Source organism: Streptomyces mauvecolor (genome assembly GCF_039532965.1).
Lineage (GTDB): Bacteria > Actinomycetota > Actinomycetes > Streptomycetales > Streptomycetaceae > Streptomyces > Streptomyces violascens.
Window position 1 is genome coordinate 1 of record NZ_BAAASQ010000032.1, and the last position, 80877, is coordinate 80877.

The 80877-nt window shown below is 69.8% G+C and carries 61 protein-coding genes and 4 pseudogenes; 35 read left to right on the forward strand and 30 right to left on the reverse strand.

The window, feature by feature from the left end; all coding sequences use genetic code 11:
* Positions 1-139: 139 nt before the first annotated feature.
* Entirely contained in the window at positions 140-679 is a 540-nt protein-coding gene (locus ABD346_RS32690) for a GNAT family N-acetyltransferase (protein ID WP_344379878.1), read from the reverse strand.
* A 614-nt stretch (positions 680-1293) separates the two neighbouring features.
* Positions 1294-1731, reverse strand: a complete 438-nt coding sequence (locus ABD346_RS32695) for a glutaredoxin domain-containing protein (protein WP_344379881.1) — start codon at positions 1729-1731, stop codon at positions 1294-1296.
* A 236-nt stretch (positions 1732-1967) separates the two neighbouring features.
* Here ABD346_RS32695 and ABD346_RS32700 point away from each other — a divergent pair, with 236 nt between their 5' ends.
* On the forward strand, positions 1968-2453 hold the full coding sequence (locus ABD346_RS32700) for a flavodoxin family protein (protein WP_344379883.1): 486 nt from the start codon (positions 1968-1970) through the stop codon (positions 2451-2453).
* A gap of 359 nt (positions 2454-2812) precedes the next feature.
* On the opposite strand, the gene ABD346_RS32705 is transcribed toward ABD346_RS32700, so the two are convergent.
* Together ABD346_RS32705 and ABD346_RS32710 are read right to left on the reverse strand one after the other, a co-directional pair.
* Positions 2813-4189 carry an erythromycin esterase family protein gene (locus tag ABD346_RS32705; protein WP_344379885.1) on the reverse strand — a complete coding sequence of 459 codons (1377 nt, stop codon included), beginning with the start codon at positions 4187-4189 and terminating at the stop codon, positions 2813-2815.
* Between the two features lie 407 nt (positions 4190-4596).
* On the reverse strand, positions 4597-5241 hold the full coding sequence (locus ABD346_RS32710; protein ID WP_344379887.1) for a LysE family translocator: 645 nt from the start codon (positions 5239-5241) through the stop codon (positions 4597-4599).
* A 203-nt stretch (positions 5242-5444) separates the two neighbouring features.
* Here ABD346_RS32710 and ABD346_RS32715 point away from each other — a divergent pair.
* A pseudogene (locus tag ABD346_RS32715) lies at positions 5445-5552 on the forward strand (IS5/IS1182 family transposase); the annotation flags it as partial.
* 153 nt (positions 5553-5705) lie between these two features.
* On the opposite strand, the pseudogene ABD346_RS32720 reads toward ABD346_RS32715, so the two are convergent.
* A pseudogene (locus ABD346_RS32720) lies at positions 5706-6281 on the reverse strand (MBL fold metallo-hydrolase); the annotation flags it as partial.
* Positions 6282-6823: 542 nt separating this feature from the next.
* Between ABD346_RS32720 and ABD346_RS32725 the strand changes: the two are divergent.
* A complete protein-coding gene (locus ABD346_RS32725) occupies positions 6824-7036 on the forward strand; it encodes a hypothetical protein (RefSeq protein WP_344379889.1) in 213 nt (70 codons plus the stop codon).
* A gap of 129 nt (positions 7037-7165) precedes the next feature.
* Here ABD346_RS32725 and ABD346_RS32730 read toward each other — a convergent pair whose 3' ends face one another.
* Positions 7166-7537 (reverse strand): VOC family protein, encoded by a 372-nt coding sequence (locus ABD346_RS32730; RefSeq protein ID WP_344379891.1) that lies wholly within the window; start codon positions 7535-7537, stop codon positions 7166-7168.
* A gap of 77 nt (positions 7538-7614) precedes the next feature.
* Between ABD346_RS32730 and ABD346_RS32735 the strand changes: the two genes are divergently transcribed.
* Together ABD346_RS32735 and ABD346_RS32740 are read left to right on the forward strand one after the other, a co-directional pair.
* Positions 7615-8076, forward strand: a complete 462-nt coding sequence (locus ABD346_RS32735; RefSeq protein ID WP_344379893.1) for a MarR family winged helix-turn-helix transcriptional regulator — start codon at positions 7615-7617, stop codon at positions 8074-8076.
* A gap of 482 nt (positions 8077-8558) precedes the next feature.
* Positions 8559-8771, forward strand: a complete 213-nt coding sequence (locus tag ABD346_RS32740) for a DUF4287 domain-containing protein (RefSeq protein WP_344379895.1) — start codon at positions 8559-8561, stop codon at positions 8769-8771.
* 184 nt (positions 8772-8955) lie between these two features.
* Here ABD346_RS32740 and ABD346_RS32745 read toward each other — a convergent pair whose 3' ends face one another.
* Both ABD346_RS32745 and ABD346_RS32750 read right to left on the reverse strand, forming a co-directional pair.
* Positions 8956-9768 carry a class I SAM-dependent methyltransferase gene (locus ABD346_RS32745; protein WP_344379987.1) on the reverse strand — a complete coding sequence of 271 codons (813 nt, stop codon included), beginning with the start codon at positions 9766-9768 and terminating at the stop codon, positions 8956-8958.
* A gap of 209 nt (positions 9769-9977) precedes the next feature.
* The gene (locus tag ABD346_RS32750) at positions 9978-11567 is read right to left on the reverse strand and encodes a putative glycoside hydrolase (RefSeq protein WP_344379897.1); all 1590 of its coding nucleotides are present in this window, start codon (positions 11565-11567) and stop codon (positions 9978-9980) included.
* A gap of 179 nt (positions 11568-11746) precedes the next feature.
* On the opposite strand from ABD346_RS32750, the gene ABD346_RS32755 reads away from it, so the two are divergent.
* On the forward strand, positions 11747-12784 hold the full coding sequence (locus ABD346_RS32755) for a polysaccharide deacetylase family protein (protein ID WP_344379899.1): 1038 nt from the start codon (positions 11747-11749) through the stop codon (positions 12782-12784).
* A 139-nt stretch (positions 12785-12923) separates the two neighbouring features.
* On the opposite strand, the gene ABD346_RS32760 is transcribed toward ABD346_RS32755, so the two are convergent.
* Entirely contained in the window at positions 12924-13505 is a 582-nt protein-coding gene (locus ABD346_RS32760) for a CGNR zinc finger domain-containing protein (RefSeq protein ID WP_344379901.1), read from the reverse strand.
* A gap of 103 nt (positions 13506-13608) precedes the next feature.
* Here ABD346_RS32760 and ABD346_RS32765 point away from each other — a divergent pair, with 103 nt between their 5' ends.
* Positions 13609-14781, forward strand: coding sequence for an epoxide hydrolase family protein (locus ABD346_RS32765; protein ID WP_344379903.1), 1173 nt, complete (start codon positions 13609-13611; stop codon positions 14779-14781).
* Positions 14782-15104: 323 nt separating this feature from the next.
* Here ABD346_RS32765 and ABD346_RS32770 read toward each other — a convergent pair whose 3' ends face one another.
* The 4 genes from ABD346_RS32770 to ABD346_RS32785 form a co-directional block, all read right to left on the reverse strand.
* A complete protein-coding gene (locus tag ABD346_RS32770) occupies positions 15105-15482 on the reverse strand; it encodes a PIN domain-containing protein (protein WP_344379905.1) in 378 nt (125 codons plus the stop codon).
* Between the two features lie 939 nt (positions 15483-16421).
* Positions 16422-16805, reverse strand: a complete 384-nt coding sequence (locus ABD346_RS32775; RefSeq protein ID WP_344379907.1) for a beta/gamma crystallin domain-containing protein — start codon at positions 16803-16805, stop codon at positions 16422-16424.
* Positions 16806-18207: 1402 nt separating this feature from the next.
* Positions 18208-18474 (reverse strand): hypothetical protein, encoded by a 267-nt coding sequence (locus ABD346_RS32780; protein WP_344379909.1) that lies wholly within the window; start codon positions 18472-18474, stop codon positions 18208-18210.
* 268 nt (positions 18475-18742) lie between these two features.
* The gene (locus ABD346_RS32785) at positions 18743-19417 is read right to left on the reverse strand and encodes an ArsR/SmtB family transcription factor (RefSeq protein ID WP_344379911.1); all 675 of its coding nucleotides are present in this window, start codon (positions 19415-19417) and stop codon (positions 18743-18745) included.
* A gap of 65 nt (positions 19418-19482) precedes the next feature.
* On the opposite strand from ABD346_RS32785, the gene ABD346_RS32790 reads away from it, so the two are divergent.
* The 4 genes from ABD346_RS32790 (at position 19483) to ABD346_RS32805 (ending at position 23906) form a co-directional block, all read left to right on the forward strand.
* The gene (locus ABD346_RS32790; protein WP_344379913.1) at positions 19483-21033 is read left to right on the forward strand and encodes an isocitrate lyase/phosphoenolpyruvate mutase family protein; all 1551 of its coding nucleotides are present in this window, start codon (positions 19483-19485) and stop codon (positions 21031-21033) included.
* 254 nt (positions 21034-21287) lie between these two features.
* Positions 21288-21860: a GNAT family N-acetyltransferase gene (locus tag ABD346_RS32795; RefSeq protein ID WP_344379915.1), complete on the forward strand. Its 573-nt coding sequence runs from the start codon at positions 21288-21290 to the stop codon at positions 21858-21860.
* A 233-nt stretch (positions 21861-22093) separates the two neighbouring features.
* Entirely contained in the window at positions 22094-22564 is a 471-nt protein-coding gene (locus tag ABD346_RS32800; protein WP_344379917.1) for a DIP1984 family protein, read from the forward strand.
* Positions 22565-23189: 625 nt separating this feature from the next.
* Positions 23190-23906 (forward strand): hypothetical protein, encoded by a 717-nt coding sequence (locus ABD346_RS32805; RefSeq protein ID WP_344379919.1) that lies wholly within the window; start codon positions 23190-23192, stop codon positions 23904-23906.
* Positions 23907-24124: 218 nt separating this feature from the next.
* On the opposite strand, the gene ABD346_RS32810 is transcribed toward ABD346_RS32805, so the two are convergent.
* From ABD346_RS32810 to ABD346_RS32820, 3 genes are all read right to left on the reverse strand, one after another.
* Positions 24125-25204, reverse strand: coding sequence for an amidohydrolase family protein (locus ABD346_RS32810; RefSeq protein WP_344379921.1), 1080 nt, complete (start codon positions 25202-25204; stop codon positions 24125-24127).
* A 282-nt stretch (positions 25205-25486) separates the two neighbouring features.
* A complete protein-coding gene (locus tag ABD346_RS32815; RefSeq protein ID WP_344379923.1) occupies positions 25487-26026 on the reverse strand; it encodes an RICIN domain-containing protein in 540 nt (179 codons plus the stop codon).
* Between the two features lie 259 nt (positions 26027-26285).
* Complete coding sequence (locus tag ABD346_RS32820; RefSeq protein ID WP_344379925.1) at positions 26286-27959, reverse strand: M4 family metallopeptidase; 1674 nt, start codon at positions 27957-27959, stop codon at positions 26286-26288.
* A gap of 818 nt (positions 27960-28777) precedes the next feature.
* Between ABD346_RS32820 and ABD346_RS32825 the strand changes: the two genes are divergently transcribed.
* Both ABD346_RS32825 and ABD346_RS32830 read left to right on the forward strand, forming a co-directional pair.
* Entirely contained in the window at positions 28778-29032 is a 255-nt protein-coding gene (locus tag ABD346_RS32825) for a hypothetical protein (RefSeq protein WP_344379927.1), read from the forward strand.
* 701 nt (positions 29033-29733) lie between these two features.
* Complete coding sequence (locus ABD346_RS32830; RefSeq protein ID WP_344379929.1) at positions 29734-29979, forward strand: hypothetical protein; 246 nt, start codon at positions 29734-29736, stop codon at positions 29977-29979.
* A gap of 142 nt (positions 29980-30121) precedes the next feature.
* Here the strand turns inward: ABD346_RS32830 and ABD346_RS32835 are convergent, their stop codons facing one another.
* The 3 genes from ABD346_RS32835 to ABD346_RS32845 form a co-directional block, all read right to left on the reverse strand.
* Complete coding sequence (locus tag ABD346_RS32835) at positions 30122-30685, reverse strand: hypothetical protein (protein ID WP_344379931.1); 564 nt, start codon at positions 30683-30685, stop codon at positions 30122-30124.
* 485 nt (positions 30686-31170) lie between these two features.
* Complete coding sequence (locus ABD346_RS32840) at positions 31171-31809, reverse strand: DUF998 domain-containing protein (protein WP_344379933.1); 639 nt, start codon at positions 31807-31809, stop codon at positions 31171-31173.
* A gap of 148 nt (positions 31810-31957) precedes the next feature.
* Positions 31958-33352: a S41 family peptidase gene (locus tag ABD346_RS32845; protein WP_344379935.1), complete on the reverse strand. Its 1395-nt coding sequence runs from the start codon at positions 33350-33352 to the stop codon at positions 31958-31960.
* A 730-nt stretch (positions 33353-34082) separates the two neighbouring features.
* Here ABD346_RS32845 and ABD346_RS32850 point away from each other — a divergent pair.
* The 3 genes from ABD346_RS32850 to ABD346_RS32860 all read left to right on the forward strand — a co-directional run bounded on the left by ABD346_RS32850 (position 34083) and on the right by ABD346_RS32860 (position 36946).
* Entirely contained in the window at positions 34083-35546 is a 1464-nt protein-coding gene (locus tag ABD346_RS32850) for an NF041680 family putative transposase (RefSeq protein ID WP_344379937.1), read from the forward strand.
* 112 nt (positions 35547-35658) lie between these two features.
* The gene (locus tag ABD346_RS32855; RefSeq protein ID WP_344379989.1) at positions 35659-36576 is read left to right on the forward strand and encodes an IS5 family transposase; all 918 of its coding nucleotides are present in this window, start codon (positions 35659-35661) and stop codon (positions 36574-36576) included.
* Positions 36527-36946 (forward strand): hypothetical protein, encoded by a 420-nt coding sequence (locus ABD346_RS32860; RefSeq protein WP_344379939.1) that lies wholly within the window; start codon positions 36527-36529, stop codon positions 36944-36946. The genes ABD346_RS32855 and ABD346_RS32860 overlap by 50 nt, the downstream gene beginning before the upstream one ends.
* Positions 36947-37092: 146 nt before the next feature.
* Here ABD346_RS32860 and ABD346_RS32865 read toward each other — a convergent pair whose 3' ends face one another.
* Both ABD346_RS32865 and ABD346_RS32870 read right to left on the reverse strand, forming a co-directional pair.
* Positions 37093-38355: a flagellin N-terminal helical domain-containing protein gene (locus ABD346_RS32865; RefSeq protein WP_344379941.1), complete on the reverse strand. Its 1263-nt coding sequence runs from the start codon at positions 38353-38355 to the stop codon at positions 37093-37095.
* Between the two features lie 731 nt (positions 38356-39086).
* On the reverse strand, positions 39087-39947 hold the full coding sequence (locus ABD346_RS32870) for an SDR family oxidoreductase (protein WP_344379943.1): 861 nt from the start codon (positions 39945-39947) through the stop codon (positions 39087-39089).
* 121 nt (positions 39948-40068) lie between these two features.
* Between ABD346_RS32870 and ABD346_RS32875 the strand changes: the two genes are divergently transcribed.
* A complete protein-coding gene (locus ABD346_RS32875; RefSeq protein WP_344379945.1) occupies positions 40069-40680 on the forward strand; it encodes a TetR/AcrR family transcriptional regulator in 612 nt (203 codons plus the stop codon).
* A gap of 503 nt (positions 40681-41183) precedes the next feature.
* On the opposite strand, the gene ABD346_RS32885 is transcribed toward ABD346_RS32875, so the two are convergent.
* The gene (locus ABD346_RS32885) at positions 41184-43520 is read right to left on the reverse strand and encodes an FdhF/YdeP family oxidoreductase (protein WP_344379947.1); all 2337 of its coding nucleotides are present in this window, start codon (positions 43518-43520) and stop codon (positions 41184-41186) included.
* A 593-nt stretch (positions 43521-44113) separates the two neighbouring features.
* Between ABD346_RS32885 and ABD346_RS32890 the strand changes: the two genes are divergently transcribed.
* The 3 genes from ABD346_RS32890 to ABD346_RS32900 all read left to right on the forward strand — a co-directional run bounded on the left by ABD346_RS32890 (position 44114) and on the right by ABD346_RS32900 (position 47043).
* On the forward strand, positions 44114-44758 hold the full coding sequence (locus ABD346_RS32890; RefSeq protein WP_344379991.1) for a dihydrofolate reductase family protein: 645 nt from the start codon (positions 44114-44116) through the stop codon (positions 44756-44758).
* Positions 44759-44988: 230 nt separating this feature from the next.
* Complete coding sequence (locus tag ABD346_RS32895; protein ID WP_344379993.1) at positions 44989-46362, forward strand: MFS transporter; 1374 nt, start codon at positions 44989-44991, stop codon at positions 46360-46362.
* Between the two features lie 21 nt (positions 46363-46383).
* Entirely contained in the window at positions 46384-47043 is a 660-nt protein-coding gene (locus ABD346_RS32900; RefSeq protein ID WP_381227466.1) for an isochorismatase family protein, read from the forward strand.
* Between the two features lie 108 nt (positions 47044-47151).
* Here the strand turns inward: ABD346_RS32900 and ABD346_RS32905 are convergent, their stop codons facing one another.
* Positions 47152-47664, reverse strand: coding sequence for a DinB family protein (locus tag ABD346_RS32905; protein WP_344379949.1), 513 nt, complete (start codon positions 47662-47664; stop codon positions 47152-47154).
* Between the two features lie 305 nt (positions 47665-47969).
* On the reverse strand, positions 47970-48203 hold the full coding sequence (locus ABD346_RS32910) for a type 2 periplasmic-binding domain-containing protein (RefSeq protein ID WP_344379951.1): 234 nt from the start codon (positions 48201-48203) through the stop codon (positions 47970-47972).
* Between the two features lie 642 nt (positions 48204-48845).
* Here ABD346_RS32910 and ABD346_RS32915 point away from each other — a divergent pair.
* The 8 genes from ABD346_RS32915 to ABD346_RS32950 all read left to right on the forward strand — a co-directional run bounded on the left by ABD346_RS32915 (position 48846) and on the right by ABD346_RS32950 (position 67681).
* On the forward strand, positions 48846-51026 hold the full coding sequence (locus tag ABD346_RS32915) for a hypothetical protein (RefSeq protein ID WP_344379953.1): 2181 nt from the start codon (positions 48846-48848) through the stop codon (positions 51024-51026).
* Complete coding sequence (locus ABD346_RS32920; RefSeq protein WP_344379955.1) at positions 51023-51940, forward strand: hypothetical protein; 918 nt, start codon at positions 51023-51025, stop codon at positions 51938-51940. Before ABD346_RS32915 ends, ABD346_RS32920 begins: the two co-directional genes overlap by 4 nt.
* 865 nt (positions 51941-52805) lie before the next feature.
* On the forward strand, positions 52806-59681 hold the full coding sequence (locus ABD346_RS32925) for an SDR family NAD(P)-dependent oxidoreductase (RefSeq protein WP_344379957.1): 6876 nt from the start codon (positions 52806-52808) through the stop codon (positions 59679-59681).
* A gap of 1 nt (position 59682) precedes the next feature.
* On the forward strand, positions 59683-64185 hold the full coding sequence (locus ABD346_RS32930) for a beta-ketoacyl synthase N-terminal-like domain-containing protein (RefSeq protein ID WP_344379959.1): 4503 nt from the start codon (positions 59683-59685) through the stop codon (positions 64183-64185).
* Positions 64182-64535, forward strand: coding sequence for a phosphopantetheine-binding protein (locus ABD346_RS32935; RefSeq protein WP_344379961.1), 354 nt, complete (start codon positions 64182-64184; stop codon positions 64533-64535). The genes ABD346_RS32930 and ABD346_RS32935 overlap by 4 nt, the downstream gene beginning before the upstream one ends.
* Entirely contained in the window at positions 64532-65383 is an 852-nt protein-coding gene (locus ABD346_RS32940) for an alpha/beta fold hydrolase (RefSeq protein WP_344379963.1), read from the forward strand. The genes ABD346_RS32935 and ABD346_RS32940 overlap by 4 nt, the downstream gene beginning before the upstream one ends.
* A complete protein-coding gene (locus tag ABD346_RS32945) occupies positions 65380-66636 on the forward strand; it encodes a glycosyltransferase (RefSeq protein WP_344379965.1) in 1257 nt (418 codons plus the stop codon). The genes ABD346_RS32940 and ABD346_RS32945 overlap by 4 nt, the downstream gene beginning before the upstream one ends.
* Positions 66623-67681 carry a class I SAM-dependent methyltransferase gene (locus ABD346_RS32950; RefSeq protein ID WP_344379967.1) on the forward strand — a complete coding sequence of 353 codons (1059 nt, stop codon included), beginning with the start codon at positions 66623-66625 and terminating at the stop codon, positions 67679-67681. The genes ABD346_RS32945 and ABD346_RS32950 overlap by 14 nt, the downstream gene beginning before the upstream one ends.
* Positions 67682-68329: 648 nt before the next feature.
* On the opposite strand, the gene ABD346_RS32955 is transcribed toward ABD346_RS32950, so the two are convergent.
* A complete protein-coding gene (locus ABD346_RS32955) occupies positions 68330-69574 on the reverse strand; it encodes a sensor histidine kinase (RefSeq protein WP_344379969.1) in 1245 nt (414 codons plus the stop codon).
* A 263-nt stretch (positions 69575-69837) separates the two neighbouring features.
* Positions 69838-70214 (reverse strand): annotated as a pseudogene (locus tag ABD346_RS32960) (type 2 periplasmic-binding domain-containing protein); the annotation flags it as partial.
* A gap of 159 nt (positions 70215-70373) precedes the next feature.
* Between ABD346_RS32960 and ABD346_RS32965 the strand changes: the two are divergent.
* Together ABD346_RS32965 and ABD346_RS32970 are read left to right on the forward strand one after the other, a co-directional pair.
* Entirely contained in the window at positions 70374-70640 is a 267-nt protein-coding gene (locus ABD346_RS32965; RefSeq protein ID WP_344379971.1) for a hypothetical protein, read from the forward strand.
* A gap of 158 nt (positions 70641-70798) precedes the next feature.
* Positions 70799-71158 carry a DoxX family protein gene (locus ABD346_RS32970; protein ID WP_344379973.1) on the forward strand — a complete coding sequence of 120 codons (360 nt, stop codon included), beginning with the start codon at positions 70799-70801 and terminating at the stop codon, positions 71156-71158.
* Between the two features lie 341 nt (positions 71159-71499).
* On the opposite strand, the gene ABD346_RS32975 is transcribed toward ABD346_RS32970, so the two are convergent.
* Complete coding sequence (locus tag ABD346_RS32975; protein ID WP_344379975.1) at positions 71500-72402, reverse strand: transposase family protein; 903 nt, start codon at positions 72400-72402, stop codon at positions 71500-71502.
* A gap of 167 nt (positions 72403-72569) precedes the next feature.
* Between ABD346_RS32975 and ABD346_RS32980 the strand changes: the two genes are divergently transcribed.
* A complete protein-coding gene (locus tag ABD346_RS32980; RefSeq protein ID WP_344379977.1) occupies positions 72570-73733 on the forward strand; it encodes a pentapeptide repeat-containing protein in 1164 nt (387 codons plus the stop codon).
* A gap of 746 nt (positions 73734-74479) precedes the next feature.
* On the opposite strand, the gene ABD346_RS32985 is transcribed toward ABD346_RS32980, so the two are convergent.
* Entirely contained in the window at positions 74480-74755 is a 276-nt protein-coding gene (locus ABD346_RS32985; RefSeq protein ID WP_344379979.1) for a hypothetical protein, read from the reverse strand.
* Positions 74756-75603: 848 nt separating this feature from the next.
* Here ABD346_RS32985 and ABD346_RS32990 point away from each other — a divergent pair.
* Together ABD346_RS32990 and ABD346_RS32995 are read left to right on the forward strand one after the other, a co-directional pair.
* Positions 75604-76116: a hypothetical protein gene (locus ABD346_RS32990; RefSeq protein ID WP_344379981.1), complete on the forward strand. Its 513-nt coding sequence runs from the start codon at positions 75604-75606 to the stop codon at positions 76114-76116.
* A gap of 129 nt (positions 76117-76245) precedes the next feature.
* Positions 76246-76460 (forward strand): annotated as a pseudogene (locus tag ABD346_RS32995) (pentapeptide repeat-containing protein); the annotation flags it as partial.
* 6 nt (positions 76461-76466) lie between these two features.
* On the opposite strand, the gene def reads toward ABD346_RS32995, so the two are convergent.
* The gene (gene def / locus ABD346_RS33000) at positions 76467-77138 is read right to left on the reverse strand and encodes a peptide deformylase (RefSeq protein ID WP_344379983.1); all 672 of its coding nucleotides are present in this window, start codon (positions 77136-77138) and stop codon (positions 76467-76469) included.
* 107 nt (positions 77139-77245) lie between these two features.
* Here def and ABD346_RS33005 point away from each other — a divergent pair, with 107 nt between their 5' ends.
* Positions 77246-77821 (forward strand): helix-turn-helix domain-containing protein, encoded by a 576-nt coding sequence (locus tag ABD346_RS33005; protein ID WP_381227476.1) that lies wholly within the window; start codon positions 77246-77248, stop codon positions 77819-77821.
* A 1040-nt stretch (positions 77822-78861) separates the two neighbouring features.
* On the opposite strand, the gene ABD346_RS33020 is transcribed toward ABD346_RS33005, so the two are convergent.
* Positions 78862-79662 (reverse strand): maleylpyruvate isomerase family mycothiol-dependent enzyme, encoded by an 801-nt coding sequence (locus ABD346_RS33020; RefSeq protein WP_344379985.1) that lies wholly within the window; start codon positions 79660-79662, stop codon positions 78862-78864.
* Positions 79663-80128: 466 nt separating this feature from the next.
* Here ABD346_RS33020 and ABD346_RS38690 point away from each other — a divergent pair, with 466 nt between their 5' ends.
* Entirely contained in the window at positions 80129-80569 is a 441-nt protein-coding gene (locus tag ABD346_RS38690) for a transposase (RefSeq protein ID WP_381227479.1), read from the forward strand.
* Positions 80570-80877 lie beyond the last annotated feature (308 nt).

Sequence of the window (80877 nt, forward strand, 5' to 3'; positions counted from 1 at the left end):
CACCGGAGGTCTTCGCCATGATCAAGACCAACCAGCGTTAACAACGCTCGTGATCAATACATCTAGCACGGCAGCCCGCGGTCGTCGTCGAGGAAGACGACGGCCGGCGGTCGGCACGCCACCTCTTTCGAGCCCGGGCTCAAGTGTACGGCGTGGCCGGGGGCCGCAGGCCGAGCCACTGCTCGGCGTCCCAGGCCTGGAACCGCTCCACCTCAGTGAATCCCAGCTTCGCCGCGAGGCGCATGGAGCCGACGTTGGCGGTCTGGGTGGTGAGCACCATTGGCTCGCCGGGAAACATCCCGTCGAACCAGTCGAGTGCCGCCGCGCACGCCTCGGCGGCGTATCCGAATCCCCACGCCCGCGGCAGGAACAGGTAGCCGAGATCGGCCTTCCCCGTGGCAGCCGGGCGACTGTGCCCTGTCGCCCTCCTGAGCAGGATCTGACCGATCATCGACCCGCCGCGATCAACGACGAAACTTCCGGGCCACCGCTGGGGCGTCTCGGGCAACTCGCGCTCAAGCTCGTCATGTGGGCGGGGGCCGCCGAGGTAGGTGTGCACCTCCGGCGAGGCGAGCAGCTCGACGAACGCCGCACGGTCCCGGGGCTCGGGCTCGCGGAGCACGAGCCGCTCAGTCCTGATCGGGGCAGGCGGCCAGGTGGCGAACCCTAATTCAGTCATGGCAGGCAACCTATCGCGCGCTCGTAATCGCTTTCACAACTCCCGGAGAGGTCATGGCTTCGGCCGGACCTCATCGACCCCGGCTCGTCCGATCACGTGAGTGTTGTGCACCGGGGAGCGTGCCGCGCCGACGGCCTCGGCGGCGCAACCGCGGCCATGCGCGCTGGAACAGCTCGTACGCGATTTCACGCTGCTCCAAGGCGGAGCGGCCGATGATCGGGCTCGGGGAAATCTGGGATGGGCCGTGCGCCCGGTGAGCCCGGTGGCACACAGCCAGAATCCCTCCGCCAGCCAGCGCGGCAAGCCCTGTTGACCAGACTCTTGGAATGCAGCGCAGACACGACGCATGCCGGTGCCTCCGTCGACGTGGGCAGGGGTGGTACCGCCGGCCAGGGCGAGGGCGGCGGCTGTCATGGCGATGGTGCTTCGGAGCTCCCCATGGAAGGCCCTCTCACATGCTGTCCGTGGCCGGCCCCCGCGCGACGCCGACGCACCACGAACCGCACTCACCTTGCGGTTGCGTCGGGCGGCGCGATGGGCAGTTCCGGAAGGCAGCGGTCCGGTGGCCGTCTTTCGGCCTGTGGGCCGCCTCGCCGACAGGGCATCGCTCCCGATCACGTGGGAGAGGGGAGCTGTCCGCGTACCCATGCAGGATCGGGGTTGGTGTGCGGCCGGCCTGACACGACGACGGTCGGCACGGTCTCATTGCCGCCGTTGGCTTCCCTCACCGTTGCTGCTCCAGCCGGGTCACGCCAGATGTCGACCCAGTGCAACTGGCGTGCGTCACGGCCCAACCGGATGCGCAGCCGCAGGCAGTACTTGCAGCCCGGCCGCCAGTAGACGACCGGCCCTCCGTCGACCGCGCTGCGGCGTTGTGCCTCCAGCTCACCGACCGACCTGGGGAAAACCAGCGCGGAGTGCACGACTGCAAGCAGCACAAACATCAGCAGGAATACCGCGGCTGTGCCGGGGCGCCCCACGACGATCATTTCGGTCGCAACGACTGAGCCGCAGAGCACCAGCAGCATCGGCAGGATCCAAGCGCGCATCATGACGACGCAGGCTACCGATGCATCGAAGGATTCCCCGAACCAGGTTGCCGGTCTGGGTATTCAGCCGGACGCCGGAGGATCCTCCGCGATGGCGGTTGCACGGAAGCAGCGCTGCGTCTCACCCGTGTGAGGGCGCGGCTGTCCTCGTACGGTGTGCCTCTCGGTACGTCGCGCGGTGTCACATCTGGCGCTGCTGCGCCGTCCTTACCGCAGAAGCGGGAGAAGGGATCGTCAGGATGAAAACCGTCATAGTGTGCGTCTCCGTGTCACACGGCAATACGCGCCGTGTCGCCGACGCCATGGCCCAGGTACTGGGCGCGAAGGTCGTCTCGCCCGAAGAGGCCGACCTGGCCGAACTGGCCGACGCCGACCTCGTCGGATTCGGGTCGGGAGTGTTCTACAGCAGGCTCCACCCCCGTCTGACCGACTTCGCGAAGGCGCTTCCCGCCAGAGGGGGCCGGGCGTTCGTGTTCGCCACCAGCGGGCTCCCCGAGATTCCGCTTGCTCCCTTCACCCGCCCCCTGGTTCAGCTCCTCGAAGGCAAGGGCTTCGAGGAGGAGGAGAGCTTTACCTGCCGGGCGTTCGACACCTGGGCGCCTTTCAAGCTCGTCGGCGGGATCAACAAGCAGCGGCCGAACGCCGAGGACCTGGCCGCCGTGCGGGCGTTCGCTGCACGACTGCGGGACAGGGCAGGGCGCGAGGTGCTTGGGCCAGATCATTGAGGTGCGAATTCAGCGTGTTCTGGAGCAGATCTGGGCTGGCTTCTGGTGGGGTTGAGAGCCTTGTCCGGATGTTCTTGCAGTTTGTTGGTGCGGCACCATGCGGTCATGGCGAGCAGGCAAGGGCCGCCGGGTTTGCTCCGTAGGGTGAGGGCGGTGAGTCCGCCTCGACGGCCATGGCCTGCCGGGTACCTGATCCGGGGGAGCCATGGCTGTCATGGATGGTCCGGCTGCGAGCGCATTTCACACGCGTACAGTCCATGGATTCTCGTTGCGGCCCGGTCGCGGTCCGCGCCTGTACCCGTCCTTGGTCCGCACGACGGCATCACGCGTACTGGCCGAGGCGGCCCAGCCCGTGGCGGTCAGGCGCTCGGTTCGCGCTGGGGGCCCAGCGCGCTCGCTGCCTGAACGGTGTGGAGGTGGATGAGGACGTCGTAGGTCCGGCCGATGGCGATCTCAGGTGTCTTGTCGTTCGGGTACCGCGTTCCGATGCTGTGGGTCGGGCGCGGGACGGCCAGCCAACTGCGGGCAGCGGCAGGTGACTTGCGCAGGTCGGCGTAGTAGTCGCGGTACCGGACCTGGTCGAGCGTGTACTCGTTCGTGCCCGGACCGGCGGCGTCGACGGTGAACTTCTTCCACGCGCCGCCGAGCGCCTCGTCCTTGGAGAGGAAGGAGCCCTGGTCGAAGGTGGTGCCGACGGCGAGGTAGTCCGCGCCCAGGGTGTCGCGGAGGAACGCGCCCTGGGTCTTCGGATACGTCGTGGGGTCGGAAGCCGCGTAACCCGCGTGGTCGTTGTGGGCCGACAGCAGGATTCTGCTGCCCGTGTGCCGCTGCCACCATGCCGTGGTCTCGGCCATCACCTGGTCACGGTAGCGCTCCATGGCCGTCAGCGATTTCTGGTCGCCGGGGTCGAGGGTCAAGAAGGTGTAGGTCTGGGCGATGTTACGGGCGTTCTGGAGAGCGAACTCGGCGCCCTTGCCGCCCCCGGAGCTCTCACGTTGTACCCATTCCAGTACCTGTTGCGCCCTGGCTGCATTTTGCTGCCGCTCGGCGAGCGGCCGGCCCAGATAGGCGATGGCGTCGTCGAGCGGGCGCAGGCCGGTGAGGAGCTCGTTCAGGCGTGGCAGGGATTCCGGATGGGTCCGTGACACGTAGTCGGTGACGTTGTCGAAGACCCGCTCGTCGAGACTGGGCGCGCCGATGTCGTCGCCCAGGAAGTGGACGGGCCGTTCGGGGTGTTGGCGATTGCGGTCGCGCATCCACTGGACCAGGGTCACGAACTCCTCACGGTCCCAGGGGGATCCGGCCATCACTTCGTGGACGACCCGTCGTGCGTCGCTGTCGCCGTGCTGGATGTAGTCGTCGATCCGCAGACCCGCCGACCAGCTGATCTCCAGAGCGAAGGTGGTGAATCCCCTCTGCTCGACGAGGTAGCGGAAGAGACGGTCCTTGAGGGCGAAGAACTCGTGCGAGCCGTGCGTGGCCTCGCCCACGCCTACCACCTTGGCGTCGCCGACCATCACCCCCAGAGCCTGCAGATCCGCGGTGCCGGTGCCCGGCTCCGTAGACCGCAGGGGATGGGCGATCCGGTCCAGGGCGCGGACCGGGGCCGACGCGACGGCCGGTGCGGACGACACCGGTGCGGACGCCACTGGCGCTGCGTACGCGGCCGCCGCGGAGGTCAGCGTCGCGGCCAGGGCGAGAGCTGCCGCCACGAGATGTTTCCTGTCGCCGGTCATGTGTTGCCGACCATGTGTGATCACTCCCCAACGTGCTTGGTGTCACGTGCTGTGCTGCTGAGAAGATCGTCACCTGTGCGGCGGCCCTGGCGCGCTGGGGCCGGCCCGACACCTTCCCGGGGGATAACCCCAAGACCCGGGCTTCGGGGTCAGTCGCTCTGGGGCCCTGCCGGAGAGGGTGGGGCATGTCCTGTCCGGGGCACCCTCATGCGTCATTCCAGAGGTGTCTGCCGCTTGCGCCGGGCTACATCATCTGGCGCGGCCCGTCCCGCCCGGATCGTTCGTACCGTGGTCCCTGCCTCATCTGGACGCTACCGACCACGCCCGCTTCACGGGTGCCGTCGACGCCCCCTTGTCGGAGCTCATGGCAGGACGGCGGCTGCCACGGGCGCGCAGGCAGACCGGGTTCAGGTGGACACAGGCGTACGGGACAGCGCCGTGCGCAGTGCGAAGGCGCCGAGCAAGCCGCCTGCCGTGAACCGCTGAGCGGCCATGGCGCGGGGACGGGCGGCCAGAAACCCCGACACCCTTGCTGCGCCGAGCATGATCAGAGCGTTCACGGAGATCCCCACGATGATCTGCACGCTGCCGAGTTGGAGCAGCTGTCCCCAGGCCGGGCCTGCCTGCGGGTCCAGGAACTGGGGCAGCAGAGCGGCGTACATGAGAGCGATCTTGGGGTTGAGGAGGTTGGTCAGCAGCCCCATCGAGAACAGGCGGGCGTCGGAGGCCGGAGGCAGGTCCTGGGCGGGGTCGAAGGGGGAGCGGCCCCCGGGCTTGAGCATGCCCCAGGCGAGATAGCCCAGGTAGGCGGCCCCGGCGAGCTTGACCACCGTGAAGGCCACCGGCACGGCGGCGAACAACGCGGACAGGCCCGCAGCCGCGGCCAGCAGATAGCAGACGAATCCCACAGCGGTCCCACTGAGGCTGACCAGGCCGGCCCTGCGGCCTTGGGTGATCGCGCGGGAGGCGAGATGGATCATGTTCGGCCCGGGAGTCAGAGCCATGCCCAGTTCGACCAGGGCCACTCCTCCGACTGCGGTCAGAGTGATCACCGGTCAACCTCCAGGCAGTTCGTCGGGTGCCGCGTACTTGGCACCCCGTGCGTGGAATCGCCCGGCTGCAACGGCGGCTGCAACGCATCAGCAGCGTCTGCGTCGCTTCTGCTCTGCAGGATATGTCCTTGCCGCTCGGTATCTGCAGGCGCCCCTGACCTCGTGCTTACGATGGCTGACACGGTGAGGTGGATGGTCCCTGGTTGCAGTGTCCGGCATGGGAGTTGAGCACCCGATCCGGTGTGGGGGCGTCGGGGTGGACCGTGCGGGATGAGCTGTGGGATCGCCTGGAGCCGTTGCTGCCGCCACGGTGAACACCGGTTACGGTCTCCGGTTGCAAGCCGCCTCGTCACCCACCGGCAACTCGGCTTGCTGTGTTGGCCGTTGTCGGAAACCGAATGCCCCGGCGGACGGCCAGTGTCCTCGCGGGTGACCAGGGCGTCGCCGGTGAACAGCACCCCGAGTGCGGGGAAGCGGTAGGCGACGGTTCCCTGGGTATGTTCCGCCATCTCGATGGCCCGGGGCCGGCCGGGGACCCCGTCGAGGCGTTGGTCGCCGCGGAAGGTGCGCGCGCCGGGCACCGGTTTGCCGGTGACGCCGCCCATGCGGGCGAGATGCAGTGGGCCGCTGATTGCCGCGGGGCGGCGCAGCAGGTACGGAAGCATGGAGCGTTCCGGCTTCGCGTGGCCCATGGAACTCCGCGGCCCGTCGGTGAGGATCGCCGCGTCGGCCTCATGGATCCAGATGTCGGCGCCAGCTGCCTGGACGGTGCCGACGAGTCCGATGTGATCGAGGTGGCCATGTGTGAGCAGGGCCGCTCGGATGTCCCGCAGCGACCTCCCGGAGCGTGCCAGGTGCTCCTGCAACTGCCCCAGGTGGCCGGGGAGTCCGGGGCGACGAGCACCAGGCCGCCGGGGTGCTCGACCAGGTAGAAGTTCACTTTCTCGCGGCCGAGGCGCCCGACCGACGGTGCGATGTCTGCGATGTCCTGGACTCGATCGGGATGCGTGCGACGAGCCATGACGGGGGTGACGCTTCATGCCGTCGGCACGGGGCCGCAAGCCGTACGACTCGACCCTGCGTGCCGCACGAATGCGTCCGGACCATCCACGAACAGGTCACGCCGCCGGCCACACTGCTCGGCCAGTCCGGCCCGGACGGCGCCGCCGTACTGGCGACAGGCGAGCAGGAACGACGCCTATCGGTCCCCGCCTTCGTCGGCCACCTCGCCGACTGCGGCGTACGGCCGCTCGTCCCGACCGGGCCACACGCAGGACGCGTTCGGTGAGGGGCTGCAGCGCGAGCCGGGGAGACTCGGCATCCGGCTGCCGGAAGGGCGGAGCCGAAGGGGGGGGCATGGTCAGGTCGAGACTGCGGGCGCATACGGCGCGCACCAGCGCCGGCGTGCCGCCCTCCCGGGCGACGAGCGATCGACGAAGTCGCGATGTGCCAGTTCAGCCGGTCGACTCAGCAGCTGTGGGGCCGCAGTTCCAATCGAGTGATGTTGTGCCCCACCCGTGTCTCCATGGCTGGACAGCGGTAGTCAACCCCGGACACCTCGGAAAGTAAGGAAGGTAGGCTCATGCGACGCATTGCTACGGTCGTCGTCAGCGTGGCTGTACTCCTCGCCCTCGGCGCCCCCGCCGTCAACGCCGCGAGCGCCCCGGCCATGGACAACCAGGACAACAATCTGCTCGACAGCCTATTGGGCTCGTCCGATCCCGGTGAGGGCCCCGTTGCCCAGACGCAGGAGACCCTGGACGGGGTGGCAACACTCCACGGTCTGCTCGGCTGACGCCCGGGACAGAGTGATTCGATCAAGCGAAATGCCTGCGGGGCGGTGCGCACGCCGTACGGGGTGCGCGCTGGACGGCTCGCGGGGCCGGCGTCGTCCAGCGCGAAGAGCCACCCCCGGAGGGAGCGATCAGCCTCCGTGCGCGGTGAGTATGTAGCCCTCAGGGCCCTCGAAGGAGAACTTCGGCCCGAAGGGACTGTCCGTCATCGGTTCGACGATCTTGATGCCGGCGGCAGTGAGGTGGTTGTGGAGCTGATGAGCGTCCGGGGTTCGGAACCAGATCACCACGCCGAGGCCCGGACGTTCGGCGTTGGCGAGGTCGACGCCGGGGAGGAGCGCGCGGACGGCGAACGGGGTCGGCTGGGTGTCGAACACGACCGCGTGCGGGGGTGAGACCGCAGCTCGACGCAGGCCCAGGTGCTGCTCGCAGAAGGCCGCCGCAGCTTCCACGTCGTGGACCTGCAGGGCGACGAAGTCGGGACCGTCGATGGCAACAGGCATGAACTTCCCTCACTCTTCAATGTCAGAACTTTGACATTGAGGTTAGGGTGCCGAGCGATCCATGTCAAAATGCTGACATGAAGGAAAGTGTGCCGACGGAGCCGCTCCGCCCGGCGGATGACGTCACCCGCCACGTGGGGTACCTGCTCAAGCGCGCCCAGGCTGCCCTGCGCGGTGCGATGGACAAGGTTTTGCGCGAGTACGGGCTGACGGTGCCTCAGTACGCCACGCTTGAGCTCCTCGCTCAGCATCCCGGCATGTCGAACGCCGACCTTGCCCGCGCGACATTCGTCACCCGACAGTCGGGGAACGTCGTTCTGCGGGGCCTCCAGGAGGCCGGATTGATCACCCGGCCCGCCACCGCTGATCATGGCCGCGCCCTGCCTGCCCGCCTCACCGAAGAGGGCCGGACGCGTCTCGCCGAGGTGCAGGCCGCCGTGTACGCCGTCGAACAGCGCATGATCGAGGCGATCCCGCCCCAGCGCGTCGCGGCGCTTCTCACCGATCTCGACCGCATCGCGGCAGCCCTGGAGGGCTGATCCGCCCAGTCGGAGCGCCGAGTGCCGCGGTATGGCCGCCGAGCGACTGGCCGGTCAGAACAGGCCGGAGGCCGGGTTGGCCGAGGACCGCGACGATGGCGGAGACGTACGCCGCGGCACGCCGGCGGTCTTGAGGGGGGCCGCTCACTGGCGCCGCGGCCGCGCCGATCGATTGCGCCGACGCGGTGCCGGGGCCTCAGATGTCGGCAATCGCGTCCCCTCGCCTGCGTGGCCGGTTAGTGCGTGCAGCAGGACGACGGGCGGCTCCTCTCTGCCCCAGTCGTGACACCAGATGCGTACGCCGTCGCGCACAACGGTGCGCCCGGCCAGGCCATGGACTCGGCCTCCTCTGGCTCACCGTGGTCACCACCCGGCTGATGCCGACGGCGTCCCGGCGCAGCGGTAACCCCCTCACCCGCGCTCCGCTCCCGGCAAGCTGGGCAACCAAGATCACCAACCACGAACGGACAGGAATCAGCAGCATGACTGGACCAGTGAAGGGCCCCGCCAGCTACTTCCCCTCGATCGAGAAGAAGTACGGTCGCCCGATCGTCGAGTGGAAGGAACTCATCCGCTCCTCCACCCTGACCAAGCACATGGAGCTCGTCTCCTGGCTCAAGACCGAGCACGGCCTGGGTCACGGCCAGGCCAACGCGCTCGTCGCGCACACCCTCGCCGAGGACAGCGGAAAGTGAACGGTGCCTGACCCCGGACAGGGGGGACCGTGGCCCTCTCGCGTGGTCAACCGCGGGAGGGCCACGATGCTTGTCCGGTCCCCGGCCGGGCGGGAACCGAGCACGCCCGAGGGTGCGTTCCCGACGGTCGGCGGCTCCGACCGCCCGGGCGGGGGAACGATCTCCTGGGGACCCGGAAGGCGTTCTACCGGCGGATCGCCGAGATGAGTCCGCCGGGCCCTTCCTCGCCCTGCGGCGGCGTGCTGATCGGGCGGCCGTAGGCGGCAGCGCGCTCGCGCAGGGTGTGGCTGTCGGCGTCCCAGCCGTGTCCGGCCAGCCAGGCCACCGGGTCGTCGGGCATCTCCGAAACCCACATGGACGCCGGCGATCCCGGCACGGCGTCCGCGCCGAAGCGCTCGATCACACCGCGCGAGCCCAGCGTCAGCCCCATCCGGCTGCCCGCCGCCGACTGCGCGCTGATCCGGGCCAGCAGCAACTCCACCGCGTCCTCGGGCAGATAGATCAGCAGTCCTTCGGCGATCCACACGGTCGGAAGGGCCGGGTCGTGCCCCGCGGCGGCCAGTGCGCCCGGCCAGTCCTCACGCAGATCCACTGCGACGGTGATCCGCTCGCAGCGTGCGACGGCCTGCTCCTGATGCAGCACCGAAGCCTTGAAGTCCAGTGGAGCGGCGGTGTCGACCTCGAACAGCCGGGTGCCCTCGGGCCAGTCCATCCGGAAGGCCCGGCTGTCCATCCCTGCGCCGAGCAGCACGACCTGCCGGACCCCGCACGCGGAGGCTTGCAGCAACAGATCGTCGAGGAACTTCGTCCTGATGACGATGGAGAGTGCCACGCCCATCCGGCGGCGCCGCGCGGCCTCGTCACCGGGGGGCGGAGAGCCGGGCCACCGACCGCCGGCGGAGGCGAAGGCCTGTGCCAGTGGGTCGCGGAACAGCGCGTTCTCCCGCTGCGTCTCCAGCGCCCGCACCCTGGCCACCCCGACAGCTGTGGCCCACACTCCCGACGGCTGCACCTGCTCCTGCTCATCAGTCACCGCGCCAGCCTAGATGATGGGTTCCAGGGGGCCCGAGGAGGGGAGCCGGGTGCGTGGTCGGCGCGGGCGTGGCGTTCGACTGCGTTCAGGGCGAGTTGCAGTCAACGGACGCATGCGAACAGGCCCACACCCTGGTCGAGCAGGGTGTGGGCCTGGTGCCGGCGTTTCGGGTGTCAGTGCAGGGTGGCCAGCGCCGCCCCTTGATACGAGGCTCCGGCGTTCCAGAGCAGGAAGGAGTTCATGCCGTCTCCCGCTGCCGCTCTGATCTGGTCGGCGACTTCGGTGGGGCCGTAGTGGACGCCCAGGGAGAAGTCCTGGAGCCAGGGGACGACCGTGGCGCCGGTGCCCTTGACCTGCTTGGTGAAATCGGCCAGCGACCGGTTGACGATCTCGTACGGGCTGGAGTTCGGACTCGCGACCCCGTACTCACCGGCGGCCCAGTGCGAGGGGTACACCATGGGAGCGATGTAGTCGGCGTGCTGGGCGATGGCGGGGATGTCCTGGGCGATTTCGGTGGGCCGGGTGGCGGCGATGCCGAAGACCGAGACTCCGAGGTACTTGCCTTCGGGCTGGATGCGGTTCCGGGTCTCGGCGACGAACTCGGCGATGGACTTCTCGGGGGTCTTGTCGCCCAGGCCGGGGAAGCGCAGCGTGGAGAGCTTTCCGTCGGGGCGGCGAACGTAGTCGTACAGGATGTCATCGAAGCCCAGCTTGGCCGCTTCGGAGGCCAGGGCGATGTTGTACTGGCGGACCTCGGGATCGGCGAAGTTCGTGAACGAGAGCGTGCCGTAGTGGCCGCCGTCGTACGGGCTGCCGTCGGGAGCCAGGACCAGGCGGTTGTCCTTGCCCTGGTGGTGGGATGCCTGAGCCAGGATGGGGTCGCGGAAGGCGACGATGCGGCCGATGACGCGGGCTCCCATGCCGTGCAGGGTGTCGATCACCTTGCGTGCGTCGTAGCGGTTCTTCACGGCGCCGATCTCGCGGGCCAGCGGCACGGAGGAGTCGTAGCCGACCTCGCCGTTCTCGTCCTTGATGTCGAGCTCGACGGCGTTGAGCTTCTTGTCCTTGACGAGCTGGAGAACCGGATCGCGGACCTCGGACGAGGACCAGCCGATGGCGGTCAGGTGCGCGGCCCGGGTCAGGGGGTAGGGCGCGACCGCGTTGGCGTGCTCACGGGTGACGTTGCCGGCCGCGTCCGTGGCCGTCACCTCGATACGGGCGGGGGGCTTTTCGAGCCGGCGGGAGAAGGTGCCGTCGTTGCCGACGGCCACGGGCGTACCGGCTATGGAGACCTTCACCTGCCCCGCGTCCTCGACCCGGCCGCTTACCGTCATCGGTGCGCCGGGCTTGGTGGCCTTGGCGGGGGACAGCCGCAGTTTGGGGGCGATGGTGTCCACGGTGAACGTCCGGGACATGTCGTGCAGGAAGGGCAGGCCGCTGTGGGGTGTGGCCGTCAGTTCGTGCTTGCCCTCGGAGAGCGAGGGAGTGTCGAGTATGAGACGGCCGCCGGACTGGTGGGTGTGTACCGGCTTACCGTCGAGCAGCACCTCCAGCTCCGCCAGGTCGGCCCCGTCCTTGGCTGTGATGGCGAGGTGCGTTTTGCTGACGTCGGCCCGGCCCAACACGCTCTTGCTGCTGAGTCCTTCGACCTGGAGCTGGTGGGAGGAGGACTGTATCGCGAAGGCCCCGAGCGCCGCGCAGACCGGCACCAGCAGGGATATGGCTATGACGGCGTATCGCGTTCGGGGTCGTTTTCCGCGCATGTTCACTCTGCCGTTCTCGAAAGAGGGTTCCTTGCGATATGACATAGCCGCCACGCCGTCCGCCCAAGAGGGTTTGAGCGGGTAATCATGCATTCGGCCTATGAAGCCGGGGCGTGGGTCACGCTGTTGACCGAGGGTTGGAGGCAACGGGAAGCATCTCGTTCACCTCCGGAGGCATCATGCGTCAATCCCACCGAAGCGGCGGCGCGGTCGTCGCCGCATCGGCCATCCTGCTGCTCACCGCCTGCTCGGCAGCCCAATCCCCGCCGGAAGGGCGCCAGGACGGGCCGTCGGGACGGGCGCCCAAGGCCGCCGCGCAGGCAGCGGTTGCCGACCCCGCGACCGTGCATGCCAACGAGCTCGGGGCCGTTCCGGTGCTGATGTACCACCAAGTGGTGGCCGAGCCCAAGAGTGTGTACGACCGCACGCCGCAGGACTTCCGCGCCGAGCTGGAACGGCTGGCAGGGGAGAAGTACGTACCGGTCACCGCGCGAGAATTCAGCAGCGGGAGGATGGATATTCCCGCCGGTACTCACCCTGTGGTGCTGACCCTCGACGACTCGACCGTCTCCCAGTTCCGGCTGGGACCGGATGGCCGGCCCGCGTCCGACACCGCGGTGGGCATCCTGCTCGACGTCGCCGGGAAGCACCCCGGATTCCGCCCCGTGGCCACCTTCTTCGTCAATGCCGACCCCTTCAGCGAGCCGGGCGGCCGGAAGTCGTTGGACTGGCTCGTCAAGCACGGATTCGAGATCGGCAACCACACCCTGCGGCACACCACGCTGGGGACGGTGGACGACGACACCGCCCAGAAGGCCATCGCCGACAACCAAAAGGCGATCACCCAGGCCGTACCTGGCTTGTCGGTGGTGTCGATGGCACTCCCCAACGGCTCGATGGCCCACTCCCGGCAACTGGCGATGAAGGGAGCCGCCGACGGTGTGAGTTACCAGCATCAAGGCGTCTACCTGGTGGGGGCCGACCCCGCCCCATCCCCCTTCTCGACCACCTTCGACCCGGGTGCCATCCCGCGCATTCGCTCCCAGGCGGCGACCGGCCCCGAGGCCCAGTTCACTTCGACGGCCTGGCTGGACAAGCTCCGCGACGGAACGGTCAAGCGTTACACCTCGGACGGAGACCCGAAGAAGATCAGCTTCCCCAAGTCCGAGGCGGCCCGCCTGGCCCCGGCCCACCGTCAGGCCGCCCGTCCGTACTGACCGGGAACGGCCTACAGGCCCCGTACCTCAATGATCGAGGAGGGCGGCAGGACGAAGACGATGCCACTACGGCATCTGCAGGACGCCTGCTGCCCAGGCCCGCCGCACCTGCGCGCCTCTTGATGTACCCGGGTGACGATCACTCCGCCGATCCGGGGTTCTTGCGCCGGCCGGCACTTGCATGGAAGCGCGCCTTCTTCTGACGATTCCCGCACGTGTTCATGTCGCACCACTTGCGGGTGCGGCTTTGGCTGGTGTCGAAGAAGGCGGCCTGGCAGGTGGGTGATCCGCACAAGGCCAGTTTTCCGTCTCGTTCGCCCGCGATGATGCTGATCGCGTCGGCGGCGATCACGCCGAGGGCGTCTTCCACACGGGAAGCCGAGCTGAGCCGCCATTGCCGCCGGCCCTCGGGCGTCAGGACCGCTGCGGCCCGGCCCTGAGCGCTGCAGTCATTGATGACGTGGACGGCAGACGCAGGGAGAGCGACCTGGATCGCGGCCGCTGTCGCGACGGCGTGAATCGACTCCCGCAGTTCCCGGGCGAGTTCGAGCTGGGCAGGGGTGCACGAGTCCACGGCGAGGCCGTTCAGCGTCAGCCAGTCGACGAGTCGGTGCGGCGTGGGAATGCGCTCCACGGCGTCGCCGTGACGCTCCGAGAGGGTCCCCGTGAAGCTGGTCGCCAGCACCTTGCCGAGGCGGAAGTCAGGGTACGCGGCGCTCATGGAACCACCTTAGCCGGTTGCGGCACGGCTCGGAGAGCTGCTAGAACCGTCTTAGCTGGTTCTCGGCAGACCGGAGCCGGTTCCGCGACGGCCAGGAGGTCTCATGCCCCGTCCAACCAGCGAGGTGCAAGCCTGTGAAGCCCACGCCACTGACGCCGACCTCGACGATCTGCGCGCGCGACTGGCCGCGGCGCGACTGCCGGAGGCCGAGACGGTCCATCGCGCCACGCCCGACCCGCGCCGATGGGAGCAGGGCGTTCCTCTCGCCGACCTCATCGATGTCGTGAACTACTGGCGCACCGGCTACGACTGGCGGTTGTTCGAAGCGCGCCTCAACCGGATCGGCCAGTTCCGTACGACCATCGACGGTCTGGGAATCCACTTCCTGCACCGCCGATCGGCGCGCGCGGATGCCACTCCTCTGATCCTGACGCATGGCTGGCCAGGCAGCATTGCCGAGTTCATCGATGCAGCGGAGGAGCTGGCGGATCCGAAAGATGCGGACGCGCCGGCGTTCCATGTCGTGGTCCCGTCGCTGCCGGGCTTTGGTTACAGCGACAAGCCGGCCGCCACCGGGTGGGGAATCGAAAAGATCGCGGCCGCCTGGGTGGAACTGATGGGAAGGCTCGGCTACAGCAGGTTCGCAGCCCACGGCGGCGACTGGGGAGGCGTGATCACCGCGGTCCTCGGCGGCAGGTTCCCGGAGCACGTTCTCGGCATCCACACCACGCTCGCGCAGGCGCCGCCCGGGTTGACAACGGACGGGCTGACGGCGGACGAGCGCAAGTGGACCGAGGAGACCCGCGATTTCTGGCGCCACCGCGCGGCGTACGCGAAACAGCAGGCGACCCGACCGCAGACCATCGGCTACTCGCTCGTCGACTCACCGGTCGGGCTTCTCGCCTGGATTCTCGACAAGTTCGCCGAGTGGTCGGACACCGAGGACAGCCCGTTCGAGACGATTTCCCGAGACCGCATTCTTGACGACGTCACCCTGTATTGGCTGACGTCGACCGGCGCATCATCGGCCCGCAATTACTACGAAAGCCACAACTCGCTCGATCCCGAACTCCGGGTCGACGTTCCGTCAGCAATCACTATGTACCCCCGTGACATCGAGAAGTGTCCACGCCCCTGGGCACAGGAGCGGTACCGGCAGATCGTCCGATGGAGGTCGCCCGAAACCGGCGGGCACTTCCCGTCGCTGGAGGTTCCCGAGTATTTCGTGAAAGATCTACAGGAAGGCCTCGCGGCAGCGCTGGCCGCCCATCGGTGAAGCGGCTGGGTGCCGACACTCGATGACTTCCACGGCGACAACAGCAGCGTGCAAAGGGCGCCCCCGCGTCCCTCTGGCAGATCCCCGGAGCCCGCCGCCGGGCACGCCGGCCCAGCGGCGGGCCATGTGGCTGCCGGGTCGGCCTGGCAGGCGTCGACCCACCAGACCGGGAGGCCAGTTGCCATGCGCGTTTCCGTACGGAGCGCCGGGGCCGTGTCGATGAGCTTCTTGTGCCTGTCGAACATGCGGGCCTCCCGCGGGGGACGTGTACCGGAGGGGGAGGAATGCGCGGTCCCTCCCTCACCGCTGCCCGTCCTGGCCGGTTACGCCGCTCCGCCGCCCCCGTACACGGCCCGGGGCCCCACGCACTCGGCGCCCGACTCACCCACCCTGCGCCTCAGTTCACGATCCGACGTGACGACGACGCAGGGCCGCCCGGAGTGCGCGGCCCGGGCGGCCAGCTCGACGATGTGGTCGTCACCGCTGCCAGGGGCCGATTCGACTCGCACCCCCGGCACGGACTCCACGCCGCGCGCGGCGCCCTCGACGACGAGTACGACGTCCACGCCTTGCCGCTCGCCGTACCCCACGAGGTGGTCCCGCAGCCGCTCGGCCGCGCCTCGGCGGTCGCGCCACCATCCGTCGGGTACGGAGCCGACGACGTTCGCGGCATCGACGACGAGAAGGCTCGATGCGTTCATGTGGTCAGGGTCGCACGGATCACCCCGGCAGATGGCATGCACAAGGCGGCGAGGCCCTCCTGCTCAGCCCCCTCAACCGCCCTGCTCAGCAAAGACATCGCAGGTCGGGCCTGATGCGTGAGCGGGGTGCGGGGCAGGGGAGCCCTCGCACCCGACAGCACTTGTCGTAGGCAGGGATGAGGACACCGTTGGCGGTGAGGCTACGGCGCAGCTGCCCTGTCCCAGGACCGTCCGGCCCGCGACTGCCAGTTCTGCGGGCTTGTTGTCGGTGCCGTCGGGCCGGTGCAGCGGACATGGCCGTGTCCAGACCGCACTTGCGGACCATGCGGGCATGTCAGCTGAGAGTCTTTCCGATGAGCAGGTGGCTCGCTACGGCAGGTTCGCCGACGACCCGGCGCCCCCCCCAGGAGCTGGAGAAGTCCTTCTTCCTGGACGAAGCCGCGCTCAGTTCGCTCAAGCGAAGCGGCGCGGCTTCACCGCCTTGGATGGGCGGTGCAGTGGGGCACCGGGCGGACGCTCGGGATGTTCCTGATCCATCAGTGGCAGTCCCGGATGTGGTCGCCGAGTTCGTGGCCGAGCAGCTTGGCGGCGTGGAGGCGTTGGTCCTGAAGCAGTACGGATCGGGACCAGACGCAGTGGGACCACCCCCGTGAGTCCCATGACCTGCTTGGGCTGCGTGAGTTCGAATCGGCGGAGTTGGAGTTGCGGGCGGTTGTCGCTGGCTGGGTGTGGGTCTCGAACCCGCGGCCCATACTCAACCGTGCGTACCCATACCGACGGGCAGGTGTGGGTGCTGAGACCGCTCGACGGCGAGAATGCCGGGTAGCTCGGGGCAGGGGCCCCGAGCTGTGCGCCGGGCACGACCGGATCACTCGACGACGCGATCAGCCACACAATCTGATTGCCGATGGGACGCGCACCCGGGCTGTGCGGACATCGTCACGTGTTGACGTCGATCCGGCTAATGGAGCTGCCCTTGGACCAAGTGCTCCCGGGCGGCATCCCCGGCTGGTAACTGTCGCCGTTGTAGACCAGCGCCACCCACTGGTTGCCGGTCTGTACCCAGTCCACGGAATTGTAAGAGACGTAGTGCATCCCATTGGTGGTGACACATGTGTGATTACCGTTGGAGAAATGCACTTCCACGGCGAGGCCGCAGTGGGGGGTGGTGGCGTTGGGCCTGATGACCTGGGAAGCGGGCCCGGAGTTGGCGTGCGCCGCGGTCGGCGCGGCCAGCATCAGACCGCAGCTGGCTACGACTCCCGCCGTCAGCTGCGCAGCCTTCTTCATCATCGCGCGCTTGGGCTTTCCGAGTATGGGCATTGGGCGTCCTTTCCCTTCCGATACGGCATGGCGGAACGGTTGTCCGCGCGGACCTCGACTTGACCAAATCGTCGCGGCCGCTTGGCGAAGGCTTCATTGAGCGGTGTCGAGAGTTCCTGCTGCGTCATCGACTCACCGCGCCCCCGTCGCTGGTGCCCCTTACCGGGGCAGTTGGCCGTTCTCTTGTGCTGGTGGGACCTCCGGACTCGCGGCGAATGTCGTCGGCCTCGGCTTCGAGCCGTTGCCCCGACTGCCGGACCATGACGCTACGGGCGGGCATCCTTGGTCCGTCCTGGATTCGTCCTAGCCTGGTGCTGGCCTCGATCTTTAGCGCGGGGTCGTCGGCTTGCTGACGGCTCCTCTTCGGGTCTGCGGCGTCGTGGTTCCGTTGTTCGGACAAGTTGGTGGCTCGGCCGTCGCGTCGGGTGGGCGCCGGGTTCCACGGCTCCGGTGGGGTGAGGCTGCTCGTGGTGGCCGGGAAGTTCCTGGTCAGCAGGGGTTGGGGAGGGCTTCGAGTCGTGTCAGGGCGTCTGTGACCAGATAGGTCCATGGCCAGTGTCTAGTGAGGCCAGTGCGGTGGTGATGCGAGCGGCGAAACCTTGGACCAGGTCGGGTGTGCTGTCGCGGGGCCCTGACCGGTCTTGGCACTCGGGACCCGGGTGCACTATCACGTCTTCCTTGACCGTTCCGTTCAGCGACCTGTGGGGGTGCGGTCACCGTCACTGTTTCCGTTCACAGAGCCCCCCCCGCATTACAGGCGTCGCTGTCCGGAACCGGCGCGGTCGGCCAGCCCGGACAGGGGGACCAACACATGGAGGGCCGTGTCAGCGGTGATCCCTCGATGCTCGTCCGTCTCGGACCACGCCCGGGCGGCTTCGGTCAAACCGCCGCGGCAGGCAGTGGCCAGGGCTGCCTGCAGGGTGTCGGACAGGCTGATGATGAACGCGCTCTCGTGATCGGGTGCCGTGGCATGCAACGGCCCGTCCTGGCTCAGCAGTTCCCTGGGACCGACTCTCGGGTAGCGGGAGCCTCCCACCCCACCCGGGACCACATCGGTCAGAGGATCCCGGCCATTGACGATCGGGCGGACCTCACGCCGCCTTCGTCGGGTGGAGGGCACGTGATGCTCATGCTGAGAAGGTCCGGTCTTCTGGCCATCAACCAATGATCGCGGAGCTGGCGGGCAACTGTCGTGTGAATTCGCCTGGTCTCCGCTCAGGGCGGTAGTGCAGGCCCCTCAAGGCACGCTCGCCCCGGACACCCCTGCGGAACGGCGGGACTGCAGCCCGGGGATTCACGGAATCGCGGCCTGCACCGAATTACCTGAACGTCCGCACCGGCCGCGCAGGACTCGCGCCCACGACGAAGGCCCCACCGGCAGTCGGGGCACTCTCGTCGCGGACTACACCTCGTTGAAGCCACGCGACGCGTCGTAGATGCCAGCCTCGATGACGACCACGAAGAACGACGTCACGACGTAGTGGACCATTACGCGGTCTTCCCAGTCCGCGCGCGTCACCGTGTCGCTCCTATAGGCAAGGTGGTGACGGGGCCCTTCAGGCTCAGCCGCGATCCTGTCGACGAGACGCAGGAACTTCTCCCGGTCCGCGGCCGGCATGCAGTCACGGAACCGCACAACCTGGTCGGTGAAATGCACGCGTTTCTTCATCGAGTCAGGATTTACGGACGCGGAGAACTCCCTTGCCAAGGAAATTAGTTGGGGCTAATCGCCTGTGCCTGGCACGGGCGGCGGCCTTCCCCCGAATGTCGCAGGCGAGGCCGGATTGGCGAGTTCCCTGCAGCGTCCGGCACGGCCCGGCGGCTGCCATCGAGCTCGGGGACGTATGGGTGGATTGTGGTTGCGGGAGATACCGAAAGCCTGGCCATTGGGGCGATGGTGTTCTCCGGGCGGGTGAGCAGATCGCGCGAGGCGCGCCCTAGACCTTCACTCCCAGCAGCTCCCGCAACATCTGGCTCCCCAGCGGGGTTACCTTGACCGCGCGCCCGGAACCGACCCGCCGCACCCACTGTCTCTCCAGCGCCGTCGCGCACAGGGCTGCGCCCAGCGCTCCGGCCAGATGAGGCCGACGCTCCGTCCAGTCCAGGCAACTGCGTACCAAGGGCCGTCGAGAGCTCGCGGGATGTTCGTACCCCAGAGCATTGGCCAGCCAGGTGCGGCCCGTCGGCGTGACGGCGAGCCCTGAGTCGTCGGCGACCAGGCTCCGGCTGATCATTGCGTCGGCCAGAGCCACGCCGAGTTGCCCCGCGAGGTGGTCGTAGCAAGTACGGGCCCTTGCCTCGGCGCTGAGCTGCACCGACTGGCGCAGGTTCCGCGGGCTGGCGGCGTCCGGGGCGAACGCGGCGAGGGTTTCGATCAGGACGGCCGCCTCCGGGCCGGCCAGCCGGACATAGCGATGTCGACCCTGGCGCTCCTCACTCAACAGCCCGCCTTCGATGAGGCGGGAGAGCTGCTCGCTGGCGGTGGAGGGCCGGACCCCGGCGTGCCGGGCGAGCTCGCCGGCGGTCCAGGCCCGACCGTCGAGCAGGGCCTGGCAGAAGGCGGCGCGGGTGCGGTCGGCGAGCAGGCCGGCGGTCTCTGCGAGCGGTGACATGGGTCCATGATGCCGCCGGAACGGTTCGGGCGACGCCGAACTGTTCCGGCCCTAGGGTCAGGGCCATGACGCACACGCTGCATGAGTTCGACCGCTGGGCGGAGGTGCGGGCGGCACTCGCCGACCCGGCGCTGGCCCCCGAGCTGCCAGCCGGCGACGAAGGTCCGGCTGGGGCGAGTGTCACCTGGCTGCGCGCCACTGTGGCCCGGTTCTGCTCCGGGGAACCGCATCGGCGGCGGAGGGCCCTGGTCGAAGCCGAACTTGCTCGGCTGGAGCCCGCCTCGCTGCGGCAGGCAGTGGCCGCGGCTCCGGCAGGAGACATCCGGACACGGGTCGTACGTGCCCTCGCCGAAGCACTGGGGATGCCTGAGCCCGGGGTGGTAACGGAGGCGGTGATCGTGGTGGCCGGAGCCTATTTCGGCGGTGGCGACACGGCGGCGGACGAGGCGGTGGCCCGATTGGTGGCGCGACTGGCGCCGGACCCGGCTGATGAAGCCGCCCTGGAGGCCGCCGCCAACCACATCGGGGTGCTCGTCCAGGCATGCGACGCGACAACCGCACTGGTCGAGGCCGCGGCCGACCGCGGTGATGCCCCACTGGCCCGGGTACTCCGGGAGGACCCCCCGGTACGGTCCATGCGCCGGGTCGCCGTACGTGCCACCCGGATCGCAGGCCGACACATCGCCGAGGGCGATACGGTGCTCCTCGACCTTGCGACGGCCAATCGCTCGCACGCCGTGCCCCTCACCTTCGGCGCACCGCCGCGCGTCTGTCCCGGCCGGGCTCACGCACTCTCGCTGGCCGACGGGCTGCTCCAGCGTCCGCTCACCGCCTTCGCCCGCCTGCACCATCAGGCCGCCCCGCTGCTGCTGCCCAATGCCTGGGACTACGCCTCCGCGGCCGCCCTGGCGGCGCAGGGCTTTCCGGCGATCGGCACCACAAGCCTGGGCGTGGCCGCGGCCGCCGGACTGCCGGACGGTGCGGGTGCGACCGCCGAGGCTACGGTGGCTCTGGCCCGCCGGCTCGGACAGGGCTCCTTCCTGTTCACCGTCGATGCCGAAGGGGGCTTCAGCGACAACCCGGCGGAAGTGGCGGAGCTGGCCCGGAGGTTGTACGAGGCGGGTGCCTCGGGCATCAACCTCGAAGACGGCCGTGCGGACGGCACCCTCGCCTCCGCGGAACTGCACGCCGCGAAGATCTCCGCCATCAAGGCCGCCGCGCCCGCGCTGTTCGTCAATGCCCGTACGGACACCTACTGGCTGGGGCGCCAGGAGGAGGGGACTGCGGAGCGTCTCGCTGTCTACGAACAGGCCGGTGCGGACGGGGTGTTCGTGCCAGGGCTGTCGGATCGGGACAAGATCGCCGCCCTGACGGCAGCTCTCGTGGTCCCGCTCAACATCTTGTACATGCCGGACGGCCTCACTGTGGACGACTTGGCGGTGCTGGGCGTGCGCAGGGTCAGCGTCGGCTCGCTGCTCTACCGCAGAGCCCTGGCCGCGGCCATGGCGACCGCTGCGGACTTGCGCGCCGGTCGGCCCGTGGACTGCACAGCCGTCTCCTACTCGGACGTACAGGCACTGGCGGTGCCTGACGGGGCGTCATGGAGTTCCGCCTGAGGTACCGAGCCGCCCGGATCGGTGGCCGGCTGCCGGTCATTCCCCGCCGCGTGCGGGCTGGCGGCCATTCCATGTCTGGGTCGCCGGTGGGCAGGCCGAGCAGTCGTGACCGTTCGCATGCTCTGAATGCCTGGTCGGAGTGCGGGTCGAAGGCGTACACGACCTGCTGGTAGGCGATGCCTGGGTCGTGATGACCGGACCAGGGGCGGATATTGGGTGGTCTGCCCGCCCCATGAGGACGCAGCATGGCTCGCATGACCTTGGCCACCCCCGTACTGCACACCGACCGCCTGCGACTGCGCCCCTTCACCGATGCCGACGCGGGCCCCCTCTACGCGCTGCACAGCAGCACCTGTGTGATGCGCTACTGGGACTCCCCGCCGTGGACCGACCGGACCCGTGCCGAGCGCTTCCTCGCGATGTGCCGGACGATGGCGGACGAAGGCACCGGGGCGCGGGTGGCCATCGACCGGACCTCCGACGGGGCCTTCGTCGGCTGGTGCGGCCTGACCGGATGGAACCCGGACTACCGCAGCGCGTCGTTGGGCTACGTCCTCGACGAGGCGGTGTGGGGTCACGGCTACGCGACGGAGGCCGCGTACGCCGTGCTGCGGTGGGCATTCGACACACTGGACCTGAATCGAGTGCAGGCCGAGACCGATACGCGCAACGTGGCGTCTGCCCGGGTGCTGGAGAAAATCGGATTCGTGCGTGAGGGGACCTTGCGGGAAGACTGCGTCGTGAATGGTGAGGTGTCGGACTCGTGGGTGTTCGGGCTGATCAGGCGGGAGTGGCCGCCATCGGCCGTGCCGATTCCGGCCCGCTGAGGGCTCCGAACCACCACGTTGTGTTCAGAGGCATCAAGTCTGTTTCCGGTAGCGGTCTCGCCCGGGTTGTGTGAGGACGCCTTGGCGGGTGAGAGCCGAGGCGGCTGCGGGTGATGTCGAGGGATGCCTCGGCAGTGGCCGTGCCGGGCTTCAGGGGATCAAAAACCGGTGCGTATGAGCGGGTTTGCACTCGTATACTCGTGCGAGCTCAAGGGAGATGGGAGGCGGCGGCAATGAAGCTTGCTGAGGCACTGGCAGAACGTGCGGAGGCGACGCGTCGTGCGGAGCAGTTGCGAGCGCGCGTCGTCAGCAGCGCGCGGTACCAGGAGGGGGAGACGCCCGCCGAGGACGCGGCCCAGTTGCTGGCCGAGGCCGGTGAGGTGCTGGACACCCTCGAAACGCTGATCCGGCGGATCAACCGGACCAATGCCACGGTGGAGATGGGCGAGGACGGCACGCTCACCGACGCCCTCGCGCGCCGCGATGTCCTGCGGCTGCGCCACTCGGTGGTCACCGCGGCGGCGGACGCGGCAGCGGGTACAGGCGATCGCGGATACGGCCGGCAGCTTCGCTCCGAGCTGATGATGCTCTCCGCGCTTCCGGTCGCGGAACTGCGCGCCCAGGCGGATGCACTCGCCCGCGAGATCCGGGAGGTCGATGTGCGCATCCAGCGTACGAACTGGGAGGCCGATCTGCTGGACTGAGCAGTCCGGCAGGTCAGGACGATGTGGAGCAGGTAGCTGCTTCGGAGGCGTGCACACACCGAGGGTCGGCGGTTTTTCCGGCCCACCTGTGGCGCGTGAAGAGCAACGCGGGGGTTCGACTCCCCATCAACAGTGCAGCTCAGCACCGCGTACAGGTAAAGGTGCACATCGCACAGCACATCACCACGTGCAGATCCGGGGCAGTGAGGGCGGGTTCGGGGTTTCCACATCGCAACACCAGGGCTCGTATGCAGGCCCCTGCAGTGCCGGAGAGCTGCGTCCGGCAAGCCGGTGCCCTATTCCGGGGCACGGTCTCCGTCAGCGATGTCCCGTCGCCCAGCAACGAATTCGGGCCGATGCGATGGCGCTGCCGGTCGACTGTCCATCCCCATGCGGCCGAGCCGCAGTCCGGATCCCGGATCGACCGCGGCGAACTGCTCGCCCCACGCCGCCCGCTGCGAAGCCACCGTCTGACTCGCTTTGATACGGCAACCTCACTGACATCCGGGCGATTAGGCCGTACGAGGTACGTTTTGTGTGCTCGCGCACACCTCTGGGCTTCGCGTCAGTAGCTTGGCGAGTACATGCCCCGATGGGCGGTTCGTCGGTTCGGGAGGAGCGTGCCATGCACAGGTTTTCCGTTCTCGCAGCAGCAGTTGCAGGAGCCATCGGCCTGACCCTGGGAAGCACCGCTGTGGCAGAGCAGCCAGGGACACGGCCGGCCGGGCGATATCTGAACCTCCACCAGTGCGTCTACGTCGGCAGCGGCGGGCACTACACGAACGTGCTCCCGAACACGGCGAATAACGCCTTCAATACGGGGACGAACGTCTCCAGCACGCCGGACAGCGCGCTCTCCTGCGGCCCGGGGGACGGGGGCTGGAGGCCGGCGCCCGCCAACTCTGCGGTGAAGGCCTTCGACCTCACTGCCGGTCGCTACCTGAACGTGCATCAGTGCGTGTACTTCTCTCCCGGGCAGCACTACACAGCCGTGCTCCCGAACACCCCGAACGTCAACTTCAACACCGGTACCAACATCTCCGACACGGCAGATACGAAGCTGAACTGTGGCCCTGGTGGGGGCGGCTGGCGGCTGCTCCTGGCCAACTCCGCGGTCGAGTCGTTCGATCTGGCCGACAACCGGTACCTCAACGTGCACCAGTGTGTGTGGACGTCGAGCGGGCAGTACTACATGGGCCTCCTGCCCAACAGTCCCAATGTCAACTTCAACACCGGCACCAACGCGTCGCGCACAGCCGACACCGCGCTGAACTGCCGCCCTGGAGGCGGAGGTTGGACCCTCGACCGTACCAACTCGGCATACCGGCCCTTGGGCAGTTGAGCCCGGGCTGAGGGTGTCGTGAAGTGCGGTAGTCGCCGCCCCCCCTCGGATCTCCTGACCGAGGGGGGCGGTTTCCACGGATCGGCGAAGGTCTCAGCGTGAGTTGTCCGGAGCTGACGGCGTCCACTGTGCCGTTGTCCTCCTGAGTGCCGTCTGTGTGTCCGATCCGGCACCTGTTCATCCGCCCGGCTGTCCGGAGGCGGGGTCACCGGCCTCCGTCACTCCGCTCTGCACAGTTTCGGTGCGCTCTCCTTGAGGCCGAGGAGCCGGTAGTAGTTCTCTCCGAGGGCGATGTCGCGGAAGGCCCGGTCGTCCAGTGCCGTGTTGATCCGGCTGGTGACCTCGAGTTCTTGTTCGTAGACGCCGTAGTCCTTGTCGCGGGAGGCCACGAAGTCCGTTCCGGGGATGGCCCTGGTCGGGTACCGGTCGAGGAACGCGGCGTATTTCTGCCTGGCTCCCGGCCTGCTGAAGTAGTTGTCCTCCAGTACGCGCCAGCTGAGGTCCAGAGTGAGGTTGGGGTTCTCGTCCAGGAGTCTCGTCATGATCCCGATGTGCCGGTCGGGGTCCATGGCGGTGAGCTCTTTCGACAGGCCCATGTGCGCCCACACGAGCTTGTTCTCCGGATACAGCCGAAGGGTCTCCTCCATCAGATGGAGATACTTCGTCTGGTCCGCGTCGCTCCCGAGATCCGAGTGGATGGTGATCGGGATCCCGCGGTCCCGCAGCACCTTCATGAACGGCGCCCAGTTCTTGATGTTCTCACTCGTTGCGGGCGTGTGGTGGTTGGGGAACAGCGCCTGCTTGACGAGGTTGACTTCCCCGGCCCACCGGAACACCCCCGGGTACTCCTTGTCGTAGACGGTGATCCCGGGTGGGATGGTCTCCGGGTGGTTCAGGTCCATGAAGGTCATGGAGACCGTGAGTTCGGGGTCCTTGGGATGCGTCTCCACGTAGTTCTCGGCGTTGGCGAAGTCGTTCTTCATGCTCGGCACCACGGGCGTGCCGGGACAGTCCAGGTAGTACATGCAGTTGGAGTTCGTCGGCAGCGTCTGCCCGATGCCGTACATGCTCGCGTGCCGGACACCGCTCTTGTGCAGATACCCGGTGAGTTCCTCGAACGGAATTGCCTGCCCGCCGAACGGGCGGAAGTGCAGATGGCTGTCGACCTGCGAGGTGTAGGGCTCTCTCGCCCGGTCGAAGCACCCCGTCCCCGCCACCGCCGAACCCGCCCCCGCCTGCGACGCGACGACGGCCACCGCCGTCAGTACCGCAGCGGCCGCGCCGAGGCGCCTGCCCATCCGTGACATGACGATGGTGACCTCCGGTTGCCACAGTTGTCTGTCGTGACCCGGGAACAAGGGCGGACCACGTTGGTTCGGCCACATGAGCCTTGGGGGCTGTGATGCATGGGTTGCGTTGGTGTCAATGGGGCGGGCGTCACTCGCATCTGATTTCGGATGAAGCACACCCAACTCACCCTGAAAGCAAAGGCGTTGAAGGACAACTTGTCCTTGGGGCCCACCTGGGAGAAGGCCCTTTGGCGGCGAAGGCCTCGCCGAGGAGAGCGTACAAACCGGTTGTCACGGGTTGTAGCTGAGCGTCCACTTCTGATTCGGCAGGTCCTCGTTGTCGTGGGTGACGACCGGCGACTCGTTCGCGCCGCCCCAGCCCCGGTCGGGTTCAAGCACACGGCCGAAGAGGTTCGCGATGCGTCCTGGGCCGGCCGAATCCGCCGGGTCTACGTACCAGAGCTGGTCCTCGTTGGTGAAGCCGCGGTCGCAGTTCGACAGCCAGGTCGCCCAGCCGACCGGGCCCCGGGCGTAGCCCGCGAGGCAGCGGCCGTCCCTGCGGGTCGCCATGTGATACCGGCCCCGGCCGTCGGGGACCAGGTCCCAGAGCTGGTACGCCTCCGTGGTGCAGTTCCACACCCGCATCCGGTCGTCACCGGCCGGCATCCCCATGCAGCGGCCCGTGCCCTGGTTCCTGACCTGGAACGGGCCGACCGCCAGGGTCGATTCCGCACGAGCCCGTGGTTCGGCCGCCCCGGCGCCGGGCGTGATCGCCGCGAAGGTGGCGGCGAGTACCGCCGCGAGCACGGCGAGTCGGTTGCGTGGATTCACGAGTTCCCCTGTCTGACGGCCTTCGAGGCTTGAGTGCAGGTTCTCGCGGGGCGCGCCGCTCGAAAAGGGACTTCATCGTGAAACACCCCTAAGGGATGATGTGGGAGCCTCTGTCCACCAGAGCGCGCGCCGTCATCGCGAAGGTTGTGGACCGGGTGATCTGGGGTGGTGCGTGCACGTGGTTCGGAGGCCAGGGAGGGCCGCCCGTGCGCCGGCCGGGCGGGCCGCGGCGCACGGGCGGGCGGGGCTGGTGCAGACGCTAGTTGACGGAGACCGCTGACCAAGCGGCGGCGACCGCGTTCTGCTCGGCGCTGCCCGCGCCGTACAGGTCCTTCGCCGCGTTCAGGGTCGCCGTGCGGGCGGCCGCGTAGTTGGTGGAGGACGTCATGTAGACGGTCAGCGCCCGGTACCAGATCTTGCCGAGCTTGTCGTGGCCGATGCCCGAGACTGAACTTCCGTTGCAGGTCGGGCTGTTGTAGGACACGCCGTTGATCACCTTCGCGCCGCTGCCTTCCGACAGCAGGTACGCGAAGTGGTTGGCGACGCCCGAGGAGTAGTGGACGTCGAGGTTGCCGACCCCCGAGCTCCAGCAGTCCGCGGAGTTGCCGTCGGTGGACGGCTTGTCCATGAAGCGCAGCGCGGGCTTGCCGAAGCCGGGCTTCACTATCTCTTCGCCGATGAGGTAGTCGCCCTTGTCGGAGCTGTTGTTCGCGTACCACTCGACGAGGGTGCCCATGATGTCGCTGGTGGCCTCGTTGAGGCCGCCGGACTCACCGGAGTAGGTCAGGGCCGCGGTCTTGGAGGTGACGCCGTGCGACATCTCGTGCCCGGCCACGTCGAGGGCGACCAACGGCCCGAACGTGGTGCCGTCGCCGTCCCCGTAGGTCATGCAGAAGCAACTGTCGTCCCAGAAGGCGTTGTTGTAGTTGCTGCCGTAGTGGACGCGGTTGTACGAGCCTTTGCCGTCGCCGCCTATGCCGGTCCGCCCATGGACGTTCTTGTAGTAGTCCCAGGTGGTGTTGGTGCCGTACTGGGCATCGACGCCGGCCGTCGCCCGGTCGGAGTTCGTGCCGTTGCCCCAGTGGTTGTCGGCGTCCGTGAACAACACGGCGGGCGCCCGCACGAAGCAGATCCCGAAGAAGCACAGGTCGGTCTTGTTCTGTGCGTCACCCGTGTACGTGTTGCCGCGCGTGGGGTCCTTGAGCTGGTACGTCGAGCCCGACTGGGTTGTCTCCAGCGGAACGGTGCCGCTGTAGAGGGACTGCCCGTCGCCCGTCACGGTCTCGATGGAGTCCCAGGCGTCGATGCGGGCGCCGGTGCGGGCGTCGGTCAGCACGACCCGGGCGACCGGGTTGCCGAGGGAGTCCTTGGCCGCGGTCTGGGTGCGCCAGGCGAGCTTGGGCGTGCCGTGCAGGGCGTCAATGACGAGCTGCGGCTCGGCTTTCAGCTGCTTGAGTGCGCCGCGGTGGGCTGCGCGCAGCTCGGCGGAGGCGAGGTCGGCGGCCTTCGGCGCGGAGACCTCGGGAGTGGTGCTGGGCACGGAGAGGTCGTTCGTCACCGCCCGGTCGGCGCCGCGGTAGCCACCGGCGGGCGTGAGGTGCACCACGAAGTCGCCGCCGAGGACGGGCAGTTGGCGGAAGGTGCGGTCGTACCGCACGTGCTGGCTGCCGTCGGCGTCGACGATCACATCGCGTACCGAGGTCTGCTGGGCGGCGGTGAGCGCGAGCTGGGCGGCGTGCGCGGCGCTTGCGGCGTTCGCGTTGCGGATGGCGGTGGCGCGGTCGGGTGTCGGGTGCGCGGCCCGTGTCCCGGTTTGTGTCTGGGGGGCGCTCGCGGCGGACGCGCCGGTGGGGAAGGCGGCGGCGAGCAGGGTGGCGGCCGTGACGGCCACGCTGGCGGTGGTGAGGCGCGATGTTCTCCGGTTCGGTCTCATCGGTCTCCTCTGAGGGGGCGGCTCAGGTGTGCTGCTGATGCCGTCTCAGATTTAAGGGGGCATGACAACTCACTGTCCATAGGCTGTCCACAGCCTTTTCTGGGTGTCCGGCAACGCATGGGGTTGCAGGGGGAGTTGATGCCAGAATGCAGGACCCTTGTGGCCGGAATGCGTCTCGGCCGCACGCGGGGCAGGATGCGGCGGGCCCTGCACCGCCGTCCTGCGCGCGTTGATCGGTGCGCCCTCGACTCCGATCGTTCCCCTGGCCGAGTGCGACGGTCGGGCGGGGTGCTGGGTGCTGGCCGCGTCTCCGTCACCGACACCGGTCCTCATGCGGGCCCACGGGGTCGACCAGGGTCTCGGCCGCGCGGTTGCCCGGCGGGTGGAAGGCATGCGGAGCGGGCAGTTCCGCCCGTACCTGCGTGACGGTCTCCCGCGTGATCTCCAACCGCGACGGATTCGCTCGCGCCTTCGGCAGCCGGAGTGCCAACTCGGCCGCCTGGGTTTGGAGCTCTTCTCCATGTCTCCGAGCCGCGGATTTCCCGTGCCTGCAGTTTTCTTCCGGCAAAGACACCGTGGCAGCCCCACCGCCACCACCACCGCAGAGTCGAGCAGCCCCGGGCACAGCCCCGATCGGCTCGAAGCCCCCGCAGCTGGTCAGTCGAGCCGTGCACCCCGCAATGCGGCGAGCAATAGCCAAGACTGATGGATCCGCAGTCCGACGATCAGGCCGCTGACCACCTCGGCTAGTTTGGTGGCACCCGATCCGACCTGGGGGGAGGCCGACAGTGAGTAAGCCGTATCCATTCCATGAGGGGATGAACGTCGCATGGGACCTCGTGGCCTGGCGCAGTGACCATGAGCGGGTCGAGATCGCCGTGCTGGACCGTGAGGACATCGCTAAGGTTCGCGGGTACTTCGACCGCGGCGACGATGTGTGGATGTACAACGTCTACCCGGTCCCGAATACGGTCCTGCCGAGGATCGCCGATCTGATTCCGGAGGGTCGACTCGATCCCAGGCTGGAGCACTCCATTGAAGCTCGCCAGGATCTTCCGGGTGGAGAACCCTGATTCCCCGAACCTGGTGGGCTTCCACCCGGTCATGTGCCACCGCCGTAAAAGATTTGGCGCCGTTCAGCGGCGGCTCTCGTGAGGGTGTCGTGAGGGCGCGGGGCTACTTCCCCGCAACAGCCATCTCTTGACGCGCGACCAATTCTCGCGGCCAAGCGATGACGTCGGCTCACCCGACGAGTTCGGTCAGGGCCCAACGAGGGCGACCGTCATCCTCGTGATCGGTGTCGGTACTGCAGGAGACGGCTCCCAGCGCGGTCACCTCCCGGAACAGGTCCTCACCCCCGGCGCGTGGCGAGCCTCGTCGGACAGAAGCGGGCTGAGGCCCCGATGGCCCTGGCCGCCGGGCGGGGGCTGATACGGCGGCTGCCGTCGGCCGGGGCGGCCCGGGTCAGGAGCACGGTCACTGCGGTGGTACCGGCCTCGCGGTCGTTGTCCAGGCGGTAGCCCCACCCGGCAGGCTTGCCCATCACGTACCGGGCCGCTGTCGCGGGCGTCCAGGGGCGTTCACCAGCGTGTGCAGCACAGGTCTGCGGTGCGCGGTGAGCGAAGTGCGCGGACCTGTCCGATCGGGAGACAGCAAGGGCGCGCGCCCTTTTGGGTGGGACCGCCGAGCCTCCCGGTGCGTCCCGGTGCGTCCGCGATCACCGCACGTTAGACCGGGCACGCACCCCTTACCCCACGAGAACGGGAGAAATCCGATGCGTGTCCGCTCGATCCTCACCGCCCTGCTCCTGGCCGGTGCAGCCGTCATCCCCCTGTCCGGCCCGAGCGCCGCAAGGCCCCACCCAACGCCCTTCGGGTCCTGCGAGCGGGAAGGGACCATGGCCGTCGGAGAACACGGGTTCTACACCTGTGCCCAAGGCCGGTACATCCGCCGCGACTGCATCCCTGGCGCCCGGCCCGTACAGATCAGCCCGGACGCCGTCATGTGCACCGACGAGTAACGACTGGCGCCGCCCAGCGCAGCGCACCCGGGCCCCGGGACCGGCCAAGGTCCCGGGACAGCACGCCCAGGCGGCCGCCGGGGCTACGGCAAGGCCCCGTGGGCGCATGGGAGTTTCCGTTCATGGGTGCGCCTGTCCGTGCTCAACCGGCTTGCTTGCTGTGGTCGTGCAGGGCGTATCCGCCGTCGACCACCTTCGCGTCGGCGGCGGGTGCCATGCACTTGGTGAGCAGCGGGTCTCCCTTCTTCGTGGCTCCGGAGAGCCCGATACGGGCCTGTCCGGTCTCCGGTATGTAGAAGCTCACGCCCATGCGGGTGTGGGGGTCCAGAGTGGTGAGCCAGGGATGCCCGGGGCTGGTGCGGACCAGGCGTCCGGTGACGGTCGCGGTGGGGCCACCGGTGGTGAGGCAGTCGACCTGGAACTCGCCCCAGTAGAGCTTGCCGTCCTGGGCGTGCGAGATGCGGAAGGTGCCCCAGGAGCGCTGCGGGATGCTGCCCACGCCGTAGGTGGAGTGGGCGTCGACGGACACGCGTACTTCTTGATCCGCGACGGCGTAGTCCATGCGCGCGTCACCCTTGAGCGATGAGACGGTGGTGCTCTCCCGCGCGGGCGGGGCGGTCGGGGCGGGCGCTGCGACGGCGACCGGCGCGGTGACGGCGACCACGAGGGCGAGGAGTGCGGTGGCACGCAGGGTTCTGGTCAGCATGTGAGGCTCCGTTCGGCAGGGGCGTCGGAAGACCTCTAGATCATCGTCAACGCCCATGCGCCCAGGCATCGTTCGCCAGCAGGGTCCGCCTCCGCCGTGCGGCGGAGGCTCTCCCGGGTATGAAGCGCCTCGGCTGCGAGCCGTGCGGTGGCTCGTCGTGAAGTTCTCCGGTGGCCCCGACCACGCATGTCCGTCGGCTGCCCCTGGGCGAACCGCCGAGTTGAGTGGACGGGTCCCGGTGTGCTGCGCCGGCTCACCGCCCACCCCGCGGTGGCTGTCCGGTGATCGGTGCCTTGGGACGGCAGGGTCTGTCGGCGTGTAGACGGATTACGTCACAGTCCCGGCCGACATCGATGAATTCCAGTGCAGAACAACCAGGTTGAAGCACCAGCCCGTCCAATTGACCGCAGTGTTCTACGAATCCCGGCTGTCCTCACAGCTTCCCGGGCAGCCATCCGGGATCTGATCTGATCGCATCTGATCCCTCAGTCAACGTGGCTCAGATGTTCTGTCGGCACCCCCTGGTGCAGACGATCTGCGCGACGGATGAGGCCGCGGATGCCGACGGCCAGTACCCAGAGCAGGAGAGGGAAAGCGGCAACTCGTTCCATGCCTCCCATTCCGAGGCCGAGGTAGTGCTGGGAGAGGAACAGTCCGAAGGCCGTGATCGCTGTGACGCCCAGCAGGCTGGTGCCCCACCGCATGGGGGCCGCAACGTGTTCCGCCAGGCCGAACCCTGTCAGGACGAGGCCGATGTTGCCCGCTGCCATGATGAGGAGGGCGCCCAGGGCATGCTGGTTCTCGTCGAGGTCGGAAGGCGCCAGACCGGCCAGCACGAATCCCGCGCCGGCGCAGGCCAGCAGCAGACGGGACACGGCAGCGGTCCGGCCTCTGCGCCACAGGGCACCGCCGGTCAGGGCGGCGCCGGCAACGAGCAGCACTCCCAGGACGACGAACGAACCATTCATGAGGCTGTGTTCGGGGGAACAGACATACCGTGGCTCGGGCTCTGACTGAAGTGCGCAGTGCGCGTTGCCCAAGTCGCTGATGTTGTTCCGCGCCCAGCTGTACGGTCTGGCCCAAGCCGACTCGGCGATGACGTGGATGACGAAGAACTGAACCACGCCCACAATCCATGCCGAGTATCCGATCCGGACTCTCATCAGTCCACCTTCCGTGACCCGGACTCTCACCTATCCACCTTCCGTTACGCGGATCCCGTGCGGACAGCCGCTCATGGGAGGCCGCCGCCCTCTGCACCGTTTCAGGCCTTCAGGTATTCATCAGTGCCACAGCCCTGTCGAACGCCGAGTCCCGCTGCTTGTCGAACTCTTCCTGGGTGAAGACCGGTTCGCCGTATTGCGGGGGAATTCCCTTGCCGTCGAAGGTCTTGCCCGCCCGGGTCAGGAATTCCTCGTTCGGCAGAGAGAAGGTCCAGCCGTTGGGGAGGGTGCGTTCCAGGGCGTCGGAGAAGAGGCCCTGGGTGGGCTGGCCGACCCGGACCGTGGGGCCGGGCCGGTCCATGAGGGCCTGTGTGAAGGTCTCGCCGGCGCTGAAGGTGGAGCCGCCGGTCAGCACCGCGACCGGCCCGGTGTAGCGGGGGGTCGGGGAGGGCCGGACGTACACAGGCTGCGGGGTGGTGTGACGGCTCGGGTCGGCGGGGTCGTTACGGACGCGCTTGGCGTAGGCGAAGTAGGGGCGGTCGGTGAGGCGTTCGGCGACGCGCAGGCCGAGGTCGTCTGAGCCTCCGCCGTTGATCCGCAGGTCAAGGATCAGTCCCCGTAGGTGGGCGGTGCGCCGACTGGTGAAGATCCCGTCCAGGGCCTTGTCCAGTTCGGCCCGATCGGCGGCGTACGTGGCACCGGGCCCGGCCAGCCCGCTGAATGCGGAGATCCGCAGATACCCCTGCCCGCCGGGGAGGTCGGCGTAGCTGATCCTGCCGCTCGCGTACTCCTGAAGCGTACGTCCGGTTCCCAGGTCGCGACGCTGGACGTACGCTTTGATCTGCGTGTCCAGGCCCGGACCGGGCACCACAGTGCCGGGACGGCCCTGGCCGAAGAAGCGGTGACCACCGTCCGAGACGACCACGTGACCGTCGTACAGCGGCGCCACCATGTCACGGAAGATGGCGAAGAGCTGGTCGTCGTCCATACCTGGGTGCACCTTGGGCCGGTACTCGTCGCGCACCGCGTGCCAGTCGATGTGCTTGGCGGCAAAGAAGGGGTAGTTCTCCTCGAAGGTCTGCCAGAAGGTGTCGAACGTGGCGACGGGACCGCTGTCCGCAGTGTGTCGGCAGGCGTCGGGCAGCGCGGCGATCCGCCGCAGACCACGGTCGCCGACGGATCCGTCGATGTGCAGCGCGGCGTGGTCGTGGGTGGTCCCGGGCCTGACACGGAAAACGGTCTGCCCGCCACGGGTCTCGAACGTCGTCGGACCGGAGCGCTGTGCGCTCTCGCCCTTGAGGCAGCTGACGCCGGTGGTCTGGTATTCGTCGAGCGTTCCCTGCTGGAACGACAGCACGGTGCCGTATCCGTCCATACGCCAGACGCCGTTTAGGTCTGGCTGCTGGGCAGCTTCAGCGGGGGAGGCGCCCAGTGCGGCCCCGCTCGCGAGAGCCAGCGCTATGACGGCTGTGAATGCCCTGGTGGGAGAACTCCCCGTTCGCATGATCTTGCCTTCCCCGTGCGCGACCTTCTCGGCAGAACCACGATCTCCGGCGCAGGCCCGTCCGGGCCACCCGACTGGCCAGAAGATCGTCGTAGGGGTAGCCCCCGTATCCGCCGCACAGCGGACTCTGGTGCCGGACACTCCGAGAGGACGTCTGGAGCCCGGACGCGGGAGACCCTCGCATGCTGGAGGGGCGGATGGGGTCGACCATCATCCGCAGGCCGCAACCACCACTTCTTCTCCAACCGAGGGGGCCCGTCACGGTTGTGCCTCCAGCCCTCACGAGCGCACCCTTGTCCGCCGCTGCGATGCCAGCTCTGCAATCGCCAATCGGGTGATTTCGCGAACGCTGTGTCTGGAGGCCGATGCACGCAGCGAACAGACGGGAATCGAGCCCGCGCGGGCCCCTGCAGCTCTGCACGTTTGGAGCAGAGTGGCACGCGGCGCATCCTCCCCACAGCGTCGATCCCGTCCTGCGGTCCTCCTCGGGACAGCCCCGTCGGCTGTGGCGGACCCCCCTGGCGTCTGTGGCCGACGGGGGCGTGTGGGTGCCGGGTGCGGCAGTACCCGAGCACGGGTGTGTGCCCGGCTCTCAGCTTGTTTTTTATGGTGTGAACTCGAACGACGTCCCGAACTGTGTCACTCACCAGGGAGTTCGCCGGACATGCGGACGGCCTCCGCATGAGCATGCGTTCCGTCACAGAACCGCACTCATACGAAGGCCGCAGGAGTGAGTCTGCTGCAGTACGACACCCGGGACGAGGCATTCGACTTCACGTCCCACTTTCGGGAGGACTTCTACGCCTGTCTGACTCGACGTGGTGACACCCTGTTCGAGCTCACGGACGCGATGCTGTGTGAGGACAGGCCGGTGACTTCGCCGGTCGATCTGACACTGCTGGCCGAGCACCGGCGAGGGCACGGCGCCATGTACGACGCTCTCAACCAGGGCCGCATCGACGTGAACCGGTTGCGCAGGGCTCTGGCCGTGCTGCCCCAGCCCCAGGCCGCCGACGGGCGCCTGGTCCTGGCCGTCGATGTCTCCGCGTGGCTGCGGCCCGACGCGCCGACCAGCCCGGACCGCCTGTTCTGCCACGTCTACGGCCGCTCGGGACGCTCCAGCGACCAGTTCATCCCCGGCTGGCCGTACTCCTTCGTCGCAGCCCTGGAGACCGGCCGCACGTCGTGGTGCCAGTTGCTCGACGCGGTCCGCCTCGGCCCCGACGACGCCGCCGCCGAGGTCACCGCCGCCCAGGTCCGCCGCGTCGTCACCGACCTGATCGACCAGGGGCAGTGGGAAGCCGGTGACGACGACATCCTGGTCGTCTTCGACGCCGGCTACGACGCCCCGCGCATGGCCTACCTCCTCGACGGACTACCCATCGAGGTCCTCGGCAGGATGCGCTCAGACCGGGTCATGCGCCGCCCGGCGCCCTCCCACAAGGAGTGGGACCTGGCCCACCCCTTGGGCGGCCGCTATCCCAAACACGGCAAGGAGTTCCGCTTCTCCAAGCCCGACACCTGGGGCGAGCCGGACACCGAAACCGTGCAGGTCACCGACCGCTACGGCACCACGCGGGCGATGGCCTGGGACCGCATCCACCCCCGCCTCACCACCCGCTCCGCGTGGATCGACCACGACGGTGAACTCCCCATCATCGAAGGCACCCTGATCCGGCTGAAGGTCGACCACCTGCCCGGTGACCGTGAGCCGCTGCCTCTGTGGCTCTGGTCCTCGAAGACCGGCCTGACCAGCGAAGACGTCGACCTGCGCTGGCAGGCATTCCTTCGCAGATTCGATCTTGAACACACCTTCCGCTTTGGAAAGCAGACGCTCGGCTGGACGCGTCCCAGGCTCCGGACTCCCGAGGCGGCGGACCGGTGGACATGGATCGTCATCGCCGCGCACACCCAGCTCCGCCTCACCCGCGAGGCCGCGGCCGACCTCCGCCGCCCCTGGGAGAAGCCGGCCGAGCCCGCACGACTCACCCCGGCCCGCGTCCGCCGCGGGTTCAGGAACCTCCGCCCCCACCTGCACTGCCCGGCCCGTGCACCCAAACCATCAACTCCAGGACCAGGACGCCCACTTGGCTCCAAGAACTGGCGGCCCGCCACCCGTTACGACGTGGGCAAATCGACCAGACGCCCCGAGTCCATCGCTGAACGTAACCAGCTCAAAGCCCGCAAACCATAAAAAACAAGCTCAGTGGGTGTTCTGTGAGGTTCAGCGGTCCTCATAGTCCTTGCGGCTGATTGTCCGGTTCGAGGGCTTCACCACCGACCCGGAACGCGGTGCCCTGATGGGCGTGGACGGACGTGAGCCGTACCCGAGCGACCTGTCGGATGAAGCGTGGGAGCTGATCCGGCCGGTCATCACCGCGTGGAAGGCAAAGCATCCGTCGGTCAGCGGGCACGAGGGCCAGTACGCGATGCGGGAGATCGTGAACGCGCTGCTGTACCAGGCCCGGACCGGCTGCCAGTGGCGCTACCTGCCCCATGACCTGCCGCGCACAAGCGCGGTGTACTACTACTTCGGGCTCTGGCGTGACGACGGCACCGCCGAGACCGTCCACGATCTGCTGCGCTGGCAGGCCCGGGAGATGCGTCGGCGGCGCGAGGACCCCACAGCCGTGGTTCTGGACTCGCAGACTGTGCGGGCCTCGGTCAACGCGCCGCGGGAGACGACCGGGCTGGATCCGGGCAAGAGGAGCCCGGGCCGGAAAAGAGGCATCGCCACCGACGTCATCGGTCTGGTCATTGCCGTGATCGTGGTCGCCGCCAGCGTGCACGACAACGCCATCGGCATCGCCCTGCTGGACAAGGTCACCGCGACCGCGCCGACGGCGACGAAGGCGTGGGTGGACGCCGGGTTCAAGGAGGCCGTCGTGGAGCACGGCGCCCGCCTCGGCATTGACGTCGAGATCGTCCACCGCGAGCCCGGAGCACGCGGGTTCACTCCGCAGCCCAAGCGGTGGGTGGTCGAGCAGACGCTCGGCACCCTCATGCTGCACAGACGTCTCGTGCGTGACTACGAGACCAGGCCGGCCAGTTCGGTGGCCTGGATCCACTGGTCCATGACCGACGTCATGCTCCACCGCCTCACCCGCACCACCACTGCGACCTGGCGCGACCCGCCCGCCGGGCACCCTTCACCTCTATCCAGCAGGAACACGGATGAAGCACCTCCTGGACAAGATCGAGGCCCGGCAGCAGCTGGTACGTGAGACGGCCGGACAGCTGCGTGAGCAGATCGCACTCCTCGCCGAGCAACTCGCCGCTGCCGAACGCGCCCTGGAACGCATGGACATCACCCGCGAGACGATGCTGGAACTGGCCGCTGAGGACGGCATCGAGCCGCCCGAACCGCTGCCGCCTGGTTACCGGGAGGTCCTCGCCGCCTTCGAGCAGGCCGGGCACGGGCTCCGCGCGAAAGAGGTCTGCGAGATGCTCGGCATCGGTACCGAACCACGGCACGCCGAGAGCGTCCGCGCCAAGCTGAAACGCCTGGTCGGCCGCGACATCCTTGCCGAGGCCGAACCCGGCCTGTTCACCCTGTCCCGGCCGACGCCGTCCTCGACAGCCGAGCCGGGCTGAGCACCGACGCAGTTCCGTGTCTGCTCAGCAGGAACGGTGCTGCTAGCGGTCTTGCTTCGGTCCGCCAAGGTCCCCGTGCACCCGGATGATGAGGGTTCGGCGGTCCCTCCCGACTGACCGGGTGGGACCGCCGGTGTACGGCAGGGTCAGGACTGTGCCTCAGTCGTCGGGGGCTGGCTCCTGACATCGAAGAAGCCCTCGACGGGCTTCATCGTCCCCGTGATCGGGCTGAAACTCATGTCCTGGTCCTTGTTGATGAGATCTGCGTCGGTGGGTACGACGTAGAACCCGTTGGTGGGGACGTGAGCCACGAGGCTGATGCTGTGGCGCCCTTCCCCGGCATGAGCGGGGACGGCGGGCACGGCGAACACCGCGGTGTTGGTGGCCACCAGGGCGTAGGCGCGGGCGAGTTCGGTGAGCGGGGTGGCTGCCTGTCCGGGAGATTCGGCGACGAGCTGGGCTTCCCGGCCGATGGCGTCCAGCAGCCGGGCGCGGGCATCCGCGGCAGACACCCTTGTTTGCCCGTCGCGGGAGAAGGTGCCTTCGAAGCCTCCCCTATCGGCCGGCACAACGAGCACGGCGACGTCCGCCTGTGACGTGCCGGTGATCATGTTCCTGCTTGCCGGTGCAGCCGACCCCGAGGCGGACTCCGCGCTGGCTGAGCGGGGCTTGTTGCCCAGTGCCTGCCAGAAGTTTCCGAGGCTGTTGAGCGACTCGGGTTCGATGATGCGGGCGTAGGCGCGGGCGAGTTCCACCAGCTCCGCAGATGCCTGCCCCGCGGACTTGTCCGCCACCCGCTGAGCCTCGGCGCCGATGGCCTCCAGCAGCTTGCCGGCGGCGTGCGTGGCGGAGCCTGCGCTGCCGCGGCGGATCGCGGACTCCAGTCGGTTCGAGAACGCCCCCAGGTTCGACCGCTGGTCCGTGACGGACCTGATCGCAGCATCGACCTTCGCGATGGACGAATTGGCGTCGATCGCCGACATGACGTTCACCGGCCCCACCGCGGCCGCCCCGCCTTGCTGATCGGCCGGAGCGGCTGCGCCCTGATCGGCAGGTACGGCGGCCTCACCCGCGAAGAGGTGCTGGACGCCGACGGCGAAGATGTTCACCGCCAACGCCTCGTTGGTGTTCGCCCCCACGTGCACGCGCAGCGTCTTCATCCGGTCGAAACCGGCCTGGTCCGCGACACGGTCGATCTCGTCCATCAGCTGGTCGACCTCGATCTGGATCGCAGACCGGTCCTCCTCGCTGTAGGTGCCGTTTGCGGACTGGATCGACAGCACCCGCATCCGCTGAAGAACACTGGTCACTTCATTGAGCCATCCCTCAGTGGTCTGGATGAAAGCGATCGCGTCCGCTGCACGGACGGCAACAGGCTGCCCGCTCGACTCTTCTTCGCTGCTGGTCACGAGTACCCCTTGAAGTCGGCGACTGCGCTCCGTCCACTCGCCGGAGCGCGTGTGCTAAGCGAAGCCGATCAGCTACAGAGAGCGATAGGGCAAAACCGGCCGCCAGCCGGAAGCCTGACCAATATCCGACGCCGCGGGGGAGAGCTGCACGTCGACCGTGAGGGTGAGGTCTACCCAGGTTTCCGCGAGCACCACCCATGATCACCACGACATCCACGAGCCGTCGCAGAACACCCACTCAGGCTTGATGCGGGTAGTCGCTCTCTGAACAAGGGCAGGCCATCGTGCAAATTCCCGCGCAGGAAGGGCAGTTCATGCACCGGAGGGAGCGCACGATGGCCCCGGTCCTGTCTCGGTCCGACGCGATATGCTTGCTGGAGTTCTGGAGTCACTACGCTCGTCCGACGGGGGCGAGCGCGTCCGCTGCTCGGTCGGCCGGGGCGTGCAGGACTGTCCCGTCAATGCCTTCTGCCAGCGGGCAGAGTGGCACTGCCCGGAGGAAGCCGCGCGGCGATCAGGCGATCCGGGCGCGGGACGAAAGGCGAACGACCGTCTGTGGCTGGATGCCGTCTTCGCCGTCACCACCGCGGTGCGTCCATACGCCACCTGCGGCGCCCCCGCCGCTGCACGCTCCCGGACCGGCCGCGGACGGCTTCGGTGCGGCACTGGATGTCCATAGGGATGAGCGATGTCCGAGTCGATCGACACGGTGACCGCCCCGGTCCGGCAGCTCATCCAGCCGACGGTGCCGGTATCGCGTACTCGGCGGCGCGGCTGACCTGCTCCCATCCGGCCCAAGTGGCCATGCGCTTGCGGGAGATGTCGAATGCGAGGTCATAGACCATGCTGCCGAGCAGCAGGCGCTGCGGTGGCTCGTCGCTGTCCACGAGCGTCAGCAGGGCCGCCGCGGCGAGCTTCGGGTCGCTGTCGACCGAGCCCTCGGCGAACTGCGCCGCGAGGTCCGCCCGCAGCGGGTCGTATGCCGCCAGTGTGCCGGTGCAGTGCATCGCGGTGTAGAGGTCCGTCCAGTAGCCGCCGGGCTCGATGATGCTGACCTTCACTCCGAAGCCGGCCGCCTCCAGGGCGAGCGCCTCGCTCAGGCCCTCGAGGGCGAATTTGCTGGCGCTGTAGAGACCTGTGCTCGGGAAGCCTCCGAGCGCTCCGATGCTCGATATCTGCACCAGATGCCCGGAGCCCTGCTTGCGCAGGGTGGGCAGCACCGCCTGAGACACCCATAGGGCTCCGAAGAAGTTGACTTCGAACTGAGCTCGGGCCTCGGCCTCGGTGAATTCCTCGACCATGCCCATGGACAGCGTCCCGGCATTGTTGACGACGACGTCGAGCCGCCCGAAATGGCCGACTGTTTCGGCGACGGCCGCGAACACCGCTTCACGGTCGGTCACGTCCAGCCCGAGGGGCAGGACCCGCCCGGGATGGGCGGCCGCGAGCTCCTCCAGGGGGCCGACCGTACGCGCGGCGAGGGCGACGCGATCGCCCGCGCCGAGCGCCGCCTCCGCGAAGGCGCGGCCGAGACCTCGGCTGGCTCCCGTGATGAACCAGACGCGGCCGGTGCTTCCGGGTGAGGTACGCATGGCATGACTCCCCTCCGTGAGACGAGACGGTTCGTCTCGTTCGGTGCCTCGATCATGGCAGCCGTCCCGACCAGCGTCAATACGGACCGTCTCGTCTCGTTCGCTGCGTAGAATGGAAGCCATGCCTGCGAAGCCGACAAGCAATGCCCCGGACCCCATCCGCCGCAACGAGGCGTCCCGTAAGGCGATCCTGACGGCCGCCTTCGACCTGGTCGGAGAGGTCGGATTCGGCAAGCTGAGCATCGAGGCGATCGCCGCGCGCGCCGGCGTCGGCAAGCAGACGATCTACCGCTGGTGGCCCTCCAAGGGCGCGGTGCTCTTCGACGCGCTGCTCATGCTCAGCGAGGACCAAGCCACCGGCAGACCCGAACTCCCCGACACGGGCAGCCTGGAGGCCGACCTCAAGACGGTGCTCCGTGCCACTGTCCGCGAGCTCAACGACCCTCGCTACGACGAGCCGATGCGCGCCCTCAACACCGAGATCGTGCACAACCAGGAGCTCGCCGCGGCCTACACCGAGCGCCTGCACGAACCGATGCAGCGCCTCAAACGCGACCGCCTGCGCAAGGCCCAGCAGGCCGGTCAGCTCGACCCGAACACCGACCTCGACCTTGCAATAGAGATGATCTGGGGCCCGCTGCTCAACCGCTGGCTGCAGCGCACCGGCCCGCTCACCCCGGAGTACACCGACAGCATCGTGGAGACGGCACTCCGCGGCTTGATGCCGCGTTAACGTCCGGTTCGGGAAGTGTTGGAGGGATAAGGGGAGAAGTCCGGACGAGACATGCCTCCGCTTTCGCAGGAAGCACGGATACCTCGCGCCAGTGCTGTAATCGAGAAGGTTCACCGGGTCGCCGGCGCTGCTCGCGGACATCGAGCTCGAAGCGGTCCGCCTGCCGTGGACCAGCTAGAGCCATGGCCGGGAACGTTCGCCAGGTCGGGTGGTCGGGCTGCGCCTGGTAGTTGCCTGCCGCCGCAGCGGACACCTTTCTCGCATCGGATGCCTGCTCGTCCTCGTCGTTGGGCGGCCGGGATGTCGGGACGGCGGGCGTTCAGGTCGCGCCAGCACAGGTCGGCGTGCAGAGCCCTGGCCGGGACGGTGTGGTTGGGGTGAAGCACAACTCGACCCTATTCAGGGCCGCCCACCTGCGGATCGCACGCGGAGCCGTACCGGAGACGTGCCGGACTTGAGCGGGCCCGCTTTGCGATGGACGTGCACGCAGGTGGCGGTGTCGATCAGGATCTCCGGGCGGTCGCGGAAGCGCGCTCGACGCGGATGAGGATGGATTTGGTCGCGGGGGTGTTGCTGATCTCGGCCGTGGCGTCCAGGGCGACCAGCACGTTCGTCTCGGGGTAGTAGGCCGCGGCGCAGCCCCGCGGTGTGGGGTAGCGGACGGCGCGGAAGCCGGGCGCACGACGTTCCCCGTCGGGGTTGACACTGATCAGGTCGACCAGGTCACCGTCGCGCAGGTGGAGCCCGCGAAGGTCATCCCGGTTGAGGAAGACGACCCGCCGCCCTCCCTTGATGCCCCGGTAGCGGTCGTCGAGGCCGTAAATGGTGGTGTTGAACTGGTCGTGCGACCGTACCGTCGTCAACAGCAGGTGCCCGGGCGGAACTTCGGTCGCGGTCGGCGCGTTGACGGTGAAGCGGGCCTTGCCGGTCTCTGTGGGGAAGGTGCGGGAGTCGCGCGGACCCCGGGGGAGCATGAAGCCGCCGGGCTGCTGGACGCGCTGCTCGAAGGCGTGGAATCCGGGGACGACGTGCTCGATGTGACGGCGGATCACCGCGTAGTCGTCGCGCATGGCGCGCCAGCCGAGTTCGTCACCGAACAGCGCGTGGCCGAGGTCGGCGATGATCGCCACCTCGCTGCGCAGGTGTTGAGTTCCGGGACGCAGCCGTCCCCGGGAAGCGTGCACCATGGCCATCGTGTCCTCGACGGTGACGAACTGTTCGCCGGAGGCCTGCTCATCGCGCTCCGTGCGGCCCAGGCAGGGAAGGAGCAGCGCCTCGGTGCCGTGGCACAGATGGGACCGGTTCAGCTTGGTCGCGACATGGACCGTGAGGGCGCAGTTGGCCAGCGCGGCCTCGGTGACCTCGGTGTCCGGCGTGGCGGCGGCGAAGTTGCCGCCGAGGCCGATGAACACGTCGATCCCGCCGTCGCGCATGGCCCTGATCGAGTCGACGGTGTCCAGGCCGTGCGCGCGGGGTGGATCGAACCCGAACTCGCCCCTGAGCTTGTCGAGGAACGCGTCCGGCATCTTCTCCCAGATGCCCATGGTGCGGTCGCCCTGGACGTTGCTGTGGCCGCGGATCGGGGCGGGTCCGGCGCCGGGCCGGCCGATGTTTCCGCGCAGGAGAAGGAAGTTGACGATCTCCCGGATGGTGGCCACCGCGTTGCGGTGCTGGGTGAGCCCCATCGCCCAGCAGACGATCACGCTGTCGGCGGCCAGCACATCGGCGGCGCAGGACTCGATCCGGCGTCGGGACAGACCGCTGAGGGTCTCGATCCGCGCCCAGTCCAGGGTCCTCCACGCGGCAGCGGCCTCCTCGAAGCCGTCGCAGTAGCGGTCGATGAAGTCGTGGTCGAGGGCGGAGCCCGGCCGGGCGTCCTCCTGGTCGAGGAGCGCGCGGTTGAGGCCCGCGAACAGGGCCAGGTCGCCGTTGACGCGCACCGGCAGGTAGCGGTCGGCGAGCTTTGTACCCGGGCCGACCAGACCGCGCGCGGTCTGCGGGTTGTGGAACCGGCCGAAGCCGGCCTCGGGGAGGGGGTTCGCGGCGATGATGCGTGCGCCACGCTGCTTGGCCTCCTCAAGAGCCGTGAGCATGCGGGGGTGGCAGGTGCCGGGGTTCTGGCCGACGATGATGATCAGGTCGGCGTGATCGGTGATGTCGCCGTACGAGATGAGGCCCTTGCCGACGCCGAGTGTCTCGGCCAGGGCCGCGCCGCTCGACTCGTGGCACAGGTTCGAGCAGTCCGGCAGGTTGTTCGTGCCGAGCCGGCGTGCCAGCAGCTGGTAGAGAAACGCGGCCTCGTTGCTCGTCCGGCCACTGGTGTAGAAGACCGCACGGTTCGGATCGCCGAGGCCGCGCAGGCTGTCGGCGACGCGCGTGAGCGCGTCGTCCCAGGTGAGGGGCGCGTAGTGGGTGGCGCCGGGGGCGAGGTACATCGGCTGGGTGAGTCGGCCCTGGGCCTCCAGCCAGTGACCGTCCCGCTCCCGCAGGTCGGCGATGGAGTGCTCTGCGAAGAACGCCGCGTCCACGCGTTTACGGGTGGCCTCCCATGCGACCGCCTTCGCGCCGTTCTCGCAGAATTCCGCGGTCTTGCGGTGTCCGGGCTCGGGGTCGCCCCAGGCGCAGCTGGGACAGTCGAACCCATCGACGTGGTTCACCGACAACAACGTCAGCAGACTGCGCCTCGGTCCCATTTCCGCCAGGGAATAGCGCGCGGATTCGGCTATGCCGTGGAGTCCGACGCTGGACTTCTTGGGACTCGACGACGTCACATCCGAGATGGATGCCGGACCGCCGTCCGACGTGTGTGTCCCCCGAGGATTGCTTGTTTGCTCGGCCATGGCTGCCTCTTTGCCTATACGGGCCAATGATACGCAAGGGCAAAGTTGACCGTAGTGGCGTATGCGAGATACGTGAGCCAGCCTCCGGTCGCGATGTGGAACAAGCCCAGTGCGCGTTCGCCGATCTAGAGCCCGATCGAGGCGAAGAGGTCGCTGAAGTAGATCGCGAACAGCCCCACGAAGAGCAGGCCCACCGGCCAGTCGGCGACCTTGAAGAACACCGTGGCGCCCATCGCCGAGATCGGACGGTGGAAGGCCGCCGTACTCTGCGGCAGGTCTTCACGCCCACAAGTTTCGGCCTCTTTCGATATGTTTGGTGTGATGTACATCACATGCGGCCGGCCTTCTTTATGTGCAACGGCCGTGCCGGTGTGATCGCCGGGTCGAGAGCTTCGGCGAGCCGAGCCGCCAGGATGCTCGGCCGCGGCCCAGACCCAAGGACCGGGCTGGCCGGTACTCCCGGAAGGGCAGCTTGTCGACGCGCTTGAAAAAAAGTTGTTGGCCGCTGTCGATCCGGCCACGTCCCGTTCGACGTCATGTTGGGTGGCGCCTCGCCACACGATGACGCGACAGAAAACCTGATGAGGAATCCCGTGGATCAACTGCTGAGAGTCATGAACTTCAACGTCTCGAGTGACGGAATCGGTGCCGGTGAGCACCAGAGTCTTGAGCGGCCGTTCGGCGTCGACCATCCCGAGAGGCTGTTCGCCTGGGCCGGAGCCACGGCGAGCTGGCCCATGCGCACGGATGCGGGCGGGAGCCGGGGCCTCGACGACTACTTCACGCGGGACTTCGCACGCAACATTGGTGCCGAGATCATGGGCCGCAACAAGTTCGGGCCCCAGCGCGGGCCCTGGCAGAACCACGAGTGGCGCGGATGGTGGGGGGAGGAGCCCCCCTTCCACACGCCGGTGTTCGTCATGACCCACCACATGCGTCCATCGGTCACGCTCTCCGACACCACGTTCCACTTCGTCGACGGCGACCCGGCCGAGGTCCTCGTACGGGCGCGGGAAGCGGCGCAGGGCAAGGACGTCCGGCTCGGAGGCGGGGTCACCACCATCCGGCAGTTCCTCGATGCCGACCTCGTCGACACCATGCATGTGGCGGTCGCGCCGGTAAAGCTGGGGTCCGGACTGCGCCTGTGGGAGTCCCCCGATGAGCTGCTCGACCGGTTCCACCTGGAGATCGTGCCCAGTCCGAGCGGCGTGACGCACCACCTGTTCTGGCGAAGGTGACGCGAGAGCCCACTCGCTGGTCGTTGTCCATACCGCCTCCCGTGCGCCGGCGCGGTGCACGGGAGGCGGGCGGCCCATCAGGGGCCGCCGAAAACCACTGGTCCGGTGCGGAGTTGGGCCCTACCGTGCTGCCGGTGACAAGTGACCCCCGCGAACCGGCAGAGTCTCTTCCCGCATCCGGAATCTTCTCCCGTACGTATCTGGCGGCCACGGCGAGTTTCGCTGCGGTGATGTTCTTGACCGGGTTCGCGGCGCTCGCGGTGATGCCGTTGCTGCCGGTGGCGGCTCGGGACCTCGACGGAGTCGGTCTGTACCCGCTGGTGGCAGGGGCGTTCGTGGCTGCGAGCCTGCTCGGTGGTGTGCTGGGCGGGGCATGGGCGGATCGCGGCGGGGCCCGGCGGCCTCTGACAGCCGGGGTGGTCTTGACCGTCGCGACACTCCTCGTCTCCGCCACCAGCACCAGCATCTGGCAACTGGGCCTGGGGCGCTTCACCGATGGCATTGCGGCGGGCCTGGTGGCGGTGTCCGTCAACGCGGCCATCGGGCAGTCCTATCCGGATCACCTACGTGCCCGCGCCTTGTCCCTCATGAGTGCCTGCTGGATTGTTCCGTCACTGGCCGGTCCTCCGCTCGCCGGGTTCGTAGCCGAGTTGTGGTCCTGGCGTGCGGTGTTTTTCGGCCTCGCCGGGTTCACCCTGATTCCCGCGGCAGCCGCGGTACTGCTCCTTCGCGGACGATCGGCACACTCAGGAGCACCGCAAGAACCTGAGAATTCCCGGGCATCCCTGCGGCGGCCCGCGTTGCCTGCGGCAGTGGTGGTAAGCGCGGCCGCGGCTCTCACCCAGTACGGCGTTTCCGCCTGGAACGTACGTCACGCGGTGTGCGCGTCGACCGGTGTGGTGCTGCTCGTGGCGTTCGCCCCGAGGCTGCTGCCACCGCACACCTGGCGAGCCGGGGGAGGGTTGCCCGCCACGGTGCTCCTGCGGGCGCTGACCTCCGGTGCGTACTTCACGCTCGAAGCCTTCGTCCCCCTGATGCTCAGCACGGCGCGACATGTACCGGGCATCGTGGTGGGGCTGGCATTCACCGGGGCGGCACTTGCCTGGGCTGGAGCCTCCTGGGTGCAGAGCCGCCTGCAGAGCCGGGTGCGACGGCACCGGCTTGTCGCCGTCGGGGCCGGGATCATGGCGGTCGCGGTGGCGGTAGCGGCACTGTGCACCGTGCCGGCGGTGCCTCCGGCCGTAGCGGTGTCCTCGATGGCGATGGCCGCCGTCGGCATGGGGCTCGCGGCGCCGTCACTCACACTGCTGTCGCTGGCGCACACTTCGGCCGACCAACAGGGCTATGCAAGCGGCGCGATGCAGACTGCGCAGAATCTGGGCCAGACCCTGGTCCTGGCCGTGGCGTCGGCTCTGTTCACGGCGCTCTCGGCGGTATCGACGAGTCAATTGCCCGCGTTCGCCGGCGCATTCGCGCTCCTGGCTCTCCCGATCGCCGGGGCTGTCTGTCTGGCAGGCCGGACACGCGTCGTGGCCACGGACCGGCACCACGCCTCGGGACCGTCCATCCCTACGGCCAATGCTGGAGCCGACAAGGGAACTTAGGGGTTCCGGGGGAGTGCCACCGTGTCCGTGACCATGCCGTTTCACGACGGGTGGCAGTCGGCAGAGGACCACGGCTACGGTGGGCCGATGCCACTGATGCCGCACCGTGCCGCGCTCCTCGTCATCGACATGCAGCACGACATGTTGCCCATCATGCACCGCTCTGACCGAACCATCGGAACCATCGCGGGTCTCAGCTTCCGGGCCCGTACTTGCAACGTTCCCGTGATCACCGTGCGACAGCAAGGGTGCGGCGACACCCTTCCTGAACTGACGCCTCACGACGGTGAGTTGGTGGTCACGAAAACCTCTGCGGACGCCTTCTTGGACACCGGCCTCGACGAGAAGCTGATCCGCCTCGGCGTCACCGAGGTCCTGGTCACCGGTTTCGCCACGGAGAACTGCGTGGAGACGACCGCCCGCCAAGCCCTCAGCCACGGATACGACCTGGTGCTCGTGGCGGACGGACACACCACGTCCGTCCGCTCTCAGCCGACAGACTTCGCCCCGCCGGACCAGTCGATCGCCCACCACAACGAGATCTACCGGCACATCGATTTTCCTGATCGCAGTGTTCGGGTCCTGCCTGCCACAGAGATTGACTTCACGGCGCCGGAGCCGGGAACACGCCAAGGGCAGCGCCGGGGACGTGAGCCGTCGCAGGGCCGGACGGATACGTGAGCGAGGGCCCGGGGCGCTGTCCCGGCCGGGCGCCCGGCGAAACCGTCATGCCGATGACCGGCGCCCGTGCACCGTGGTCGCCGGGGGCGAACGCTGCCTGATCTGGCGTCATACGCCGGTGGTGCCGTCGATACGTTCCCGGAGCAGATCCGCATGGCCGTTGTGACGGGCGTACTCCTCGATCATGTGGACGTAGTTCCAGCGGAGACTGACGTCCTGGTCCATGAAGCGACCCGTATCGGTCAGGGCACGGTTGGCGCAGTGTTCGCGGGAACGGGTGATCTCCGCCTGCCAGGTGGCAAGGGCGTCGTGCAGCGTGGCACCCTCGGCCAAGTCGAAGCCGCCGTCGGGGCCACGGGTGTCGGCCTGCGGGTCGTAGATGGGCGGGGCCTGTTCTCCGGCGAACACCCGGCGGAACCAGTTCCGTTCCACCTCGGCCATGTGCTGGACGAGACCGGTCAGGGTGAAGCCGGACGGCGGCACGGGCGCGACAGCGGCCTGCTCGTCGTCGAGGCCCTCGCACTTCATGGCGAGGGTGATGCGGTGAAAGTCGAGCCAGCCTTCGAGCGTGGTGCGCTCATCGGCATTCAGGGGCGGCATGGGGCGTTCAATGGCGCTCATCGGTCGATTGTCGCCAACAGCCCAAGGCCTCGGCGAGCAGCACCACAGGAGGGCGCAGAGCCACGCTCTGCTTGGTGTGGTCTCCGCCGACCGGATGCGGCCGTCGAAGCCGAAAGCCCGTAAGCCGCCGAGCGCCCGGTCGCAGAGTGGCACACGCCCGCGTTCCTCGGCATTGGAATCCTCGTGCTCGTGGAGCCCGTACTACCCCTTCGGGCACGCCCCTGTGCCGTTGCACTCAAAGACCTTGGCCGTCACCTCGTCCGCCTCTCCCTGTTCGAGTACCTCAGCCGCCACGGGACATGACGTCACCCTGTGGACCCCCTCACGGCCAACCGGCGGAGATCGCCACCGGCTGGCTGTGCAGCCCCTTCGGCGCGCGGGCTCTCGATGAACCCGTTCTCGGCGCGCCCCTCCAGGACGGCCGCGCCGACCTCCGCCGAGTTCCCGGACTCAAGAGCGACGGTGGTCGTGGAGGTGCGGCCGCGCAGCGCCACCAGGCAGCGCGGGAAGGGGTATTCGGCGATGGTCGGCTCGCGCATCCGCTCTCAGCGGCACGGGAGCATCGCGCGTTGCGCACCCCGCTACCGTCGCCCGACCATCAACCGGGCCCCCGCTTCAGAACTACCGGACACCATGAAAGCCGGGCAGAATGAGCACAGTGTCACCGGTGTCGCCGAAGGGCCCGTCGGAAGGGGCAGCCATTGCGGTGGTGATGGTGAGCCCAAAGATGCAGGCAGTTCCGAGGATAGCTGCGGCGATACGGCGCATGAGGTTCCCTTTGCTGTCCAGGCAGTGGGGGCTTGACCCAGTGGATTGTTCGAGATATCGCATGGTTGCCCGACTCGGCGCGTAGCCATGCGCCTGTCACTCGATCGGGGTTAGCAGAGACACCCTCTTGCGCGGCCCCTCTCGTTTGACCGAGCTCTTTCGGCGTTGCCTTCGGGGTGAGTGTGGCCGCGGACATGGGCGACATTCGATGCGGTCGGGAGCGGGGGCGGCGGCAGAAGATGCGTCAGGACTTCAGCCGGGCCGCAGACCGGCAGATCACCGGCATCCGCCGCGCCCCCCCAAAAAAATCGGCGGCGGGCCTTGGTCGTCACGTTCGCCGACCCTGCTGGAGGCATAAGTGCTTTGATCGCATGGCGAGGGCACGTAAAGCCGCCTGGAAGAAGGTGAGTTGCTTGTCTCGGAGTGAACCGCCGGCCGACGACGTCGAGGCCATGCTGTCGATCCCGCCGGAGAAGTTACGAAGGCATCCCCAGCTGCTGTACGTCCGGCGCGCGAGCGAGGCGGCCGCCAAGGCGCTGACCTACGCCCGGGACGGAGCCGGGCGGACGTACGACGACATCGCCTACCGCTATCTGTGCGCCTGCCCGCAGGTGCCGTTCGTCGGTGTCGAGACCCTGGCGGGCCACGCTGAGCAAGAGCGGCGGCGCCGGCAGGCGGGACTGCCCGAAGACCTGGCCCGGCTTGCCGGGCAGCGTGACTACCTGGCCCACCGGCGCCTCGCCATGCCTGACGGGCACTTCCGGGTCGGTGTCGAGCGGGGGCTGCTGTACGCCATGGCCGAGCCTGGGGGCGAGGTCGTGGGCCGGTTTCCCCTGACGATTCGCCATCGCATGCTGGACGGGCTCAGCAAACCACAGGACGTGCGTCCCCAGCCCACCATGTCGGTCTGGCGGAACCTGACCGAGTCGCGCTGGCTGCCCCTGGACGAGCTCATCCGGTACGCCCGCTTCCCGCAGATGCGTGAGGCGTCCCAGCTGGTGCGCGGTGTTTTCCCCGGCCGGCACCATGTGTTCGTCTCGCACCGCTGGCTGGACGCCCGACAACCCGATCCGGACGGCGCTCAGGCGCGCCTGGTCGCGTGGCATCTGGTCGCCTCGATGTGCGACGCGGTCCGGGTCGCCTACCGGCGTGGGCTGCACGCCCCTCGTCAGATGGCTCCCGCCGCGATGAACATGCCGGTCGGGGTGGCAGGATCGGATCTGGCCGAGTGTCTGCTGGTCGGGGTCCTGCGCGAAGTGCTGGACGACACGTCAGTTGCGCCCGTGGCCCAGGAGCTGGAGCGGGTCGGCATGGACGCGGTCGAACAGGGCGCGGCCAAGGCGTCCGAGGACGTCGGCCTGGAGCGTTTGGCTGCCCTGCTCGACGCCCTGCCCGCACTCCGGCCGCTGCTGGAGCGCATCCACATTTGGTACGACTACACCTGCGTGCCGCAGGCTCCGCGTACTCCCGAGGAAGAGGGGCTGTTCCGCAGGACCCTCGAATCGCTGTTTCTGCTGCAGTTCGCCGGGCGCACCCTAGTGCTGCTGGACGACGTCGCCGACTACCTGGGCCGGGCCTGGTGCACCCTGGAGGCGGCGACCTCGCTGACGTCCACGGTGGGCGGGCGCCCGGACATCCTGCACACCGGTGGGCCGGCGCGGCCGTCGGGCCCCGCGACGGACACGGAGTCGCTGCTCAGCCTGGTGCACGACCGCCAACTCGTCATCTGGCGCGGGCTACTGGACACCGAAGTGTTCCGGCTGCAAACGCGCGAGGAGTGCGTGCGTCGGCTCGGACTGTCCATGGCAGAGGCCGGCGACCTTCCCTACCTCTACGCCGGCATGCTCTCCTGCGCCGTGCCGCAGGGCCGGATGAGTCGGCACGCCCTGGTCACGGGTGTGGTTCCGCTGCCGGACATGGGGGAGGGCAACATCCTCATCCCGATGCCGGACTACTCGGGGGGACAGCCGGTCGACGGCGGACGGCCGGTCCGTGTGATCGGCTCCCTCGACGGGTGGGGCGGCCTGAACCTGCGAGGTTACGTCGATGAGAGACAGGCCGACGCCGGTCCTCCCGACGCGACGCCGTACTGGAGCGTCCCGGGTCCCGACGCCGTGGCCACCACGCCGACCTGTCATGTCGCCGTTGTCGCCGAGTGCGAGGGGGAAGCCGTGCTCATCTCGTCCTGGGTACGACGGCACCGGGCGGAGCTGGAGAAGCAACTGCGGGTCAGGGTCGTCTCGGGGAGCTGGACCGCAGTGGACCCCGTCCCCGTCGGGCACCTGCCGTACGGCAGGTTGCGGGCGCGGCCTGTCCGGGCCGACGTGTGGGTGGTGGTGGGGAAGTCCGGACTGGTGGCGAACGACGTGGGCCAGGCGCTGTGCCGCGTGGTGTACGAGGCCCGCCTCCCGGCCGTCACCGTGTCCCTGGACCACACCGAGGGGAACGTGGAACAGGTCGTCGGCGACGTGGCGCCCGGCGCACCGCACAGCGGCCTCCTGTCCGGGTGGGGCTCCGGCTACGAGCACCCGTCCGGGCTTCTGTACATGCACCTCTACCACCATCTGCTTCAGTGGGGGGCGTCGGTCCATTGAAGGTTCCACATCTGGGTGAGTTCGTCGAAGGGGAGCTCGGACGTGCTCTGCGCGCCCTCAGCGTCGCCGACCGGGACGGGGATCACGCCGGCTTCAGCGCACTGTGCCGGCGGCACGCCGCAGAACTCGACGCCGACCGGAACGTATGGCTGAGCGTGCCACGGCAACTGAGGGAGAGCTTCCGCAGCGACATGGAGGCCATGCGGCCCTTCATGCTGACCGCTCAGCGCATCGCGCGCGCCTTGGACGGGTTGGGCTATCCCGCCGCGCTGCGCCAACTGTCCGGAGCTGGGCCGGGCAACCCCATGGAGAAGCTCCACGAGGCGGAAGTCCTCGCCGAGGACGGGGAGTTCGACGCTGCGGACGCACTGCTCCGCGAAGAGCTCGGCGAGGGGCTGGCCGACGACCACTGGGTGGCGCTCATCCACTCCCGCCTGGCCACGCACGCGGCCGTGCGGAACGACCTCGACACGGCCATCGAACACGCCTGCCGTGCGCACGAACTGGCACGGCGTTCGGATCAGCGGGGCGTGACGCGAGCCGCCGAAGTCCTCGACGAGCTGCTCACCGCCCGGGAGATACGCCGCGGCACCACGGACGGACGCCGGCTGGGTGCCTGCCGGGAGGCCCTCACGCACGCGCAGCGGTTGAGCGACCGGGCCCTGTTCGTGGAGAGCAACCGGGCACTGCTGCGGCTCCTCGACGAACTGGACGCGTACCCCGAGGGCTCGCCCGCCCTCCGCTACCTCGGCAAGCTCTCGGGCCTGCTGGGCATGAACCACTTCCACCTCGGCAACCGCGACGAGGCCCGTGGATGGACCCGCAAGGCCCTGCACGAGTGCCGGCTGCGCGGGGACCGCGTCGGCGAGGAGGTCTACGTGGCCAACCTGAAGGAGATCGACCGCCGGGAGTAGTGGGCATGGCCCCGGGGTGCCGAGCGCCTCATGGGCAGTGTCCGGGATCGACCTGGACCGGATGTCCGAGACGCTCCAGGAGGCCCGTGCGCTCCTGGACCGGCTGGGCACCCAGCACCACCCCGTTCCGGGTGAGCGCCGGTGCGGCGGCGGTCGGCCTCTGCCGGGATGCGGCCAGGCCGAGCTGGTGGGTGGACCCGTCGACCAGGACCCCCCGTGGTCTTCGGTGCTACGGATCACGGATCACGGATCACGGATCACGGGTCACGGCACTCCGGCACGCCGTCAGCAGGGGCGGTAGTGCGGGGAGCCCGAGGGGCGAAGCGTCCGGGACGCGCGTTCTGCCCGCCGGAAGGGTTGCCGCCCGCCCCAGACACCCGCCCCAGCCGTTCCGCCCCGGACATCCGTCGCCCTGACGGCCCACGCCCAGCCCCCGGTCGATGCGCAACTCGGCGAGCCGCGCGAGCCTCTGTTCGTGCCTCCGGTGCCTCGGCAGCGATTGCAATATGACGGGGAGTCAGATATGACGGAATGTCAGGGGAGGCGGGAACCCATGGGAAAACCGGTACGGCCGGGGGCGGTGCGGCGGCCGGGGTGCAAGGCGCCCTGGCAGCCTCTCCTCGCGGTCGGTAAGGTCGGCCCCCGCACGTCCCGGCAGCGACACGAGTTCCGGCACCAGCGCACGTCCCCGCTTCAGTGCACCTCCCTGTTTCGGCAGCGCACCTCCCCGCATCAGCGCACGTCCCGGCAGTGGTACGAGCTCCACCCGCGGCCCGGCGCCGCCGGACGGTCCGCCCCCGGCCGTCCGGGGCTCGCCGCTGCCGTCACCCCCCTCACAGCTTCACCGGTCTGATTCGGAGTGTTCATGACGCCCGTAGCGCCGAACCCTGAACTTGTCATCGGATTAAGCCCGTTGGGCCTGCCCGACCCGCTTCCGGTCGCCGCGGTCCGCCGGGCCGGCGGACTCGGTGTACTGGATCTCGGGGCGGGCGACCGCCGCGCCAGAGAGGCGCTCGCGCGCGTACGGCGCTGGACGGCGGGCGAGTTCGCCGTCCGCGTCGGGGCGTCCTGCGCACTGACACCCGAGGCTGTTGCCGAGGAATGTGGCGGCTCCCTCCCGTCCGTGGTGCTGCTCGCAACCGACACCGAGTGGAAGATCTGCCAACTTGCCGATGAATGCCGCGTGTTGGTCGAGGTGGGCAGCCGGGAGGAGGCGCGCCGAGCCGCGGCGGACGGCGCGTACGGGCTCGTGGCGCGCGGCAGCGAGTGCGGCGGCCGCAGTGGCGATCTGGGCACGTTCGTTCTGCTCCAGGCGCTGCTCGCCGACCCGGCGTACGACCTGCCCGTGTGGGCCTGCGGGGGCATCGGCCCGCGTACGGCGGCGGCGGCCGTGGCCGGCGGCGCGGCCGGGGTCGTCCTCGACACCCAACTCGCCCTGCTCGCCGAGTCGGGGACCGGGGACGAGGCCGCGGCCGTGCTGCGCACGATGGACGGGTCCGAGACGAGTGTCGTCGACGGTGTCCGGGCGCTGCGCGATGCCCGCTCGGGTCTCGAACTCCCCGTCGGTCAGGACGGGTTCCTCGCCGCCCGGTTCTCCGAGCGGTGGGACAGCGTGGCCGGTGCCGTGCGCGGGGTGCGCGAGGCCATTCTGGCCGCCGTGGGTGACCTGGCCGGTATGCAGACCCTGACGGAGGGCTCCGCGATGGCGGACGCCCTCGGCACCCGTCTGCCCCTCGTGCAGGGCCCGATGACCCGGGTCAGCGACCGGGCCGGCTTCGCCGCGGCCGTGGCACGCGAAGGAGCGCTGCCGATGGTGGCACTCGCGCTGTCCGACGGCGAGCAGAGCCGCGCCCTCCTCGAACGGACCCGCGGGGAACTGGGGGAGCGGCCCTGGGGTGTGGGCATCCTCGGCTTCACGGACGGCAGGACCAGGGCCGAACAACTGGCGGCCGTACGAGCGGTCCGCCCCACGCACGCGATCATCGCCGGGGGCCGCCCCTCCCAGGCGGCCGACTTGGACGCGTCCGGCATCAAGACGTTCCTGCACGTGCCGTCGGCCACGTTGCTCAAGCAGTTCATTGACATGGGCATGCACAGATTTGTGTTCGAAGGGGCCGAATGCGGCGGACACGTCGGACCGCGCAACAGCTTTCCGCTCTGGGAGGCGCAGTTGGCGGTCGTCGAGGAGTACGTGGCTCGTGCGCCCGGCACCGCGGGCGGCTTCCAGCTGCTGTTGGCGGGCGGCATCCACGACGAACGCTCCTCGGCCATGGTCGCCGCGCTCACCGCCCCGCTCGCCGCACGCGGGGTCGCGGTCGGCATGTTGATGGGCACCGCCTACCTGTTCACGGCCGAGGCGGTCGAGTGCGGAGCGATCCAGCCGGTCTTCCAGCGCCAGGTGATCGCCGCCGGGGCCACCGCGCTCCTGGAGAGCGCCCCGGGCCACGCCACTCGCTGCGTCGCCAGCCCGTACACCGCCGACTACGCCGCCGCCCGCGTGCGTCTGCGCGCCGACGGCACCCCCGACCGCCAGGCCTGGGAGGAACTGGAGCGGCTGAACCTCGGGCGGCTGCGGATTGCCAGCAAAGGGGTGGAGCGCGAGGGTGGCGAACTGCGGCCCGTATCCGAGCAACGCCAGCTCGACGCCGGGATGTTCATGGCCGGGGAGGTGGCCGTGCTGCGTTCGGCGGCCACGACCGTCGGGGCGCTGCACGACGCCGTGAGCCGGGGCGCCGCCGCCTTCGCCGAACGGCGGGCGGCCGAACTGGCCGAGACGCTGGTCGCCGCCGAGGACATCGCCGAAGAGCCTGCCCCGCAGCCGCTCGACATCGCTGTCGTGGGCATGGCCTGCATGTTTCCCCAAGCCCCCGATCTGGCGACCTACTGGGCGAACGTCGTCGGCGGCGTCGACGCGGTCACCGAAGTCCCCGCCGACCGCTGGGACCCGGAGATCTACCACGACGCCACGGGCGAGCGCTCCGGAACGACGGCGTCGCGGTGGGGAGGCTTCCTGCCGCCGATCCCGTTCGACCCCTTCGCGTACGGCATCCCGCCCGCCTCACTGGGCAGCATCGAACCCGTACAACTGCTTGCCCTCGAAGCGGCCCGGCGGGCACTGGAGGACGCCGGGTACGGCGAGCGGCCCTTCGACCGCTCCCGTACGTCCGTGGTCTTCGGAGCGGAATCCGGCAGCGACCTTTCCGGCGCGACCACCTTACGCACGGTCCTGCCCGCCTACCTGGGGGAGATACCCCCTGCCGTCGAGGAGCAGCTGCCCAAGCTCACCGAGGACTCCTTCCCCGGCATGCTCGCCAACGTCATCGCGGGCCGGATCGCCAACCGCCTCGACCTCGGCGGCGCCAACTACACCGTCGACGCGGCCTGCGCCTCATCCCTCGCCGCACTGGACGTCGCCTGCAAGGAACTCGCCGCGGGAACCAGCGAGATGGTGCTCTGCGGCGGCGCCGACCTGCACAACGGGATCAACGACTACCTGCTCTTCTCCTCCGTCCGCGCCCTCTCCCCGAGCGGGCGGTCCCGTACGTTCGACGCCTCCGCCGACGGCACCGTGCTCGGTGAGGGGGTGGCCTGCGTGGCGCTGAAGCGCCTGGCCGACGCCGAGCGGGACGGCGACCGCGTGTACGCCGTGGTCAAGGGCATCGGCAGCGCGAGCGACGGCCGTTCCCTCGGGCTCACCGCGCCCCGGCCCGAGGGCCAGCGAGCGGCGCTGGAGCGGGCCTACCGGGCGGCCGGGGTCTCGCCCGCCCGGGTCGGCCTCGTCGAGGCGCACGGCACCGGGACCGTGGTCGGCGACCGCACCGAACTGGCGACGCTGACGGCCGTGTTCACCGAGTCGGGTGCGGCGCCGGGCGGCTGCGCCCTCGGCTCCGTCAAGTCCCAGCTGGGCCACACCAAGTGCGCGGCGGGCCTGGCGGGCCTGATCAAGGCGGCGATGGCCCTGCACACCGGGATCACTCCGCCCACCCTCCACCTCCAGGAGCCGAACGCTGCCTGGGACCCCGCCACCAGTCCCTTCGCCTTCCACGGCGAGGCCCGGCCGTGGGCGGCCCCGGCGGCCGAACGGATCGCCGGGGTCAGCGCGTTCGGCTTCGGCGGCACCAACTTCCACGCGGTGCTCACCGCCCACGACGCGGGCGCGCCCCCGGCCCAGGGCTACGAGGCGTGGCCGGCCGAGCTGTTCCTGTTCCGGGGCGCGGATACCGCGGAGGCCGGACGGGAGGCGAAGTGGCTCCTTGGCGAGCTGGACGGCCCGGGCACGGACCTGCGGCTGCGGGACGCGGCGCTGGTGTCGGCCCGGCGCGCCGCGGCCCGGCCGGGCCCGGTGCGGATCGCGGTCGTCGCGGAGAGCGTGGGCGAACTGCGGGGGCTGCTGCGCAAGGCGGCGGACGGGGAGTGGGGGCAGGGGGTGTACGCGGCGGACCGGCCAGGGACGGAGGGGGACGAGCCGGGCAGGATTCCCGGCGGGCCCCGGGCAGATGGGCCGGGGAGGGACGGGAGCGAGTCCGGCAGGCCCTCCGGCGGGCTCGAAGCCGCCGGCTCCGGCGCCGACCCCAAGATCGCCTTTCTCTTCCCCGGCCAGGGCAGCCAGCGCCCCGGCATGCTCGCCGAGCTCCTCGTCGCGTTCCCGGAGGCCGCCCAGCTGGTGCGGCAGGGCGGGGCGTACGCATCCGCTCTCTATCCGCCGCAAGCCTTCGGCGCGGGCGCCGCCGACCGCCAGCAGCAGGCGCTGAAGGACACCCGCATGGCGCAACCGGCCCTCGGAATCGTGGGCCTGACGGCCTCTCACATACTGGAGTGGGCAGGCGTACATCCCGACATGGCGGGCGGGCACTCCTACGGGGAGCTGGTAGCCCTGGCAGCCGCCGGAGCCCTGACCCCGGACGCGCTGCTCGACCTGAGCGGCCGCCGGGCCGAGTCGATCCTGGACTCGCTCGGCGACGACCCCGGCGCGATGGCGGCGGTCACGGCCGCCCCCGCCGACGTGGAGCGCACCCTCGCCGGAGCCGGCCTCGACGGCCGGGTCGTGGCCGCCAACCGCAACGGCCCCCGGCAGACGATCGTCTCCGGTCCCACCGCCCTGGTGGACGAGGCGCTGGAGCACCTGCGGGGCGCGGGACACAGTGTGCGGCGCCTCCCGGTCGCCTGCGCCTTCCACAGCCCGCTGCTCGCAGGCGCAGGCGAGCGGTTCGCCCCGGTCCTGGCCCGGCACACCGTCAGGGCGCCCGGCTTTCCGGTCTGGGCCAACCGGACGGCCGCCGTCTATCCGGACCGGCCCGACGGCGTACGAGCCGAACTGGCCGCGCAGATCGAGTCCCCGGTGCGCTTCGCCGAACAGGTCGAGGCGATGTACGCGGCCGGGGCGCGCATCTTCGTCGAGGCAGGCCCGGGCACCGTCCTGACCGGCCTCGTCGGCCAGATCCTGGGTGACCGCCCGCACCGGGCGATCGCCTGCGAACCGCGCCCCGGCGCCGGGCTGCGCGGCCTTCTGGAGTGTCTGGCGCAGCTCGCGGTCGCGGGCGTGCCGGTACGCGCCGGACGGCTCCTCCAGGGCCGGGGCGCGGTGACGGAGCAACCGGAGCCGCCCGGCTGGACCGTGGACGGCCAACTCGTGCGCACCCGTTCCGGCGACCTGCTGCCCGGAGCCCTGAAACCGGCCCGACGGGTCAGTCTGGAGACGAGTACGGTGACGCGCGACAGCGACTCCCGGCACGGCGAGAGCGAACTCATCGCGGACTTCCTTCGTACGACGCGCGAGCTGGTCGCCGCCCAACGGGACGTCCTGCTCACGCACTTGGGGGTCAGAGGTACCGCCCCCTCCCCGGCTCCGGTGCCTCCTGCGACTCCGCGTGCGGAAGCCGTACCGGAGGTGGCCGTGGCCGAGGAGGCTCCGGCCGTACAGGCCCCGCGTCCGGTCGTGGCTGACATCGAGCAGGCCGTGCTCACCGTCATCAGCGAACGGACCGGCTATCCGGCCGACATGATCGAACCCGAGCTGGACCTCGAAGCGGACCTCAGCATCGACTCCATCAAGCGCACCGAGATCGTCGGCGAGCTGGCCCGTCACCTCGCGGGGACCCGCACCTTCGACGACGCGGAGATGGAGGAGCTGTCCCGGGCCCGGACGGTGGCCGCGATCACGGCGTGGATCACGGGGCACGAGAGCCCGGCCGAGCGGGAAGCGGCCCCTGAGGTGCCCGGGTCGGCCACCTTGGCCCCGCCCGACCCCGAGCCCGAGCCCGTCCAGGGCGTGGCCCCGCGCCGCTGCCTCCTTGAGCAGAAGCCCCTTGGCCCATCGGCCGTCCCGCCGGCCCCCGACCTCCACGGCCGGCGCTTCGCCCTGCTCGGCGGCGGCGCGACCGCCGAGGAGCTCGCGGCCCGGCTGGTGGACCGGGGCGCGGAGGTCGTCGCGTACGACACCGACCGGCGGCTCGACCCGGGCGACGGCCCACTCGACGGCGTCTTCCACCTGGGGGCCGTGGTCCCCGCCGGCCCGTCCGACTCGGGCGCGGCGCTGCTCCCCGGGGCCTTCGAGGTCTTCCGAGCCGCCCTGCGCCTCGCCCCCCGCTGGCTGATCTGCGGCAGGACCGTGCCCGGCGCCGGAGAGGACGCGGGGGCGGGTCTGCACGGACTGTTCCGGACCATCGCGCGGGAGTACGGCGACATCGCCGCCCGCGTCGTCGACCTCGACCCGGCGGCCACCGCCGCTCGGCGCGCCGAGTTCCTGCTGGCCGAGCTGTACGCCGAGGACCGCGCCCCCGTCGTCGTGCGAACCGAGGCCGGGCGGTACGGGTACGCGCTCGTGGAGCGCGGCCTGGCGGCGACCGGCGCGGGGCCCGCCGGGGACGGGGCCGCCGAAGCGGCGGCGCTCGGCCTCGACCGGGACTCCGTGGTGGTGCTCGTCGGAGGCGCACGCGGGATCGCCGCGGACTTCGCCGAGGCACTCGCAGCGGCCTCCCACTGCCGGATCGAGCTCCTCGGCCGGACTCCGCTGCCGCCCGGGCCCGAGGACCCGGAGCTCGCGGGCGCCGCCGGCGCGACCGAGCTGCGGGCGCTGCTCGCAGCCCGGGGCGAGCGGACCCCCGCCGCGATCGAGCGCGAGGTCAGGAACGTCCTCGCGGGCCGTGAAGTCGCCCACACCCTCGACCGGTTGAGGCGGCTCGGCAGCCCGGCCGCGTACCGCGTCGCCGACATGTGCGACGGCGCGGCCGGAGCCCAGGCCGTCAAGGAAGTCCAGGCGGAGCACGGGCGCATCGATGTGGTGGTGTACGCGGCGGGCGTGATCGAGGACCGGCTCATGGAGGAGAAGGACCCCGAGTCGTTCCGGCGGGTGTACGCGACGAAGGCGGACGGCGCCCGCGCGCTGCTCGACGCCGCGGCCGAACTGCCCCACGGCCCCCGGACGGCCGTGTTGTTCGGCAGCGTCTCCGCCGTGCTCGGCAACCGGGGCCAGAGCGACTACGCCGCCGCCAACGACGCGCTCGCGCGCGTCGGCGAGCGGTGGGCGCGGCGCACCGGGCGGCGGGCGCTGACCGTGCACTGGGGGCCATGGGCGCCGTCCGGAGTGCACTCCGGCATGGTCACCCCGCACCTCGCCCGCGAGTACGCCCGGCGCGGAGTGGCCCTCATCGACCGCGAGGAGGGCGCTCTGGCCCTGCTGCGGGAGCTGGCCTGGGGCGACGAGTCGGCCACTTCCGTCGTCTACACGGCATCGGCCTGGTGACGTGGCCGACGACACGCCGGCCACGGCCGGCCCGAGGGCGCGTCACATTCCCGTCGCCATCGTCGGCATGGCCGTGCTGCTGCCCGGTGCCAGGGATCTGGACGCCTACTGGCGCAACCTCGTCGACGGTGTGGACGCCGTACAGGACGTGCCCGCGGGACGCTGGGACCCGGTCTACCACCAGCCCGGCGACCCGGGAGGCGCGGCCGACCGGATCTACTGCCGGCGCGGCGGCTTCGTCGACGGCCTCGCCGAGATCGACGCCGCACGCTTCGGCATCATGCCCAGCTCGGTCGCGGGCACCGAGCCCGACCAGCTCATCGCGCTGTCGGTCGCGGCCCGGGCGATCGCGGACGCGGGCGGCGAGGAGCGGCTGCCCGAGCGCGGCCGGGTCGGGGTGGTCCTGGGCCGGGGCGGCTACCTCACCCCGGGCCTCGTCCGCCTCGACCAACGGGTGCGCACCGCCCACCAGCTGACGCACACCCTGGGCGAGCTCATGCCCCACCTCGCCGCGGACCAGCTCGATCGGGTCCGGGCCGCGTTCACCCAGGCGCTGGGGCCCGAGCACCCGGAGTCGGCCATCGGACTCGTCCCCAATCTGGCGGCGTCCCGCATCGCCAACCGGCTCGACCTGCGGGGCCCGGCGTACACCGTGGACGCGGCCTGCGCGTCCTCGCTGATCGCGGTCGACCAGGCGGTGGGCGAACTGGCCGCGGGCCGCTGCGACATGATGCTCGCGGGCGGGGTGCACCACTGCCACGACATCACCCTGTGGAGCGTCTTCGCCCAGCTGCGCGCCCTCTCGCCGAGTCAGCGCAGCCGCCCCTTCCACGCCGCGGCCGACGGGATCCTCATCGGAGAGGGGACAGGCGTCGTCGTCCTCAAGCGACTCGCGGACGCCGAACGCGACGGCGACCGCGTCTACGCCGTGATCCGCGGCACCGGCGTCGCGGGCGACGGCCGTGCCGCCGGGCTGATGAACCCTGACCCGGGCGGACAGACCCGCGCGGTCCGGCAGGCCTGGCGCGCAGCGGGCCTCGACCCGCGCGCCCCCGGCTCGCTCGGCCTCCTGGAGGCGCACGGCACCGGCACGCCGGCGGGTGACGCGGCCGAACTGGCCACACTGGCCGAGGTGTTCGGGCCGGCCACGGACGGCGCGGCCCCGGCCGTCATCGGCTCGGTGAAATCGATGATCGGCCACTGCATGCCCGCCGCGGGTGTCGCCGGACTGGTGAAGGCGGCCCTCGCCGTGCACCACGCGACCCTGCTGCCGACCCTGCACTGCGACGAGCCGCACCCCGCCCTGGCCCGCACCCGGTTCCGCCCGGCGGCGGCCGCCCGCCCGTGGGAGGAACCGCTGCGCCGGGCCGCCGTCAACGCGTTCGGGTTCGGCGGGATCAACGCCCATGTGGTCCTGGAGCAGGCCCCGGGCGCCGTGGCCGCTCCGCGCCGGGCGGCCGTGCGCGAACCGGAGCGAGTGCTGCGCCTGAGTGCCGACACCGCCGAGGGCCTGGCGCGGCTCCTGGACGCGGACGACACGACGGTACGGGAGCGGGGCGACGCCTCGTACGCGCAGGGCCCTGCGGACACCCCCGCGGCCCGGCTCGGCATCGTCGATCCGACCGCCAAACGGCTGGCACTCGCCCGCCGGGCGGTGGCCCACGGCCGCCCGTGGCGCGGTCGCAGCGACGTGTGGTTCGCTCCGCGCCCGCTGCTCGGGGCGGCGGGCGGCGGCAAGGTGGCGTTCGTCTTCCCCGGACTGGAGGCCGAGTTCGCGCCCCGGGTGGATGACGTGGCCGAGCACTACGGGCTGCGGCTGCCGGGCCGCGCGTACACCGAGGCGACCGACATCGCCCGGCACGGGCTCGGGGTGCTCCGCGTCGGCAGGGTCCTCGACGAAGCCCTGCGCGCGCTCGGCGTCCGGCCCGACGGGGTCGCCGGACACAGCGTCGGGGAATGGACGGCGATGATCGCGGGCGGCATGTTCGCGGCCGACAAGGCGGACGACTTCTTCGCCTCCTTCGACCCCGACTCGCTCCGGGTGCCGGGGCTGGCGTTCGCGGCGATCGGCGCCCCGGCATCCCGGGTGAGCGAAGCGCTCACCGACTGGCCGGAACTCGTCCTCTCGCACGACAACTCGCCCGGACAGTCGATGGTGTGCGGCCCGGAACAGCCCGTCGAACAGTTCACGGCGAAGCTCCGGGCCGAGCATGTGATCTGCCAACTGCTCCCGTTCCGCTCCGGCTTCCACACACCGATGCTCGCCCCCTATCTGGGCCCCATGAAGCGAGGCGTGGACGCGGCGGAGATCCTTCCGCAGCGGGTCCCGGTCTGGTCCGGCACCACGGCGGCCCCGTTCCCGGCCGACCCCGACGAGGTCCGCGCCCTGTTCGTCCGCCACCTCCTGGAGCCGGTACGGTTCCGGCCGCTCGTCGACGCCATGTACGCGGCGGGTTTCCGCGCCTTCGTCCAGGTGGGCACGGGCCGACTGACCTCGCTGCTCGACGACACGCTCAAGGACCGCGACCACCTCACGCTCGCCGCCAACTCGCCCCAGCGCGGCGGACTCGCGCAACTGCTGCGGGTGGAGACGGGGCTGTGGGCGGAGGGGTACGCGACGGCGCCCGCCCGGCCGGACGGGCTGCGCTCCGCCTCCGCCCCGACCCCCCTCGACCTGACGGCCGCGCTGGTCCCTCTCGTCCCCGACCGCCTGGACGAGCTACGTGCCGAGCTGCGCCCCCGTGCGGAATCGGAAGCCCAACTCTCCACCTCCACCGGCCTGTTGAGCGACTCCCTCATCCGGCGACACCCCGCCGCCGCAGAGCTCGACGCGCTGATGCGGGAGACGGTGGACAGTGTCACGGCCGTACTGGAAGGGGCGCGAACCGAGCAGGCGGCGACCGCCCCGCCCAGGGCGGCACTGGCCGGCGCGCCGGCCGCACCCGACAGCGCCGCCCCACCCGCCGAGCACCTCACCCGACTCCGCGTCTCCACCACCGCCATGCCCTACCTCCTCGACCACTGCTTCTTCCCGCAGCGGCCCGGCTGGCCCGATCCCGCGGACCGGCATCCGGTCGTGCCCGCCACCACCGTCCTGCACCACCTGATGGCCGCCGCCGAGCGTGCCGCGCCCGGACAGCGGGCGGTCGCCGTGCACGACGTACGCCTGGAGAAGTGGGTCAACGCCATCCCGGCCGTGGAGGTGACCATCACCGCCCGGCCCCAGGGGCCGAGCCGATGGGCGGTCGCGTTCGGGCCCTACGCCCGCGCGACCGTCCACCTCGCCCCCGCCTACCCGGCCCCGCCGCCCGCGCCACCCCTGGACGCGGCCGACGAGCGTGCGCCCGGCATCGAGGCGCATCAGCTGTACGAGGACCGGTGGATGTTCCACGGGCCCGCCTTCCGGGGTGTCACCGCGCTGCGCGGAATCGGGCCCGGCCACGTCCGCGGCACGATCACCACGCCGCCCGCGCCGGGCGCGCTCCTCGACAACGTGGGCCAACTCCTCGGCTACTGGCTGATGTCGACCCACCCCACCCGGACCGTGATCTTTCCGGTCGCCCTGGAGCGGGCCCGCTTCCACGGGCCGCCCCCGTCCACCGGCACCCGCGTCGACTGCCGTGCCGTCATCACCTCCCTCACCGAGGACGCCCTCGTCGCGGACGTCCGGCTCACCCTGCCCGACGGGACGGTGTGGGCGGAGCTCTCCGGATGGCGCGACCGCCGGTTCTCCGGGCTCGACGCGCGCAGAACAGGCGGCTACCCGGAACACCGCGCCCTCGCCGAGGCACAGCCCGGCGGCTGGTGCCTGCTGCGGGACGCATGGCCGGACCTCGCCTCCCGCGACCTGCTGATGCGCATGCAACTGGGCCGGGCCGAGCGGGAGGCGTACGGGGCGCGGCCGCCGCGCGGCCGACGGCAGTGGCTGCTCGGCCGGATCGCCGCCAAGGACGCGGTCCGGCGGTGGCTGTGGGAGCACGGCGAGGGCGCGGTGTTCCCGGCCGAGATCGAGATCGTGAACGAGGAGTCGGGGCGGCCGCGTGCGGTGGGGGTGCACGGGCGCAGCCTCCCGGCCCTTGACCTGTCCCTCGCCCACCGGGGCGACTTCGCGGTCGTACTCGTACGCCCGCCGGAGCACAGCCCGTACTCCAACGGCGTCGGCATCGACATCGAAGAAGTGGCGGACCACACGCCCCAGACCCACCGCGTCGCCCTCGGCCCCCGCGAACTCGCCCTTCTCGGCAGGCTCGTGGCCTCGGGCTCCGGCGAGTCCGAGGCTCTGTGGTTCACCCGGTTCTGGGCAGCCAAGGAGGCGGCCGCCAAGGCGGAGGGCACCGGGTTCGGCGGGCGGCCGCACGCCTTCGAAGTGACCGAGGCGGCCCCCGGCGCCCTCACCGTCACCGTCGACGGACGCCGCCACCACGTTCGTTGCACCCTCGTCGACCCCACCCATGTCGTGGCCTGGACCACGCCTGCGACGACCCCCAAGGAGAGCACTCAGTGACCACCAGCGAACGGCCCCCCGGCCCTGCCCCCCTGGCGCCGCCGGACGAGGAGAGGGTCCTGGCCGAGATCGCCGGGCTGATCGTGGAGGTGCTCGGGGACTACGCCCCCGACCCCGCCGACATCCGGCCCGAGACGCTGTTCGGCGACGACCTGGAGCTGGAGAGCATCGACCTCGTCATGCTGTCCGGACACCTCCAGGAGCGATACGGCGACCAGGTCAACTTCGCCGAGTTCGTGGCCTCTCTGGAGATCGACGAGGTCATCGCGCTGTCCGTCGGACGGCTCGTCGACCATGTGCTGCACCGCCTCGGCGCGGCCCCGGAAGCGGGGGCAGCCCCATGGTCATGATCCACGCGAACGGTCTGGGCCTGCACGTCCAGCGGCTGCGCCCGAGCGACCGACGGCCGCACGCGACCGTGGTGTTCGTCCACGGCGCCTTCATCGACAGCCTCGCCAGCTACTACTTCACCCTCGGCCCCCGGTTCGCGGCGGCCGGGTTCGACGCCGTCATGTACGACCTGCGGGGACACGGCCGCAGCGAACGCCCGCCCACCGGTTACGCCCTGGAGCACTTCACCGCCGATCTCGACGCCCTGCTCGACGAACTGGGCATCACCCACCCCGTCCACCTCGTCGGCAACTCCTTCGGCGGCACGGTCGCCCTCGACTTCGTCGTCCACCGGCCCGAACGCGTCGCCACCGTCACCGTGGTCGAGTCGGGGCCCGCCAGCCGGGCCTGGTCCCACACGATGACGTCCGCCCTGCGCCGCGCCGGGGACATGGGGGACGACGAGGCGCTGGCATGGTTCACCGAGCAGTACGGAACGCTCTCCTCGACCCGGACCGGCGACGCCCGCCACGACGCGCACATCCGTCGGCTCGGCCGGGCCGCCGCCCGGCTCGTACGATCCACCACCATCGCCGACGACATGCCCACCGGACGGGTGCTCACCGACGAACAACTCGGCGGGGTCCGCTGCCCCGTGCTCCTGATCAACGGCCAGGAGGGCCTGGTGGCCGCCGAATCCGCCCGGCTGCGGTCGCTGCTGCCGCACTGCTCGGTCGCCGTGGTGCCCGGGCAGAAGCACTCGGTCCTCGTCGAGGCCTCCGACGCCGTCGGGCGGCTCGCCCTGGACTGGGTCCACGAGCACGCCGGAGCCGCGCCCGAGCCCAGTGGAGCGGAGCCGGTCCGGTGAGCCGCTTCCTGTTCGTCGTGCCGCCGCTGACCGGGCACATCAACCCGGCGGCCGCCGTCGCCGCCGAGCTGACCGCGCGCGGCCATGACGTGGCGTGGGCGGGGCGGCCCGGGATCGTGGAGCGGCTGGCGGGGGAGCGTCCGCGGGTGTATATGTGCGCCGGGCCCGACTACCTCGCGGGGCGTCCGCCCCAGCTGCGCGGGCTCGCGGCCCTGAAGTTCCTGTGGGCCGACTTCCTCGGCCCGCTCGCCGAGGCGATGGCCCCCGGGGTGGCAGCGGCGATCACCGCCTTCCGGCCGGACGTGGTGGTGGCCGACCAGCAGACGGTGGCGGGTGCCCTGGTGGCGGAGCGGCTCGGCGTGCCGTTCGCGACCTCGTCGACCACGTCGGCCGAACTCACCGAGAGCATGGCCGCGATGCCGGGCGTGCGCAGCTGGCTCCTCGGGCTGCTGCGGGAGCTGAGAGCGCGCATCGGCGATCCGGCCGCCACATACGACCCGCGTTTCTCACCGGCGCTCACCCTCGCCTTCACCACTCCCGAGCTGACCGGCCCGTACACCGCGCCGGAGACGGACCTGCGCTTCGTCGGACCGGCGCTGGCCGCCCGGGGCTCCGCCCGTGAGGGCTTCCCCTGGCAGTGGCTGGACCGGGCGCCGGGGACGGCATCCGTCCTGGTCACGCTGGGTACCGCGAACACCGACGCGGGCGGCCGGTTCCTCGCCGAGAGCGTCGCGGCGGTCCGCGCCCGCGCCGGACGGCTGCGGGCGGTGGTCTGCGACCCCGGCGGGCTGCTCGGCGCGGTACCGCCCGGGCCCGATGTGCTCGTCAGGGCGGACCTGCCGCAAGTCGCCGTCCTGGAGCGGATGGCGGCGGTCGTCTGCCATGCGGGGCACAACACCGTGACCGAGGCGCTGTGGCACGGGGTGCCCCTGGTGGTCGCGCCGATCCGGGACGACCAACCGGTCGTGGCGGCCCAAGTGGTCGGCGCCGGGGTCGGGTTGAGGGTGAAGTTCGCGCGGGCGGGGCGTGACCAGATCGGCGCGGCCCTGGACGCGGTGGTGACCGAGCCCGGCTACCGCGACGCGGCCCGCCACGTCCGGGACGCCTTCCGCGCCGCCGGCGGCGCGTCGGCCGCCGCCACGCACCTGGAAAACCTGGCCGCCACCGCACCCGTCGCGGGACACCCCCCGATGAAGCCCCCGCACAGCCCCGACCGAGCCCCCACAGAGAGGGACGCACATGCCCGACAGTGAACGGATCGCCCGGCTCCGCCCTTCGTACCAGGACGAGCTGACCCGTGGCACGGGCCGCTTCTTCCTGCCGGCACGCACCGACTGCCCGTGGTGCCTGGGCACGGAACTGCGCGGCAAGTTCCGCACCACGGACCTCATTCAGGGCAAGCCGGGCGAGTTCGCCCTCGACCAGTGCCGGGGCTGCGGCCACATCTTCCAGAACCCGAGGCTGAGCCAGGAGGGCCTGGACTTCTACTACCGGGACTTCTATGACGGGCTCGGCGCCGAGACGACTGCCAAGATGTTCGAGGGCAACGGCAGCAAGAAACGGTTCCGCCGCAGTGCCCGGGCCCTGCGGCGGGTCGCCCTGCCCGGCCGGTGGCTGGACGTCGGCACCTCGCTGGGCCACTTCTGCGCCACCGCCAAGGAGGTGCTGCCCGACACCGAGTTCGACGGGCTCGACATGGGCGAAGGCGTCGAGCAAGCCGCCAAGGAGGGCCGCATCCAGGAGGCCTACCGGGGGCTCTTCGTGGACCTCGCCGACGAGATGGCGGGCCGTTACGACGCGGTCAGTATGTTCCACTACCTGGAGCACACCCCCGACCCGCACCGCGAACTCGCCGCCGCGCACACGGCGTTGGCGCCCGGCGGCCGTCTCCTGATAGAGGTCCCCGACCCCGAGTCCCTGTCGGGACGGATGCTCGGCCGGCTCTGGCTTCCCTGGTTCCAGCCCCAGCATCTGAACATGGTCCCGATGGGCAATCTGTGCGGACGGCTGCGCGAGCTCGGCTTCACCATCGAGGTGGCCGAGCGCCGTGACGCCCACATCCCGGCCGACCTGGCGTGCGCCACCTGGTTCCTGGTCAACCGGCTGCTGCCGCGCGACGACGCACCCTGGCGGCCCCGCCGCCCGGCCCGCGCCTCCAGGGCCGTCCGGTTCGCGCTGGTGTGGGCGGCCGTGCCGGTGCTGATTGCGGTGTACGGCCTCGACCAGCTGATCAACCCGCTGGCACGGCGGTCCCGCTTCTCCAACGCGTACCGAGTGATCGCCCGCCGTGACGCGTGAGCGTCGCGGTCCCCCGGCCGACAGCACGTGTGAAACCCCGGGCGACATGCCGTGGCGAGACCATCCACCGCGCGCAGCACGGACGTTCGGGGCCGCGAAACTCCCATGTTCCGTATCGGCTGCGGGCGTTGGCGTGCTCCGGCTGGTCACGTCCCACAGATCGGCGTGGTGGCGCGGGACCGCCTGACGCCTGCGCCGTCCTGGGAGCCGCCTCCGGTTTCCGGCCTCGGCCGGGCACCGCAGGGGGCCATGACGCCACCGGCGCGTATGTGTTCCGCTTCGGCGGGCGACGGGATTCTGGCAGAGCCGGTCATCTGGTAGCGCCCGTCGTGCAGGTGATCGCGGTCGCCCGCGTGGCTGGGCTGATGAGAACGAAGAGCACTTGTTGGTGAGTGCTGGAGATAGTGGAAATAGTTCGTTCTTGATCACGGGGCGAATGTTGGCGAGAACGGAGAACACTCGCGGGCGTTCTCCGTGTGTCGACCCCTGGCATTGACAGGGGGAGGGCTCGGCTCAATCGTCGGGGCACGACGAACTTGGGTGGTGATGGCGAGCGCGACAGGGAAGGGCAGGGGATTCCGAGCGCCTGGTGACCCCATCTCCAGCACCTTGGCCAGGCCGACCCGCAACAGCACCGAGTCCCGGCGATCACCGCCCGCACGGCAACTCCGCCGTCAAGGTCGTCGGTCCCCCGGCAGGGCTGCTGACGCGGAAGGTGCCGTCGACCGAGCCGACCCGCTTGGCCAGCCCGCTCAGCCCTGTCCCGGCGCAGGCGTCGGCACCGCCCAGCCCGTCGTCGGTGACGTGCACCCGCAACACCTTCCCGACCCGTCGGACGGTCACCGCGACCCGCGTCGCACGGGCATGCTTGGTCACGTTGGTCAGCGCCTCGGAGATCACGAAGTAGGCGACCGACTCCACGGCCGGCGCGACCCGCTCGTCGAGATCCACCCGCAGGCGGACCGGCAACGGCACCCGGGCGGTCAGCCCGGACAACGCCGCGTCCAACCCGCGGTCTTCGAGTACCGCCGGGTGCAACCCGCGCACCAGGTCGTTGAGTTCGGCGATCGCCTCCTTCGCCTCGAGATGAGCCTCCGCGAGCACCTCGCGGGCCCCGCCCGACAGGTCGGTGCGGGTGGCCATCGCCAGGCCCAGGTTGACCGCGAGGGAGACCAGCCGCTGCTGGGTGCCGTCGTGCAGGTCACGCTCGATGCGGCGGCGCTCGGCATCGACCGCCTCGATCAGTTCGGTGCGGCTATCGGCCAGAGAGTCGACCCGCTGCTGGAGCCGCTGCGCCCGGCTGGGCCCGAGCAGCACCAACGTGAGACGCGACTCCGACCGGGCCACCGCCCCGGCCGTCCAGGGCACGACGCACAGCAGGGCGAGACCGCCCACCGTGTAGCACGGCAGCTGCGTCGCATAGCCGAACCAGTCCTGGCGGACCCCCACCGGCAGCGCCCACACCCAACCGCCGGCGGTCGCGCCCGCCAGGCCCGCGATCGCCAGCACCAGCACCGACAGCTCCAGCACGGCCAGCAACGGGCCCAGCAGCAGGTGGTATCCGAGCCGGCGCCAGGGACGCGTCGCCGAGAGCCGACGGGCGGCCGACGCCCACGACCACCGCTGCGGCACGGGCGCCGGCCGAGGGATGTCCACGCCGAGCAGCACCCGGTGGCGGAACCGCTGAACGGCCGTCAGCAGCGGGACACCGAGCAGGATCAGCGCGGCCGACGCGGGGAGCACCAGAGCCCAGTTCCCCGTCTCGGTGAAGGTCACCACGCCCCAGGCCCACACGGGCACCAGAGCCAGGTGCGGCAGGACACCGGCGGCCAGGAAGCCGGCGTCCCGCCGCGCCCGAAGCGCCGAGCGCCTCAGCACGGCTGGAATCGTCATGGCCCGACCCTAGGACAGCCCGACGGGGGCCTGCCATGAGGCCTGATTCCGGATCCATGGTGAAGCCAGTGCCACCCCACGCGACGGCCCCGCCGAGCAGGCCGACACGGCCCAGGCCGAGAACAGCGGGGCTTCGCACGCGACCACACGAAGTGAACCAGAGCCGGAGTGGGGCAGCAGATGTTCACCGTTTCGGGAGGCATTTCCGAGGGCCGCGGCGTTCGGAATTGATCACGGGATGCGGCAGCAGCAGTCGCCAGCACTCAATGGCGGTACGCGGTTGTCGCGATCTCGGCGGGGGATCGGATCAACGGGTTGGTGTCACCGTCGTTCCACACCGCCACTACTCGGCTCGGTGTCATGCCAAGTCAACGGGACCACGGCCGACTCCGCGGGCAGGTCGTGTCCGAACGGGGCCAGGCCGACCGTGCCGTTCCACAACATGGCATGCAGGCATTCCTGAACGGCGCGCGCCATTGGCCCCTCGCGCGGGCCGCCGTTGCAGTACGACTGCCGGCTGAGGCTGTGCCCTGTGGGAACCGGAACCATCGGCGGTCGCTCAGCTCTGCCGGCCGCAGCCGGTCGCGGCGGGCCGGAGGATCGTCGGCCCGCAGGCCATACCGACCGGATCGGTTCCCAGGTGCGACGATACCCACGAGGTATCGGCGTTGCAGGATGGGTCTTGGACACCGTCGGGGTCTCGGCGGTGCACTCGTGAGCATGACCGAAGAGCGGAAGAGCCGAAGAACCGAGGATCAGCGAGCCGAGGCCGACCGCGCCTTCTCGGTGGTGGGTCGCGGTGGCGGTGAGACGCCCGTTCCGGGCGCTGTGCGCATGCATTCTGGAGGACGGCAGCCGCACCGGGCACCGCCTCGCCACCGCCGAGGCCGACCTCGCCCCGCACCCACCACCGCAGCACCGCCACGCGCAACATGACGAGGGCTTCCCCGCGCAGTACTTCCGAGACATCCGGGAGGTGTTCGCCGACGGCCGGCCGCCGACGCGACAAGCCGACATCGGAGCGATGAGCCGCTACGTGACCGCGCCCTCCACCGACCTCGCCTGAAGCAGAGGGGACGGCCCACCCTTCTTCCGACAGGCGAGGCGTGGCGCTGCAATCCTGCCGACGCCCTCGGATGACGGACCGGGCCTTCTCCCGGGGCTCTTTTGACAATTGACGCAATCGACGGGGCCCCGCGAACCGGTGGCCCATGAACGGGAACGATGAACATCGCCTACTGGATCGCCGCCGGACCACTCGCCCTCTTCTACTGCTACGCAGGAACGCTGAAGGCGATCCGCAGCCGCGATCAACTCCGCCCAATGATGGCCTGGGTCGACCGGATACCCTTGCCCGCACTCAGGGCGCTGGGGACGATCGAGATACTCGGCGCGACCGGCCTGGTCCTGCCACCGCTGACCGGCATCGCGCCCTCACTGGCGCCCGCCGCAGCCATCGGCTTCGTCCTCCTGCAGACAGGTGCGATCGCCATGCACTTGACCGGCGGAGACCGCCGGATCGCACTCAACGCCGGGCTCATTGCCACGGCGGCCGTGACCGTCTGGCTGGCCACCAGGCTGTGATCGAGCACGGCCTTCGCCCGGCGGATACGAATCCAGATCCGGCCGCCGCCCCCAGCCCGCGGTCACTTCTCATGGCCATCGAACACGCCGCCTCAACGCGCCGCTCGCTGAGGAGCGCAACTGCCATGGCAACCCGTGAACAAGGCCGCCACCGAGGGATGTCAGTGCCACCGCATAGGGTTCGGGTGATGGGCCCGGAACGGGGCCACCAGCACGGGAGTACGGCAAGTCTCCCTGGTCTGCGCGGGGGTGGTTATGGCGCTCAACCGGCGTCCAGGCTTACAACTTTGGGAGCGATTGGGTTCGGGGCGTGCTGGCCTTGCGGGTTGGCTGGTGGGTGATCAGCAGGCGGCCTGCCGGGCGAGCACCAGTTCTGTGCTCGCCTTGCGGCGGGTCGCCCGCCGGGCGGAGCGGTCAGCGCCCAGGGTGGCGATCGCGAGGTGGGTCTCGGCGTAGGTCTCGCGGCGGCCGGTGAACCGCTGCAGGGGCCGCCACTGCTGGTACTCGGCGTTGGTGTGCTCCACGCAGATCCGCGCGGAGGACTGGCGGCGTGGCTGCTCGCGCCAGGCGTGGTGCTCGCCCAGCGGCGCGTCGTCCTTTGGCTTCTTCGGCGGGGCGCTGACCTGGCCGGGGAACTCGTTGGCCAGGCCCCAGTAGCCCTCGTCGACCTCGGCCTTGACCTTGGGGTGCCGGTGGAACTGCTCGGCGATGCCCTCGGTGCGCACGGCGGTCTGGTCGTGTATGCGGCCCGGCCGGACCACGCCGCTGAACAGCGTGCGACCCTGCGGGTCACTGAAGGTGGTGGTCTTGATGGTGTTCTGCTTCTTCTTTCCGGAGACGAACGCCTTGCGGCCGGGGCGGTGGGCGCGGGGGCGGCGGACCTGCACTTCGGTGCCGTCGATGCGCAGGTCATCGCTCTCCGCGTCGGCGTAGGCGAACAGGTCCTCCAGCGTGCGGAGCCGCACCCCCGGCCGGTCCGGGACGGCGAAGCCGCGGGCCGCCAGCAGCGGGTGGACCTCGCGGATCGCTCCGGAGACGGTGGAGCGGTCCACTGCGTACAACTCGGCCAGAGCGGCGTGCGGGATCCCAAGCCGCAGGTGGACCAGCCTGACCAGGAGCCGGTCGACGAAGACCAGGCGCTGCTTGGGCCCGGCGCCGGCCGCCCGCCTCCGGTCTCCGCCCCGCCGCCCGTGTAGCGCCGACTCCCGCGCGGCCTGCCACCGGGGCGCGAGTTCTTCGAGCAACTCGCCGAAGTGTGCGCGCGGGACCCCGGACAGGACAGGATGGGAACAGGTCGCACGGGCCCATGTACGCCTCACAACTCACCCAACCCGTAGGGCCGTTCCCATGTCACGGGCCGGTGCCACGGCACTCTTGATCGTCTTCTGAGCGGTGCCTAAGCTCTCATGTCATGGAGATGGGGGAACCGGACCGCGGGCGGCGGGCATGGCACGACGGGCTGGTCAGGCGTCGTGCAGCCGCAGGTCTGCTGGCCGGGGCGGCGGGGCTGGTCATTCTGGGAACGGTGTTCGTCGTACTGCCGGGTGTGGTGGTCGACCACGATCTCGCCGGGGCGAGCGTCGCCGCGCAGGATCGGCTGAAGGCGGTCAACGATGTCCGTACGACGCTTCTGCAGGTGGTCGGCGGCCTGGTCGTGCTCTTCGGCGCGTACGCCACCTGGCGGCAACTGCGGGTGAGTCAGGACGGTTTGCGCGCCACCCAGGAGGGCTACGTCACCGACCGATTCAGCCGGGCTGTCGACCAGCTCGGCAGCGACAAGCTGGATGTGCGCATCGGCGGGTTGCACGCGCTGTGGCGGATCGCGGAGCAGTCCGCCCGCGACCGGGAGGCCATCATCTCCATCCAGGCCGCGTATCTGCGTACGCACCTGCCCTGGCCACCCGCCGGGCCGGAATCACCGGCGGCAGACGTGCCCATCAACGACATCGCACCCCTGGAGACCCGCGCCGCCGACGCCCAGGTGGCGCTGACCGCACTCGGCGTGCTGTGCCAGCACCGGGAGCAGTCCTGGGTCAATCTCAGCATCACCGACTTGCGCCGGGCCGACTGCGACGGACTGTGGTTCCCCGAGGTCAACTTCGACCGCGCCTGCATGGAGGCCGCGGGCCTGTACCACGCCAATCTGACCCAGGCGTCCCTGGTCTCGGTCAACCTGCGGCACGCCGACCTCACGACTGCGATTCTCCGCCGGGCTCGCTGCATTCTGGCCGACCTACGCGCCGCGAAGCTGGTCGAAACCGACTTGCGTGACGCCGACTTCACCGAGACCGACCTGCGCGAGGCAAACCTGCGCAAGGCCGACGCCCACGGCGCGGTCTTCCACCGCGCCGACCTACGCATGGCCGACTTGCGCGGCACCGACTTGAGCACCGCCAACCTCGTCGAAGCACGCCTGACCGGCGCCCTGGCCAGCGAGCACACCCGCTGGCCCGCCGACTTCGACCACACGGCCGCCGGAGTCGTCGACACCGATGACCCCGGCCCCGAGCCCTCGCCTCTACTCCAGCCGCCGGGGATGACGTGGCAGGCACCGCCGCTGCGGTCCACTCCCTGACCAAGACGACCCGGTCAAGACAGCCGCGACCGCGATCCGCCTGACCGGCGTCACTCCTCCTCAGCGGCGTCCTGATCGCGCAGGGGCCCAGACCGCCAGGCAGATCCGGGAGCTGGTATCGCTCCCAAGGCAGTTAGTTGAGTGCCGTAGTGCAGCCCGACAGCCCGACAGCCCGGCCCCATCGCCCGATGTGAGTTGGGTGCAGCGCCGAGTTCCGACGGCTGACCCTGGCGGATCGCCAACACGCCCTGCAAACGGTGCAGGGTGTTGTGCTTGCCCTGCACCGTGAGGCCATCCAGGCGGTGATGACGGCGTCCTCACCGCGGTCGAGTTCGTCCACCGCTCGCTCCGGGTCCCGATGGCTCCGCCCGGCCTCCCGGGGAGGGGCGAAGCCAGGCTCCGCGAGGCGCTCAGCGGTTCGGCTCGTGGAAGGCTCCGGCTTGTTGGCCTCGGGCACCTGTACCCGCTGTGGTAACCGGCCACCGGGGCTGTGCCCGTCGATGCCGAGTTCGCGGAGCTGGGCGGTGGGCCGGCTCGGCATCGTGTTCCTCATCAGCGAGGCACCGCATCACCTGTGTGTCAGGGACCGCGTCCGGCTCGGGCAGCCAGACCGGTGAATACGGCAACGGCCCCGTCCCCGGCATGAGAACGCCGGGAACGGGGCCGTTTCGCATCGTAGCCACGCTCGTATCCACCGCTGGCCACCTGTATCCAGCCGGGCGGCAACGTGTGGAGTCTGCCCTGGCTTAGAAGGCGCTGTTGTTGCAGCCCATGCTGGAGCCCATGTGGGTGTTCTGGGCGCCGGGGTTGCCTTCGCCGTTGAGCGCGTTGCCCAGCAGGCCGTTGAGGATGCCGACCTGGCCGAGGACGTCGACGTTCAGGTCGTGTGACTTGCAGTTGCTGCTCTGTCCGACGCCGAAGTGGTCGCCGCCCTTCCCGCCGTCATGCGCCTGGGCCGTGCCGGCGGCCATTCCGAGGGTGCCGAGGGCAGCGACCAGGACGGCTGCCTTGCGAAGCTTCATGTGATCTCCAATGAGTGACGAGGATGCGATCCGTGGCAGATCGATTCCCTAGAGTCACGAAAAGTTAGTATTAGATGTTCCAGAACCGTGCGGTGGCGCGCCGGGAGCCGTGATCTTGTTGGGGAACCACCCTGACGTCGTAACGCGTACGAGCGGGTAGTCCGGCACGGCGGCTGACGCTGCGTCAGCCCCTCGCGGTGCTGTGCGGGGGTGCCGGGGTCGGTCGCGGCGGGTCTTCTGGTCGGTGATCCGCACTCCGAGCCGTACGTCGTGATCCTGGCCGTCGTTCACGATCCGCTCCGTGTGCCGGCAGGGGATCAGGGTCTGTTGTTCGCGCTGGATGTACTGCGTGAGGGCCGCAACGCGCGTGGCCGTGCCTGCCGCCCCGCGTCTTGGGCGGCGAACTCGGCCCAGTGGTCCCGCCGCTCTGCTGCGCGGCGAGGCGTACGCCGACGATCCGGCGGTACGGATCGTCCCGGGAGCTCGGCGCCACCTGCCAGGGGAGCGGCCCGGGTCGGCAACCAAATGAGCGGCGGCCGCCGCCGCGCCCGCGGCCCGCAGCGCCCGGCCGGCACCGCGACCTGATCGCGACGGCCCCAGCCCCCGCCGGTACAGCCGCCCATCCTCAGCGCTGCGGACCACCGCTGCTATGACGTGGTGAGGGCAAGCTCCGGGACCATCTGGTCGCCTGACGCACCGTCACGGTCGGCGCCATCGTCCACGGCGCCGCCTCCATCAAAGAAGCCTGAAGCGCCGTCCTGTACGTGCCCTGCGCATAGGGCAGATGGTCGGGAGACTGGGGCGTAGCGGCTCATCCGCCCAGTCTCTCCCCACCCGAGGAGGCGTCTTTGGTATCGGACCGCGACATCGTGTGGCGCCAGTGCATCCGTCTGGGGCGTCATGTTCTGCCCCTGGTGGGCCAGGAACCGTGGCGGGCGACCAAACGGCGGGAACGCCTGCAGGGCTGGGACATCGACGTGGCCAGAGGTGAGCGTCTCATCGCGACGTTCGCGGCCTTGGCGCTCCACTCTGCTGTGGCCGATGCCGCTGCCGCGGGCAGGGCCCGGACGATTGCCGTGCTGAACAACCTCCCTCTGGCAGCTGTGGTCGAGGCGACGACCACCAAGCGCGACTTCGAGATCCTGGCCGCCATGCAGACCGAGCACACGGACGAGAACGAGAAGGCGTCCCTCGACTACTTCCGGCTGCTTTCGTACCAGAGCGGCCGCACCGGCCTGTGGCTTCCCCGCCTCAGAACAGAGCTCCGCTACTCACTGACCACGCTCACCGAACGATCCCGCCTGTCCGCCCCGACCTGCGCAGACCTCGGCCAGTGGGCAGAAAAGGCGGGCCTGGCGTAAGAGCGTCGGCGTCCGGCGATGCTGACGTCCGGTCGGCTGCTTCAGGAGCCGTCATCAAGGCCCACCCGGGTGCCAGCTCTCGGCGCGGGCGCTGTCATCGGACTGGTGCTGGCGCTCGCCCCTCGCAGCGGGCGTGCCGGGCCGCTGCAGCTGGCGCCTGTGTACCGGGCGTCGCGCAAAGCGTTCGAGGACGGCAAACACGAGCCCGGAGCCGCCGACTTCTACTACGGGGAGATGGAGACGTGCCGCCACGCCGACGGCATCCCCGGAGCGAGATAAGTCTTCTGACCGCCTACTGGGTGCTGTCCGGCTACGGCATGCGCGCCTCCCGAGCTATGGGCTGGGCTGGGTCAGGCGGATCCTCGGGGCAAACCGGCGGCCTTGAGCGCGCGTCGGGCGAAGACGTCCTCATGGTGGTCTGCCATCTGCTGCAGTGCGTCCTTGCGTTCACGTCGGGAGAGCCGGTCGAGGTATGTGTGACCGGCAAGGTGGTCGGTCTCGTGCTGCAGACATCGGGCGAAGTAACCCATGCCCTCGATGACTAGGGGGTTGCCGTCCTTGTCGAGCCCGCGAGCGACGGCGCGATCGGTGCGGGGCACCGTCATGGTGGCACCGGGCACGGAAAGGCAGCCCTCGAAGTCGTCGACGAGTCGGCGGCTGCCTGCATCCGGCTGGTCCAGAACCGGGTTGATGATGTGGCCGACATGCCGGATTCCGTCCTCATCCGGGCAGTCATAGACGAATATCCGCAGGTCGACGCCGACCTGATTGGCGGCCAGACCAGCACCGTCGGCCACGTTCATCGTCAGGAACATGTCGTCGATCAGCTGTGACAGCTCAGGGGAGCCGAACTCGGTCACCTCCTGGCAGGGACGGCTCAGTATCTCCTCACCCACGACCGTGATCCGGCGCACCGAACCCCGTCCGGCCCCCGGCGGCAGGTCTGGATAGGAGTCGACGGGGCGGCCCTGCACGCGCACTGGCCGGTTGTCGGGACGGGACCGGTCGTGATGAACAGACATCGCTGGTTCCTTTTCTGCGCCCGCCCGGACACGGCCGTCACTGCGGCCTGACGTCTCGGGACCAGGACCACTTGCCAAGTCCTTTGCAAACTAGCAGACTTTGCAAAGTGACTGAAGAGGACAACATGCCGCTTGACCGGCCACGCAACGCCGCTGGCGGACTGCGCGAGCACGAGGTCCGCGCGGCCCTGATGGATCTGCTCGCCGAAGTCGGCACCGTCACGGCGACCGAAGCAGCCGCTCGTCTGGGCCACAGCTCCGGGCTCTGCTCATTCCACCTGCGCCAGCTCGCACGCCACGGACACATCGAAGAAGCCCCGCACAGCGGGGGCCGCGCCCGCCCCTGGCGCCTGCGGCAGCACACCCGCACATCCGATGCGCCCATGGAGGAGCAGTTCGGCGACTTGGCCCGAGGGCTGGAGGACGAGAGCTGGCAGCGATGGCTCGCCGAGCGGGACCAGGTGCCGTCCGAATGGCGCCGCGACGAAGCCTTCAGCGCCGTCGCCTACCTCACACCCGATGAGATGAGCTTGGTCGCGGACGCCATCCGACGGGCACTCGCTCCCTACCGAGACCGCGAGCAACGCCCCCTGGCCCGGCCCGACGGCGCCCGACCAGTGGCCCTCATCACACGACTGTTCCCCCTGCTTCCCCACGCGACCGATGATGGGGACCAGAGCTGAGAACCCCGAGGGTTTGCGGCCGGGTTGAGGAAATGACACAGATCTGAGACAGCCGATGAACGACACGGCACGAGACACCGCGAACTGCCGCGGACTACCGGGCTGCCGCATGAAGCCGAGCGCGAGACCCTACAAGGACCCTCAGCGTACGGCGACCGTACGGCTCCGGCATGCGGGAGCCTCGGGGGGCGAGCCAGTGTGGAGGCATGACCAAGCCACCCATCGTCGTACGGTGCCCCCCACAAACATGGGGGGCCGGGGTGTTACTGACGTTTCCTTCGTGGTGTCGCGGCGGGTTGGCGCATTGTGAGGCCGGTCTCGGTGAGGCATCCGGCGATGAGGTGTGGACGGTACTGGATCTTCCGCAAACCGTTGTGGACGGTCTGGATGAGGTGGTCGACGTCGGTGAACGCAACGTTGGCGGTAGCGGTGCGTCGTCTCGGCAGGGACCAGATACCTGGGGAGTGGCAGGCACGGCCTGCCACTTCCTGCCGTTGTCGACCAGGTAGCGGATCGCGTCCAGCATCGCGCGGTGGCCATAAGCCTCCGGTTGCCCGCCCCGGCACCGGCAGCAGTGGCCGGGCCACCGCCCACTCGGCGTCCGACATGTCGGTGGGATACCGATGCTCGCGCGCCCCGTGGTCTCTGGCGTTCCCGGACCTGTGAGCCAGACAGTCACAGGCGAGAGTGGCTGAAGTGGAGCCCGCTCCCGCGTTGCCGTAGAAATGCGACAACAGGGCCTCCTGGACCGCACGTTGGCTTCGACACCCTTCGAGCTACCAAGAGGCCCTGCCCTGATGCATGGCAGCCGCCGCAGTCACCTGATCGACCGACTTCTCGACGAGATCGGGACGACGGCAGTCGCGTCGCTTCTCGTGACCGCTGGGACGGACGAATTCGCACTGCCATCGAGGCAGATGGTCGGCTTGGCGACGCCCCGAGACCGCCTCGCGGGGCTGAGCCCGGTGCCGCGACTGACGAACCTGGCGAAGAGTCGTGTCTTACCGGTTCGAGGCGCGGCCAACCGCCCCCGCTACGTCCTACTTCTCCTCCGGCTCCCAGGCGCGGAGCAGGTCGAGCAGCCCTGCGTCTCCGTCAACGTGCAAGGACTCGGCCTGGATCCGGTCGTACAGGTAGAGGACCAGCTCACTGGCCGTGCCGTGGACGGAGGCGCCGGCTGCGTCCGAGTCTTCGCCGGTCGCGGCGGTGGGCGCGGGGATGCGGGTGGTGCGTGCGCCGTCGCCGTCGACGGTGAGGCGCCAGGAGCGGCCCTCGGCGGCGTGGAAGTCGAAAGCCGTGGGCTTGTGCGGCCAGGCACTCGGCGTACCGCAGACGGTGAACAGGAACTCCTCCACACCGTCGAGTGCCAGCTCGACCGGCAGCGGCTGCGGGGCGCCCCCGGCGAGCTGGGCGTCGTAGGTGTGGACCGCGGTCTCCTGGACCCGGTGCCGGGCGGTGCCGCCGGCGGTCTGCGGTGACTGCGACGCGGGCCACCACGTCCAGCAACCGCTCTCCGGTCCCGCTGCGCGCAGGGCGCCCAGCAGAAGCTGCGTCGACGCGTCCAGCCAGGCCAGCAGGGCCTCACGCTCATGCGGCACTTCCAGCGCGGCGCGCGCGGCGACGGCCTCGGCCGGGGGAGCGTCGGCAGACCCCGCGCCGACGATGGCGGCCCAGAAACGGTCTCCCCCACCCAGGTGCTTCACCAGATCGAACAGCGTCCACCCGGGGCAGGTCGGCACCTGCGCGTCGAGACCGGGCGCGGCGGCGACCACGGTGCGGAAGGCGGTCGACCGTTCATCGATCAGTCGCAGCAGGTCAGAGAACTCAAGATTCTTTTCCACGCCGGATGTCTATCACCGTGCTCCTGTTATGGGACAGCGATTTTCACAGTCGCCGCCGGTTGGCCATTGCGGACGTCCTCGCCTCCCACCGCACGGTGACAAGCTGCGCACTGCTGCGAGAACGCTGGTGGTGGCGGTACGCCAGGCGTCGTGCCTCTGGGTGCTCTGGCCTTGCCGTGCGGCCGGGCTCCTCGGCGACGTGACGTCCACCCGGTGCACGCGGTCATGCTGCCCGCTCGATGTGATGGACGCGGAGGTCACGACGGCGGGGGAGGACCGGTCGGGTCGGGAGTTCAGGTGACTCCCGTTCGACAAGCATTCCTCAAGTTCGGAACAACAACAGCCGCTAAGGGAGTTCACGCTCATTGAGGCGTCCCGAGGTTCTCGGACAGCGGTCCCGATGGGATCGAAGTCCAGAACGGCGGCGAGAGCGCGTGGCACAGAAGCGCAGGAAGTTCAGTCCTGAATTTCGCGACCAGGTCGTCAAGATGGTGGTCGTGGAGTCCCCCCGGTCGCTGAGGTTGCCCGCGAGATACAAGTGAACGAGGGAACACTGGGCACCTGGGTCAGCCGGTACCGGCAGGAGCGCGCCGGGGACGAGCCTCACCTGAAAATCAGCGAACGGGCACGTCTGCGCGAGCTGGAACGCGAGAACCGGGAATTCCCCATGAAGACCGAAGTCCTGGGAAAAGCGGCGGCGTTCTTCGCTCAGGAATACCGGTGGCGGCGAAGTACGAGTTCTTCGACGGCGAAGCCGACAACTTTTCGGTGCGGCGGATGTGCGCCTGGGCGGGAGTCTCCACATTCGGCTTTACCGCTGGAGATCGAGGCCGCTCTCGGCCATCTGTTGGTTCGCAAACGATTATCGTCTGCCGGATCCGGCCGGTCACCACAGACACCCAACTGAGCGCCCGAGACGGGCCCGGCCGACGAGACGGGCCGAAGCTCGCTGCTCCCAGGGGCGGGGATGGGGCGCCGTTCTGAGCAGGGGAGTGGCGATGGTCCTGTGGGCTTGTGTGAGGTGCGGCGGCGCAGAGGCAGCGGTGAGGGGCGTGCATGGCTATCGCCTTCAACCGTGGCCCGCTCATCCGGAGGGCATCCGCGAATCCTTGCCCGACCGACCAGACGGCGGATACCCGCACGCGTGTTGGAGAGGTTGCGTCCATGGAGATGGTGTACGGGTTCGACCTGATCCGGGGGTTTGCTCCGGCGTAG

What these genes read in the sequence shown, in the direction of transcription:
- ABD346_RS32725 (WP_344379889.1), top strand. Translation starts at nt 6,824, where the DNA reads ATGCGACGCATTGCTACGGTCGTCGTCAGCGTGGCTGTACTCCTCGCC.
- ABD346_RS32905 (WP_344379949.1), bottom strand. Translation starts at nt 47,664, where the DNA reads ATGAGCGCCATTGAACGCCCCATGCCGCCCCTGAATGCCGATGAGCGC.
- ABD346_RS32775 (WP_344379907.1), bottom strand. Translation starts at nt 16,805, where the DNA reads ATGCCCATACTCGGAAAGCCCAAGCGCGCGATGATGAAGAAGGCTGCG.
- ABD346_RS32730 (WP_344379891.1), bottom strand. Translation starts at nt 7,537, where the DNA reads ATGCCTGTTGCCATCGACGGTCCCGACTTCGTCGCCCTGCAGGTCCAC.
- ABD346_RS32985 (WP_344379979.1), bottom strand. Translation starts at nt 74,755, where the DNA reads ATGAAGCTTCGCAAGGCAGCCGTCCTGGTCGCTGCCCTCGGCACCCTC.
- ABD346_RS32790 (WP_344379913.1), top strand. Translation starts at nt 19,483, where the DNA reads ATGACGCACACGCTGCATGAGTTCGACCGCTGGGCGGAGGTGCGGGCG.
- ABD346_RS32940 (WP_344379963.1), top strand. Translation starts at nt 64,532, where the DNA reads ATGATCCACGCGAACGGTCTGGGCCTGCACGTCCAGCGGCTGCGCCCG.
- ABD346_RS32695 (WP_344379881.1), bottom strand. Translation starts at nt 1,731, where the DNA reads ATGATGCGCGCTTGGATCCTGCCGATGCTGCTGGTGCTCTGCGGCTCA.
- ABD346_RS32810 (WP_344379921.1), bottom strand. Translation starts at nt 25,204, where the DNA reads ATGGGCAGGCGCCTCGGCGCGGCCGCTGCGGTACTGACGGCGGTGGCC.
- ABD346_RS32875 (WP_344379945.1), top strand. Translation starts at nt 40,069, where the DNA reads ATGCCTGCGAAGCCGACAAGCAATGCCCCGGACCCCATCCGCCGCAAC.
- ABD346_RS32765 (WP_344379903.1), top strand. Translation starts at nt 13,609, where the DNA reads ATGCCCCGTCCAACCAGCGAGGTGCAAGCCTGTGAAGCCCACGCCACT.
- ABD346_RS32955 (WP_344379969.1), bottom strand. Translation starts at nt 69,574, where the DNA reads ATGACGATTCCAGCCGTGCTGAGGCGCTCGGCGCTTCGGGCGCGGCGG.
- ABD346_RS32860 (WP_344379939.1), top strand. Translation starts at nt 36,527, where the DNA reads ATGAAGCACCTCCTGGACAAGATCGAGGCCCGGCAGCAGCTGGTACGT.
- ABD346_RS32785 (WP_344379911.1), bottom strand. Translation starts at nt 19,417, where the DNA reads ATGTCACCGCTCGCAGAGACCGCCGGCCTGCTCGCCGACCGCACCCGC.
- ABD346_RS32870 (WP_344379943.1), bottom strand. Translation starts at nt 39,947, where the DNA reads ATGCGTACCTCACCCGGAAGCACCGGCCGCGTCTGGTTCATCACGGGA.
- ABD346_RS32780 (WP_344379909.1), bottom strand. Translation starts at nt 18,474, where the DNA reads ATGAAGAAACGCGTGCATTTCACCGACCAGGTTGTGCGGTTCCGTGAC.
- ABD346_RS32800 (WP_344379917.1), top strand. Translation starts at nt 22,094, where the DNA reads ATGAAGCTTGCTGAGGCACTGGCAGAACGTGCGGAGGCGACGCGTCGT.
- ABD346_RS32740 (WP_344379895.1), top strand. Translation starts at nt 8,559, where the DNA reads ATGACTGGACCAGTGAAGGGCCCCGCCAGCTACTTCCCCTCGATCGAG.
- ABD346_RS32950 (WP_344379967.1), top strand. Translation starts at nt 66,623, where the DNA reads ATGCCCGACAGTGAACGGATCGCCCGGCTCCGCCCTTCGTACCAGGAC.
- ABD346_RS32895 (WP_344379993.1), top strand. Translation starts at nt 44,989, where the DNA reads ATGTTCTTGACCGGGTTCGCGGCGCTCGCGGTGATGCCGTTGCTGCCG.
- ABD346_RS32835 (WP_344379931.1), bottom strand. Translation starts at nt 30,685, where the DNA reads ATGCTGACCAGAACCCTGCGTGCCACCGCACTCCTCGCCCTCGTGGTC.
- ABD346_RS32885 (WP_344379947.1), bottom strand. Translation starts at nt 43,520, where the DNA reads ATGGCCGAGCAAACAAGCAATCCTCGGGGGACACACACGTCGGACGGC.
- ABD346_RS32760 (WP_344379901.1), bottom strand. Translation starts at nt 13,505, where the DNA reads ATGAGCGCCGCGTACCCTGACTTCCGCCTCGGCAAGGTGCTGGCGACC.
- ABD346_RS32910 (WP_344379951.1), bottom strand. Translation starts at nt 48,203, where the DNA reads ATGCGCGAGCCGACCATCGCCGAATACCCCTTCCCGCGCTGCCTGGTG.
- ABD346_RS32925 (WP_344379957.1), top strand. Translation starts at nt 52,806, where the DNA reads ATGACGCCCGTAGCGCCGAACCCTGAACTTGTCATCGGATTAAGCCCG.
- ABD346_RS32845 (WP_344379935.1), bottom strand. Translation starts at nt 33,352, where the DNA reads ATGCGAACGGGGAGTTCTCCCACCAGGGCATTCACAGCCGTCATAGCG.
- ABD346_RS32705 (WP_344379885.1), bottom strand. Translation starts at nt 4,189, where the DNA reads ATGACCGGCGACAGGAAACATCTCGTGGCGGCAGCTCTCGCCCTGGCC.
- ABD346_RS32830 (WP_344379929.1), top strand. Translation starts at nt 29,734, where the DNA reads ATGCGTGTCCGCTCGATCCTCACCGCCCTGCTCCTGGCCGGTGCAGCC.
- ABD346_RS32820 (WP_344379925.1), bottom strand. Translation starts at nt 27,959, where the DNA reads ATGAGACCGAACCGGAGAACATCGCGCCTCACCACCGCCAGCGTGGCC.
- ABD346_RS32700 (WP_344379883.1), top strand. Translation starts at nt 1,968, where the DNA reads ATGAAAACCGTCATAGTGTGCGTCTCCGTGTCACACGGCAATACGCGC.
- ABD346_RS32750 (WP_344379897.1), bottom strand. Translation starts at nt 11,567, where the DNA reads ATGCGCGGAAAACGACCCCGAACGCGATACGCCGTCATAGCCATATCC.
- ABD346_RS32825 (WP_344379927.1), top strand. Translation starts at nt 28,778, where the DNA reads ATGAACGTCGCATGGGACCTCGTGGCCTGGCGCAGTGACCATGAGCGG.
- ABD346_RS32805 (WP_344379919.1), top strand. Translation starts at nt 23,190, where the DNA reads ATGCACAGGTTTTCCGTTCTCGCAGCAGCAGTTGCAGGAGCCATCGGC.
- ABD346_RS32770 (WP_344379905.1), bottom strand. Translation starts at nt 15,482, where the DNA reads ATGAACGCATCGAGCCTTCTCGTCGTCGATGCCGCGAACGTCGTCGGC.
- ABD346_RS32795 (WP_344379915.1), top strand. Translation starts at nt 21,288, where the DNA reads ATGACCTTGGCCACCCCCGTACTGCACACCGACCGCCTGCGACTGCGC.
- ABD346_RS32735 (WP_344379893.1), top strand. Translation starts at nt 7,615, where the DNA reads ATGAAGGAAAGTGTGCCGACGGAGCCGCTCCGCCCGGCGGATGACGTC.
- def (WP_344379983.1), bottom strand. Translation starts at nt 77,138, where the DNA reads ATGTCTGTTCATCACGACCGGTCCCGTCCCGACAACCGGCCAGTGCGC.
- ABD346_RS32980 (WP_344379977.1), top strand. Translation starts at nt 72,570, where the DNA reads ATGGAGATGGGGGAACCGGACCGCGGGCGGCGGGCATGGCACGACGGG.
- ABD346_RS32690 (WP_344379878.1), bottom strand. Translation starts at nt 679, where the DNA reads ATGACTGAATTAGGGTTCGCCACCTGGCCGCCTGCCCCGATCAGGACT.
- ABD346_RS32755 (WP_344379899.1), top strand. Translation starts at nt 11,747, where the DNA reads ATGCGTCAATCCCACCGAAGCGGCGGCGCGGTCGTCGCCGCATCGGCC.
- ABD346_RS32970 (WP_344379973.1), top strand. Translation starts at nt 70,799, where the DNA reads ATGAACATCGCCTACTGGATCGCCGCCGGACCACTCGCCCTCTTCTAC.